Genomic DNA, 115,343 nt, shown 5'->3' on the forward strand with positions numbered 1-115,343 from the left:
AATGGCGCGAGCGCACGTCGGCCAAATCGCGCTCCAGGCGTTCGATCTCGGCGTCGCGAAACATTAATTGCTCGACAGGTCGATCGATGCCACGCAGGGCGTTGGCAGCGACAAAGCGCGTTTCCAGGTTTGGCAGCGGGCGCACGCCACGGTTAGGGGCAGCATCATCCACGCGCTGATCGACCAGCAAGGCGATGAAACAGCGCAACTTGGCGATCTGCACCGCAATGGTCTGGATGTCCACACCATAGATGCAGTTCTCGATTAGGTAGAGTTTGCGCCCATAATCCAGCTCGTTGCGCTCAAACGCCTCATCGATTGCTTGAAGCGCAGCTTCGCGGGCTTCGGCATCGGGGATCTCGGCGGCACGCTCTTCCTGGCGGGCTTTCCAGCGACGGTTGCCGGGGTCGAGCTTGCTGAGCAGATACACCAGCTTTTGCAGTGCACCCATCGGAAATGCGCCCGAGCCGCAGGCCGGATCGATCATGCGCAGGCCGTCGATCGCCGCAATCAGGTGGCGGATCTCGGTGGCGCTGAACTGTTCGGCGGCAGGCAGGTCGTTGTAGGCCAGCAGCGCGCGCAGGCGATCATCGAGCACGGGCTGCGTGGCATTAATATCGCTGTTGATCTTGGCCGCGCCGGCAAGCGCATCGCGAAACACCAGCAGTAACGACTCGTCGACCATATATTCAACCACATTGCGCGGCGTGTAGAACGAGCCGGTTTCTTTGCGCGCTGTCGTCTCGGTTTCGGGGTTGTAGGCTGCCAGCAAGTTCTCGAACACTTGGCCAAGCAGCTCGGGATCGAGCGCAACTTCTTCTTCGATTGGCGTGTTTTCGGCGACGGTGAACTTGTAGCTATCGAGAATGTCGATCAAGCCGCGCACGCGGAACTTACGCCCACGGCTGCCATACACCTGGTTGAGCATGGTATCGATGTCGGCGGCTGGCCCGCCAAAAAACAGGCGGTTCGGCACAGCAAGCGGGTTATCTTTATGATCGGAAAAGCCATCGATGAGTGTTGCCGGTGTGCGTTCGGTCTCAGGGTCAAGGCATTCGAACAAGCCACCATTCAAAAATGGTATGCTGCGCAGCAATTCCAGGGCGCGTTGCGGATCGGTGAACATTGCCTGGTAGCGATACAGGTTGTTAATGCCATGGTGGGCATTCGGCCACGTGCCACGCGATGGGCTGCGGAACTGACGCGGCGTTTTTGGGTCGTCCATCGGCGTATTGAGCGTGCCAAAGAACAGATTTTGTAAAATCGCCTTGTAGAATGTTGTCGCATCAGGGTCGGTGTCGTTCAGCAATGTTTTGAGATCAGCCAGGCGAAATAACGCATCGGGCACGAGGTGTTTTTCGCGCAAAAACCAGACAAAAATTAGCCGGGTGAGCAGGCGGATCACGCTGGTGGCATTGCGCAAATCGGCACGCTCACCCGCGCCATCGGGAAAGCGCACCTGCGAAATCGCCCAGAAATACCAGTTCGCAATTTCGGCATAAAAGCGCCGGTTCAGCTCGGTAATATCGAGCGTGCGCGCCCAAGCCCGCTGAAGATCATCGAAACCAGCGACAGCATAAGCAGAGCGCAAACTCGCAAGCGACAAATCTTCCAGAATATCGACATGGGCGCGGTGCGGGTTCGCCAGCCGCACGGCATGGATCAGCGAAACCTTTTCCAGCACATCGCGGCTTGTATCGCGCCGGTTGGGCCGGTGGGTGACGATTGCTAGTGTCAGGCGCGGCTGGGGCTGTGCGCCCGGGGTATCGGCCTGGGGAAAGCGAAACAGCACACTCACCGGCATAGGGAACAGGCGGTTGATTTCACGCGTAATCGTCGCGAGCTGCGTGCGTGTATAGCCGCGGCCATCGGGCTTTGGCAGCAAATCAATGGCAAAGAACAGAAACGAGCCATACAACTGCGGTTGAAAGCCGGCCCCATCGAACAACGAAAGCTGTGCCGCCTGGCGCAGTTCGTCGCTGCCGATCTGGAAGACCATCTCGGCTGAACGCCACTCGGCCAGGGCTGCACGCTGCGCCAGACGGCCATCGGGATCAAAGGCCGCAGCAAAGGTTGCCGGTGCAGCATCGTCCAGGTCGATCCGGCGAGAACTTTGGTAACCAATCGCCGCAAACAACCTGCTTGCCCCAGTAAGCAGTGAACCTTGTGCCAGCGATTCGAGGCTTTCGTAAATGGCTTGCTTCGTCATCGACTATTATTTCTATCTCTCTGCTTCAACTAAACTCGCACACGTTGCAACCGCGCCGCCACTGGTCCTCATCCCCCTGCCCCTTCTCGCGCCGCCGCAGGAGAAGGGGGTTCTTCTCCCCTCGCCCATCGCAATGGGAGAGGGGCCGGGGGTGAGGGCGATTGCTTGGCCCTCATCCCCCTGCGCCCTTCTCGCGCCGTCGCAGGAGAAGGGGATTCTCCTCCCCTCGCCCATCGCAATGGGAGAGGGGCCGGGGGTGAGGGCGGTTTGCTTGGCCCTCATCCCCCTGCCCCTTCTCGCGCCGCCGCAGGAGAAGGGGGTTCTTCTCCCCTCGCCCATCGCAATCGGAGAGGGGCCGGGGGTGAGGGCCTTGCCTCCTCCCCCGTCACAAAGCGCCGCTTGCTCCCCTCGCCCATCGCAATGGGAGAGGGGCCGGGGGTGAGGGCCTTGCCTCCTCCCCCGTCACAAAGCGCCGCTTGCTCCCCTCGCCCATCGCAATGGGAGAGGGGCCGGGGGTGAGGGCCTTGCCTCCTCCCCCGTCACAAAGCGCCGCTTGCTCCCCTCGCCCATCGCAATGGGAGAGGGGCCGGGGGTGAGGGCCTTTCCCCTCGTATCAACGCCAGCGTGCCAGGAATGGAAGAAGATCGGTCGGTGACCACAAACGAACATCAGCTAATGTTTCGCGTTTGGCAATGTCTAAGTGTTGTTCATCGTGAACCTGAAAACTGGTGCCACGGCCTTTTAAGGCACGAAACGCATCTTCATCGGTTCGATCATCGCCGAGGTAGGCCACCACAGCGTCTCGGCCTAACTCGGCAAGAATAGTTCGCACAGCCATTCCCTTGTCTCTTCCCGGCACGCTCATTTCCAGGCCGCCATCGAATGGCTTAATGGCAAAACCAGCTGATTGTGCAATCGGCGACCATCCCTGCATAACAGTCCTATCAATAATTTCTGCCTCAGCTGAATCAAGCCCACGCCAATGCACAGCCAAACTTGATGTTTTTCTTTCGATGCGATCCATAAGTTTAGCCGACTCAATAAAAGACAAGGCAGCATCAAAGCCTGCGCGTATTTGCTGGCTAAACTGCGGCTCCTGCCGCGTACCGTCGGGCAGGCGGCGCTCCCAGCCATGGCTCCCCCAGATCTCTGGAAGTGGATCGATACCTAAAAGCGGTTCGATATCATGTAAAGAGCGTCCACTAACGATCACCACACGAGTTCGGCCTTTAGCAAGAATATCTCTTAAGATGTCGCGAACGCCCTCGCGAGGAATAGCCTCGTCACGTTTCTCTTTGAACGGCGCTAGTGTTCCATCGTAGTCGAGTAAAAGCGCTCGTTGGGAAGCCGACTCAATACCTTGTAACCACGCAATTAGATCGAGTTGAGGATTGAGTATCTGCATATAATGATCCCTCCCTAACAAGACTCTGCCTTGCAGCTTATTGAGAACTTCAATATCGTCGAACAGCTTTAGTCGATTGTAGAGGTCTTCGGCCCCTTCAAGTGAACTTCGAGCCTGTTCTTTTTGACCCAATGCCCAGTAATATCGAGCATATGCCAGATATATTTGCGCGATATAACGCCGCTCTTCGATCTCAATAGCCTCACTGAGGCACGCTTCAAGAAAGACAGCAGCTTCTTCATTACGCTCCTGGTCGAGAGCAATATTAGCCAAGTGCAACTGGCAAAAAATAGCTGAACGTGTATAGTTCGCCGCTCGCGCCTGACTCAATGCGCGCTCAAACCACTGCTTCGCTCCATTGAGCCGACCGCACCTATAAAGACATACTGCAAGCCAATGGAGTGTCGCAATAGCAAGATTTTTTTTCTTTGGCTGAACAGGAGATATGCGACACTCTTCCATGATTTTATAAGCCTGCTGGTACTGCCCTTTCCCCAGCGCATAGAAGGCATGTGCATGGCGAACTTGTGTAAGGACATTTTCATCCAGCCCAGGAAACTGCTCTTTTTTCTGTAACCTGTCCAGATATACTTCTACTTCGCTCAACCTCATCAAGCGACACAAAAACTGAATATGCTGGGCAAGAACCTTAACCTCTTCATTCGTATCGTCGAGGTTATGAGCGGCTTCAATCCATAGCTCGTCAAGAAAATTTTTCTTTTCCCAAAAACCGCAGACATAGTAATAGTGATCAATACGAGGCGCAATTTTAACAATTGACGCATAGTCTTTTTTCTGTACAGCCCAATTGAATGCCGCATAGATTGCTGGTTCGTCGCGAGCACCTATTATCTTCAGGTGTTTGATATTATCCCATGGCCATTCCTCACATGCTTGAGCAGCCCAAGCCAGCCATCGAGTAGTTGCTTGCGCTTGCCACTCCTGATTATCTTCAACCTTTTTCATTACGAAAGAGCGTACTAATGGGTGCAAGCCATATCGAGGCAAAAGAATTTTATTATCGTTAGGTTGCTCTATCATTAGCTGAGGTTGTCTGGTAATAAGGGCCAAACTTCTAAGAAGCTCGACTGCGCGATCAATCGCCTCATCATTTGACAGCTTGCCATTGACTATAAACTCTAATCTATCGCGATCGAGTGAGTCTGGAAAGAATGTAGCCGCACTGAGTGTGTGCTGAGCATATTGATTGAGCTTCAACCATGCGTCTGAGAACAACTCATCAAATAAGTTTCCCGTGCGAGTTTGAAGTTTATGACCTCTCTGAAGTTTTGTAATTGCTGCATCAATTGTGATATAAGATTGAATCACTAAACAAAGAGCAACCTTGATTGCTTGAGGATTTCCTCCTGCAGCAACGATTAGTTTTTTCAACTGATTGCGATCGATGTATGTCTGAGCCTCATCTTGTAAGATTTGCTCTGTCAATAGTAGGGCTTCGTCAACATCCATTCCCAAAAGCTCAAAAGGACGCTCGTGAATAAGTTCTGGCCGAAGCTCACGCGATGTCACAAGCGCCTTGCTTTCCTCAGGTATATCAAGAAGCCATTCAAAGAACTGCTCATTATCTATAGCCTCGTAGCCATCAATAACAATTAGCACTTTCTGCCTTCGTAACCATTCATGAACAGCCAATTTTTTAGTATATAGCTCGGATCGTGGAAGAAATTTATAATCTAACGTATCCGCAATCGTATTCAGCACCACATCGAAATGATCAGGACTTGACAAGGCTTCCTCTTTAAGCCACACAACCGCATTGAACAATGCGACTCCATCTGTTCTTGTAATACGTCCTTTGAGACAGTCACGCGCAATCTCACGGGCAAGACTAGTTTTCCCCGTACCTCCCTGGCCCCAAACGGCAACAAGAGGATGGCTACCGCGCAGGCGCTGCTCTACCTTATCATACTCAGCAGGGCGCGGCACAAATTCATCATATGAGGGGCTAGGCAAGTTGTTCAACGGTTGCGCATTCGTTGCCACTCCAAGATGAGCTATTTTTTGCGCTATTTGCGCAATAGACTGTTGAATATCTTCTATTTCGATGCGAGTTTCTGGTGGTGTATTAATTCCCTGGAGCGCCTGCTTTTCTTGTAAGCTTTCCAGCCTTCTGCGATGTGCTTTCAGTTGGGCTTGTAGGGGAGCTATCTGTAACTCTTCTGATCTATCCATTGTTTCCCTTTCTGAAGCGAAGCCCTACCGGATCACCAGCCACGTAATCAGCTCAAAATCGTCGGCATTGCGCGCTTGGGCAGGTTCGGGCGCTAGCAACGCGCCACGGTCGAACTGCAAAGTATCCAGCGAACGGCGCGCAAAGCGGCGCTCGATATCGCGCACAGCAGCGCCAAGCAATTCGCTATACTTGCCCATTGTTGCGCCATCGTCGGTCTCGCGATCAAACAGCGCGCAGAGCATATCGTCCGCGTTGGGACGATTAAGGCAAAGATCGCGAAACAGTTCAAGGGTTTGTTTAGGCTGCGCAAAGCCAAAACGTACAGCACCATCGTTACGTACATAGACGAGATAAAACGGCTGAGTTGGGTTAACCGCCTGAGTATCGGCTGTTGCGCCAACATGACGCAAACAGAAAATCACTCCAGGCTGTGTTACTTCATAGCGCGACCAGGCGTGGTCAACGACAGCATACAAGCCGATTGGTTCCTTGCGCAGCTGATCGCGGTTTTGCTCAAGAAACTTGCTGAGATCCACACGAAAATCATCGAGCGAAAAATCGGTGAGCGCAACCGTCTCGTTGAAATCCTCAAGATCAAGAACTTCTTCGCGCAAGCGTAGCAGCTGGCGGTCGCGGTAGCGCAGGTCTTCAGCAATAAGCTCCTCAAGCCCATCAGCCGATAGCAAATTATCTTCGCCTGTCGCTGTCAAATCGACCAGAGCCATACGCGCTTCAACACGGCTTTTCAGGTTAATGTATTTATTCAGATCTTGCGTCGGCCAGAAATTAACGAGCTGCACAGTCGTATTCACACTTCCAATGCGATCAATGCGCCCAAAACGCTGGATGATCCGCACTGGGTTCCAGTGGATGTCGTAGTTGATCACCAGGTCGCAGTCCTGCAAGTTCTGGCCTTCGGAAATACAATCGGTGGCAATGAGAAGGTCAATCTCCTCATCCTGCGGTAACTGTGGAATCTGGGCTCTGCGCTTTGCGACGGGCGAAAAGTTCGTGAGGATCTGGTTAAAATCGGCTTTGCCCAGCGTGGTCCGATTTGCAGCTGTGCCGCCACTCACAAGCGCAACATGAATACCGATTTCATTGCGCGCCCAATCGCGCAGCGCATCGTAAAGATATACTGCGGTATCGGCAAAAGCAGTAAAAACCAGCACTTTACGGTTAGCGCGCCCGCGCTTATCGGTGCTTGGGTGCTTCGCTTTGGCCTGAATCAACGCACGCAGCTCGTAAAGCTTGGCGTCGTTTTGTGGCGTAACACCACGTGCGGAAGAAAGCAGTAAGTCCAGCTGCTGTTTGTCGTGCCGCAAATCACGCAGCCAGGCATCCAAGTCGAGGTGCGCAAGCAGAAACTTCAGGCTCTGCCCAACAGTAAGCGCATCGATAAGCTCTTCATCTTCGGAATCAAGCATATCGAACGGCAAAGGCGCAGCTTCAACCTGGGCATTCCCAGAAGGGCGGTTTTGATAATCCATGATTTTTTGCTCAAGCGCCTCGATTTTGTCGATGGTTCGTTCCATTGTGAGAGCAAAAGCCGAAATAGAACTTTCGAGGCGCTTAAGAAAATTGACCTTCATCATCCCAATCAGGTAGGTTTCGCGTTGAGCCTGGCTGAAATTACGCACAGTGCCTGCTTCGTAACGTTTGCGAAAATCCTCTAATACGTAGCGTGAAGGATTGAAAACTGACAACCGATACTGCAAGATCTCGTCGTTCAGTCGGTCGTAAGGCATAAAGCGCCCGCGCATGTCGATCTCAGGATAGATCGACTTTGGGCGGGCGCGTTCAGGAAAACCACCCAAACGATCGATCGTGGCGCTATAGTAGCGTTGGATATGTTTGCGCGAGCGCGCGATCGTCAATTCATCAAGCAAGGTAAAAAAGGCCGAACTAAGGCGCTCCATCAGCTCACTGGTCTGCCGTTCGCCGCGTTTGGCCCAATCTGTGAAGGTACGCTGGGCGGCGGCCAGGGTATCCTTCAAACTGGCTACCCCCAGCCCTTCACGGAAAGCGTCGTCACGGTCTTCGGTAAGGAAATACAGCTGGTTGCGCAGATCCTTCAGATCATTATTAACTGGGGTTGCCGATAACAGCAGCACCTTGGTTTTGACACCACTCTTGATAATATCGTCCATCAGCCGCTCGTAGCGCGTGCGGCGAATAACCCGGCCTTCCTCATCGCGGCGGCCGCGAGCGTTATTGCGAAAATTATGTGATTCATCGATCACAACCAGATCATAATTTCCCCAGTTGACGACGCTCAGATCGATATCGCCCGAGCGGCCGCTATCGCGACTCAGGTCGGTATGGCTCAAGACGCTATAGCTAAAGCGATCGCGCACAAAAGGGTTGAGCGGGCTGTTATTATGGGCCTGATAAACCGTCCAGTTATCGCGCAGTTTCTTGGGGCACAGCACCAGCACTTTGTCGTTACGCAGCTCGAAATATTTAATGACAGCCAGCGCCTCGTAGGTTTTCCCCAAGCCTACGCTGTCGGCAATAATACAGCCATTGTGCTTAAGAATACGAGTAATTGCGCCCTTCACGCCATCGCGCTGGAACTCAAACAGTGCATTCCAAATACTCGTATCGGCAATCTGCGACTGTGCAGCAAGAATATCGCCACGGCGCTGATCATCAAGGTATTGCTCAAAAAGGTGAAAAAGCGTTTTGAAGTAAATGAACTGTGGCGAATGATTAGCATAAATCTGGCGCAAATAACCAAGTACCTCGTCGCGCACATCTGTAACAAGATCGTTGTTATCCCATAATTCATCAAACCACTGCTTAAGATCTTCCTGATCGCGTCGGCTATCGACAACAAGATTAAGCTCAATATTATTCTTATTGTCGCCCAGGCCCAGGCCGCGCACAGTGAAATTCGAACTGCCTAAAATAGCCTCGGCAGTTGAGCCATTCGTAATATGGTAAAGCTTGCCATGCAGCAACCCGGCGCGTTTTACCGAGCGGATCTGAACTTTTTGCGTGATCCATTCAGCGCAATCGCGAGCCAGGCGTTTCTGCTGCAAACGATTCTGAAGCGTGATCTGGTCATTCTCGATCTGAAATGCCTTGCGCGCAGTACGTTCAGGATCGAGGTTTCGCAAGAACTGAGGGTCGCCAAAGAGAAAACGCAGTTCGTCAATGCCATCAAGCTGGTGTCGCAGCTCGGCGTAGGCATAAATCGTGAAATAGGCAGAAACAACCGAAAGCGCAGCACCGGGATGTATATGTTCGCGTAAAAAATCGCCGATCTTGCCACGGTCGCGATTGTCGCGAATGCCAGAAGCGAGATGTTGCGTCGGTTTGGAAGGTGGCATGGGAACTCCGGCAGGCTAGGCAGAGGGAGTCATGAACATTGTACACCGCTAAAGCAATAGAAGAGCAAACCTGATTATGGTATCCAGAGCCGTGCAAAGCGTTCGCGAAACTCGTCGATCGTTTCCTCAAATCGCGTAAAACCCTCGGTGCGCATCAAACGGGCAAATGTAATACTACGATCAGTGCCGCTAATCGCCGACCAATAGTATTGAACGACCCCAGCTGCATCGCGTTGTTCCATCCGCATAATCGTATAGCGAATACCCTGCTTGAGTCGTGGCGAGGCAGATGGCGATTCAAGAACAGGATCGAAAACATGCTCATGGAGAAACGCCATAACTTCTTCTTTGCTTGGCATGTCTGGATGCGTCATAAGCATAGTCCTCGCGCAGCCTGAATGGAATCGACAGCCTTAAGATTTTGCAAGATAGAGGTCTTTATATTTAATCACCAAATATCAGCCATGGAAATGCCAGGAGCATCTTTGCGGTCAGCGTGAGAAAACCATAGATGTTTGGGCTATTGCAGAATAATGCGGCAGAGTATACCACAATGATGATGTAGAGGGGAAACGAAAATTTGGCATTACTTACGCTTCGCCGCCAAAATATTGCGCGATATTCGTTGGGTACCGCTCACAGAGTAAACGATGAAGGCCGCAAAAAAGGTACGCTTCGGTAGCGCCTCAAATTTGCTATCAGGCCAGACTACCGAGTAGCGATAGCACACAAACCCAGCGAAATAATTGTGTGCGAAATGGACGATTCTCGTTCTCAGATTAAGCGAATTAAACAGACTTTGCGGGCTTGGTCTGTGTCTATCGAAGACCATCCAAATGACGAGGAAATAGTCAATACGCATGTATTTCCCCCAGCGGTATCTTCATCGGCTGCGAGGCCCAACAATACCGCAAAGTATATCCTCGTAGGAATTTTATTTATTGCTCTGCTTGCAATGGTGCTTGTCGTACAATTATTTCTCAATTCGCGTGTTGCAATGTTTGAGCGCCCCACAGCCGTATCATCGTTGCCTGGCAATATTCCATCTGCGGCAGAATTACCCACCGCACTCGCTTTGCAAACCTCCGTTCCGCAATCCAACCCTTCTACCCCTGCTCCATCACCTTCTTCCACACAACCGGGCGCTGAGTCAGTGCCGGCAAAAGAAGCCACAGAAAAAGCAACCACTATTGTTTTGCCTTCGCCCACAAAAACAAAACCAATAGAAAATCCCACTTCGACTCCTGGCGCAACATTTGTTGCGGCACCAGAAGTGATACCGGCTCAACCAAACAGTATTGCTGTCGCGGCAGGCCAGCAGTTTTCATCGGATCAACTCGATGTATTTGCATTTGATGCTAACGGCCAGTTAAATGTCTCGTGGGTTCGTTCCGATGGCCAATGTCAAGGTCCAAAGTTGATCCCGCGCCCAAACCTGGCTCCGCCGGGTGCAGCTGTAACTGCCCTTAAGCGAACTGACAATCTGTTAGACGCGTATTTCTTTGGCAATCACGGTAGTTTATATGGCTCATCAGTTGTTGATGGTAACGATTGGTCATCAGCAACACCGATTTTCTGACGAACCTTTTACGCAAGAAGCGGAAAAATGCTGGTCGTTTACTTCGCGCGAACGACCAGCATTTTTCGAGGAAGCATTCACGCCCCGCGAGCAAGCATGCAAGCCCCGCGAGCGAGGATTCAAGCCACGCGAGGAAGCATGCAAGCCCCGCGAGCAAGCATTCAAGCTCTGCGAGGAAGGATTCAAGCCCTGCGAGCAAGCATGCAAGCTCTGCGAGGAAGGTTTCAAGCCCCACGAGCAAGCATTCAAGCTCTGCGAGGAAGCATGTGACACCTTTTCGCTGCACCGCAGGAGCACAATCGTACCTCCCAACCCCCAAACCCTCGTCCCCAACCCCCATACCCTCGTCCCCAACCCCCATACCCCTCGCTCGATTGCATTTCAGCGCGGCGCGCAGTATAGTAGCCCTGTGCACATTCCTCATCTGCACGCTGCCACGCCCGTTCGCGTATCGACGAGTCCGCTGTTCTTCGTGAAGCCGCGCTATGCGAGAGGAGCCCAACGATGAGCCATACCGCCTACCTGATCAGCGATATGCACCTGGGGCCGGGGCGCAACCCGGGCAACGGCGACTGGAACCCGCTCGAAGATTTCAAAGCCGACGACGAGCTGGCCGCCTTTCTCGACCGCATCAGCGCCGACGCGGGCGCCAACCCAATCGAGCTGATCATCGCGGGCGATTTCATTGACTACCCGCAGATCCTGCCCGAGCTTTCGCTGAAATCGCCGCTGAACACGCGCGGCACCACCGAGGCCGAATCGGCAGATCGTACGCGCGTGGTGCTTGGGCAGCGCCCCGAAATCGCCAGCGGGCACCCGGCGGTGTTTGCGCGGCTGCGCGCATTTATGGAAGCGGGCCACTCGATCACCATCCTGGTGGGCAATCACGACATCGACCTCTTGTGGCCCGATGTCTGGGCGCTGATCTTCGACGCAATCTACCCGCCCGGCGCGGCCGGCACCCTGCGCCGCGAGGCCTATAGTGTCACCGTTGGCACGGCGGCGCGCGGGCGCGTGTACATCGAGCACGGCCACGAGCGCGACCCCGAAAATTGCTTCGGCGAGCGCATGAGCAATCCCTTCGGCGACGACGGCACCGGCACCATGCGGCTCAAGCGCTGCTACGGCACACTCTTTGTCGACTCGATCTACAACCAGCTCGAAGGCGAGCGCTGGTTTATCGACAATGTCAAGCCGATCTCGAAGGTGATTGGCCTGGGTTTGAAGAACGACCTGTTCTACACTGGCGGCGCGCTGGCGCTGATCGTCAAGTTCTTCTTCACGGGCGGCCTGCCACCCAAGCAGCTTGCCACCGTGCTGGATGATGCCGACACATGGCCGGCCGGGCAGCGCACAGCCGGCGCGCTGCTGAACCAAGTGAAGGACGACAAGCTGCGCGACTACCTGCAAGAGCGGCTGGCGAACCCGCAGGTGCGCGCCGAGTTCAACGCCGGGGTGGCGCGCTTCAACGAAGAAGAATGGCGCGAGATGCGCGCCGGTGCCAGCAAGCAGCCAACCGTGCAGGCAATTGCCGACGACCGCCCGCGCTCGGTGCTGCTGGGTGCCGAGGAAGAAGATTATTACCGCGCCGGCGCGCGCGAGGTAATGGCGCTCGACCCGGGCATCAGCACGGTTGTGATGGGGCACACGCACTTCGCCATCGACGGGCTGACCATGCCGCTGGAGCTGCCCGGCAAGCGCACGGCCTACTATTTCAACAGCGGAACCTGGACGCCGCACCTGCGTGAGCGCCCCGGCCACGGCTATACCTGGGCCGAAATTGGCGACCCCGCGAATTACGTGTCGTCGTTCACCTACCTGAAGTTCGTGCCGAACGATGCGGGCGAATATCGCGCCGAGCTGCACAACTGGGCGGCTGAGCAAAGTTAAAACATATCCTATGCATTGACGAAAGAGATCCACAGATTACGCAGATTTCACAGACAAAGTAAACATAAACATACTCGGTGGCATCTGCGTAATCTGTGGATTATCTAACTTCGCGGAACGTAGGTGATGCTGACGTGCTCGGCCACGCGCAGCGTCACCGTCACCTGCGCGGGCGCGACGCCACCCGCCCCGGGCGCGCTCACGGTGGCGGTGGCCGTGTATGTCCCATCCGCCAGCCCGCTCTGGTCGGCCAGCAGAAGCAGCTGCCCGCCGCTGATGCTTGGGTGCAGCCAGCTGGCATTGGCGCTGGCCTGCAATGCCGCCCCGCCCAGGCAGCTCGCCGCGAGGCCAACGGTTGCCTGCGGGTGGGTGGCGCTGTTGCGCTCGGCCAGCAGGCTTTGCGCGTTGGAATCGAGCACAATGCCATTGGGTGTGGTCTGTGCATCTACTGGCGCAGAGAAATGCCCGGCCGCGTCGGTGTAGCGCAGCTGGATGCCCTGCCCGCGATAGTTGCCGCCCGGAAACGGCCACGTCTGCGTCGTGCCGCTGAGCGGCTGCGCGGGTGTGTAGATCGAAATAGCATCGACCGAGAGCGCGGCTGTGCCACTCCTCGCAAAGTTGAAGATCAGGAAGACATTGTTTGGGTTGGTGTTGAACGTAAACGGCAGCGCAAAATCCTGATATACCCCCGCCGCCGTAAAGTCGGTGCCGCGCAGCTTCAGCGGGCCATAGGTCGTCCCGCCGCCATCGACTGTGAAGCTGGCGATCTCGCCGCTGCTGGTGTTGTCGTCGACTTTCAGGCGGAAGTAGGCCACCAGCGGCACATCCTTCACAAACTCGGTTGTCCAGGCCCAGCCAGTGCTTGGTGCCCCCGGCCCAAGCTGCAGTGCCGTGCCGCCCAGCGCGTCGGGGTCGTTTGCGCGCGCGCCCGGCCCCGAAAGCGCCTCGAAGTGCGTGTAGGTGTCGTCGACAATCCAGCCCGGGCTGATCTGGGCATGCGAGAAAGCGCCGGCATTGAGGTTGTACAATTTTACACTGCTGGCCGTGCTGCTCATCTGGCCGAGACTAAGCTGATCGGGGGGTGCGGCGCTGCCCAGGTAGATCGCGTCGCTGGCAAGGGCCGTGCGCCCGAGCGCATCGCGCGTTTGCACATAGACGTCGCGCCAGCCGGTGCCGGCAGGCAGTGTGAAATTGCGCTCGGTGGCGTAGGGCTGCCACGCAATGCCGGCAAAGCAGGGCGTGCTGCTCAGGCGCATGTCCTGCGAAGGGCCAATGGCTGCAAAGGTGTCGCTGGCGGCGTGGTTGTAGGTATACACGCTTACATCGGGCGTGCTGGTGGCCGGCGCTTCGTCGTTGATAACTGTTGGCGCGAAGTTCGGGTCGGCCCCAAACATCTGCGTAATGTAGGCGCGCCCATCGGAGCTGCGCTGGTAGTAGCCCACGCCGGTTTCGTGCGAATCGCCATTCAGCAGGTTGGCGCGGTGGCCGGGGCTGTTCATCCAGCCGCTCACGGCGTCGGATGGCGTGACATAGCCGCAATAAGCGTTTTCCGCGCCGGCGCGGCCAGGGTAGCCAAACTGCTGCGCGCGAAACTCCGACGTGTGGCCCTGGCTGTCGGTGTGGCCGCAAAAGCCGCTCGGCTCGTTCTCGACCGAATCCCACGAAAACCAGCGCGCCGCCTCGGTGAGCTGGCGGTTGGCGCGCAATGGCCCAACGCCCCTGGCGCGGCGCTGGAGATTGATCAAATAGACTGTTTGGGCTTCATCGGTGGCGAGGGCGGGAGTTTGCGAGGAAGGGAAAGCGGCCGCAAACGCGGAGGAAATGGTCAGGGCCAGGAACATCGTGAGCACGAACGAAAGGCGTCGGTCCATAGCTTTCCTTGATTGTGAAAAGCAGCATCACACACTGCGCGGCATGGCGCTGCGGCAGATCACATGGTGCAAACTTGCTTTGTGGGCACGTGGTACGACGCAGCCGAGTATAGCATATTTGGGCGCTGTGTTGGTTAACAATTCGTTTATCTCACGCCGCGCCACGCGTGTTTCCGGGCATCAGGAAGCAGTAGAAGTCTTGCCGGAAACGAACACATGATTTCAATGATCTCACAGCTTGAGCAGGCCACAGGCGGCAGTCGGCAGTCGGCAGTTGGCAGTTGGCAATTGGCAGTTGGCAGTTGGCAGTTGGCAGTTGGCAGTTGGCAGTTGGCAGTTCGCAGGCCACAGGCGGCAGTCGGCAGTCGGCAGTCGGCAGTCGGCAGTGGGCAGTGGGCAGTCGGCAGTTGGCAGTCGGCAGTCGGCAGTGGGCAGTGGGCAGTCGGCAGTGGGCAGTGGGCAGTGGGCAGTTGGCAGTGGGCAGTTGGCAGTCGGCAGTTGGCAGTGGGCAGTCGGCAGTTGGCAGTCGGCAGGGTGCTGCAACTTGCGAACCTGTAACCTGTAACTTCAAACCCTTCGCGCCCTTTGCGCTCTTTGCGGTTTATTCTTTCCGTCGTCAGCCGCCGGTCGTCGGCATCCCGAACGCGCTGTACAAAACCTACAAATGCGCTGAAATATATTTGTCAATATTTGCTACAATACGCGGCATGGAACTCGCGCTCAAAGGCAAGGTACCCACCCCATGGCCGCTATTACCGTAAATGACGTTTTGCGCCTCGCCCTGCCCCCTGGCACGGGCATTGCCGCCGGCGCGCCCGGCCTGCAGCGCCAGGTCACCTGGGTGGTGACGCCGCGCGCCACGCTGCCGGCTTTCGCCAATTTGCGCGGCGGCGAAATCGCGCTGGTGTCGGTCAGCGCGCTGCAAGCGCTCGACGACCGCCTGACGCTGGCGAGCCTGGTCGAGCGCCTGGCAGCGGTGCCGATCTCGGCAATTGGCGTGATTGGCGAAGTGAGCGATTTGGCGCGATCAGCGGCTGACCAGGCGCGCATGCCGCTGCTGGGCCTGCCCTCGGGCGCGGATCTGCGCGAGGCCGAGCGCGAGGTGCAGCGGCTGATCAGCGACCACGAGGCGCAGCTTGAGCGCCGCGCCGCGCAGCTTGGCAACCTGCTCACCCAGCGCTCGCTGGCTGGCGTGGGCATGCCCGGCCTGCTCGAGCTGCTGACCGAGCGCACCGGGCGCGGCGTGGCCTGCTATTCTGCTGCGGGCGAGATGCGCGGCCTGAAGGCGCGTGGCTCGGCGCGCGTGGCGCTGCAAACCCTGCGCCCCACCGAGGCCGGCGCGAGCACGCACCTGGGGCAGGAAATCTGGGTGCAGCCGCTGGGCGCGGGCAGCGAGCGCATGGGCTTTCTGGCGCTGGCTGGCGAAGGGTTGGACGAATGGGATCAGCAGGCTGCGCAGCAGGGCGCGAATGCGCTGGCGCTGGAGCTGGCAAAGGAACAGGCGGTGCTGGCCGCCGAAGAGCGTCTGCGCGGCGACTTCGTGCAAAGTGTGCTGGCTGGCCCGCCCGCCGACAGCGAGGCACTGCTGCGGCGCGGGCAGGAATTGGGCTACGACTTGCGGAAGCCGCACCTTGCACTGCTGTGTACCAGCAGCGAAGCGGGCGATTCCGACGAAGCTGCCACGCGCGTGACTTTAGCGCTCAATAATGCCCTGGCCGCACTGAAGCTGAGCGCGCCCACCATGCGCCGCGCCGATGGCGTGCTGTGCTACCTGCCGCTGAACGGCCGCACGCAGCGCCCGCGCGAGCTGGCCGAGCAAGTGCGCGGCCGGCTCACACCCGAGATCCCCGGCGTGGTGCTGGCAATTGGCAAAGAAGCCCCCAGCGTCAGCGCCTGGCCGCGCTCGCTGCGCGAAGCCGAACAAGCCCTGCTGCTCGGGCGGCAGCTGCTCGACACCGCGCATGTGCTCGATTTTGGCGACCTGGGTGTGTACCGCCTGCTCCTGCTGCTGCGCGAATCGCCCGAGCTGTGGGATTTCTACCGCACCACGCTGGCCGCGCTGACCGACTACGACCGCAAGCAGCACGCCGAGCTGCTGAAAACACTCGATGCGTTTTTCGCCAACCTCGGCAACCTGGCCCGTGCCGCCGAGGCGCTCCATGTCCACCGCAACACGCTGCTCTACCGACTCGAACGCATCACCGAGATTAGCGGGCTGAACCTCGATGACTCCGAAGAGCGGCTGGCACTCTGGCTGGCGCTCAAGGCCCACCGCGTGCTGCAAACCCTCGACGACGCCGAAGAGCTATGAGCAACGCCAGCCAGCTGCAATTGCTGCGCGCCCGCGCCTTCATCGACCGCCACTACGACCAGCCGATCGACCTGGCGCAGATTGGCGCGCAGGCCGGCTTTTCGCGCTACCACTTCCTGCGCCTGTTTCGCACCGCCTTTCGCGAAACGCCCCACCAGTACCTCATGCGCCGACGCATCGAGCGGGCCAGGGCGCTGCTGGCCGCCAGCGACCTGAGCATCACCGAGATTTGCTTTGCAGTTGGCTTCCAAAGCCTCGGCTCGTTCAGCACGCTGTTCCACCGTAGCGCCGGCTGCTCGCCACGCGCCTACCGCGCCCGCCACGCCGGCCAGCACGCCCACGCGCTGGCGCGCATTCCCGCCTGCTTTCTCACCATGTACGGGGTGGAAGCCAGCGCGGACTAGCGCCTGGCGCAATTTTCGAGAAGACAAAGCCGCCACCAGCGCGCTATAATCGAACATATATTCGTATTGATGGGAGGGGCTATGATCACCAAGCTCTCGCACGCAACCGTATTTGTGTTCGATCAGGACGAGGCGCTGGCATTCTATCGCGATAAACTCGGCTTCACAGTGCGCACCGACATGCGCATGGACAACGGCTTCCGCTGGCTCTCGGTCAGCCCGCCCGCGCAGCCCGACCTGGAGCTGGTGCTGTACCGGCTGGAACCGAGCCCAACGATGAACGCGGACGCGGTGGCGCAGGTGCGCAGCCTGATCAGCAATGGCGCAATTGGCCTGGGCGTGTTTGAAACCGACGACTGCCACGCGACCTACGAAGACCTGCGCGCCAGGGGCGTGAAGTTCCTTTCCCCGCCGCAAGAGCAGCCCTATGGCATCGAGGCGATTGTGCAGGATCCGTTCGGCAACTGGTTTAGCATGACGCAGCACCGCGCATTCGAGATGTAGCGCGCGCAGGCCCTGAGCATAGAACGTTTTGCCACGAAGACTCGAAGGCGCGAAGACTGAACGTCTTTCCGATGCCTTCGAGTCTTCGAGTTCTTGTGGCACATCGCCCCGTTTCTCCTGCTTGACAAGCCCCTGGCCCCGTGGGATAATCGCCGCCTGAATACTTATAAAATAACTATCGGAAGGTTCAGCCCCATGAGCCCGATGATCAAGCAGCCCCTGACGCTGGAACACGCCCTGCTGGGCTTTCTGCGCCAGCAGCCCATGCACGCCTACGAAATCCACCAGACGCTGATGCGCAACGAGGCGCTGGGCCTGGTGTGGCACCTGAAGCAAAGCCTGGTGTATGTGATGCTGGAGCGGCTGGAGGCCGAGGGCTACATTACCGGCGCGCTGGAGCCGCAGGGCAGCCGCCCGCCGCGCAAGATCCTGCACCTCACTTCGGCGGGCCGGGCAGCATTTGCGCGCTGGCTGGCCGCGCCGGTTGAGCATGGCCGTGATTTTCGGCTGGAATTCCTTGCCAAGCTCTATTTCGCCAGCCAGGCCGGCCCAGCCAGCGCCGCCGCGCTGGTCGCCGCGCAGCAGGAAGTGTGTCGCGGCTGGCTGGCGCGTCAGCGCGCCCACGCCGATGCGCTGGCCGGCGCGCGCAGCTACGACTGGCTGGTGCTGGAATTTCGCGCTGGCCAGATCGAAGCCATTCTGGCCTGGCTCGACGTGTGCGCGGCCAATGTACACGCCACCCCCGTGAAATAAGCCCGTGTGCAGCGCCTTTCGCAGCCGGCGCTCGTACCAGCTGCCTCGTTCTGCTTCTGGTTTCGCCGCTGTTTGAAAGGAAACTCGCGCATGCTCCGATTTCGCCTGGCCTGTGCCGCTCTGCTTGCGTTTGCGCTGGCCGCCTGCGGTGGCGCACAGCCCGCCGCTCCGGCTGCAACAAGCGCGCCCGCCGCCACCGCCATGCCGGCGGCCACTGCTGCGCCCGCTGCCAGCGGCGGCGAGCTAACCGTATTCGCCGCCGCATCGCTCACCGACGCCTTCAAAACCATTGGCGAGCAGTTTGGCGCGGCCAATGGCGGCGCGACGGTCACCTTCAACTTTGGCGGCTCCGACCAGCTTGCCACCCAGATCACGCAGGGCGCGCCAGCCGATGTGTTCGCCTCGGCCAACGCCAAGCAGATGGGCGTGGTGATCACCGCTGGCGACATCATTAGCGGCACGCAGAAGACCTTTGTGCGCAACCGCCTGGTGGTGGTGTACCCGAAAGACAACCCCGGCAAGCTGGCCGCGCTGAAAGACCTCGCGAATCCCGGGCTGAAGATCGTGCTGGCCAGCAAGAGCGTGCCGGTCGGCGGCTATGCGCTCGACTTCCTGGCCAAAGCATCCAAGCTGCCCGAGTACACCGAAACCTACAGCCCAACCGTGCTTGCCAATGTCGTCTCGTACGAGGACAATGTGAAAGCGGTGCTGAGCAAGGTTGCGCTTGGCGAAGCCGACGCCGGAATTGTGTATACTACCGACGCCGCGACCGTGAAAGACGGCTCGGTTACGATGCTGGAAATTCCCGACAACCTGAACACCATCGCAACTTACCCGATTGCGGCGACGAAAAGCGCCAAGAATGCCGAGCTGGCCCAACAATTTGTTGACTATGTGCTGGGGCCAGAAGGACAGAACGTGCTGGCGCAGTATGGCTTTATTCCGGCCGCGCCCTGATGACTGATACGCCTGTGACTCGCGTTCGCACTGCCACAACGCCAGCAATTGAACCATTGCGTGGCCGGCCGGTGGCCTGGCTGCTAATCGCCAGCCTGCCCATGCTGGCCTTTCTGCTGCTGCCGCTGCTGGCTCTGCTGCTGCGCATCCCCCTCTCGCAACTGCTGGCGAACCTGACGAATCGCGACGTGGCGCAGGCGATCAGCCTGAGCATGACCACCACGGCAATCACGGTGCTGCTGACGCTCCTGTTCGGCACGCCGCTGGCCTTTTTGCTGGCGCGGCGGCGCTTTCGCGGGCACACCGCCCTCGACACGCTGATCGACCTGCCGATGGTGCTGCCGCCCTCGGTGGCGGGCATTGCGCTGCTAGTGGCCTTTGGCCGGCGCGGCCTGCTCGGCCAGTACCTGGGCGTGGCGGGCATCGAGCTGGCCTTTACACCAGCGGCGGTGGTGCTGGCGCAGGTGTTTGTCGCCGCGCCCTTCTATATCAAGGCGGCCGCCACTGGCTTCGCGGGTGTCGACCGCGAGCTGGAGCAGGCCGCCGCGCTCGATGGCGCGAGCCCGCGCCAGGTGTTCCGCTACGTCACCGCGCCGCTGTCGTGGGCTGCCCTGTTTGGTGGCGCGGTGATGACCTGGGCGCGCGCGCTGGGCGAGTTTGGCGCAACAATCATTTTTGCGGGGAACTTCGTGGGCCGCACCCAAACGATGCCACTGGCGATCTACCAGGGCTTCGAGCAAGATTTGTCGGTGGCGCTGACTCTGGCGGCGATCTTGCTGGCAGTGTCGTTTGGCGTGCTCTTTTTTGTGCGGGGCGTTTTGCGGCAGCAGCTGTGAGCTAAATACGCCCCCTTCAAAAATCCCCGCGCCTGGCGTACAATAGGCATATTCCGCTGCCAGTAGGAAGGACGGGGTATGCTGCTTCGACTGCGCGACCTGGAGCGCCAGATTTTGCACGCCAGCCCAACGATGCGCGTGGGCGCGGCGCTTCAGGCGCTGCGCGCTCAGCCCAACCCAAGCGCCTGGCTGCTGATCTACCCACGCGGGCGCGATTTCGTGGTGCTCAGCCTGTCGGATCTGTCCGCGCGCCTCGATCCGCACGACGCAGCCACGCTTAATCGCCGCCTCGACGATCTCGCTTTTCCCACTAGCCCATCCGTGCCGCTCGACAGCGAAGATGCTGCTGCACGCGTGCTGCTTGGGCAAACTGGCTATGTGGTGATTCTGCGCGAGGAAGAGCCGTGTGGCGTGCTCTATGCGCCGCCAGCGGTGCTGAACCACCCCGCCAGCCAGCCCCTGCTCGACCTTGCGGCGAACTGGCAGCCGCCCGCAGCGGTGCTGAGCGAGAGCGAGCCGCGCACGCGCGACCTGGACGGCCCGCCCGCGCCGCCTTCCCTGAACACGCTTCAGCCGCGCACCGACCGCTACGTCAACACCGATTTTGCCGCCGAAGCCGCGCCCGGCCAGCCGCTCGACAAATATCAGCCGCTGCGCATGGGCGCGACCTACTGGTTCCGCTACCATATTGGCGAAATCGAGCCGAGCACAATTGAAGCGATTCCCACGCTTGTTCCCGACCTCGCGCCCAACGAAACAGTTGACCTCCAGGTCGTGATTTTTAGCGAGACATTCGTGCTGGCCGAAACGAGCGGCGTGCTGCGCGTGCCCGCCGACGGCCCGGCCAGCGTGCTCGAACCGGCGTCGCGGCCCGCCAGCGCCGACCCAGCCGCCCCCCTGCTGAGCGAACGGCTCTTGTTTCGCGTCAGCACAAAGCCCGGCGTGCGCGGCCGCTACAATCTGCGTGTAAACATGTACTGCCGCACCATGCTGGTGCAATCGCGGCTGGTGACGGTGCAGGTTGGCCCGGGCGCGCCGCTGACCGAAACTGGATTGCAGCAGCGTTCCGTGCTCGATTACAACCTCAGCCCAACGCTCGCGCCGCGCCACCTCAACCAGGTCGAGCCGCACACGCTCAGCATCATGATGAACAGCGACAGCGGCGGCAAGCAGAGTTTCCGCCTGCTCGGCGACGACGGGCAGCAGCGCTACGAAAGCAGCACCACGCTGGGCGAAGGCGAAATTGGCAGCCTGATCGACGCAGCGCGGCGCGGGCTGCGGCTGATGGCCTGGGGCCGCGAAGACGAATGGACCGAGCAGGATGCGTATCGCTACGCGCCGGCGCAGCCGGCCAAAACGCTCAGCGACCGCCTGTTTCAGGACATGAAGCAGCTGGTTGGGCGCGGCACCCGCCTGTACCAAACGCTCGACACGCAGATTGGGCGCGGCAGCGCGGGCGCTGAAGAATTGCGCCAGCTGATGCGCAAGCCCGGCGTGGTGCAGATGGCTGGCAAAATCTCGGCCAGCGATATTGTGCCAATCGCGCTAATCTACGACTATCTGGTCGATTCGCAGGACATTCGCGGCATGTGCCCGGCCTTTCTGAGCAGCCTGGCAAAGGTGCAGCAGAATGGTGGCTCGCTCAGCGCCGAGCCCTGTTTCAACGGCGAGTGCCCCAGCCGCGATAACCTGAACATCATCTGCCCGAGCGGCTTCTGGGGCTTTCGCCACGACATCGGCGTGCCAACGCCCACGCCCTACGGCCCCGAGCTGGCGCTGACGATCAACTATACCGGCACGCCGCTGATCGACATGGCGGTGTACACCGATTTCGCCCAACTGCCGCCGCACCTGGCGCGGCTCGACAAACTACCCGCCACGGTGCAGCGCAAATCCGACCGCGGCGAGGTGGTGGCGCTGCTGAAGGGCAGCCAGCCGCAGCTCGTGTATTTCTACTGCCACGGCCTGCTGCAAGACACCAACCCGGCGCTGCTGGTGGGCAGCAAGGCCAGCCCGGGCTATTTCACCACCGACACCTGGGGCAACCTGCGCATTGGCTGGCCGCAGGCGCGCCCGCTGATGTTTATCAACGGCTGCCACACCACCGCGATCTCGCCCGCGCAGGCGCTGAATCTGGTGAAGGTGCTGGTGGAGAAAACGGCGGCAGCGGGCGTGATCGGCACCGAGATCACGATTTTCGAGGAGCTGGCGCAGGCCTTTGCCGAGGCCATGATCCCGCTGTTTCTGGGGGGAATGCCGCTGGGGCGGGCCATGCGCGAGGCGCGTTTACAGCTGCTGGCGCGCAACAACCCGCTTGGGCTGGCCTACACGCCGCACGCCTATGCGCTGCTGCGCCTCACGCCGGCCGGGTGACCAAAATAATCCACAGATTACACAGATGGCGCAGATTTTGGGACGTATTACTCCCAAATAATCTGCGCCATCTGTGCCATCTGTGGATCGTCAACCGTTAGTTTGGCCCGCCGCCGCTGCCGTCGGGTTTGCGCGGCAGGGTCACGTCGCCCATTGCCGTGGTTGTGCTGCGCACATAGTCGGGGATGAACTCGTCGTCGGAAACCTTCTTACGCCGACCATCGATAAAGAAATCCTGGTCGAAGTTTTGCGAGCGCGCGACCATGCCTGCCAGACGCAGGTGGTAGGCAAAAAAGCCCAGCGCCAGGCCGATGCCATACGCGCCAAACAGGTCGGTGCCGGCCTGGAACAGCGCCAAAATCGCCCCGCCGCCCACGATCCCAATCACCGTCGCAATATCGTTGAAATCGACCGCCCCGGTGCGATAGCGGTCGGTGAAGTAGACGCGCCAGCCAATGATCACCCCAAACGCGAACGCGCCCAGCAGCTGAATGATCGACTTGGTGGTCGGGTCGGTCATAGCCCCTCCTCAGTAGAATGCGGCGCTAGTCTTCCGTGAAACGCTGAGCCAGTGAATATTGCCAGACCCAGTAGGTCATGCCGCTTGCCAGCAGCCCGGCGACGAAGCTGGCGAGCATCAGGGGCGTGCCCAGCCAGCGCAGCAGCGCGACCTGAAGCGCCAGCCCGATCAGGATGCGCAGCACCCGCGCGCGGCGCGCGCTACGCAGCAGGTGCACTGCCACCCAGCCCCAGACCAGCCCAATGCCCAGGCCGCCAAACGCTGCAAGCATTGCCTTCCCTCGTCAAGAGCCAAGAACCAAGAACCGAGAACCGAATGGAGTGCAGTAGGCAGTTGGCAGTAGGCTGCGATCTTCAACCAGCCAACCTGTAACTTTATAACCTGCCAACCTGCAACCTGCAACGGAACCACAGAACCACAGAACCAGGAACAGTACACAACCTCTACAGTAGTTGGCAGAACAACTGACCACTCACCTGCTGGCTAGAAAGGCGCTGTAGCACGGAAAATGCAACTGCCGACTGCCTTCTGCCGACTGCAAACTGCTATAGTCTCCGCGTCCTCTGTGCCTCTGTGGTGAAATTTCCCCCCAGTTTATTCCGCCTTTTCGAGCTTGGCGAAGCTGGCGAGCAGGCGCTTCACGCCTTTGCCGGCGAACGCGACCGTCACCTCTTCGTCGTTCTCGACCAGCTTGGAGCTCACTACCACGCCATCGCCAAAGGTGCCGTGGCGCACTTTCTGGCCGGCAAAGAAGTTGGCGGAGCGCGCCGCGTCACTGGCGGGCGTGCCACCGCGGCTTGGCGCGGCGCGGCTGGGTGTGCCAACGCGCGCGGGCGAGCCAGGGCGCGGCAGGGTGTTCGCCCGCCCGCTGCCATAGCCCGAGCTGCCGAACGAGCTGCGCCCCGAGAACATATTGCTCTGCTGGCTGGGCGTGTTGGCGCGCCGCGCCGGCGGCTTCACCAGGCTCTTCGGAATGTCGGCCAGGAAGCGCGAGGGCTGCGCCAGACTGGTGCGCCCGTAGGTGGCGCGGCGGAAGGCATAGAGCAGGTACAGGCGCTGTTTGGCGCGTGTCGCGCCGACGTAGAACAGGCGGCGTTCTTCTTCCAGCGCGTCCTTGTCGTCGAGCGAGCGCGAGTGCGGCACCAGCCCTTCTTCCAGCCCCACCAGAAACACCACCGGGTATTCCAGCCCTTTGGCCTGGTGCAGCGTGATGCAGGTGATGGTGTTGCGGTCTTCCTTCACCTGATCGATGTCGGACACCAGCGCGACTTCTTCCAGAAATGTCGGCAGCTGGTTCTCGATTGGCATGTTGACGTAGTTATTGGCGGCGTTGCGCAATTCTTCGATATTGGCCCAACGTTCCGCGCCATCGTCTTCGCCGTGTTCGCGCAGCAATGCCTCCTGAAAGCCAACCCGCCCAAACAGGAAATCCATCAGCGCGCCGAGGTCGCCTTTTTCGCGCTGAGCGATCAGCTCGTCGAGCAGGGCGAGGAAGGCCAGCAGCGCCGTGCGTGTGCGCGTTGCGAAGGGATGCTCGGGCGGCGGGTCTTCGGCCAGCAGCTGCAGGGCAACATAGTTGGGCACGTTCATGCTCATCGCCCAGCGGTTCAATTCGTCTTCGGTGCGGTCGCCAATGCCGCGCCCGGGCCAGTTGAGCACGCGGCTGAAGCCAATGCTGTCGTTCGGGTTGTACGAGAGGCGCAGGTAGGCGACCGCATCCTTGATTTCTTTGCGCTCGTAGAAGCGCGTGCCGCCGACCAGCTGGTAGGGCAGAGCGCGGGCCATCAGCGCCTCTTCAAGCGCGCGCGACTGGGCGTTGGTCCGGTACATAATCGCAATGTCGCGTGGCTCGAACTCGGCGCTGGAGGTGATGCGCGCAATCTCGGCCGCGACCTGCTGGGCTTCGTCGTCCTGGTCGTAGCCTTCCTGAATCTGCACCAGCGCGCCGCGCTCGTTTTCCGTCCAGATGCGCTTTTCGTGCTTGCGCTTTTCGCCGCCCTGAATGACGGCCTGCGCAACGTCGAGAATCGCCTGCGTGCTGCGGTAGTTCTGCTCGAGCAGCACCACCTGCGCGTCGGGATAATCGTTCTCGAAGTAGCGGATGTTGCGGATGTCGGCCCCGCGAAACGCATACACGCTCTGGTCTTCGTCGCCCACCACAAACAGGTTGCGGCGCTTGCTGGCCAGCAATTTCAGCAGCAGGTACTGCACGCGATTGGTGTCCTGGTATTCGTCGGCCAGCATGTAGAGGTAACGATCCTGGTATTTTTCCAGCACTAGCGGGTGCTGCTCGAACAGGCGCACCGTCTCGACCAGCAGGTCGTCGAAGTCGAGCGCGTTAGACTCGCGCAGCAGCAACTGGTAGCGCTTGTAGCAGCGCGTCACGACTTCGTCGTAGTAGGTGCGGCCCAGGCGGCCATATTCTTCCGGGCTGATGAATTCGTTTTTGGCGCGCGAGATCGCGGCGTGAATGGCGCGCGGCGGGTACTTCTTTTCGTCGAGGTTTTCGTCTTTCAGCACGCGCTTCATCAGGCGCTGCTGGTCGTCGGAGTCGTAAATTGCAAAGTCGCGCTCGCGGCCGAGGTGCACAATATCGCGGCGCAGAAAGCGCGCGCAGAGGCTGTGGAAGGTGCCAACCGTCAGCGCCGCCGCCCGGCCCGCGCCAAGCAGGTTGTCGAGCCGCTCTTTCATTTCGCGGGCGGCTTTGTTGGTGAAAGTGACCGCCAGAATATGAAAAGGGTCGACGCCAGCCGGCCCGATCATGTAGGCAATGCGATGCGTGAGTACGCGTGTTTTGCCCGAGCCAGGGCCGGCCAGCACCAGCACCGGGCCGTCGAGCTTCTGCACGGCCTGCTGCTGCGCCGCGTTCAGGCTATCGAGCAAATCCCCCGCCATAGCTTGTTTCTCCATTCGAACAGGTGTCTTAGGGCATTATAGCATAGCGCCTGGGCGCGGCGGCGCGCGGGCAAACCGGTGTGCCCCATGGTACTGCAGCGTGCGGTGCTAAAGCCGCCGTGCCAGGAACCAATATGCTCGGCCAACAACATTCTTATAAGAAATAGTGGGTAGAAATGCCGAATGCAATACGGCAAAAATATTTGCTGATGCGCCAGGGCTGCGCGCGTGCCTAACATGCTGTTGCAGCAAGCGGCTATGCATATTGTATGAATTCATGTTTATTTTTCACCCAAGTTTCTGCTACAATACCTATGCCCTTTGTAGTTGGCGGCGCTGGAACAGCGCCATACGTCAGGCGCGATGCAGCGCCCGCCTGCGCGCTCGCTCGGCTTCTCACCTACACTCTTTTTTGTAGCAAGAATGCGAGGAACAATCATGCACTTCCCTGCCCCCTTGCGCGTCCTCCTGCTGGCCCTCCTCTTTCTGGTGCTGCCTTTCTCTGCGGCAGCCAGCCAGCTCACGCCCCCCGGGCGCGACCCCGACATGGCGCAGCTCGCTGCGCGTGGCTGGAGCGGCCCGCTGGCTCGCCGCAGCGGCGAGGTGAAGGCGGTGATCGAGCTGGCCGATGCGCCCACTGCGCTGCTGTTTGCCAGTGCGCAGCAGCGCGGCGCAGACCCACAGATCGCCGGGCAGCTCGCCCAGCGCCAGCTTGCAAGCATCGAAAGCGCGCAGCAGCGTTTGCTGGCCCCGCTCAGCACGCTCGGCGCGCAGGTGCTCTACCGCGTCCAGCGCGCCTATAATGGCGTGGCCGTGCGCGTCGACGCCAAGCAGCTGCTGGCGATCAGCCAGCTGCCGGGAGTGAAGGCAATTCGCCCGCTGGTGCCCAAGCAGCGCAGCAACACCGGCAGCGTGCCGCTGATTGGCGCGCCGCAGGTGTGGGCGCAGACGGTTGGCGCGAACAAGGCGATTGGCACAGGCATGCGAATCGCGATCATCGACACGGGCATCGACTACCTGCACCGCGACTTTGGCGGGCCGGGCACCTACCCGCCCACCATCACCGATACCACGCCACTGAGCGGGCTGTCGGGCTACTTCCCTTCCGCCAAAGTCGCGGGCGGCTATGACTTCGTGGGCGACGACTACGACGCCGACCCGAGCTCAATCACCTACCAGCCGGTGCCGCACCCCGACCCCAACCCGCTCGACTGCAACGGCCACGGCTCGCACGTGGCAGGCACGGCGGCGGGCCTTGGCGTGAAGGCCGACGGCTCGACCTACACTGGCCCCTACGATGGCTCGATCTATAACACGCCGGGCTTCTTCCGCATCGGCCCAGGCGTTGCGCCAGACGCGCAGCTCTACGCCTACCGCGTATTTGGCTGCGATGGCTCGACCGACGTGACCGACCTGGCGATTGATCGCGCCGTTGACCCGAACGGCGACGGCAACCCGAGCGACCATGTCGATGTGATCAATATGTCGCTGGGCTCGCCATATGGCGCGACCTACGACAGCAGCGCGGTTGCGGCCGACAACGCCACCAAGGCCGGCGTGATTGTTGTGGCCTCGGCGGGCAACTCGGGCGACGCAACCAATGTCACGGGCAGCCCGGCGGCTGCCGACAGTGTGATCAGCGTGGCGGCTGCCAACCAGCCCGACGCAATTCTCGACGGCATTCGGGTGATTGCCGGGCCGCCGGCGGTGAATAACACCACCCAGCCAGCCGCTTTCTCGGTGGCGTATGCCTGGGCAAGCAAGCCAGACGTCAGTGGCGCAGTGTATTACCCGGCCACCAACCGCAACGGCTGCACCGACTGGGCGGGTGCTGATGCGACCAATATCTCGGGCAAGATCGTTATTATCGACTGGAGCGACAACTCGGCAACGTGCGGCGGCTCGGTATCGCGCACGGGCCGCGTGACGGCGGCAGGCGGCATTGGCGCGATTCTTGTCGACAACAGCGACGTGTTCGATCTGTCGATCACTGGCAGCTCGGTCATTCCCTCCGTCAGCATGCCCAAAACGGTTGGCGACCTGCTGAAAGCCAACCTGAGCGGCCTGCAAGTGCGCTTCTCGGGCTCGCTGGCTGGCAGCACAGTGTATTCTGACCCCGGCGCGTCGGACGTCATTGCCGATTTCAGCTCGCGTGGGCCGCGCCTGGGTGGCACGCTCAAGCCCGACATTGCCGCGCCCGGCGTAAATATCTTCTCGGCGCTGGCGCTTTCGGGCGACAAGGGCGAGGCGCTGAACGGCACCTCAATGGCCGCGCCGCATGTCGCTGGCGCGATGGCCCTGCTGCGCCAGCTGCACCCCACCTGGAGCGTGGCCGAGCTGAAGGCGCTGGCGATGAATACCGCCACCAACACTGTGCGCGTCGGGGTTGCAGCCGACGCACAAACGCTGGAGCCCAGCCGCGCTGGCGCAGGCCGCATCGATGTGGCCGGCGCGGCAGCCGACAGCGTGATTGCGTTTGACACCGCGCGCCCGACCAATGTCAGCGTCTCGTTCGGCAATGTCGATGTGCAGGGTACGGCAACGCTGACCCGCAATGTCACGGTGCGCAATAAGGGCACATCGGCCGCGACCTTCAACCTGGGCTATGCGCCGGCGGCCACCACGCCGGGCGTGTCGTACAGCGTGTCGCCGGCCACAATCACCCTGGCGGCGGGCGCGAGCGCCACGGTGCAGGTGCAGCTCCACGCCGACGCATCGCAAATGACGCACGCGGTTCTGCCAAGCGTGCCAACCTCGCAGGATGGCGATGCGCGCAACTGGGTGCCCGAGGCCTCGGGCCACCTGACGCTCACGCCCCCCGCGGCAACGCGCCCGTTCACCGCGAATGTGCGCGGCTATTTCGAAAACCCGCAAACCGATAGCGACGTATCGGCGACGGGCCTGTTCACCTTTACGGCGGCCACCAGCGCGCTGGACTATAGCATTCGCTTCAGCCAGCCGTTCACCGTCACTGCCGGCCACATCCATCGCGGCGCGGCGGGCGTGAATGGTGGGGTGCTGGTCGGCATCACGGGCGCGGGCACGATTAGCGCGCTCAGCGGCAGCACAACCCTGAGCGCGAGCGATGTGGCGCTGCTGCTGAAAGGCGAGCTCTACGTCAACTTCCACACGGCTGCCCATGCAGGCGGCGAAATTCGCGGCCAGATCGTGCCAAAGGCCAGCCTGCGCCTGCCAGTTTATGCGGCTCCCCAGCCCGCTGCTGCGCTGGCAGGCACGCTGAACAATCGCGCCCAGCTGCTCACCAATGCCTCGGTAAGCGGCACGATCAGCCTGACGGGCAGCGGCACCGGCACAGCAGACAACCCCGCGCTGGTGACGGCGCTTGAGTTGCAGGAAAGCAGCCCGCCGATTGTCGCGACCAGCGCGTACACTGGCTATTCCGACCTGCGCTACGTCGGCATTGGCAGCGATTTCCCCACCACCAAAGCAATTGCCAGCACAACGCTGTTTATCGGCGTTGCGACTTTCAACAACTGGTCGAGCCTCAACGAACAGTATTTCGAGGTCGATTTCGACACCAACAGCGATGGCCTGATTGACTACGCGCTGTTTACCGACCAGACCGGCACAGGTTCGGCGCCAAGCGATGTGCAGTTTACTTACCTCGCCACTATTCTGCCCGACGGCTCGGTTGGCGCGATTATTGGCGAATACCCGATCAACGTGCTCGACAGCAGCCAGCTCGACACGCGGCCATACCGCACAAACGTGGCCGTGCTGGCCGTGGATGCTGCCGACCTGGGCCTGACGAGTACGAACAGCGCGTTTGACTACCAGGTGTACAGTGCCTACAACAATATATTCATTGGTAGCGGCATAGAAGATGCGTCGCGCTGGCTGCACTACAACCCGGCCAAACCTGGCTTCGCATTCACGGGCGGTGAACAGGGGCTGAACAGCTATGTAGCATCGTCCGGCACAAGCATCCCGTATGTGTACAACCGGGCGAATTTCCTGGCGAACCGCTCGGAAGGCGTGCTGCTGCTGCATCACCACAACGCAAGCGGGGCGCGCGCCGAAGCGCTATTCCTGCGCTTCCTGTTCGCGCCAATGATTCGCCGCTAGCCAGCCTTCTGCACACGCGTCGGCAGCCCCGACTGTATACACAGGCGGGGCTTTTTTGCGCCTGCGCGAAGCTGGTATAATCGCCCGCGCGAACATACAACAACACGTGGAGGACGCTATGCAGCCCGAACGCCCGCTTATCGGCATTATTGGCAACCGCTACCTGCGCGCCAACACCAGCAGCACCATGCTGGCGGGCATTGGCGAGAAATATGTGCTGGCGATCGAGGCGGCTGGCGGCATCCCACTCCTGATCTACCTGACCGACGTCGCGGCGGTGCTCGACCGGCTGTATGCCTTGTGCGCCGGGCTGGTCTTTGCGGGCGGCGAAGATGTTGACCCGGCGCATTTTGGGCAGGAGCGGCACCCAAACCTCGGCACGGTTGTGCCGCTGCGCGATGCCGTGGAATTGGCGCTGGCACGGCGCGCGCTGGCCGATGGGAAACCTATGCTGGGCATCTGCCGGGGCATTCAGGTGCTGAATGTCGCGTTCGGCGGCACGCTCTACCAGGACATCCCGGCCGAACTGCCCGGCAGCCACGATCACTACGCCTCGCGTGAGCTGGCCGAGCGCGCCCACACCGCCCACCCGGTCGCGCTGGAACGCGACTCGTGGCTGGCCGAGCGGCTTGGCACCGCCACCATCGACGTGAACACCTTTCACCACCAGTCGCTGCGCGACCTCGCGCCGGGGCTGCGCATCACCGGGCGCGCGCCCGATGGCGTGATCGAGGCGGTGGAGGGCGCGGGCGCAGGCTTTGTGCTGGGCGTGCAGTGCCACCCCGAAGAAATGTGGGATGCGAGCGAGCCGCGCTGGGCGGCGATGTTCCGTGGCTTTGTGGACGAGGTGCGGCGCGCGGGGTTTGCCAATGCTTAACTGGGACGACCAGCACTGCAGCTCGTTTGAGGAATTGCGGGCGCGCTACCGGCATTTCGCGGAGCACGAAGCGCAGGATATTTCGCCACTCTACGCCGGGCTGGCCCGCGCCGTCAGTCAGTCCGAGCCGCTGCTGCGCTTTGTGGCGGCGCTGCCGGCCAGCAAGCAGCAGCCGAACCTGGTGTTTGCGGCAGTGCGGCATTTGTATGGCACACCGCGCGACGCCGGCCATTTTGCCGAGCTGGTGGCGCACCACCCCGCGCCAATCCGCGACCTTATTCTGGCGCGCAGCACGCAAACCAACGAGCCGGGGCGCTGCGCGACGCTGCTGCCGGTGCTGGCGCGTCTGCCCGGGCCGCTGGCACTGCTGGAGGTCGGCGCGTCGGCGGGGCTGTGCCTGCTGCCCGACCACTGGGGCTACGACTATGGCCGCGCCAGCGTGCCGCCGCGGGTGCAGGGGCCGCATCCTGCGCCAGCATTTTCCTGCCATGCAAATGAAGCGACACCTTTGCCCAAAACCTGCCCGGAAATCGTCTGGCGCGCCGGGCTCGACCTCAACCCGCTTGATCTGCGCGACCCGGCCGAGGTGGCGTGGCTGGAAACGCTGGTATGGCCGGGCCAGCCCGACCGTGCCGAGCGCCTGCGCGCTGCCATCCGCGTGGCGCAGGACAACCCGCCCAACGTCGTACGCGGCGATTTGCTCACCGACCTGCGCCAGCTTGCCGACACCGCCCCACGCGACGCCACGCTGGTGGTCTTTCACTCGGCGGTGCTGGCCTATGTCGCCGCTGCCGATCGCGCCCGCTTCGCCGCAGACCTTGCCCGCCTGGGCGCGGTGTGGGTGAGCAACGAGGCGCCCAACGTGCTGCCCCAGGTGGCTGCCCGGCTCGGCGTTGCCCCACCCGACGGGCAATTTTTGCTGGCGGTGAATGGCGAGCCAGTGGCGTTTACGCACCCGCACGGGCGCGCCATCGAGTGGCTGTGATTTCCTGTGCGGGCTGCGCGCCCTCGCGCTGCAATGATGTTCGCATCCTGAGTAGGCCCGCAGGGCCGTATCGAAGGGTGCGAGGGCTATGCTGGTCTGTTTGTGCGAGGGCTGCGCGCCCTCGTGCTCCGCGGTTAGGACTTTTCAGGGCGGATCTGTCTGGGCGGACCTGCGTGTCCGCCCGCACCACTGCGAGGGCTACGCGCCCTCGCGCTCCGCGGCAAGAGGCCGCCGCCGGCCTCCTGCACCTCGCCGCTGGGGCTTTGCCCCAGACCCCCAAAAGAGCGTGGCACACGGACGAAATGATTGCGTGTCATGCCTCCGTTGTGGATGCAGCCAAGGCATCGGACAATAAAGTGATAATTCGTTAGCAAGTATTCAACCCGAAACATATTTGTCTCGGTAGATGCCAGCGACCAGCATAACGGAGGCATGAAAAACAGACCTTAAACACGACAACCACCTGAAATTTGGGGTTCGGGGCGATAGCCCCGGCCGGGGTGTTGGGTGGGAACCCCAGCGGCCCTGCGGCCTGAGCAAGCTGCGCTCTTGGGTTTAGGGTATTGGGCCTGGGGTTTGAAGGCAGAAACATATGCAGCACCAAACCCCAGACCCTAGTCCCCAAACCCCACCCAAGCACCAAACCTACGCCGAAGCAAGCGGCCCTGCGGCCTGAGCAAGCTGCGCTCTTGGGTTTAGGGTATTGGGCCTGGGGTTTGAAGGCAGAAACATATGCAGCACCACACCCCAGACCCTAGTCCCCAAACCCCACCCAAGCACCAAACCTACGCCGAAGCAATCTGCTGCAGCACCCCCTCGATCGGGATACCCGCCCAGTCGGGGCGGTTGTTCAGCTCGTAGCGCAGCTCGTACACGGCCTTGTCGAGCAGGTAGGCTTCGAGCAGGGTGTGCAGCGCGGCGCGCGTGTGCGGCACGAACGGCGCATCGCCAACGGTAGCGAGGTAGCTGCGCAGAAAGGCCGCGCTGGCCCAGCGGTGCCACGCCCGCGCCCACGGCTCCAGCGCCGCGCGCTGCCCCTCGTCAAACGCGACGCCGGGGGCCTGGCCGAAGAGTACCGCATAGGGCGCGTAGTGCAGCGAGCGCAGCATGCCCGCCACATCCTGCAATGCCGCGCCCTTTTCGCGCCGCTCGTCGAGCGGGCGGGCCGGCTCGCCCTCGAAGTCAATGATAAAGAAATCGCTGCCGGTGTACAGCACCTGGCCGAGGTGGTAGTCGCCGTGGATGCGGGTGCGCTGCGCGTCAATCGGCTGGTCGAGTGCGGCGCGCAGACGGGAAAACACGTCGCTTTCGTTCTCCAGCACGCGCTGCGCGTCGGCTTGGAGCGCGGCGGGCAGGTTTGCCACGCTGCTGCGCAGCAGGCCGAACGATTGCTGGGCACGCGATTCCATCGAGCGCAGCACGGCGGCCTGAAACGCGGGTGTAAATGGCTCGGGCGCGAAGTTGGGCGCGCTGCCGCTCGCCAGCGCGAGGTGCATTTCGCCAGTGCGGCGGCCCAGCAGCGCGGCCGAGTCGGCATAATTCCCCAGCAGGCGCGCAGCCGCCTCGGGCAGGTCGCGCGCGCTGTCGTCGAGCAGCGCGGCGGTGCCGGCAGGTGGCGAGGCATTCGGTTCGGCAAGCAAGCCCGTGAAGGTCGCCGCGATGGTGTCGAGCGTATAGTACCAGGCGTCGCCGCGATTGGGCACAAACCCTTGCAGCAGCGCCAGCGTCATGCGCGTGCCGGCGTCGTACTCAAGCGCACCGGCCACGGGCGGGATATTCGCAAAATTTCCCGCTTCGGTCAGAAACGCGCCGATCTCGAGGTCGGGGTTCAGGCCCGGCTCAAGCCGCCGAAACAGCTTCATGATCAGGCGGTCGCCAAAGATGATCGAGCTATTGCTTTGCTCGGCGGTGCTGACCTTGGGCGCGAGCGGCTGGTCGAGCGGGCCGCGCAGCTCGGGAAAGGCGCTGGTGGTGCTGGCGATCAGCATGCCGTCGCCTGCCGCGACGTGCTTCTGCTGCGCAATTAAATCAAGCAGCGCGGCGCAGAAATCCGGCGCATAGATCGGGTCGAACAGCGTGCCGCCGCCTACCTGCGCCACCAGCGCGTGCTCGGGCAGGCCAGCTTGCGCCAGGCTACCGGCTTCGGCATAGGCTAATGGCAGCACATACGTCTCGGCGCCACCGTCGGCATAGGCCACGCGCAGCAGCGTGAGGAAGGCGCGACCGCCCGCGTACTCAAGCGGAATGGCGGCCTGCACCTGTGTTTCGGCCACGGTGCGGGCCTTGCCACTGAACCAGCGGCGCGGGCGCATGTAGCCCGGCAAAAGTTCTTCGAGTTTCGCCCAGTGCTCCGGCGCGAAATATGCATCCCAGCGCTCGGCCCCGGCGAGCGTCGGCAGTGTCGTTGATTGAGTCATCAGCATCCTTTCGCTTCCACTCTTCTCTTCCACAAATACAACACACGCCGCAGGGCCAGCCCCGCGACGTGTGATTCACTGCAACTGGCGCGCCACGCCTGAAAGGGTTAGCTGTAATAATCGAAGTTGCGCTCGCGGTTCGGCCGCTCGATGCGGAACACATGCACCGGCACCTGCGCCGGGTCGAGCTGCACGAAGTTCCACTCGCCGGTCCACGGGTAGCGCGTGTCGTTCAGCAGGTCGTGGGCGTAGAACAGGTCGCCCGGGCGGATGCCCCATTCTTCCAGCGGCAGGCTCAGCCAGCCCGACTGGACATGCTGCGGGTCGAGGTTCACCACCGTGACGATGATGTTCTCGCCGTCGGGCGACTGCTTGCTGTAGGCGATGATCTGGTCGTTCGCGACGTAGTCGTTCTCAACCGCGTGGAAGCGAATGCTTTCGTTGCGCTGCAGGGCGACGTTCTCGCGGCGGATGCGGTTCAGGCGCGCAACCAGCGGGCGCAGGCTGTTTTTGTCTTCAAGGTCCCACACGCGCAGTTCGTACTTTTCGTTGTCGATATATTCTTCGCGCCCGCTCACCGGCTGGAAGAGCATCAGCTCGTAGGCCGGGCCGTAGATGCCATAGCTGGCCGTCATGGTCGCGGCCATGGTCAGGCGGGCGATGAACAGCGCGCGCTCGCCGCCGTAGAACTGCGGCGTCAGAATGTCGTGCGTGGTGGGCCAGAAGTTCGGGCGGAAGAACTCGTGCACCGGCGTTTGCGTCAGCTCGGTCATGTATTCGGCCAGCTCGGCCTTGCCGGTGCGCCAGGCGTAGTAGGTGTACGACTGGGTGAAGCCAAGCTTGGCGAGGCGATACATGACTTTCGGGCGCGTAAACGCCTCGGACAGAAAGATCATGTCGGGGTAGTCGCGCTTGAGCTCGGTGATGCACCATTCCCAGAAGCCAAACGCCTTGGTGTGCGGGTTGTCGACGCGGAAAATTCGCACGCCCTGTTCGGCCCAGAAGGTGAAGAAGCTCTTTAGCTCTTCCCAGAGCGCCTGCCAGTCTTCGCTCTCGAAGTTGAAAGGGTAGACATCCTGGTATTTCTTGGGCGGGTTTTCGGCATACTGGATGCTGCCGTCGGGCCGCACATAGAACCAGTCGGGGTGCTCTTTCACATAGGGGTGGTCGGGCGAGCACTGAAAGGCATTGTCGAGCGCGATCTCAATGCCGTAGCCGCGCGCGGCGCGCACCAGGCTGTGGAAGTCGTCGAGCGTGCCCAGCTCGGGGTGGATGCTCTTGTGGCCGCCGTGCTCGTTGCCGACCGCGTAGGGGCTGCCGGGCTCGCCGTCCTTCGCGGTCGGGCTGTTGTCCTTGCCCTTGCGGAAGGTATGACCGATTGGGTGGATGGGCGTGAGGTAGAGCACGTCGAAGCCCAGCTCGGCAATGTAGGGCAGCCGCGCCTCGACATCCTTGAAGGTGCCGTGGCGGCCTTCCTCGGTGGCAGTGTTGCGCGGGAACAGCTCGTACCACGTGCTAAACGCCGCGCGCTCGCGATCCACGACCATTGGCAGCGCGGGCGAGGTGGTGGCGTAGCGGCGCTCGGCGTGGTGCATCATCAGCGCGGCCAGCTCGGGCTCGAGCGCCATTGCGCGCGCGCCGGCCCGCAGCGCGGCAGCGTACTGGCCGAGCCGGGCGGCATCTGCGCCGGCTGCGCGTGCCTGGGCAGCGGCCACGAGGCGCGCGCCAATCTCCAGGTCGACGGGCGCGACGGCGTCGGCGGCAATGCGCTTGGCCATGTCGCGCGCCCACGACTTGAAATGATCGACCCAGGCACGCACGGCGTAGCTGGCCCGCCCGATTGTGGCGATGCTGAAGGTGCCGCCCCAGCGGTCGTTGTCCACAAACTCCATCGGCGCTTCGGCCCAGCGCGCGTCGCCGTCGGCGCGATACAGCAGCACCGCCGAAAGGGCGTCGTGGCTGTCGGTGAAGATATCGGCCTCGACCACCACCGGGTCGCCGGCGACGCGCTTGATCGGGAAGCGGCCTGCGTCGATGGCGGGCTGGACATTCTCGATCACGACGCGGCTGCGCCCGTCGGGCGGCAGCTCGGCGACGGGCTGCTCGGTGCCGAGCTCGAATACGGTTGGGATGGTGGTCATAGGCTTTTCTCTTCTATGTTCTATTGTTTGGGCGCAGTGCGCTGTGCCTGTACTTTTTCGGGGGCTGCGCGCCCCGTGCCCCGCGCTTAGCCGCCTGCTACTGCCTTTTCGGGGGCTGCGCGCCCCGTGCCCCGTGCTTAGCGCCTGCTACTGCCTTTTCGGGGGCTGCGCGCCCCCGTGCCCCGCGCTTTGTAGCCGCCTGCTACTGCTTTTTCGGGGGCTACGCGCCCCCGTGCCCCGCGGCAAAGGGCCGACCGCGGCCCTCTGCACTCCCCGGCCGGGGCCTTGCCCCGGACCCCATAAAGAGCGTGGCCGGCAAGCGAGATGACTGTGTGTCATGCCTCCATTGTGCCATCACGCAGGCATCTCACAAGCATTGCTATACTACTTTATGCCCAGTGTACTTCCGTTGTGCCATCACGCAGGCAGCTTGTAAGGGTTGCTGTACAAAATTATAAGCTGTATACGTCGCGCATCGTTTGTTGCCAGCCTTCATCCACAACGGAGGCATGACAGCACTCGTTCACATCTGCCCCGGCATTCTTTTGGGGTCCAGGGGCATCGCCCCTGGCCGGGGTGCTGGGGCAGGAGCCCCAGCGGCCTTGCGGCCTGAGCAACCAGCCTTCAAACCGGTAATGGCTTGCGGCCCAAGCAGCCAACCGGCCCTTGCGGCCTGAGCAAACCGGCTTGTAAAGTAGCTATGGCCGCGTATGCAATACGCAGCGACCGCGAACCGCTATCATGCCAACGTCTTATACAAATCAACTGTCCGCTGCGCAATCGCCGTCCAGCTAAAATGATCCTCGACGCGGCGGCGGCCAGCCGCGCCATAGCGCGCCATCAGCTCGGGGTCGCGCGCAACCTTGTTGATCGCGCTGGCCAGGTCGTGCGCGAACTGCGCCGGGTCGACCGGGTCGAAGGTGCCGGGCTTGAGCGCCAGCGGAACCAGCTCGCCCGTCTCGCCAGGCACCACCACTTCGGGGATGCCGCCCACCGCCGAGGCCACCACCGCCGTCTCGCAGGCCATTGCTTCGAGGTTGATGATACCGAAAGGTTCATACACCGACGGACAGCAGAACAGCGATGCCTGGGCGTAGAACTGGATCACATCGGCGCGTGGCAGCATCTCCTGGATCCAGATCACGCCGGGGCGCTGCGCGCTAACCTCGGCCACGCGCTCCTGCATTTCCTGCCCGATCTCTTTGGTGTCGGGTGCGCCGGCGCACAGCACCACCTGCAAGGAAGGATCGATCTCGGGGATGGCGTTGACGAGGTGGATGATGCCTTTCTGGCGAGTGATGCGCCCGACAAATAGCACAAAGGGCTTGCTCGGATCGACCCCGCGCTTCACCAGGGCGTCGCTGGCGGCGGTGGCGCGGTACTGGTCGAGGTCGATGCCGTTGTGGATGACATGGACTTTGTTCGGGTCGACGTTGAACAGGCGCAGGACGTCGTTGCGCGTTTCCTGCGAGACGGCTACAATCGCGTCGGCGTCTTCCATGCCGGTGCGCTCGATCCAGCTGCTCAGGTGGTAGCCGTTGCCAAGCTGCTCGACTTTCCACGGGCGCAATGGCTCCAGCGAGTGGATGGTTTGCACCAGCGGCACGCCCCACAGCTTCTTGGCCCAGAAGCCAGCCATGTCGGTATACCAGGTGTGGCAGTGCACCACGTTCGCGTCGAGCGTGTCTTTCGCCATGCGCAGGCTGCGCTCAAGCGCGTCGAGCGCGCCGGCAAAGCGCGGGTCGGTGTTTTGCTTGGCGTCGGGCCACGCGCCATAGCCGCGCACGCTCAGGCGCGGGTCGTCGCTGTGCTGCTCGCCAAAGCAGCGCACTTCCACTGGCACGAGCTTGGCCAGCTCGCGGCTCAGGTATTCCACATGCACGCCAGCCCCACCGTAAACGTTCGGCGGGTATTCGTTCGTGAAAAGGGCAACCTTCTCCAACCCTGGCATGAGTAAGCCTCCTTGCTCTGCAGTGGAATAGCGCGGCGCGTATACGGTTCCCGGTAGTTCGGCCCCCATTGTACCATAGCTTTTTGCGTGGGCGTGCCGTGCGTGGGCTTCTTCCGCTTTGTTTCAGCACTTATTCAGGAGTGCTCGTCTGTTGCTCAGGAGTGCTCTGGGCTTACTCCTGAGTGCTCAGCAGTGCCTCATGAGTGCTTGATGGTCATCCTCAAGTGCTCTGCCTTTATTCCCGAGTGCTCGGCGCTTACTCATGAGCGCTCGTCTGTCGTTCCCGAGTGCTCGGGTGTTTCGCACAAGTGCCTGGCAGTGACTCACGAGTGCTTGGCAGTGCCAGCTTGAAGCCAGTTTGCTCGGGCCGCAAGGCCGCAGGGGCTACCCGCCCCTGCACCCCGGCCAGGGCTATCGCCCTTGGAACCCAAATTTGATGTGATCGACATTTTCAGCGTTTGGTTGTCATGCCTCCGTTATGGCAATAGCTGGCAGCGAACAATAATGTCAAACCAGTTTGCGGCGCTGCCTCAACGAGGTTGGTTCTCTCGTCTGATGCCTTGCCTGCATCCACAACGGAGGCATGACACAGCAGCATTTCGTGAGTCGGCCACCTAAAATTCGGGGTCCAGGGGCGGAGCCCCGGCCGGGGAGTGCAGAGGGCCGCGGCCGGCCCTGAGCGTCTATCCTGAGCTTGTCGAAGGGCGGGGCGCGGGGCCGCACAGGCCCCGACAGAGATAGAGGGCGGACACGTAGGTCCGCCCAGGCAGGTCCGCCCAGACAAGGTCCGCTCAGACAAATGATGCGGGGCACGGGGCCGCACAGGCCCCGACTGACCTTGCACAGGAAAATGCCTTTGCTGCGGGGTGCGAGGCCGCACACAAGGGCATGCAATTCCCATTACGACCTTGCTCCGTCCTGTGATTACTTATTCGCCCAACATCCCTGTATCAAAACTGCCAGTACATACGTTTACTAAGCATGGTATACTTATACTCCAGCACCCAACCATAAAAATGCGCCCTGGCTGCGAAATGACAGAGACACGCTAAACCGTTTATCCGTGTGTTCGTTCGCTGCCGCATCCCGATACGTGTCACTGTTTCCGCAACACGTATTTCTTCTATAATCATGCGCACGAGCAGCATTGCAGCAAGATACAACCAAGCTATGTCAGAACAATTCTTCGAGCGGCCCATCCTCAATTCGCCATACGCTTACCCTTCCCGCCATTGGGAGCTGGATGACGACGGCCAGCCGACCAATCGCATCATGGACATGCGCCGGTCGGCGAAGTTCGTCACGCCGGTGCCGAAGCCCAAACGCCGACGGCAGGGAAGCACGCCGCAGCAGACGCGCATGGTGCTCGACGAGGGGCTGGGCCTTTCCACCGACGAGCAGGAATACGACCCAACCTCGATCATCAATGCCATTCGGGCACGGGTGGACGCGTGGCGCAAGCTGCCCGACCCTGCCAACTGGCAGGTGACGCCGGAAACAGCACGCTTGCTTCAGCACTGGCGCAGCCACCCCTTTGCCGGTGTGCGCCCGTTCTTCTGCCAGGTCGAGGCAGTCGAAACGGCGATCTGGCTGGCCGAGGTTGCGCCGCAAAGCCGCCGCAACGACGATCTGCTCGATCATCTTCAGCGCGCCAACGACCAATCGAATCCCGAATTGTTCCGCATCGCGCTCAAGCTCGCCACCGGCGCGGGCAAAACCACCGTCATGGCGATGCTGATCGCCTGGCAGACTATTAACGCCGTGCGGCACCCGCAGAGCCGGCGTTTCACGCGCGGCTTCCTGATCGTCACACCGGGTATTACGATCAAAGATCGCCTGCGCGTGCTCCAGCCCAACGACCCCGAAAGCTACTACAAAACCCGCGAGCTGGTGCCGCCCGATTTGCTGCCCGAGATCGACCGCGCCAAGATCGTGATCACCAACTACCATGCCTTTAAGCTGCGCGAACGACTCCAGCTTTCTGCTGGCAACCGCGCGCTGCTCCAGGGCCGCGGGCCCGATCTGCAAACGCTGGAAACCGAAGGCCAGATGCTTCAGCGCGTGATGCCCGACCTGATGGGTTTGAAGAATGTGCTGGTGCTGAACGACGAGGCGCACCACTGCTACCGCGAGAAGCCACAGAACGACGACATGGACGATCTGAAGGGCGACGAGAAGCAGGAAGCCCAGCGCAACAACGATGCCGCGCGGCTATGGATTGCCGGGCTGGAGATTGTGAAGCGCAAGCTCGGCGTGCAGGCTGTCTATGACCTTTCCGCGACGCCCTTCTTCCTCCGTGGCTCCGGCTATGCCGAGGGCACGCTGTTCCCGTGGGTGGTGAGCGATTTCTCGCTGATGGACGCAATCGAGTGCGGGATTGTGAAGCTGCCGCGTGTGCCAGTGGCCGATAATGTGCCGGGCGGCGAGATGCCCAAGTTCCGCAATCTGTGGGAACATATCAGCCGCAAGATGCCGAAAAAGGGCCGTGGCGCTGCCGGCCAGAGCTTCGACCCGCTCAACCTGCCGCTGGAGTTGCAGACTGCGCTTGAGGCGTTGTACGGGCACTACGAAAAGACTTTCGCATTGTGGCAGGAAGCGGGTATCCGTGTGCCGCCAGTGTTTATTGTGGTCTGCAACAACACCTCGACCTCGAAGCTGGTGCACGATTACATCTCCGGCTTCCATCGCATCGGCGCGGATGGCGACACCGAGACGTACCACGAAGGCCGGCTGCCGCTGTTCCGCAACTTCGACGAACACGGCAACCGCATGGCCCGGCCGCGCACGCTACTGATCGACAGCCAGCAGCTCGAATCCGGCGAGGCGCTGGATAAAGACTTCCGCGACATGGCCGGCGACGAGATCGAGCGTTTCCGCCGCGAGATCATCGAGCGCAGCGGCAACCAGGCCGACGGGCAGAACCTTTCGGATCAGGAGTTGCTGCGCGAGGTGATGAACACCGTCGGCAAGGCCGGGCGGCTGGGCGAGTCGGTGCGCTGCGTGGTGTCGGTGTCGATGCTGACCGAGGGCTGGGACACCAACACCGTGACGCATGTGCTGGGCGTGCGCGCATTCGGCACGCAGTTGCTGTGCGAGCAGGTGGTTGGTCGCGCGCTGCGCCGCCAGTCTTACGACCTGAACGACGAAGGACTGTTCAACGTCGAGTATGCCGATGTGCTCGGCATTCCGTTCGATTTCACCGCCCGCCCGGTGATTGCGAAACCTGCCGCGCCGCGCGAAACCGTACACGTTCACGCCATGCTGCCCGACCGCAGCGCGCTCGGCATTGAGTTCCCGCGTGTGGTTGGCTACCGCGTCGAGCTGCCAGAAGAACGCCTGAGCGCGCGCTTTTCGCCCGATTCGGTGCTGCATCTTACTCCGGCGCTGGTCGGGCCGTCGATCACGCACAACCAGGGCATTGTGGGCGAAGGCGTTGAGCTGACGATGAAACACCTGGAAGACATGCGCCAGTCGACGATCATCTACAAGCTCACGCATCACCTGCTGTACAGCAAATACCGCGACCCCGACGAGGAACCGAAGCTGCACCTGTTCGGCCAGCTCAAGCGGATCGTTAAGCAGTGGCTCGATGGCGGCAACCTGCGCTGCAGCGGCGGCACCTACCCGGCACAGGTCTTGTACCAGGAGCTTGCCGACACGGCCTGCGAGCGCATCAAAAACGCAATCACGGCGGCGATCGAGGGCGAGAAGCCGATTGTGGCGACGCTTGACGCCTACAACCCGACTGGCTCCAGCGTTCATGTCAACTTCAACACGTCGAAAACCACCCGCTGGCAAACCGACCCGCGCCGCTGCCAGGTCAACTGGGTGGTGTGCGACAGCGATTGGGAAGCCGAGTTCTGCCGCGTGGTCGAGGCGCACCCGCACGTGCTGGCATATGTGAAGAACCAGGGTCTGGGCCTGGAAGTGCCGTACCTTCAGGGTACGACCAAGCACAACTACCTGCCCGACTTTGTCGTGCAGATCGATGACGGCCAGCCCGATCCGCTGAATCTGGTGGTTGAAATCAAAGGCTTTCGCGGCGAGGACGCCAAGGACAAGGCCAGCACCATGCGCGACTACTGGGTGCCGGGCGTGAACAACCTCGGCAGCTATGGGCGCTGGCGTTTCGCCGAGTTCCGCGATGTGTTCGAGATCGACGCGGAGTTTCGGCGGTTGGTGGATGCATTGGTGAAAGAGGGCGATTCGTAGGGGTGGTTTGCGCACGCATTCGTGGGTACGTAGGCGCGGTTTTCAACCGCGCAACGCCAATGTTTGCGGCAAACGAAAATCTGTAGGCGCGGTTTTCAACCGCGCAACGCCAATGTTTGCGGCAAACGAAAATCTGTAGGCGCGGTTTTCAACCGCGCAACGCCAATGTTTGCGGCAAACGAAAATCTGTAGGCGCGGTTTTCAACCGCGCAACGCCAATGTTTGCGGCAAACGAAAATCTGTAGGCGCGGTTTTCAACCGCGCAACGCCAATGTTTGCGGCAAACGAAAATCTGTAGGCGCGGTTTTCAACCGCGCAACGCCAATGTTTGCGGCAAACGATAAAACACAAGCGCGGCTACAAGCCGCGCCTACGCCGGGCAAATGATCATTTGTCGTTTTCAACCGCGCAACGCCAATGTTTGCGGCAAACGAAAATCTGTAGGCGCGGTTTTCAACCGCGCAACGCCAATGTTTGCGGCAAACGATAAAACACAAGCGCGGCTACAAGCCGCGCCTACGCCGGGCAAATGATCATTTGTCGTTTTCAACCGCGCAACGCCAATGTTTGCGGCAAACGAAAATCTGTAGGCGCGGTTTTCAACCGCGCAACGCCAATGTTTGCGGCAAACGAAAATCTGTAGGCGCGGTTTTCAACCGCGCAACGCCTATGACCATTCGTCGCTATTATGTACCAGATGCAATTGTATTCATCACACAAGTGGTGGAACATCGCACGCCGGTCTTTCACGAGGAGCGATGCGTCGAATTATTGCGAACTGTTCTGAACAATGTAAAATCGCTTCATCCTTTTGTGATGCTCGGATATGTCTTCTTACCTGATCATTTTCATATATTGATTCGCCCGACGGGGCAGAGCAATTTTAGCGACATCATGCACTCGCTCAAGCCAAATTTCACCAAGCAATACAAGCAGATGATCGGCGTTTCAGGGCGAATGGTGTTTTGGCAAAAGCGCTTCTGGGACCACGTCATCCGTGATGAGCAGGATTTGCAACGACATCTCGACTACATTCATTTCAACCCGGTACGGCATCATCTTGTGCAACGGCCCGACGATTGGCCGCACAGCAGTTTTCATCAGTGGCGCGAAAAGGGCGCGTACGCAGATGGCTGGGGATGCGATGAGCCGGATACAATTGCGGGCTATGAATGGCCATCTCCCGAGACGTGATGTTGGCGATGTCATGCTCCCAACCGTCGGCGCGGTTTTGAACCGCGCAATCATGAACCGTCGGCGCGGTTTTGAACCGCGCAATCATGAAAACGTCGGCGCGGTTTTGAACCGCGCAATCATGAAAACGTAGGCGCGGTTTTGAACCGCGCAATCATGAAAACGTCGGCGCGGTTTTGAACCGCGCAATCATGAAAACGTCGGCGCGGTTTTGAACCGCGCAATCATGAACCGTCGGCGCGGTTTTGAACCGCGCAATCATGAACCGTAGGCGCGGTTTTCAACCGCGCAATCATGAACCGTAGGCGCGGTTTTGAACCGCGCAATCATGAACCGTGGCGCGGTTTTGAACCGCGCAATCATGAACCGTGGCGCGGTTTTGAACCGCGCAATCATGAAACGTCGGCGCGGTTTTGAACCGCGCAATCATGAAAACGTCGGCGCGGTTTTGAACCGCGCAATCATAAAAACGTCGGCGCGGTTTTGAACCGCGCAATCATAAAAACGTAGGCGCGGTTTTGAACCGCGCAATCATGAAAACGTCGGCGCGGTTTTGAACCGCGCAACCATGAAAACGTAGGCGCGGTTTTCAACCGCGCAACCTGATACAACAAGGAACCCACGCCATGCCACCACGCACACCCAAGCAACCCCTCAGCGTTGAGGCGCTCAAGCACGCCAGCGACCGCCGCACCAATATTCCCACCGCCGAGTTCGAATCGGTCATGGACGACGCCGACCGTGCGCCCGTCCACGTGGCCTACGAGCGCCGCAACCGCGACCTCGACCCGCAACTGGTGTGGCGCGGCAAGGACGAGCAGGATTGGAGCGACCTGGTGGTGCCCGCGCCGCCGCTCTACATCCAGGAGAAAATCCACCCCAAGGTGCTCGTGGACGAGTTGCGCCGCCAGAGCCAGGAGCGCGCCGATGCCGCCGCGCCCGCCATGCAGCTCGACCTGTTCGCCGATTTCAATGGCGTCGCCGACACGGCTACGGCCACCGAGTTCTACAAGCACGACGCCAACTGGACCAACCGCATGATTCTGGGCGATTCGCTCCAGGTGATGGCCTCGCTGGCCGAGCGCGAAGGGCTGCGCGGCAAGGTGCAGTGCATCTACATCGACCCGCCTTATGGCATCAAGTTCAACTCCAACTTCCAGTGGAGCACCACCAGCCGCGATGTCAAAGACGGCAACCGCGAACATATTACCCGCGAGCCAGAGCAGGTCCGAGCCTTCCGCGACACCTGGCGCGACGGCATCCATTCCTACCTGACGTATCTGCGCGACCGGCTGACCGTTGCCCGCGACCTGTTGACCGACAGCGGCTCGATCTTCGTGCAAATCGGCGATGAGAATGTGCATCGCGTGCGGGCGGTGATGGACGAGGTGTTTGGAGAAGAAAACTTTGTATCACTTATTCCTTTCAAAAAAACCACGGGTGCCGGTAGTCCATCAGGTGGGACCGAAGTTCTTGCATCAATCAGCGACTATCTAGTTTGGTTTGCAAAGCGTAAAGACACCCTTAAGTACAGACAAATGTATCGGGGAAAAGAAGTAGGTGGTGAAGGTGGTGGTCAGTATTCTTTCATTGAAGAACCTGATGGCTCACGTCGTCGTGCTTCTAAGGAAGAGCTTCTTTCCTTAGGACCTAATATTCGTGTATTTCGTGGAGATCAACTTACTTCGCAAAGTTCTGGTGGCCCTCAATTCTTCTCATTTATACTCAATGGCCGTGAATTTGCACCAAAGAAAAGCGGCTGGAAAACAACTCAAACTGGAATGAGACGCCTTCTTCAAGGGAACCGAGTCATAGCAATTGGTAATACGCCATCTTACGTTCGCTATATTAATGATTTTCCAGCTATTCCATTGAATAATACCTGGGAAGATACTGTAACCTCCGGTTTTGGAACTGAAAAGGTTTATGTTGTTCAGACGAATGTTCGCGTAATAGAGCGCTGCCTCCTAATGACCACCGACCCCGGCGACCTGGTGCTCGATCCGACCTGCGGCAGCGGCACCACCGCCTACGTGGCGGAGCAATGGGGCCGACGCTGGATCACCATTGACACCTCGCGGGTGGCGCTGGCGCTGGCGCGGGCGCGGATCATGGGCGCGCGCTACCCCTACTACCTGCTCCAAGATTCAAAGGCCGGCCAGCAGAAGGAAGCCGACGTTACCCGCAGCGCGCCGTCATCCGCCGCAACCTACGGCAACATCCGCCACGGCTTTGTCTACGAGCGCGTGCCGCACATCACGCTCAAAAGCATCGCCAACAACGCCGAGATCGACGTGATCTGGGATAAGTGGCAGGCGACGCTGGAGCCGCTGCGGGCGCAATTGAACGCCGCGCTCGGTAAAACGTGGGAAGAATGGGAAATCCCGCGCGAATTGCCCGCCGCAACGACGAACGATGCGCGGTTGAAAACCGCGCCTACGGGTGACGGGGGCACATCCGACGATGCGCGCTTGAGAACCGCGCCTACGGCTGGCGGGGGCACATCCGACGATGCGCGCTTGAAAACCGCGCCTACGGCTGGCGGGGGCACATCCGACGATGCGCGGTTGAAAACCGCGCCTACGGGTGGCGGGGGCGCATCCGACGATGCGCGGTTGAAAACCGCGCCTACGGCTGGCGGGGGCACATCCGACGATGCGCGGTTGAGAACCGCGCCTACGGGTGACGGGGGCACATCCGGCGATGCGCGGTTGAAACCCGCGCCTACGGGTGACGGGGGCACATCCGACGATGCGCGCTTGAAAACCGCGCCTACGGGTGACGGTGGCACATCCGACGATGCGCGCTTGAAAACCGCGCCTACGGGTGACGGGGGCGCATCCGACGATGCGCGGTTGAAAACCGCGCCTACGGGTGACGAGGGCACATCCGGCGATGCGCGGTTGAAAACCGCGCCTACGGGTGACGGGGGTACATCCGGCGATGCGCGCTTGAAAACCGCGCCTACGGGTGAGGCGATCACACTGCATCGGCAATGGTGGGATGCGCGCATCGCCCGCCAGCGCGAGATCGACGCCTCGATTGCCGCCAAGGCCGAGTTCGAATACCTGTACGACAAGCCCTACGACGACCGGGGCATCGTGCGCGTGGCCGGGCCGTTCACCGTGGAAAGCCTGTCGCCGCACCGCATTCTGGCGGTCGATGAACACGACGAACTCATTCCGCACGAGCGCTTCATCAACGAAGGCAAAACCAGCTACGGCGACGGCCAGGACTTCACCACGATGATTCTGGACAACCTCAAAACCGCTGGCGTGCAGCAGGCCCACAAAGAAGATCGCATCAGCTTCACCGCGCTGGAAGGCTGGCCGGGTAAATACATCTGCGCCGAAGGCCGCTACCAGGAAGGCGACAACAACCGAGAGCGCCGCGCCGGCATCTTCGTCGGCCCGGAGTTTGGCACCGTGCCCCGCGCCGACCTGGTCGCCGCCGCCCGCGAGGCTGGCGACGCTGGCTTCGACGTGTTAATAGCCTGCGCCTTCAACTACGACGCGCACGCCGCCGAGTTCGAGAAGCTGGGCCGTGTGCCGGTGCTCAAAGCGCGCATGAACGCCGACCTGCACATGGGCGACACGCTGAAAAACACCGGCGCTGGCAACCTGTTCGTGATCTTCGGCGAACCCGACATCGCGATCCAACCGGCGAGCGACGGGCAGGTGCAGGTCAAACTGCGCGGCGTGGACGTGTTCCGCCCACAGTCGGGCGAGGTCACATCGAGCGGGCCGGACGAAATCGCCTGCTGGTTCATCGACACCGATTACAACGAAGAAAGCTTCTTCGTGCGGCAGGCCTACTTCCTCGGCGCGAACGACCCGTACAAGGCGCTGAAAACCACGCTCAAAGCCGAGATCGACGAAGAAGCCTGGGCCAGCCTCTACGGCGACACCTCGCGCCCGTTCAGCAAGCCATCGTCGGGCCGCATCGCTGTCAAGGTCATCAACCACCTGGGCGACGAAGTGATGAAAGTGTTTAGCGTATAGGCGCGGCAGACGTGCCACGCAACGGTTTGCAAAAACGCAAGATGCGCGGTTCAAAACCGCGCCTACGCGCAAACGCGGGGCATATGTAGGCGCGGCATCGTGCCGCGCAATGGTCGGGCACAAACGAGGAATGCGCGGTTGAAAACCGCGCCTACGCGCAAACGCGGGGCATATGTAGGCGCGGCATCGTGCCGCGCAATGGGCGGAGTATTGCAGGCGCGGCATCGTGCCGGGCAACGGTTTGCAAAAACGCAAGATGCGCGGTTCAAAACCGCGCCTACGCGCAAACGCGGGGCATATGTAGGCGCGGCATGGTGCCGCGCAATTGGCGGAATATTGCAGGCGCAGCACCGTGCCGGGCAACGGTTTGCAAAAACGCAAGATGCGCGGTTCAAAACCGCGCCTACGCGCAAACGCGGGTGACGTAGGCGCGGCATCCTGCCGCGCAATTGGCGGAGTATTGCAGGCGCAGCACCGTGCCGGGCAACGGTTTGCAAAAACGCAAGATGCGCGGTTGAAAACCGCGCCTACGCGCAAACGCGGGGCATATGTAGGCGCGGCATCGTGCCGCGCAATGGGCGGAGTATTGCAGGCGCGGCATGGTGCCGGGCAACGGTCGGGCACAAACGAGGAATGCGCGGTTGAAAACCGCGCCTACGCGCAAACGCGGGGCATATGTAGGCGCGGCATCCTGCCGCGCAATGGGCGGAGTATTGCAGGCGCAGCACCGTGCCGCGCAAATGGCCCGCGTGCGCCGTCGCCGTGAACGGCTCGGCTCCACGAACGAAGGCCGCCTGCGCGGCCTGCATGCGACACGATTAGCCCGCGCAGGCGGGCTTGGTACACCGGAGCCCGCGCGTTCACGCGCCGGGCAAGCCAAACGCGGGTCATATGTCGGCGCGGCATCGTGCCGCGCAACGAGCGGTCGGGCACCACCAAACACAGCGAAGATGTCGGCGCGGCATCGTGCCGCGCAACGAACGATCGGGCACCACAAAACACAGCGAAGATGTCGGAAAATGCACGGTTGAAAACCGCATCTGCGCCCGAACATGGGAAATTGTACCGCCCGGCCGTACGGAACCAGGAGGTAGACAGGCAAAGGAAACACCGTCGCATTGGCAATGGTCCAACGCTGCCAGCACTGCCAAACACACAGACGACAATGACTACTAACACTGCAACAGAAAGGAACGTGTGTGAACGAGGGTACCATTACCATCCTGGTTACAATACTTGTCGGGTTACTCGCCTTTTTTGGCATTTTCATTCAGCAACAGCAAGGCAAAAAAACTCCTGCCTGGGTGAAAGTCGGAGCTGCTGCATGTTTTCTTAGCCTGCTTGTGTTAGCACTCGTGGCCGTTATGAGAGCCAGTGCGCCGCCGGAAGCCACAGCTAATTCGTCAACATCTCAACCAATAATGTCTGCGTCAGCTATCACTCTACCTGGGGAGACAAGCATCCTTCCATCGGCCACTGTGGAAACCACTGCGCTTCCATCTGCTAATGCTGTAACCGTGGAAACCACTGCGCTTCCATCTGCTAATGCTGTAACCAATGTACCCTTCGTACAAGCAGCAACCGACACGCCACCTGCTACGGTGCCAGCAGCCACCGAAACATCAGCTTCTGCTGCCGAAATTGTGCCCAGTGAAGATATTCCTGGACCAGTTGTCCCAAGTGGATTTCACAGTAAACGGGTCATTGATGGTGAAACACGACCCCGTGATGTCTATACAATTCAAATGAAAGCGGGGCAGCAGGCGAAAATCCTGGTGAAATCGAGCTACGAGGCATTTGTTGCTTTTGCTGTGCCGGGGAAGAGTTCATTTGATGGGCAAGGAAATGAACTGTGCCGTTACTCAACAACCTGCGACAAAAGTTTTTTCGCAGCCGTCGATGGTGAATACCATATAGCCGTATCCACTCGCCAGCCAAGTATTTCATATGATTTTTCGGTGGTTGTTCTGGATAAAATCACAATGTCGGAACGAAGCGACGACATCCCTGGCAGCGCGCTACCACCTTCAGGCAAAGTTGAGTCGGTTATCGATGCAAACACGAAGAAGCGCGATGTCTATTCCATCCAGATGAAAGCAGGGCAGCAGGCGAAAATCCTGGTAAAATCGAGCTACGAGGCATTTGTTGCTTTTGCTGTGCCGGGGAAGAGTTCATTTGATGGGCAAGGAAATGAACTTTGCCGTTACTCAACAACCTGCGACAAAAGCTTTTTCGCAGCCGTCGATGGCGAATATTACATTGCTATATCCACTCGCCAGCCAAGTATCGCCTACAATTTATCAGTTATCGTATCTGATAGCATCACAATGTCGGATCGTGGTGAGGATATCCCAGGCGCCGTACTTCCAGCTTCGGGCAGGGTCGAGTCGGTTATTGATGCAGACACCAAAAAGCGCGATGTTTATTCCATTCAGATGAAAGCAGGGCAGGAAGCCAAAATTCTCGTTAAGTCGAGCTATGAGGCATTTATAACATTTGCTGGGCCGGGCACAAGCTCGTTTGATGGGCAGGGCAATGATCTGTGCCGCTACTCAACGACGTGCGAAAAAAGTTTTCGCGCAGCGGTTGACGGAGAGTATTACATAGCGGTATCCACTCGCCAACCAAGCATCAGCTATAAACTCATTGTCTCAGTCAATTAAGCCAGGTACCGTATGCGCATCGGCACAAACACAGTATCACATAGTCGCAGCATCGTGCCGCGCAACGATCGGTCGGGCACGGCCGAACATAGCGAAGGCGCGGCATCGTGCCGCGCAAACGTGGGACAGCCCGCGCGTTTATGCATTGGGCGTGCAACCGAAAATGCGCGGTTGAAAACCGCGCCTACGCCCGAACCTGGGAAATGTAGACGCGGCATCGTGCCGCGCAAACGTGGGACAGCCCGCGCGTTTATGCATTGGGCGTGCAACCGAAAATGCGCTTGAAAACCGCGCCTACGCCCGAACCTGGGAAATGTAGACGCGGCATCGTGCCGCGCAACGGTCGGTCGGGCACGGAATATTGTAGGCGCGGCATCGTGCCGCGCAACGGTCGGGCACAAATGAGGAATGCGCGGTTGAAAACCGCGCCTACGCGCAAACGCGGGGCATATGTAGGCGCGGCATGGTGCCGCGCAACGATCGGTCGGGCACGGCCGAACATAGCGAAGGCGCGGCATCGTGCCGCGCAAACATGGGACAGCCCGCGCGTTTATGCATTGGGCGTGCAACCGAAAATGCGCGGTTGAAAACCGCGCCTACGCCCGAACCTGGGAAATGTAGGCGCGGCATCGTGCCGCGCAACGGTCGGGCACAAACGAGGAATGCGCGGTTGAAAACCGCGCCGACGCCCGCACACGGAATATTGTAGGCGCGGCATCGTGCCCCGCAAACATGGGAACACTATGGAATTCCTCATATCCGATACCTTCACCGACAGCCTGACACGCCTGACGAGCCAGGAGCAGAAGGCCGTCAAAACCACCGCCTTCGATATGCAGGTCAACCCGGCGCACCCAAGCCTGCAATTTCATCGCATCGACAAATCCAAAGACCCCAACTTTTGGTCGTTGCGGGTGAGCAGCGATATTCGCATCATCGTACACAAAACCGATGCCAGCCTGATGCTCTGCTACGTCGATCACCACGACGCTGCCTACATCTGGGCTACTCGCCGCAAGATCGAGCGCCACCCGCGCACCGGCGCCGCCCAGCTCGTCGAGATCCGTGAGCGCGTCGAAGAATTAGTAACTGTTGTTCCCATCCCACACGACACAGTTGCCCCGCCCCGGCCGCGCCTGTTCGCCGCCATCAGCGACGATGCCCTGCTTGGCTACGGCGTGCCTGCCGAGTGGCTGAATGATGTGCGCAACGCCACCGAAAACAGCCTGTTCGACGTGGTTGAGCACCTGCCCCAGGAAGCTGCGGAAGCCCTGCTGGAGCTTGCAACGGGCGGAACCCCCTATGTGGCTGCCCCCGCGCCGGCCGACAGTGACCCGTTCCAGCACCCCGATGCGCTGCGCCGCTTCCGCGTGCTGCAAAACGTCGAAGAGCTGGAGCGCGCGCTCGAATACCCCTGGGAAAAATGGAGCGTCTTCCTGCACCCTGCCCAGCGCCACCTGATCGAGCGCGCCTACGGCGGCCCGGCGCGCATCTCTGGCTCGGCTGGCACCGGCAAAACCATTGTCGCGCTGCACCGCGCCGTCTTCCTGGCCCGCGAAAACCCGCAAGCAACCGTGGTGCTGCTCACCTTCTCCGACGCGCTGGCCAACGCCCTCAACCACAAGCTCATGCGCCTGGTTGGCAACGAGCCAGACGTGCGCGAGCGCATCCAGATCTACGCCACTCGCGAGTTTGCCGCCGATTTGTATAGCGCCAGCTTTGGCCAACCCAAACTCATAGCACCCGAACAATTGACCACGCTGATCGTCCAGGCGGCGCAGCAGGCCGCAGGCGCTCGCTTTGGCAACGCGTTTCTGCTTGAAGAATGGAATGAGATCGTCGATGCGTGGCAGATCGAACGCTGGGAGCAGTACCGCGACGTGCCGCGCCTTGGCCGCAAGACTCGCGTCGGCGGCAAGCAGCGCGAAACGCTCTGGGCTATCTTTCAAGAGGTTCAGCATCTGCTGGCCGAGCAGCAGCTTCTTACCTGGCCCATGCTCCTGCGCCGCACTGCCGAAAGCCTCGTGCAACGCGGCGAAAAGCCTTTCGATTTTGCTATCGTCGACGAAGCGCAAGACCTCAAGGTTGCCGAACTGCGCTTTCTTGCCAACCTCAGCGCCGGGCAGCCCGATGCCCTGTTCTTCACTGGTGACTTGGGGCAGCGTATTTTCCAGCAGCCCTTTCCCTGGCGCGTGCTTGGCGTCGATATTCGCGGCCGCTCGCATACGCTCACAATCAACTACCGCACCAGCCACCAGATCCGCGAACAGGCCGATCGCCTGCTGCCCACCACCATCGCCGATGTCGATGGCAACGCCGAACAGCGGCGCGGCACTATCTCGATCTTCAACGGCCCGGCCCCGCAGATCCGCACTTTCCCAACCATCACCGCCGAAACGGGCGCCGTTGGCGCGTGGCTGGCCGAGCGCCTGGCCGAAGGGATTCAGCCCGCCGAAATCGGCGTGTTTGTACGCTCAGCCGAGCAACTACCGCGTGCACTCGAAGCCATCCGCCATGCGGGCGCTACCCCGGCCCAGCTCGATACTCAGGTGCTGCCTGGCGCCGGCAGCATCGCCGCAAGCACCATGCACCTTGCCAAAGGGCTCGAATTTCGCGCTGTCGCCGTAATCGCCTGCGACGACGAAGTCATTCCTCTTCAGGCGCGCATCGAAAGCGTTACCGACGAATCCGATCTTGCCGAAGTCTACACGACCGAGCGCCACCTGCTCTATGTTGCATGCACCCGTGCCCGCGATCACCTGCTTGTCAGCGGCGTCGAACCAGCCTCCGAATTCCTTGACGACCTGGCTGCGCCGCGAGGGCGTTCGCAATCATAACAAACGATGCGATGAGCAAAGCACCGGCCAACCTTTGTCCTTCGCACAAAAACGTGGTGACGCAGTGGCCGGCCCATGATCATATTTTACAATTCAACCCGGGCAGCCCACGCAGGCGGGCTTTGCCGCAACCGAGCCCGCTGCTTTAGCGGCTGGGCGCAATATGGGGCCGGGTTATGAGGCTTTATGGTCATGAACAAACCAACCCGGGCAGCCCGCGCAGGCGGGCTTCGCCGCAAGCTAGCCCGCCTGTTCACGGGCCGGGCGCAGGCGGGCTTCGCCGCAACCGAGCCCGCTGCTTTAGCGGCCGGGCGCAATATGGGGCCGGATTATTTTGTAATGGTCATGAACAAACCAACCCAGACAGCCCGCGCAGGCGGGCTTCGCCGCAACCTAGCCCGCCCGTTCACGGGCCGGGCGCAGGCGGGCTTTGCCGCAACCGAGCCCGCTGCTTTAGCGGCCGGGCGCAATATAGCGGCCGGATTATTTTGTAATGGTCATGAACAAACCAACCCGGGCAGCCCGCGCAGGCGGGCTTTGCCGCAAGCTAGCCCGCCTGTTCACGGGCCGGGCGCAGACGGGCTTCGCCGCAAGCTAGCCCGCTGCTTTAGTGGCTGGGCAAAAGCAGCTGCAACGCACACAAATACCCGCCCTTCTACAATGAGGTAGCCCATGCCATCAACGTTTACCTGGCTCGATTACTCCGAGGCCGAGCGCCGCAAGATGCTCGATGTGATCGCCGTCTTCCGCGAAAAGGACACCCGCGACGAGCTGGGCATCGGCAGCGTGCGCGATGCCTTCGCCGATACCTTCTTCCCCGGCACCAGCACCATCCAGACCCGCGCGCGCTATTTCCTGTTTGTGCCCTGGATGTATCGCCTGCTCGAACAGCGCAAAGTGCGCTCGGCCGAGGTGGCGCGCGTCGGCCGCCAGTTCGAGATCGATCTGATCAGCGGCCTGATCGCCGGTGGCGAAAGCCAGGGCGTGATCGGCGAGCGCGCCCGCGCCACGCTCCAGCGCCTGCCCAGCAATGTCTACTGGCTGGGCCTGAGAGTGTGGGGCCTGCGCTTCTTCCCTGGCTCGCAGGATCAGTATCATCGCTCGCTCGATCGCTTCTACGCTGCCTCGGGCATTCGGCGCAACGCGCGCACCGTCGAAGACGACGCGCCCGACGAAGCAACTGCCGCCAACTGGCACCCGCAGCTGCCGCCTGTGCCGGCGGGCTTTCCCTCCAGTGTTAGCTTCGCCCTTACGCCCGCTGAAGCCGAATATCTGGCCGAGCGCATCACAATCAGCGTGCCCCACTCGCTGCTGCGCTACCTGATCGACGCCGGCTACGATGCGCCGCCAGTTCAGTTTGTGTGGGAGCACCCGCACCTGGCCGAGTTCCCGGCCGCGCACCGCGAGCGCATTCTGCATGCGCGCCATTTCTCGGTTGCGATCCACGGCTCGGCCCTGCTGTATAACCTGATGATCGCGGAGCTGCTGAAAGACGCGCCGCGTACCGAAGCGTATCGCGCCAGCCTCCAGGGCTGGGCCGAACGCCTGCATGCCATGCGCGCCGATCTGGCAGCCTGGGATCGCCGGCGCTTCTGGGAGATTGCCATGGCTGGCGGCGCGATCGCCCTGCCAACCCGTCGCTTTGTGGATACCTGGCTCGACTTTGCCTGCGCCTCAGGCGAAGAATCCAGGGCTGCCGACCACCCGGCCATGCGCGTGCTGATCTACGAACGCGAGCGCCAGCTTAAGGGCCAGCAGGCCCGGCTGGGAAATCATCGCGCCCGCGAAAACTGGCAGGGCGCATCTGGCACCGGCCAGATCGACTACCGCTGGGCGCGCGCCCAGCAGCTCATCGCCGACCTGCAATCCGCGCTTCAGCCGAGGAACGCCAATGCTTGATCCCAACAGCCGCCGCCACCTGATCGACGCGCTGCGCCCGCCTGCCGGCTTCCAGCTCGATTATGCCGTTGGCACCACCTACTCGCTCGACCTGGTTGCGATGCTGACCGCGCCACTGGCCTTTACCTTCTTCGACTGGGAGGCCGACGGCGCGCAGGGCCGGCCCACCGCCGACCCGCTCGCCCTGCTGGAGGCGCTGCGCCGCCACGCCGACCGCATCACGATCTTTTGCGAGGCGGGCCGCATCGCCATCCCCGGCGACACGCAGCAGCTCTTCGCCTACCTCGAAGACTCGGTGATCGAAGCGCGCGCGCCGGGCGGTGGCGCGTTCCACCCCAAGCTCTGGGTGCTGCGCTTCGCCGGAGCCGAGGATGCGATTATCTACCGGGTGCTGTGCCTCAGTCGCAACCTGACCTTTGATCGGTGCTGGGATAGCGTGCTTGTGCTTGAGGGGGCATTGCCTGCCGCTGGCCCCGCCCTCGCCAGCAACGCGCCGCTGTGCGCCTTTGTGGGCGCGCTGCCCGCCATGAGTGCGCGGCAAAACCTGCCCGTGGCGCTCGAACAGCGCATTGCCCAAATGGTTGGCGAACTCGCGCGCGTGGAGTTCGATCTGCCGCCCGGGTTTCAGGCGCTGGCCTTTCATCCACTCGGCATCCCTGGCGTGGCGCAGTGGCCTTTTGGCAAACACTACGACCGAATGCTGGTCATCTCGCCCTTTGTGAGCGCGGGCCGCCTGCACCAGCTTGGGCAGCTTGGCAGCAAGAACATCCTGGTTGCGCGCCTGGAAGAGCTGCAATCACTCAGCCCGACCGCGCTCCAGCCCTACCTGCGCGTGCTGACACTAAATCCCGACGCCAATCCCGAAGACACCGACGAGGCCGCCGACGACTCGATAGAAAGCGCGCTTGTGGGTCTGCACGCCAAGCTCTACGTTGCCGACGATGGCGAAAACGCGCATATCTGGACTGGTTCGGCCAATGCCACGCATGCCGCCTTTACGGCAAACGTCGAATTTCTGACGCAACTGACTGGCCCGCGCCGCCTGTGCGGTGTGGATGCCGTGCTCGGCGAAGATCGCGAGGGTGGGCCAGCCGGCCTGATCGCCCTGCTCCAGCCCTTTGACACATCGCAGCCAGCAACGCCGCCCGATCCTGTGCAGCAAGAGCTTGACGCCATGGTTGAACAGGCCCGCCGTGAACTCGCCCAGCTTGCGCTCACGGCGCATGTCACCCCTGGCGAAGACGACGCCCAGTTCGATCTTGTGCTTCGCAGCGACACCGCACAGCGATTGGCGCTCCCTGCCGAAATAGCGGTCAGGTGCTGGCCGATCACACTCGCGCCGGCGAACGCACATCCCTTGCAGCCCGACTCTGCCGATCTTGTTTCGTTTCGCAACCTCTCGTTTGAAGCGCTGACCTCGTTTTACGCAATGGCAGTCGAAGCAGTGCGTGGCTCGGTAAAAAGCCGCTGCGCGTTTGTGCTCAACGTGCCACTGCTTGGTGCGCCAGAAAACCGCCGCGAGCGCATCCTGCGTTCGCTGCTGCAAAGCCGCGACCAGGTGCTGCGCTTTCTGCTGCTGCTGCTTGCCGACGACAGCGAAACACTTTCCGGGCTTGTTGCGGCCACACGCAAGTCGCAGGTGGCCGCCAGCACAGACAACGCTGGCCTGCTGGGCATCCCTTTGTTTGAGGCGCTGGTGCGCGCGCTCGATCGCGACCCGGCCAAGCTCGAACATATTGCGCGCATTGTCGACGACTTGCGCAAAACACCCGAAGGCCAGCAACTTCTTCCCGAAACATTCGACTCGATCTGGGCACCGATCCAGGCAGCATACGTGGGAGCACAGCAATGAGCGCTACTGCACAGCGGCCCGACCTACACGCCATTCTGGGTGGGCTGAAGGATTTTCAGCGCGACACAGTCGACTACGTCTTTCGGCGCATGTACACCGACCCCGACCAGACCCGGCGCTTCCTGATTGCCGACGAAGTTGGCCTGGGCAAAACCCTGGTGGCGCGCGGGCTGATCGCGCACGCCCTGAACCACCTGTGGGATGACGTGGAGCGGCTCGATATTGTCTACATCTGCTCAAACGCCGACATTGCGCGGCAAAACATCAACCGGCTCAACATCACCGGCCAGCAGGATTTCTCGCTGGCCTCGCGCATCACGCTGCTGCCAATCACGCTGCATTCGCTTGCCAAGAATAAAGTCAACTTTGTTTCGTTCACACCCGGCACCTCATTTAATCTGGGTGGCACGCTGGGGCTTGGGCAAGAGCGTATTCTCTTGTACTGGATGCTCCAGCACGCCTGGCAGTTCGATACAGCCCACACCGGGCCGTACAACCTGCTGCAAGGCAGCATGGGCATGCAGCGATTTCGCGATCAGGTTCGTGCGTTTCCCCGGCGCACCATCGATCGCGACCTCAACGAGCATTTTGCGGGCGAGCTGGCTCAGCGCGAGGCGAGCATGCAGCTGCGCGCCCGCTTTGACGATCTGCGCGAACGCTTTCGCCGCACCCGCGACAACATTCCGCGCCAGGACAGCCGGGAGCGCGCGCGCCTGGTTGGCGATCTGCGCGAAGTGCTGGCTGAAGTGTGCCTTTCCGCGCTTGAACCCGACCTGATCATTCTTGATGAATTCCAGCGCTTCAAGCATCTGCTTGAACAGAACGACAGCGACGTTAACCAGCTCGCGCACCAGCTGTTCAACTATGCCGATCACACTAGCGCGGCGCGGGTTATTTTGCTTTCGGCCACGCCCTACAAAATGTATACGCTTACGTATGACCAGGAGCAGGGCGACGACCACCACGAAGATTTCGTCCGCACCCTGCGCTTTTTGCAACCCGCCCAGGCCGATGCATTCGAGCGCCTGGTAAAAGCATACCGCCGCGAGTTGTTCCGCCTTGGTCAGGGCAATGATGCCCAGGTGCAGGCGATCAAAGACGAGCTTGAGCAGTGTCTGCGCAAAGTCATGGTGCGCACCGAACGCCTGTCAACATCAGCCGACCGCGATGGCATGCTGCACGAAGTACGTGGCCGCTCGGCGCAGCTCGCCGCAGAAGATCTCCAGTCGTATCTCGCCTACCAGCGCATCGCGCGCGTACTTGACCACGCCGATGTCATGGAATACTGGAAATCGTCGCCCTATCTGCTGAACTTCATGGACGATTACCAGCTCAAGCTGGCCTTCAAGCGCGCCCAGATCGAACACAGTGCCGACCTGGCCGGGGCATTAGCCAGCTCCGAGAGTGCTTTACTGCCCTGGGACGACATCCAGGCGTACCGCAAGGTCGATCCTGGCAATGCACGGCTACGCAGCCTGATGGCTGATGTGATTGATACAAATGCGTGGCGCTTGCTGTGGGTGCCGCCGGCCCTGCCGTACTACCAGCTCGAAGGTCCATTTGCCGAACCGCAGCTGGCGGGCTTTACTAAACGACTGGTATTTTCCTCCTGGAAACTGGTGCCAAAGGTTGTTGCCACACTCACCAGCTACGAAGCCGAACGCCAGATCATGAGCGCTGCTGATTCTGATGCAGTTAACACCGCCGAAGCGCGCGAAAAGCGCAAAGGGCTGCTGGTCTTCGCAAAATCGGATGAGCGCCTGAGCGGCATGGCAGTGCTTGGCACGCTCTACCCAAGCCTGACACTTGCGCACGACTGCGACCCGCTTGCCGCGACAATCGATCTGCGTCAGCACGGCACCCCCAGCCTTGATACCGTGCTTGAGATTGTGCGCAAGAAGATCGAAACCAAGCTCCAGCCGATACTGCGCAACGCAAAGCCAACCCTGCTCGAAGATCAGGCCTGGTATTGGGCCGCACCCATTCTGCTCGATCTGTACCACCACCCCAAAGCCTCCCGCGAGTGGCTGAAACAAGAAAACCTCGCGCAGATCTGGGCAGGAGCCATTGAAAACATAGAAGACGGCGCTGAAGATCGTACGCAATGGGGCGCGCATGTCGACGAGGCCCGGAAACTGCTCGGGCCACCAAAGCTTGGCCGGCCGCCTGCCGACCTTCTCGACGTGCTTGCGCTGCTTGCGGTTGGCGGGCCGGCTGTGCTGGCATTACGCGCACTTTGGCGCAGTGCTGATCGGCCGGGCCTGCCGCTACCGGCGCGCACGAAAAATGTGCCTGTGCGCAATCACGCCGCGCAGGTCGCCTGGCACTTCCGCTCGCTCTACAACATTCCCGAGGCCGTTGCGCTCATCCGCAGCTTGCCACTGCGTGACATTGGCACCGACTATGCATACTGGCGGCGAGTGCTGGTGTACAATGCAACGGGTTGTTTGCAGGCAGTGCTGGATGAATTCGCCCATGTGCTGCGCGAATCACTCGGGCTGCTCGACGCGCCAGCAGAAACCCTCACCCAGCAGATCGCGAACGTTATTGGCAATACGCTCAGCCTTCGCACCACTGCGCTTGGAGTAGATCGGGTCGATGTTACACCGGAAGGCGACCGGGTTGTGAGCGACTCCATGCGCCTGCGCAGCCACTTTGCCCTGCGGTTTGGCGAAGAAAAGCGCGACGATGGGAAAGGCGAAAACCGCAAAGAGCAGGTTCGCGCAGCATTCAACTCGCCGTTCTGGCCCTTCGTGCTTGCGACCACTTCGGTTGGGCAGGAAGGGCTCGATTTTCATACCTATTGCCATGCGATTGTCCACTGGAATTTGCCGGCAAATCCAGTCGATCTGGAGCAGCGCGAAGGCCGTATTCACCGCTACAAGGGCCATGCGGTGCGGAAAAACCTCGCGGAGCGCTATGGCCTTGCCAGTGTTCTGATGGAGTTCATGGCGGAGGCGCGGAAAAATAAGCAAAGCAAGGTTATTGCAGATGGGCAAGGCATAATTACAGATCCATGGGAAGTGCTCTTCAGGCTGGCACAGCAGCGCCGGCCAGCGCACGAGCTGGATCTTGTGCCATACTGGGTCTTTTCGGGCAGCGCCAAAATCGAACGGCATGTACCGGTGTTACCGCTCAGCCGCGACAACGACCGGCTGGAAGGGCTGCGCCGTTCGCTGGCAGTGTATCGCATGGTCTTTGGCCAAAACCGGCAGGAAGACCTGCTCACCTACTTATTATCCAGCCTGTCGGCAGAGCAGCTTGATGCTATGACCCGTGATCTGTGCATAAATCTTGAGCCACCACACGCGAAGCAGAGCAGTAGCCGCGCCGTGGGCACAGTCGATGGGGAGCGGGAATAGGGTGGATTGGATACTGGTTATTGCTTGCGTACGGAGGAAGTCATTTCATCACAGCATGATATAAGCGGGGCTGTAAAAATGGTGCTGATCGGCCAGGCATCACCGACTATTCCGCCGACTCATCAGCCTGCCGCGCAAGTCAAGCAGCCTGATGTTTTCGGGCCAAAGATTCCGCCGCACGTGCCGCAGAATGGCAAGCCACTTCTTGATACGAGTTACGCGGTCGGCATTTTTTGCCTTCGGCAGAACAGCACTTTACGATTGAGGTGTGCCGATTTTGGCGCTCTGCGCCAAAATCGGCACACAAAAAATAAGCAATACCTTATAACCTGCAACCTGTAACTTTTAACCTGAAAACTCACACTCCGCCATCAAACGGTCGCCGTTCCGCTCCGTATTTGCACACAAGCGCGCTTCACTTTCCGCTGCGCGGCTACTATAATCGCTAGCACATTCTTGAACGTTGGGCACACTGGTGCTCAATCACCTAGCAAAGGAAGTAGTCTCTATGCAGCGCAACGGAAAGGCTTCTTCAACGACCAATGGCGCAGTGTTCAACGAGCCTCTGCCGCCCCGCATCACCCCGGCCACCCTGCTCGACAGCGACGCGCCCATGTCGTTCACGCTGCTCGACAGCGACGCGCCCGCGCCGCCCGCCGCCCCAGCCGACGAAGCCCCCACGCCCACGCTGCGCGCCAGCGCCTCGGCCCGGATCGAGGGCCAGCTCTTCGCCGCGCGCCTTGCCATCGAAACAGTGCTGGGCAACGCGGCCATGCAGGCGGCGCTGGCACAGTATGGCTACGACGCCGAGCGCATGCGGGCGGGCCGGGCGCTCTACGAGCGCGCGCTGGCGCTGTTCCAGCAACAGCAGGCTGGCCGCGGCGAGCGCTACGCCGCCGTCGATGCCCGCAATGCCGCCCAGGAGCAGGCCGAAGCGATGTTTGCGCGGCACCTGGCGGTTGCGCGGGTGGCGCTGCGCAAGGATCGCGGCGCGGCGCAGTCATTGGGGATGACATCGGCGCGCAAATATGACCAGGCCAGCTGGCTCGCGCAGGCGCAGCAGTTCTACGCCAACGCGCTGGGCAGCAGGGCAATTGCGCAGAAGCTCGCTCCGTTCGGCCTCACGTCGGCGCAGCTCAGCGAGCGGCAGAACCTGGTGGCGGCCGTTGCCGCGAAGCTCGTGGCCCAGCAGGAGGCGCGCGCCGATGCGCGGGCGCTCACCGAGCAGCGCAATGAGGCATTGGCGGCGCTGCGGGCCTGGATGCGCGATTTCCGGGCGATTGCGCGCGTTGCGCTTGGGTAGGATTTTCTTTTTCTTTGCGCGGGCGCGCCGGGGCCGGGGCGTATGCAATACGCCCCGGCGCGTTTCTTGTTGGGGCGGATCTGTGTGTTTTGGGCGGACCTATGTGTCCGCCCTGCTCAGTTTACTCGGGCCGCAAGCAGTGCCAGCTTCGAGCCAGTTTGCTCAGGCCGCAAGGCCGCCGGGGCTCGCGCCGCCCCGGCACCCGGCGTCGGGGCTATCGCCCCGAACCCCAAATTTGATGTCGGTATCACACGGAATATGATTGCGTCATGCCTCCGTTGTGCCATTATGCTGGCAGCAAATGAGAAAAGAAGTACACAACTAGAAAAGCCTGTACAGCTATTCTCGTCCGATGCCTTGCTCCTACCCACAACGGAGGCATGACACAGCAGCATTTCGTGAGTCGGCCACCTAAAATTCGGGGTCCAGGGGCGGAGCCCCGGCCGGGGAGTGCAGAGGGCCGCGGCCGGCCCTTTGCTGCGGGGCGCGGGGCCGCACAGGCCCCGACTGACTTTTGCACAGAGAAATGCCTTTGCCACGGGGCGCGGGGCCGCGCAGGCCCCGACTGACTTTTGCACAGAGAAATGCCTTTGCCACGGGGCCGCGCAGGCCCCGGCTAACTCTGTACAGAAAAAAACTTTGCTGCGGGGAACGGGGGCGCATAGCCACCGGCTACCCTACTTGGCGGGAGGCTCTGCCGCAGGCGCAACCCCACCACCCAGCTCCGCTCCACTGGCCAGCACTCCCGTATCGCTTTCTGCCGCAGGCATAATCCTTACTCCGCGGGCGTCCAGAACCAGCTCGCGCAGCGTGCGGTCGAAGAAGCTCAAGCGCATGCGCAACACCGCCAGCAAGCGCCGCAATTGCCCGCCGATCTCATATTGCTGGACGACAATCACATTATCGCCAAGCAGCGCCAGCGGTGTATTGGTGATATTCAGGCGCAGCCCTTCGAACGGCGAGATCTCCAGCAGAAACAGGCTTGTGATATTTGCGCCGTACACAATATCATTCAGTGCCCCGAGATAATCGCGTGTTCGCTCGCCCAGCTCGTGCAGCAGCACCGCCAGGTCGTCGATGATCAGGCGCTGCACCGGGCGCGCAGCAAGCTCGGCCAGCAGCACTGCCGCAACCTCATCGGGATTAAGATCCACAGACGACAGGCGCACCACACGAACACTTTCGTTCACAACTGCTGCAGACAGATCGAGGCCAAAGGCCGCCGCTTTGAGCTGCAATTGATCCAGATGCTCAGCAAAGGTCAGAAACAGCGTCACTGCATCGGGGCGGGCATCGGCCAGCGCCCAATACAGCCCCAGTGTTGTCTTTCCAACCCCTGGCGCGCCGGCGAGCACCGTCGTAGTGCCGACATTCAAGCCCCCCGAGAGCAGCTGGTCGAGTTCAGGCAGGCGAAATGGCGCGCGTTCGGTCGAGCGCGCTGGTGCGCTTGGCACCTCGTAGCCTTCGATACGTGGAAAAACCATAACACCATCCACGTCGATCCGATAGCTGTGCAAGCCAGGGCGCTGGCGTCGCCCACGAATTTTCACAACTTCCAGCAGGCGTTCGTGGCGCCGCCCGACCACGCCATAGTTCAAGCTCAGCACAATATCAGCCGCAGTCATCACCGAGTAAAACTGGCGGTCGCGCGCATTGCCCGCAAGCGTGATAATGATCGTCGTGTCGAGAAAGCGGATCTGTGTTGCCAAAGCCGCAAGCAGCTCCTGAGTCTGCATCGAGGGCGATTCAATATTCTGAAAACCATCGAGCAGCACAACCTTTGCAGCGGATGCGCGAATGGTTCGAGCAATCGCGGCTGCCGGGCTGGTATCTTCGTCCTTCAACTGGCTCGCGAGTGTAAACAGCTGGATGGTCGTGCCAATCTGCGAGTAGTCGAAGAAGTCGAGGGTGCGCAGATGCTGAATATATTGGGTCACGCCTTCCGAAAACGACGTAAAAATCAGCGACTGCAGCCCCTGGCTGGCGGCGTGGAAAATAACCTTGCTGGCCAGGATCGTCTTTCCTGCGCCGGGAGGCCCGATGACCACAACCAGCGCCGGGCGCACAAGCCCACCGTTTAAAATAGCATCTAAACCGGCAATGCCTGTGGGAAGAGCCGATTCGGCGGCGGGCATAGTTGGTATTTGCTTGGACATCTCACCATCCAAATAGTCGATGCGACAGAACACGGACAATTCAGGCTGCCCTACGGCAGGCAGGTTGATCAGGGCGATACAATGGTGCGCACCCGATCGATCAATTCCCAAATGGAAAACGGCTTTTCTACCACCAGGGAAAACAGCTCCAGGTCGTATTCAGGCAATACTGCCGACATCAGGACGACCGGAATGTGGCGCAACTGGGGATGCGCCATGATATGACGCACAAGTTCCACGCCCGTCAAACGTGGCATCATAAAATCTGTGAGCACAAGCGCCACAGGCGTGTGCTGGAGCAATGCCCAGGCTACCGCGCCATTAGGCGCGATGTGTACCAGGAAGCCTTCTTCTTCAAACACGCTTTTAAGAAAATCACGAATTTCTGGCTCGTCATCAACAACCAGCAGTGTGAGGCGCTGTGCTCGGCAGGGGTTGGTGCGGTCATCAGGATGCGGCCTTTCCCCATATGGTGGGAAGACTATGCGCATCACCCTCAACACCCCGACCTCTGCGCACATGCATAGAGCAGCGACAATCATACCATAGAAATGACTCGGCGTTCAGGTTGCGGCAGTGCTGATTTCAGGCCACTCTGCTCGGGCTGCAGGGCCGCTGGGGCTACCCGCCCCGAACCCCGTCCAGGGCTTTCGCCACACCCACTTCGTGGGTACCCGACCCCAAATTTGATACTGGTATCATTTGACCCGTTTGCCTCTCATGCCTCCGTTATGCCAGAAAGCCGGCAGCGAATCGATAAAAGTATTATTGTTTATGGAAGCATTCAAGCTGGCGCGCACGCTATCGCCCGATGCCTTGCCTGCATCCTCAACGGAGTCATGTCAACGGACGTCTCACAAGCCGGCCACGCTCTTTACGGGGTTCGGGGCAAGGCCCTGACTGGGGAGTGCAGAGGGCCGCGGTCGGCCCTTTGCCGCAGGGAACAGGGCCGCGCAGGCCCCGACAAACACGAGTAGAGAAAACGCGCTTTGCTGCGGAGCGCGAGGGCGTGCAGCCTTCACAGAGGCGCACTGCTTACAGCGCGTAGAACTCGCCGCCAGCCCACGCGCCCAGCGGCATCAGCGCCGCGCCATCCCACTCGCCGGCTACGCCCAACGGCGCGCCGCCGCTCAGCGCCAGCAGGTGCCAGCCCCGCAGAAAGCCGCGCGCCAGCGGCACAGCGTCGCCGGAAGGGTCGCGCAGCCACCAGCGCTCGCCATGCAACTCGGGAGTGGCGGCGGCCAGCACCAGCAGCGCGCGCTCCAGCCAGGGCTGGCGGGCCAGGGCGTCGGCGCAGGTGGCCAGAGCATCGGCGCAGGTGGCCGCGCCAGGGAAGCGCGCCAGCGCCGTTGGCGCGGCAAAACGCTCGCGCACAATTGCCCGCTGGGGCACCGCCGAAGAAAAGAACGCCAGCTCGGCGTCGTGCGCTGCGCCAGGAAGCAGGCTGCGGTCGAGCGGCTGGCTGAACATCGCAAAGCTGAGTATTAGCGCCGGCTGCGCGCTTGTTTCGCCCCACAGCCACGTGCGCTGCGTGCGCATGTTGTCTTCTTCCTCGACGCGCTGGCCCAGCACCAGCCAGCGGTCGCGCATACCCTCGGCGTCGGCAAGGTCGGTTTCGCGCTGCGGCCAGCCAATCGCCGTGCGAATGTCGGCCTGGGTGGGTTCGGGCAGTTCGGCCAGGCGCGGGTAGCTGGCGCACAGCAGGTGCAGGCGCCCGATCTGTGCCAGCATGCGATCTTGCCAACCAGCGCCGCTGGCCGTCAGCGCGCCCAGGTCGCGCACGCGGCGCGCCAGCCCCGGCGCCTGCGCATCGACCAGGCGGGCGGCCATGCCTTCCCAGAAGCTGTACGGCTGGCTCTGCGCCTCGGCCAGGCCGCGCCGCACGAGGTCGCGCAGCCAGCGATCAAGTTCTTCCACCCCACTGGCGACTTTGGTCTCGCGGGCGGCGGCGGTACGCGCCTGGCTGGCCGCGCGCCGGCTGGCGGCGGCTTCTTCGGCTTCGAGCGTGGGCGCGGGCGGGGGCGAAGCGGCTTTTTGCGCCTGCGCATCGCGGCGGGCCAGCCACTCGGCCACCCAGTCGGGTGGCGGGGTGGCGTCGAAGCGCTCGGGCGCGCGAGCCTGGAGCAACAGCAGGCCCAGGCAGTGCTTGCAGGGGATTTTGCGGCTTGGGCAGCTACAGCGAAACGCGGGGCCGCGCACATCAACCTGGGCGCGGTAGGGGTCGCGCGCGCTGCCCTGGCACTCGCCCCACACGGCCACGTCATTCGCGCCCAGCACGAGCCACTTGCGTGGGCTGGCCATGCCCTCGGCGGCTTTGGCGGCGCTGGCGTCGGGCGCAAGCGCGAGAATTTGCTCAGACGTTAGCATAGGTTTGAATGTTGAATGTTGAGTGTTGAGTTGGCAGGTTGCCGCCGGGCGTATCGCATACGCCTGTTGCAGGTTACAGGTTTGCAGGTTGCCGCCGGGGCGTATCGCATACGCCTGTTGCAGGTTACAGGTTGCCGCCGGGCGTATCGCATACGCCTGTTGCAGGTTACAGGTTGCCGCCGGGCGTATCGCATACGCCTGTTGCAGGTTGCAAGTTGCAGGTTTGAAGGTCGTCATTCCTGCACATATACCGCCAGCGCGTCGGGCACTTTGCGCGGGCTGCCGGGCTGGGCGGGCTGGCCACGCCACACCGCCTGCGTCGAGGTGTCGTCGTCGCCGCCGAGCGCGTCAGTACAGCCCATCGCCTTGAGCTGGCCCGCCAGCTCCACGCCAGTTGCGCCATACGAAGTAGCGAACACCACAAACGCGCCGCGCTCGTTCGTGCCCACGCCAACGGCGGTTTTCGGGTAGGTGCCGGTGTAAATCTTCTTGCGCCAGTCGAGCTGCACGAAATCTTCGGTCAGCGGGTTGAACGGCACGAACGTGTCGGTGGCATCGCTCACGGCGGGGTTAGCGACTTTGCCGGCCAGCAGGATCATCGGGCCGGCGCCATTCGCCTGCGCGCAGCCCTTGAGCGCCGCCGCGTCGAACAAGCCCAGGCGCGCACGGTTGTCGGGCGTGATGCACAGCGCCGCGCGGCCCGCGTTCACGCGGTGGGCAGTGCCGTTGATCACCACCGTGCCTTCGTCGGAGGTGCGCGCCGCGCCGTGGAAGCCAAATGCCATTGCCGCCAGCGGCGGCTTGCCATCGCGCAGCGCATAGGGCGCGGCCACCATCTCGGCTACGGTTGCCAGATGCTGCTTGCCATCCGTCCAGACCGTGTCGCCGGATGCGTCGCTGCCGGGCGTCGCGCCGTCGGCGTTCAGCACCTCGATATGCACGCGGGGATCGAGCTGAATGACGAAATAAACCAGCGTTGCGCCGCTCGGCAGCGTGCGCCGAAAGTGGCTTGCCAGCCCATCGGCCAACGTATCGACTTGCTGGCTCGCCGCGTTGTAGCGCTCCAAACCGACGGTCTGCGGCACCGCTTCGCCAACGATCCCGGCCGCAGCGGGCGCGTTATTCACCGGCGCAGCCACCGCGCTGATCACGGTCGCCACCTGCTTCACCTGAAAGGCGGCCTGCGCGCCAACCCAGTTTGTGAGCACAGTTTTTTGCGGCAGGAAAAACACAAAGCCCAGCACGCCGAGCGCAACAAGCGCGACCAGCAGCGGGCGCAGAAGGCTTCCTCGCGGGCGATAATCGTATGGATACATCGGCTCTCGGGTTGGTAGGGCCAGGGTGCGCAGCCGCGCACGCCCGCTAGTCTACCATAGAATGGGGCGTTTTCGCTATCGACAGTATAGCACATACGTTCGCATTATTCACATACGAACATGATGAATTGAGCCACAGAGCACCCTGAGACCACTGAGTACTCTGGAAAATAAATTTCCCTGCGCTCAGCTTCCAGGAAGCTCAAGCCAGTTTTCTTTCAATCTGATACTCAGATGAGCTTCTTGGAAGCTTGCCCGTTGTATGAAATAACGTATTTTCCAGAATACTGAGCATTGCTTTCAAAACTCAGTCTTGTCCGTCGCGTAATATCCTTCCCCGTCACAGTAACGCGCTCGGGTGCATTCAGGCTGCCATAATCTGTGGCATCTGTGTAATCTGTGGATGTTTGTTTAGCCGCCGATTTTGCTGAACCGCGCGCGCTGAAAGGTCTGCTCAGATTCCTGCAAATGATCCTGCATGGCCTTGCGCGCGCCGGCGCGGCTGCCGGCATGGATCTGCGTGAAGATCTTCTGGTGGTGCTCGTAGGCTCGGGCTGGCGTGTCGGGCAGGCGGATGCCGGTGCGGCGCACTTCAATCAGCATCTCGGAGATTGAGCTGAGCAGCACGGGATAGAGGGGGTTGTGCGTGGCGACGGCAATCGCCGCATGAAAGGCGACATCGGCCACCGCCCAGCGCTCGGGGTCGGCGGCGAACTGCGCCATTGCGTCGAGCTGCGCCTGCATGCGCGCCAGGTCGGCGTCGTCGCGGCGCTCGGCCGCCAGCCCGGCCAGCTCGACTTCCAGCAGGCGCCGCACTTCCTGCACGTGCGTGAAGGCAATGTCTTTGCCGCCCGCGCTGAGCATGATCGTCATCATCTCGGACACGAGCGCGGGGTCGGGCGAGCGCACCACCGTGCCGCCGCCGCGTCGCACTTCCAGCAGGCCCTTCGCCACCAGCGCGCGCACGGCCTCGCGCACCACGGTGCGGCTCACGCCCAGCAGCTCGCAGAGTTCGCGCTCGGGCGGCAGCTTCTCGCCCGGGCGAATGGCGTTGCTGAGCGCCATTTCCTGGAGTTGGGCGGCCACTTGATCGGAAAGCTTTTCGGTGCGCGTGGGCGGGCGAAATTGCGGGGTGCTCATGGCAGGCCTTTGCTGGAATGCTTGTTGCGGGCATTATATACCGATTGCGGATTGACGGCGGACGACCGAAAAATTTACCACGGAGGCACGGAGAAGGACGAAGGACGAAGGACGAAGGACGACGGTAATATTCACCGCAAAGGACGCGAAGAACGCGAAGATTGAAGGATTTACGATTTGCGATTTGCGATTGGGACGAACGTTCATCGTTCTGCGCTCTACGCTCTGCGCTCACCCTGCCAACTGCCGACTGTCACCTCTTACCCCGTCACCCGCCAATTTCCGCTGCCATACCCGCGCACAGGTGTTCCCACGCGGCGATCAGCCGGTCGCCGAGAGTGTCGCTGGCGGCGCTGGCGACCTTGCCGCGCTCGTCGAGCCAGCCGACCATGCGGCGCGCGCCCTCTTCCCAGCTAATCGTTGGCGCAAAGCCAAGGTCGCGCCGCGCCGCGCTCGTGTCGAAGATATTGTTGAACTGGAAGTTCTCGGCAATAATGCCGGCGCGGCGCGGCGCAAGCTGCGCCAGCAGCTCGGTGGGGATATGGACGAGTGTAGGCGGCGGCGCGCTCAGCGCGGCGGCGAAGCGCTGGTGGTACGAATCCCATGTCATCCAGTCTTCGCCGGGGGTGTGATACTGGCGGCCAAACGTGTGCGGCTGCCCAGCGGCGGCCACAAAAGCGCGTGCCACGTCGTCGCGGTGGCAGACTGCCCACAGTGAGCTGCCGTCGCCGTGGACGACGATAGGCCTGCCGCTGCGAATGCGGTCGACGTAGGCGGTGCCGCCGCCAAGCGGGTTCAACGGCAGGCTGCCCTCGCCATACGTGCACGCCGGGCGAATGATCGTCAGCGGGAAATCGCCGCGCTCGTGTGCCGCGCGCAGGGTTTGCTCGCACACGACTTTGTTGCGGCTGTAGGCGTTCAGGCCACCGTAGGGTTCATTTTCCACATATGGGTAGCGCGTCGCCGGCTTCTGGTAGACATCGACCGTACTGCAAAAAATGAAGTGGCCGGTGCGCCCGCGAAACGCCCGCGCCGCGCTGGCGGCATCCTCGGGCGCGTAGCCGATCATGTCGATCACGCAGTCGAAGGGCGGCTGCGCGGCAATCGCCTGCTCGAAGGCCGCGTAGTTGGTGCGGTCGCCGGTGAGCTGGCGCACCTCGGGCGGCACCGGGTAGCGGCTCTGCTGGGCGCGATTGTAGTGCGTCACCGTGTCGCCGCGCTCCAGCAACTGGTGCGTAATTGCGATGCTGATCAGGCCAGTGCCGCCGATGATCAGGATGTTCATAGTTGTTCCTTTCGCCTGCGGCGGTGCTTTTTGCCTGCCCTTCGACAGGCTCAGGAAGTTCGGCAGCAAGGTAGAAACGATCATTTTTGTGTGCGATTTTTGCGCTACGACATGGTTTGTAGGTACTTTACAGTTTGTGATTAGGCGGCCAGCGTCCACTCAGGCATCAGATGCGCTGGTGAATGCTCCGTGCTGGCTGGTGGATAGCCTAATGCCACCAGCCAGTCAGTCGGCGCATCGCGCATCCCGCTCAGATGCAGCGGGCTCTGACCTTTATGCTTCCCACGAGTAAACACACGATGGTTGTGCCAAACTGCCAGCAACGCCAGCATACCGTTTGTCAGCCTTCGCCGCACCGCCAGATGTGGGCGCAGGATGCTATGCCACCGCTCCACCGCGCTCGAAACCTGCACCGCCTCCTGCCAGGCTGTCAGCAGCACTCGCGCCGCCGCACGCCAGTCCACTGGCACCGCCGCTATCACCTCCGCATCGGTCCACGCCAATTCCTTCCGCCTCAGCCAAGCCCATCCCAGCAGCGCTTGCCGCTCGGCTGCCAGCACTCCACTCAGCTCCTGCTGCACCTGCTGCACCTGGGCACCAAAACTCAGCAGCTTTGGCATTTGCCTCCGAATGCGGCGCGCCAGGCGCCCCAGTTCGGCCTGCTGCTCTCCCGCGCTGCTTTCTGCCAATTCGTCCAACAAGCTCAGCAGCGCGTCCAGTTCGTCTTGCCGCTCGGCCAAGCTCAGCAACCGCTTGCGCCCGACCACCACCACCGCCAGCAATCGATGCAACTCGTCGGTCAAATAGGCCAGCGCAGCGACACCATCGGTCGCTGCCGCCAATTCCTGGCTGTGGCTCTCAAGCGTGCGCTTGGTCGGCCGACCGCGCTGACGTGTCCCAAGCTCGAGGCAGGCAGCTTGGCGCTCAACTGCCGCTGTACGCGCGTGCATCTGGCTCAGGCGGCGCTGCAGGCGAGCCTGCACCAGCGAGCAGGCTTGGAACAGATGCCAGTGGTCGAGTTGCACCAGCACATCGGGCGTGACGTGCTGGCAGGCACTGTGCATGGGTGCGCCATCGTCCATCACAACCCGCTCCCATCGCAGGCCACGCTCCTGCAAGCTCCACAACAGCAAGGTCCAACTCTCGGTATCGACCGCCAGCGGTCCTTCAGAGGCCCAAACTGCGCCGCTGTGCACATCGACCACGTTCAGATAGGCGGCTCGACCGTGAGCGGGAAAGATTTCGTCGAGCGCCAAGGCGCGAGTGGAAGAAGGAAGGTGCGTGTGCATCCAGGTCAGAGCGCGCTGCTGAGCCTGGTGCAGGACTGCGACGATGGTGGGCAAACTGAGGCCCTGTCCGAGCAATTCCTGGGTCGCGGCTTGAATGCCACGCTGAGAGGCATGCGCGATCCACAGCGTCAGAATGTGGCGAGCGCTGGAGCGGGCAGGCGCGTGAGCAGACGGCGGCGAAAAGGCAGCCGTGATGGCGCGTCGGGCGTGCTCGCGCCAAGCATACAAGGTCGGGCGCGAGACGTGATGTATGCGGCTGAGGCGTGTCACGATACCATACTCGCCTTGATGTGCCAGCAGCAGCGCTGCGGATTGTGCACGCATCTCGGGCGTGCTAGGATGTGTGCGACCCATTGGGTTCTCCCTAGTGATTGGTTGTGGTTGGCCCTTCAACCATACCACTAGGGAGTTTGTCTGTCAGCAGGCAGGGAAAGACTGTAAAGCTGGCTTGGTCTGCCTGAAACCATGTCTACGCGCAGAAAATCGCACACAAAGGGAAAATGCGTGTTGAGTAGATTTTCGCGCATAGCGCGAAAACCTGCATAAGCCATGACGTTCGCGCAAGTCAGGATAATTGCGCACTGCCAACTGCCAACTGGCTTCTGCCCCTGCCTCCTGCCAACTGCCCGACTGCCTACCCCAGCACCAGCACCCAGTCGCCATTGGCGGGCGGGGCGAAGACCACGCGTTCGGGCGGGCCGTCGCCGCTGGCGGGCGCATACGCGCCACTGCGCGGGTCGAACCAGCGCGCGGGCAGGCCAGTTTGCAGGCTGCGCGTGTCGAGCGCGAGCGGCTGCGCAACGGGCGTATAGAGCAGCGCGAGGTCGCCTGCGGGAGTGCGCGCCGCCGCCACAAAGGCCGCGTCGTCGGTGTCGCCGGGCTGCGCCGCCAGCAGCTCGGGCGCGGGCCACAAGCGCGGCCAGTCGAGCGCGCCAAACAGCGCCGCAAGGTGCGCGACCTGCTCGGCGGCGGGCAGGTGCAGTGCTTCGCGCCAGGGTTTCGGCACGCCCGTGGCCGGGTGCGCTACCGGCGTGGTGCTGCCGTCGTCCCAGCCCCACACCCCGTGGCCGCCATAGGTCACGCCGGCGGGCGGCGCGATCAGCAGGCTCCAGTACATGGCGCGCCGCACCTTGTGGGCCGAAAGGCGCTCGCCGCTCTGGTAGGCGATATGGTCTTCGTAGGGCGGCTCAAGATTGATCAGCGGGCGCGGCGGGTCGCGCCGCCATTCCTGCGCGGGCGGGCCATCCCAGATCCAGCGTAGTGTCGCATTGTCGTCGCCGTGGCCGCTCTGGTAGGTGATGACGTCGAGCCAGGGTTCGGCGCGAAATTCGTCGGCGGGGATATTCATGCCCGAGGGGTGCAGCAGCACCGGCGCGTGCGGGCGCTCGCCAAACACAGCCCGCCCGATCCGCCGCCAGCGCTCGGCGCGCTCGCCACGGTAGTCGCCATCGCCGTTCAAAATCCACGCGACGTGCTGCGCGCCCCAGCGCGCGACCATATAGCGCGCCAGCAGAATCGCCTGGTCTTCGGGCAGCGACACGCCAGGGTTGATGTTCCAAATTCCTGGCTCAGTCCATGTCGCGGCCCACAGCATCACCGGCACGGCCAGCAAGCCGGCGCGGTTGGCCGCGTCCAGCCGGGCGTCGAGCCGCTGGAAGAAGGCCGGGTTGATCGCAATGCGCTCGTTGCCGCTGTAGGCAGGCTGGCCGTCGAGGTCGCCATCGGGCGAGGCGATCCACTGCGTCACAACAACCTGCGTGGCGGTGAAGCCCTGCGCCGTGCGGGCCTGTAGATAGTGCTCCCATTCTTCGGCGGTTGAGCGCAGCGCGCCATTCCAGGCCGTGTCGGCCAGCCACAGGAAGGGCGTGCCGTCGGCGTGCGCGAGGTGGCGGCTGCCGGGCTGGGCGCGCACCGGGCCGTGCTGCGCGAAGCGGCTCGCGTCATCCGCAGGCTCGCACAGAAACGCGCCGGTTTGCGCATGCAAGCCCGTGTCCTCAGCCGCCGAGCACTGTGTGGTGAACGACCACATTCCCGGCTCGCTGGGCATGAAGCGCACACGCCATGTCGTGCCGCCGTCCCAAAATCCATCCACCTGCTGCTCCGCGCCCGACGGCTCGCGAAAGGTCGCCGTCAGCGCGACATCCTGCGCCGGGCTGGCGTAGTTGCCCGCGCTCGCGAACGCCTGCTCGAAGCGCCCCCATAGTGGCACGCGCGTTTCCACATCGTTGTGCATGGCTCAATTTCCTCCCTATGAGTGCTATGAAACATCATACCAATTCCTGAAACGATGTCAAGCAGGAGAAGCGCGAGGTGCATGAGGTTTTAGGGTCTGGGGTTTTGGGATTAAGTATGCAACGGACAACATCTAAAATCTCCGTGCCTCTGTGTCTCTGTGGTGAAATTCCGTTTTCACTGGAGGCCAGAAACCTGCAACCCCGAATTTGACAATCCCCGCCACCTGCGCGTAGTATAACATCATACCAATTTACACAGGCGAACACATGAACAACAACGCGCTGCTCGAACTCTTTTCGCTGTGGGGCCGCGTCGCGCTGGTGACGGGCGCGAGCGGCGGGATCGGGAGCGCGCTGGCGCAGGGGCTCGCCGCGGCCGGCGCGGAGGTCGCGCTCAGCGGGCGCTCGCCCGAGCGGCTGGCCGCGCTCCAGCAGCACATTCGCGACGACGGCGGCGATGCGACGATCTTCCCGGCCGACCTTGGTGCGCCCGATCAGCTTGCGCCGCTGGCCGCAGCGGTTGGCGCGCACTACGGCCAGATCGACATTCTGCTCAACTGCGCGGGCACCAACCAGCGCATGCCCATCGCCGCCGTGACGCCAGCCGTCTACGACACGATCATGGACACCAACCTGCGCAGCGCGTACTTTCTCAGCCAGGCCGCCCTGCCCCTGCTGATCAAGGCCGGCGGCGGCAAGATCGTCAATGTCGGCTCGCTCACCAGCGCGGTCGGCCTGGCCGACGTGTCGGTCTATGGAATGAGCAAAAGCGCGCTGGCGCAGCTCACCAAAACCCAGGCGATCGAGTGGGCGCAGCACAACATTCAGGCCAACTGCCTGTGCCCCGGCTTTATCGCCACCGAGCTGACCGCGCCGCTGTGGAACGACCCCGCGCGCAGCCGCTGGATGCTCGACCGCATCCCCGGCAAGCGCGCTGGCACGCCCGCCGACCTTGTCGGCATGGCGGTGTTTCTGGCCTCGCGCGCCTCGGATTATGTGACCGGGCAGACCATGTTTGTGGACGGCGGCTTCACCGCCGGGAGCCAGTGGTGATGGGAACAATACGCGTGGTGGCCCCGGCCAAAGCCATTCTGTTTGGCGAACATGCCGTCAATCGCGGCCAGCGCGCACTTGCCGTGAGTGTTGGCCTCATGGCGCGCTGCACGCTGGAAACGGGCGGCGCAGGCTACCGGCTGCGCAGCGGCGAGCGCTGCCACACCACCACGCGCGACGCGATCCTTGCGCTGGGCGCGCACATCGACGCGTGGCGCGCCGCCGAAGAGTATGCCGCCATCCAGCAGCTCGCGGCGAGCGAGTTTTTTGCGCCGGCGCTGTATGTGCTGGCCGCGCTCGGCAACGCGCTGCCCGCCGCCCTCGGCATTTCGTTCAGCAGCGAAATCCCGCCCTCGGCCGGGCTCGGTTCGGGCGGCGCGCTGTTTGCCGCGCTGGCCTCCGGCCTCGCCGCGCTACTCGGCCGCCCCGCCGACGCGCAGATCGGCGCGTGGGCGCAGCGCGGCGACATCGTGGCGCACGGCGGCGTGGCGTCGGGCCTCGACACGCAGACATCGCTGCACGGCGGCGCGATCCGCTACACTGCCGCGCACGGCGCCGCGCCGCTGGCTTGCCCCGCCGGCCTCGCGCTGGTGATCGGCAACACCGGCGTGGTTGCGGCCACCAGCGCCGTGAATGGCCGCGTGCGCGCATGGCTGGCCGAGCAACCGGCGCGCCTGCACTACTTTCACGAGATCGGCCTGCTGGCGGGCTATGCCGAGGCGGCGCTGCTGGCCGGCAACTGGCCCGAGCTGGGCCGGCTGATGAACCTGAACCAGCTTGTTCTGGAGCGCATCGGCGTGTCCTGCCCCGAGCTGGACGCGCTGAACACGGCGGCGCTGGCGGCTGGCGCGCTGGGGGCCAAGCTCGCCGGCTCGGGCGGCGGCGGCATCATGGTCGCCCTCGCCGCACCCGATGCGGTCGCGCCGGTAGCGGCGGCAATCGAGCGGGCGGGCGGCACCGCCATCGTCGCGCCAATCGGCGTGCCAGGGGCGCGGGTGGAGGCGGGGTGAAGTTTTGAGTTTTGAGTGCTGAATGTTAAGCAGTCAGGGAGCAGTCGGCAGTTGGCAGTTAGCAGTAAACAATGATCAGCAATGCACAAACCTTCAACCGTAAAGGGTTTAGGGTCCGGAGTTTTGGTATTGAGCCTGCTAACCTTCAAACTTGCACCCCCAACATCTCCGTGCCTCTGTGTCTCTGTGGTAAATTTTTCGGTCGTCTTTTGCGCCTTCGTGGTGAAATAAAGGACTATTCGCATGAACAATAAACGCATCACCGACCTGACCCACATCATGATCCCGGGGCAGGAGCAGTACGGCCTCGAAGTCAAGCAGCGCAACGAGCGCCACGGCGCCACCGGCGACATCATGAGCGACGTGTACATGTGGTCGCACGTTGGCACGCATGTCGAGGTGCCGCTCCACTTCTACGCCAGCGGCAAAGACACCGCCGCGCTGCCGCTCGACCTCTTCATGGGGCCGGCCATCCGGCTCGACTTCCGCCACAAGCAGGTCAACGAGCCAATCACACTGGCCGATTTCCAGGCGGCGGGCGACATCCAGCCCGGCGATCATGTCATCATGTGGCAGGGCCGCGAAGACCAGTACCGCACCAGCACCTCGCACCAGCGGCCCTACGTCACCGAGGAAGCGGCGGCCTGGCTGCTGGAAGACCGCAAGGTGCGCCTGCTCGGCACCGACAGCTCGGGCTTCGAGGTGCGCGGCGTGACGGGTCACCCCAACCACACGCGCTGGTTCGCCCACGACGCTGCCGTGCTTGAGTGCCTGCGCAACCTGGGCGCGATCCACAACCAGCGCTTCTACCTTGTGGCGCTGCCGCTGCCCGTGCAGGGGCTGGATGCCTGCCCGGTGCGCGCAATCGCGATTGAGGATGACGTTTAGGCCCACTGCCATAAGGACCCCAGAAATGTTTACCACGGAGGCACGGAGGCACAGAGGGCTCTATAGCGATTTCCGGAACAATTGACCACTCATATGCCAACGAGAAAGGCGTTGTAGTACGGAAATGTCACTGCCTTCTGCATCCAGCCGACTGCAAACTGCTATAGGCTGCTATAAAATCCTGGTGTCTTTGTGGCAACGTCAATATTTGCGATGAGAAAGCCATGAGCTACGCGACTGCGCCAGTGACGATGTGGTTCGATCAGCGGATTGTGCTGCGGCGTTCGCCCATCCACGGCCTCGGCACCTACGCCACCGACGCGATTGGCGCGGGCGAGCTGCTGATCCTGGTGACCGGCGGGATTGTGTTCAGCCAGCAGGAATGGGACGCGGGCAACATCCAGCTTGAGGCCGAAATGTACAACCAGGAACGCCTGCCCGACGGTCGCTTCGTCGTGACGCCCAAGCTCTTCCACTATTATGTCAATCATTCCTGCGAGCCCAACATTGTCGATCTCGCGCGCAACCCAAGTGCCACGCAATATGCCGCCATCCGCGACATTCGCGCAGGCGAAGAGCTGACTGCCGACTACTACACAGAAGCGACACTGGCCGCATGCGCGTGCGGTTCGCCGCGCTGCCGATGGACGAAAACGCAATGAGCACAAACCCCGCGCCGGCCGTTCGCATCGGCTCGGCACTCTTCAACGCCGACCACACGCGCCTGGGCGATGAGCTGGCGCGCACCGTCGCGGCGGGCGTCGATTTCCTGCATTTCGACGTGTTCGACGGCCATTTCGTGCCCGATCTGGCGTTTCCGCCGCGCACGCTCGCCGCGCTGCGCCCGCTTACGAACCTGCCCTTCGAAGTGCATCTGGCCGCCAGCGAGCCACTGCGCTTTCTGCCCGCGCTCAAGGCTGCCGGTGCCGATCTGGTGTTTCTGCCCGCCGAAAGCACGCCGCTGCTGTACGAAGCGATCTTCGCGGTGCGCGAGCTGGGGCTGCGCGCTGGTTTGTGCCTGGCGCTTGGCACGTCGCTCGGCGTGCTCGAACCCGTGCTGCCGCTGCTCGACGCGGTATTGCTGCTTGGGCGCGTCACCGGCGAGGGCCAGCGCGGGCGCGATTTCAACGACCTGCTGCTGGGGCGGGTGCGCGCGGCGCGGGCAATGATCGACGCGGGCGGGCGCGCAATCGATCTGCAAGCCGCGGGCGGGCTGGAAACCGAGCACTGCCGCGCGGCAGTCGCTGCTGGCGCAACATCGCTGCCGATTGGCGCGGCGCTGCACCGCGAGCCCGACATGGCCGCGTTTGTCGCGCACTTGCGCAGCTTCGTCGATGTAGAACAGCAAGCACCGGTTGGCACTGCTGTACTCAACACTCAAAACTCAACATTCAACACTCAATCCTACAAAGTGCTGATCGCCTCGCGCTCGTTCGGGCCGAACTGCCCGGCCGCGCTGGAGCGCATGCGCGCCGCCGGCTGCGAGCTGATCGCTAACCCGTGGGGACGCTCGCCCAGCGAGGCCGAGCTGCTTGAGCGCATTGGCGACATCGACGCGCTTGTTTCGGGCACCGAGCCAGTCACGGCGCGCGTGCTGGCGGCCGCGCCGCGCCTGAAGGTCATTGCCAAGCACGGCGTCGGTTACGAGAATATCGACCTCGACGCGGCACGCGCGCGCGGTATCCCGGTGGCGCTGGCCGGCGGTGCGATCACCGACTCGGTGGCAGATATGGCGCTGGCGCTGCTGCTGGCACTGGCGCGGCAGGTTCCTGCCGGCGACCGGGCGGTGCGGGCGGGCGGCTGGCCGCGCACGATCGGCACCGAGTTGCGCGGCAAGACGCTTGGCGTCGTTGGCCTGGGGCAGATCGGCAAGGCAGTGTGCCGGCGCGCCGTTGGCTTTGGCCTGCGCCTCGCCGCCTACGACAAATTTCCCGACACGCGCTTCGCCGCGAGCTGGGGCGTGCGCCTGCTGCCGCTCGACGCGCTGCTGGCCGAGGCCGACATTGTGTCGCTCCACGCGCCCGCCTCGCCCGAAACCCACCACCTGATCAACCGCGAGTCGCTGGCGAGGATGAAGCCCGGCGCGCTGCTCGTCAACACTGCGCGCGGCGACCTTGTGGACGAAGATGCGCTGGCCGAGGCATTGGCGAACGGGCAGCTGGGCGGTGCCGCCGCCGACGTCTTCGCTGCCGAGCCGCCGCGTGGCAGCCCATTGCTCGCGCTCGATAATTTCATTGCCACGCCGCACAGCGCCGCCCAAACCGCAGACGGCCTGCGCGCCATGGGCGAGATCACCGCCGAGAACGCGCTGCGTGTGCTGGCCGGCGGCACACCGCTTTTCCAAGTTTAGCGGGAAGCATCCACAGATTTCACAGATTACGGGTGTTGGCAGTCGCCACTTGCCCTTCACCTATCCCAAATAATCTGCGTCATCTGCGTAATCTGTGGATATATCAGGAAGCATAGCCCAATGCAAAATCTGCGCTTTGCCATCCTCGGCACCGGCTTCTGGGCGCGCTACCAGCTAGCGGGCTGGCGCGAGCTGCCCGGCGTGGAGTGCGTCGCGCTCTACAACCGCACCCGCGCGAAGGCCGAAGCGCTCGCCCGCGAGTTTGGCGTGCCCGCCGTCTACGACGACGCCGAGGAACTATTGCGCAGCGAGCGGCTCGATTTCGTCGATATCATCACCGACGTCGACACGCACAGCCAGTTTGTGCACCTTGCCGCCGCGCACAGCGTGCCCGCGATCTGCCAGAAGCCGCTCGCGCCCAGCTACGAAACCGCCGCCAGCATGGTTGAAGCCTGCCGCGCGGCGGGCGTGCCGCTGCTGGTGCACGAAAATTTCCGCTGGCAGGAAACAGTGCGACAGGTCAGGCGCGTGCTCGACGATGGCGCGATCGGGCGGGTCTTTCGCGCCCGCATCGATTTCATCTCTGGTTTTCCCGTCTTCGCCAACCAGCCCTTTCTGCGCACGCTGGAGCAGTTTATCATCACCGACGTTGGCAGCCACACGCTCGATGTCGCGCGCTTCCTGTTTGGCGAGCCGCGCCGCGTCTTTTGCGCCACTCGCCGCGTCCACCCCGACATTCGGGGCGAAGATGTGGCAACCGTGCAGCTCGAAACCGACGCGGCGACCGTGCTGTGCCAGATGGCCTATGCCGAAAACCCGCAGGAGCACGAAACTTTCCCGGCCATGCGTATGTTCATCGAAGGCACGCTTGGCACGCTGGAGCTTGCGCCCGACCACTGGCTGCGTGTGACGACCGCCGCCGGCACGCTGGCCCGCCGCTGCCCGCCGCCGCGCTACCCCTGGGCCGACCCGGCCTACGCCGTGGTGCACGCCAGCATTGTGCCCTGCAACGCCAACCTGCTCGGCGCGCTGCGCGGCGATGCCCCCGCCGAAACCACGGGCGACGACAACCTGCGCACGGTGCGGCTGGTCTTCGCCGCCTACGAGTCCGCCGCCAGCGGGCAGCCGGTCGCGGTTGGTGAGGGGTGAGTGGGTGACGGGGTGACAGTCGGCAGTATGCAGTTGGCAGTCGGCAGCGCAGGGCGACGAAACGCTCTCCTAATCGTAAATCGTAAATCCTTCAATCTTCGCGCTCTTTGCGCTCTTTGCGGTGAATAGGTCCTTCGTCTTCGTCTTTCTTCCTTCTCTGTGCCGCAGTTCGGGCACGATGCATCGTGCCCTGACAGAGCAAAAATGCTACTGATGGTCGGTCGTTGGTTGTCGCAGCAAGGAATCGCTTATGCCAACTCAAGTCGAACCGATTGCACTGCGCGCCGGCCCGCTGGCGCTGCGCTTTGTTGGTGGCGAGCTGCGCGGGCTGCGGCTTGGCGGGCGCGAAATCCTTCAGCGCATCTGCGTCGCCGTGCGCGACCAAAACTGGGGCACGGTGCCCGCCACGCTCAGCAATGTGCAGGTCGCGCAGGCCGAGCGCTCGTTCCGCATCAGCTTCGACGCGGCGCACCAGCACGCGCCAATCGACTTCGCGTGGCGCGGCGAGATCACCGGCGACACCGACGGCACGGTGCGCTTCGCGCTCGATGGCGCGGCGCGCAGCGATTTTCTGCGCAGCCGGATCGGCTTCTGCGTGCTGCACCCGCTGGCCTGTGCCGGCGCGCCCGCCCGCATCACCCACACCGACGGCACCGAAGAAAACAGCCATTTCCCGCAGCTCATCGCGCCGCAAGCCCTGCGCAACGGCACCATCCAGCCGCACCACCCCTTCTCCGAAATGCGCGCGCTGGCCCACGAAATCGCGCCCGGCCAGTGGGCCACGCTCGAATTCGCCGGCGACATCTTCGAGCTGGAAGACCAGCGCAACTGGATCGACGGCTCGTTCAAAACCTACGGCACGCCGCTGCGCCTGCCCTTCCCGGTGCCCATCGCCGCCGGCACGCGCATCGCGCAAAGCGTCACGCTCACGCTCGCCAGTGCCGACCTTGCCGCCACGGCAGCAAGCGAAAGCGGGCCGATGCTGGTTGAAATCGATGCCGGGCGCACGATCGGCCGCCTGCCGCGCATTGGCCTCGGTATCGGCCCCGAAACCCCGCCGCTGGATGCCCGGACGATTGCGCTGCTCAAGACACTCCATCCCGCCCACTTGCGCGTCGATCTGCTTCTGGCCGACGCGGATTATCCCGCCGCGCTGGAGCGCGCCGTCAGCGCCGCCCACGCCCTCGGCTGCACGCTCGAAGTCGCACTGCACTGCTCCGACGCCACCGCGCACGAACTGGCCGCGCTGGCGGCAATAGTGCGCGATACCGCGCCGCCGGTTGGCGCGTGGCTCCTGTTCCGGCGCGGCGCAAAAACCACCCCGCCCGAGCTGGCCGCGCTGGCCCGCGCAACGCTCCCGCCCGGCACGCCCGTCGGCGGCGGCACCGACGCCTACTTCGCCGAGCTGAATCGCCAGCGCCCGCCCCTCGGCGCATTCGACTTGCTGTGCTACTCGGCCAACCCGCAGGTGCACGCCACCGACGACGAAACCCTGGCCGCCGCCTGCGCCGCCCTGGCCGATACGCTGCGCACCGTGCAGGCATTCGCGCCCGGCACGCCGCTGGCCGTCACGCCCATCACGCTGCGCCCGCGCTTCAACCCCAACGCCACCGCGCCCGAGCCGCCGCCCGCCCCCGATCCGCGCCAGCGCACGTCGTTCGGCGCGGCGTGGACGCTTGGCTGCCTGCAACACCTCGCGGCGGGCGGCGCGTCGAGCGCAACCTTCTACGAGGCGGCCGGCCCGCGCGGCGTGCAAGAGGATGGCGACGTCTTTCCGCTGTTCCACGCGCTGGCCGCCGCGTGCGAGTTCGCGGGCGCGGATGTTCTTGCCGCCAAAACGTCCGACCCGCAGCGCATTGCAGTGCTTGCCTTGCGCGCGGGCGGGCGGCTGGGTGCCTTGCTCGCCAACCTCGCCGCCGAGCCACAGCAGATCCAGCTCAGCGGTCTGGGCACAGCCGCCCGTCTGCACACCCTCGCGCCGCACGCCTTTATTCAGCTAGATGGGGATGGTCGGGAATCGGAAGGAGCGGGGTGAGCGCAGAGCGTAGAGCGTAGAGCATTCACCTCAATCGTAAATCCTTTGCGCTCTTCGCGTTCTTTGCGGTGAAAATTCCGGTCGTCAGTCGTCCTTCGTCGGCCATCGCGCAACCTGCAACCTTCAAACCTGCAACTATAAAAGGAAAACCCATGCGAGCAGCAATCATCGACGCCCCCTTTGCGATGCACATAGGCGAGTGGGCCACGCCCACGCCCGGTCCCGGCGAAGTGCTGGTCGCCGTGCGCGCCACCGGCATCTGCGCGAGCGACATGTACATCTATCGCGGCACAAACCCCTACGCGAGCTACCCGATCATCGGTGGGCACGAGATCGCCGGCAGGGTTGCGGCCGTCGGCGCGGGCGTAGCGGGGCTGGCCGAGGGCGCGCGTGTCGTCGTGGAGCCATTTATTGGCTGCGGCAGCTGCTACCCCTGCCGGGTCGGCAAATCAAACTGCTGCGCGAATCTCCAGATCATCGGCGCGCACCGGGCGGGCGGCTTTGCGGAATATGTGCTCGCGCCCGCCGCAAACATCCACCCGGTTCCCGAAGGCATGGCGCTTGGCCTGGCCGCCTTTGCCGAGCCAGTTGCGATTGGCGTGCAAGCCTGCCGGCGCGGCGCAGTCGCAGCGGGCGAGCGTGTGCTCATTCTGGGCTGCGGGCCAATCGGCCTGGCGCTGATCGAAGTGGCGCGGGCACGCGGCGCGCGGCCAGTCGCCGTCGATCTGCTGCCCGAGCGGCTTGCAACCGCGCGCAGCCTCGGCGCGGAAACGCTGGAAGCGGGCGATGGCTTGCTGGAGCGCGTGCTGGAGCAGACGAATGGCGAGGGCGCGCCAGTTGTAATCGAGGCGACCGGCGCAGTGCCCGCAATCGAGCAGACCGTCGATCTGGTTGCGGCGGGCGGGCGCATTGTGATTGTGGGGCTGGTCAAGCGCGGCGTTGGCGTGAGCTTCCCGGGGCTGGATTTCACGCGCAAAGAAATGACGGTGGTGGGCTCACGTGCCTCGGTGGATTGCTTCCCCGAGGCGCTGGCGCTGCTGGCGAGCGGCGCAATCGCCTACCCGCGCGCCGCCAGCGAGTTCAGCATGTGGGATGCGCCGGCTGTGTTCGCGAGTATGGCTGCCGACCCGGCCAGCGTGCAGAAAGGCGTGCTGGTGGTGGAATAAAAAAGGCTGCCCTCTGCGGGCAGCCTGTGAAAAATTTGTGGGCGGCAGTAAATGTGTAACGCTGACAAAAGGTTGATGCTGTCAGTAAAATCAATCGCCGCCATTTCATCGTTCTGCATATATAAATGCGCTGGTACGGCGATTTGGTACGGCGCTACGATAACAGTTTGTTCATCCCAAACCGACGGAAATAAAAAGAAGGCGTGAAGAGCTTGCGGCTCTTCACGCCTTCCTGTTGTGGTAAACGCCTGCTCGCTAGCGCAAATTCGTGCGTCGCGTGCCAGCCGCGAGCTGCGGGCGGGCCATCCCGCGCAGCAGGAAGGTCAGCACCAGGCCGGCCAGGAAGCCGCCGACGTGCGCGGCATAGGCCACGCCATCGGTCTGCGCCGTGTCGGCAATGCTGGCGAACCCATTCACGAACTGCAGCACAATCCACAGGCCGATCATCACATAGGCCGGCACGGATGTGAGCATGCCGCCCATCAGCACGCGCACGCGGTTCGACCCGAACATGACAATATACGCCGCCAGCACGCCCGAGATCGCGCCGCTCGCGCCCACGCCCGGGATGGTCGAGCTGGTGTTCAGGAAGACCTGCGCCAGGCTTGCGACAATGCCGGTGACAAAGTAGAACGCGGTGTACAGGCCATGCCCAAACGCATCTTCAACATTATCGCCAAAGATCCACAGAAAGAGCATATTGCCTAACAGGTGTGCCCAGCCGCCGTGCAGGAACATCGACGTGATCAGCGTTATCAGCCCGCGCCCGGCCATAATCTCGGCCGGCACCGTGCCCCACTGCGTAATAAAGGCATCCAGGTTCGGGTTTGGCAGCTCCAGCAGCACAAACACCAGCACGTTGATCGCGATCAGCACGTACGTAACAATCGGCAGTGTTCGTCGCCCGCTGTTGTCATCGCCTAACGGCATCATCGGCGGCCTCCTCGTTCCTTCAAAAAAACTTCGTGTAGCGAAATGCACGAGTCGTGCCACGGATGCAGACGCGCCAGATACCCTTAAAAGCACATTCGCTGTGATGACCACGCACTACGTTCTTAGCATCATAGTGCGTAGTGCGTATGGTGTGTCTTGCTCTCCAAATCCTCCCAAGATTCGTGTCTTCGTGCCTTCGTGGTTATGGAACCCAACTATCACTCCCCCAGCAGCTTGCGATACAGCGCGGCAAAGCCTTCGCCAAGCTGGTCGTAGCCAAACGAGCGCACAATCTTCTCGCGGCCGTGCTCGCCAAAGCGCCGGCGCAGCGCGGCATCCTCGCCGAGCGCGCGCACAGCCGCCGCATAGGCCGCCACGTCGTTGCGCGGGCATAGAAAGCCGTTCTCGCCGTCGTCCACAACCTCGGGCAGCGCGGAAATGTTGGTAGTGACTACCGGGCGGCCGCACAGCATGGCCTCGGCCGGCGCGATGCCAAAGCCCTCCAGCCGCGAGGGAAACAGCATGATGTCGCAGCTCTGGTAGGCCGCCACCAGCCCGGCGCGGTCGGGCGTGCCGATGTTGACCATGCGTGGGTGCGTTGGCAGCGCGCCCGTGTTCTGAAAGCCGCCGTTGTAGTACAGCACATAGTCGTCGGGCAGCAAGTCCATGATTTTCGGCAGCAGGTCGAAGCCCTTGCGGCGCGTGCGATTGCCAATGAACAGCAGGCGGATGCGCTCGGGGCGCGGCGGCAGGCCGTCGTCGCGGCGGGCCATGCCGGGCGGCGGCACAAACACCTCGGTGTCCATCCCGTCGTAGATCAGCACAGTATCGCGGCGGCCGTAGGTCGCTTCCACATGGCGCTGCGTGTAGCGCGACACACACACGACCGCGTCGGCGTCGCGGATCGACCAGCCGTCGTAGCGGCTTTCGACCAGGCGGTAGAAGATGCGCTGCTGCAGCGAAGAATACGGCTGCAGCTCGGGGTCGGTAGTCAGGTGGTGCACGGTGGTGACCAGCGGGCGGCCAGGGGCGCGCAGCGCGAAGGCCACCCGCGAACGGCCCTGCACAATGTCGAAGCCTTCGTACCAGCGCGCCGGCAGCCCGCGCTGGATCAGGAAGGGCGCGAAGTTATACATCTCGCGCAGGCGCAGCAGCTCGGCACCGGGCAAGCCGGCGCGCCGCACCGCGCGCAAAATATTCTGGATGCCAAAATCCACGCCGCCGCGCCCGGTTGGCGAAACATACAAAGGCCGGATCGCGCGCGCGGCGTTCGGTTGGTGTGCCACAAATAGTCTCCACAAAAAGCCATACGGCTGCCCAGTATACACCAGGTCGCGCCGGGCGCTTTTTATACGAAAAAATACGTATATACAAATCCTTCTACATCTTGTACTATACGCCTACCTAAACGTATTCAGGTTTCCAGCAACCACTAACGCTGCCCGCTTGTGCCGGGCGCGGCTTTGCATACCTTTCGCAGGTCAGGAGTTAGCTGCCTAGCGCCAATTAACGTTGGGCCTTCGCATGGAAAGCTGCGCCATGGATTATCTTGACTTTGATATCGACATCGAGCGCAGCGGCACAGCCTACCGCGCAACGTTCAACTCACCGGCCGGGCAGGTCACGCAAGATTTCGTCGTCCCCTTTACCGAGCAGGATCTTGAGATCGCACTGCTGCGTTTTGGCCGCCCGCAGCGCGGTACGCGCCGTATCGAGAATCCCGAAACGGAGTACGCTCGCAGCTTTGGCTCGCGCCTGTTCGCGGCCGTGTTCGATGGCGAGGCGCGCGCCTGCCTGCGCAGCAGCATCGACGAAGCCCAGCGCCAGAATGCCGGCCTGCGCGTGCGCCTGCGCCTGACTGGCACGCCCGAGCTGACCGACCTGCCCTGGGAATTCATGTATAACCCCGCACTCAACCGCTTTCTCGCGCTGTCTTCGCAAACACCGCTGGTGCGCTACCTCGAAATGCCCGAGCGCGTGCGCCCGCTGTCAATTTCGCCGCCGCTGCGCATCCTAGCGGTGATCTCCAGCCCGCGTGGCTACCCGCCGCTCAATGTCGAAGACGAGTGGCAGAAGCTTTCGACCGCGCTGGCCGACCTGCAAGCACGCGGTGTTGTGCAGATCGAACGGCTGGCCGCACCCACGCTTTCGGCATTGCAGCGCCAGCTGCGGCGTGGCAGCTACCATGTGCTGCATTTCATCGGGCACGGCTCGTTCGACGAGCAGCAGCAGGATGGCGTGCTGCTGATGGAAGACAGCGAGGGCTATGGCGCGCGCGTGAGCAGCCGCGACCTCGGCGTGATTCTGCACGACCACGGCGCGCTGCGGCTGGTGGTGCTGAACGCCTGCGAGGGTGGCCGTTCCAGCCGCACCGACCCCTTTGCCGGCGCGGCGCAGTCGCTTGTGCAGCAGGGCATCCCGGCAGTAATCGCCATGCAGTTTCCCGTCACCGACGAGGCGGCGATTACGTTTTCGGAAGGCTTCTATGGCGCGCTGACCGACGGCTACCCGGTCGATGGCGGGCTGGCCGAGGCGCGCAAGGAGCTATTAGCCAGCGGCGCGGGCACCGAGTGGGGCACGCCAGTGCTGTATATGCGCTCGCCCGATGGCCGCCTGTTTGAGTTTCCCAAGCTCGACGAGCGCGCCGCCAGCGCGGCACCCGCGCCCGTTGCCCAGCAGCCAGTCGCCGCGCCGGCCGCGCGCACGTTTGCCGCCGCGCCAGCGCCCGTCATGCAGAGCTTCGTGCCCGCGCCGCTGCTGCCCACGCCGCCAACCATGCCTGCGCGCCCGGTGCGCCGGGCCGCCCGCAGCGCCAGCGTGTTCATCAGCTACAAGCGCAACACCCGCCTCGACGAGCCGCTGGCGCGCATTCTCTACGAAAGCCTGCGCGCTGCCGGCCACGACGTATTTATCGACCAGAAAATGCACGTTGGCGTGCAGTGGGCGCGCGAGATCGAGCAGCGCATCCTGGCCAGCGACTATGTGATTGTGCTGCTGTCTGAAGAATCGGTGGGCAGTGAAATGGTGGCGATGGAAGTGGAGTGCGCGGCGGCCCAGATGCAGAGCAAGAGCAAGGCCTGCCTGCTGCCGGTGCGCATTGCCTACGCCAGCGCGCTGCCCTACGAGCTGAGCCACCTGCTCGACAAAATTCAATACACCTCGTGGAACGACGACGGCGGCACTGCCGCGCTGATCGACCAGCTGCTCGACGCGATTGACGCGCGCGTGAACCTGCCCCACGCCGCCCCGGCCACGCCCAGCGCGCCACCGCCCGATGCCACGCCACGCCCCGCCGCCGACCCGCGCTTCATCGAGTCGCTCCACGAGCCGGGCGGCAGCATGCGCCTCAACTCCGACATGTATATCGAGCGCGACGCCGACCGCCGCCTGCAGCGCGAGATGAGCAAGCCCGAAGGCACCACCATCACCATTCGCGCGCCGCGCCAGGCCGGCAAAACCTCGCTGCTGATGCGCGGCATCGCCCAGGCCCAGAAGGCGGGCAGCAAAATCGTGCGCATCGACATGCAGGCGCTCGACGAGCGCGTGACGCAAAGCCTCGATGCCTGCCTGCGCTATTTTGCCGAGCTGATCTTCCGCAGCCTGCGCCTCGACACCGCGCTGGTCGAGCAGGGCTGGAAAAGCTCGCTTGGCGCGCCCGACAAGACCACCTACCTCATGGAAGACCACGTGCTTCCGCTCGGCACGAACATTGTGCTGGCGATCGACGAGGCCGACCGCCTGCTGAGCACGTCGTTCCACGACACGTTTTTCGGCCTGCTGCGCTTCTGGCACAACAACCGCGCCATGAGCGAAGACTGGGACCGCCTGGACATCCTGATGGTCATTTCGACCGAGCCGCACCTGCTGATCAGCGATGTCAGCCAGTCGCCGTTTAATGTTGGAACCAAGCTGGTGCTGCCCGATTTCACGGCAGCGCAACTGGCCGAGCTGAATGGGCGCTACCGCGCGCCGCTCACTGATGCGGAGCTACCCGAATTTCTTGAACTGCTGGGCGGCCACCCCTACCTGAGCAACCGCGCCCTCTACACCATGCTGAATGATCAGGTGAGCTGGCAGCAGCTGAGCGGGAGCGCCACCAGCCCGCAAAGCCCCTTCTACGACCACCTGAAACGCTTTTTGTGGATGCTGCGCGACAAGCCCGACCTGGTCGAGGCGCTGAAGGAGATCATGGCGCGCGGGCGCTGCGCCGACGAAGTGGCATTCTACCGCCTGATGCAGGCTGGCCTCATCCAGGGCGCCGACAGCCAGTCGTGCGCATGCCGCTGCACCTTGTACGAGCGATATTTGAAGGACAAGCTGCAATGACTGCTGAAATGCGCGCGGTCGATTTTTTCAAGGCCGGCGGCACCCTGCATCAGAACGCGCCATCGTACATCACGCGCCCAGCCGACACCGAGCTGTTCAACAAGGCGCTCGCCGGCCAGTTCTGCTATGTGCTCACCTCGCGCCAGCGTGGCAAATCCAGCCTGATGATCCGCACCGCCGGCCGGCTGCGTCGCGCGGGAGTGCGCGTGTCGATCATCGACCTGAGCGGCCTGGGCACGCAGGTGACGCAGGAACAGTGGTACCTGGGCATGATCGCGCGCATCGCCAACGACCTGCGCATTCGCATGGATGTCGAGCAGTGGTGGCGCGAACGCGGCACTGGCGGGCCGATCCAGCGCTTCACCGATTTCCTGCACGACGTCGTGCTCGCGCAGGTCGAAGATCGCGTGGTCGTCTTTCTCGACGAGATCGACTCGACGCTCAAGCTCGATTTCACCGACGACTTCTTCGCCGCCATTCGCGTGATGTACAACGCCCGCGCCAGCAACCCCGAGTACGACCGCCTGACCTTTGTGCTGCTTGGCGTCGCCACCCCCACCGACCTGGTGAAAGACCCCAAGCGCACGCCCTTCAACATTGGCCAGCGCATCGAGCTGCCCGAGCTGCGCCGCAGCGACGCGACGCCGCTTGAAGAAGGGCTCGGCTCGCGCTTTCCCGAGCGCGGCGCGCCCATCCTCGACCGCATTTTTCACTGGACGAACGGCCACCCCTACCTGACGCAGCGCATCTGCCTGGAAGTGGCCGAAGCGCCCGACGGTACCATGAACGACGACGAGCTGGATGCCATCGTCGAGCGGCTGTTTCTTTCCGACGAAGCGCGCAAAAAAGAAAACAACCTCAACTATGTCGACAGCGCAATCAAGGCCATTGCCGACCGCCGCCCGCTGATGAAGCTGTATCGGCGCATCTTTGGCGGCGAAAGCGTGCCCGAAGACAAGCGCGACCCCGCGCAGGAACGTTTGCGCCTGGTAGGCCTGATCCGCGCCGAAGATGGCGTGCTGCACGTGCGCAACCGCATCTACGAGCGCGTATTCGACCAGCCGTGGATCCAGCAGAACACGCCGCGCAACAACACCAAGCTTGTCTCGATCCTCGCGGCGGTGGTGGTTGTGCTTGCGCTGGCACTGGTGGCGTTCACGGCCTACCAGAACCAGCAGCATAAACTTGAGGCCTACCGGCAGGCCTATAGCACCGGCTTTGCCAGCAGCAACAGCGCTGTCCTCAAACTCAATAACCTCCGGCTGCTGTGCGGGGTCGACCCAGATATGGCGCGCAATCTGTTCTACGGCCGTAAAGTCGCAAATTTGCCACTCACTTCGCCGGAACAACGCCGCGACCTGTTCGACCAACTGCGCGACAGCAGTGTCGCAACGGATCTGAAACTTGCCATCCCATGCTTGCAGCCACAGTCGCCGCTTTCTGCCAGCGAGCACGACCAGCTGCTGCCTGCCATGCAGGGCGCTGCCTGCCGCGCCGGCCTGAAAGACGACCAGCAGGTGCGCGACGCGCTTGGCGCGTTCAGCTGCTCCGCCTAACGGAACAACGAGAATTTGCTCACCACGGAGACACGGAGGCACGGAGAAACAGATCAAGAAATGATCCTACAGGACTATGTCAAAATTGGAATAAGAACGAGAACTATCTACAGATTCTGCAGATTCCACAGATATAGTGTCTATAATCTGCGTAATCTGCGTAATCGGCGGATGAATTTTGTTACTTTGACCTGACGCTGACTTCTGACTCCTGACTTCTGACTCCTGCGAAAAGGCCAAGCCATGAGCGAGCCGAGCGATTTCTTTGTGGTTGGCGGCACCCTGCGCGTGCAATCTTCTTCCTACGTCACGCGCCCGGCCGACCAGGAGCTGTATAGCCATGTCGTGGCCGGCGAGTTCTGCTATGTGCTCACCTCGCGCCAGATGGGCAAATCCAGCCTTATGGTTCGCACCGCGCGCCAGCTCGAGGCCGAAGGCGTTCGCACCGTCATTATCGACCTGACCAGCATTGGCACGGTGTCGGTCGACGACTGGTACCTCGGCCTGCTCAGCCGCATCTGCTCCAGCCTGCGCATCCCGGTCGAGCCAGCCGCGTGGTGGGCCGAGCACCAGCAGCTCAGCCCCTCGCAGCGCTTTATGGAGTTTCTGCGCGATGTCGCGCTGGCCGAAACGCACGCGCCAATTGTCATTTTCATCGACGAGATCGACACCACGCTCAATCTCGATTTCCGCGACGACTTCTTTGCCGCGATTCGCGCGATGTACAACGAGCGCGCCAGCACGCCCGAGTATCAGCAGATCACCTTTGTGCTGCTGGGCGTCGCCACGCCGACCGACCTGATTCAGGACCGCGACCGCACGCCCTTCAACGTTGGGCGGCAGATCGTGCTGCGCGAGTTTCGCTACGACGATGCCGCGCCCCTGCGCGATGGCCTGAATGCCGCTGCCGGGCATGCGCGCCCCGAAAACGCGAGCGCCTTCGACCGCGAGTACGCGCCCAATGAGTCGCTGGGCGATACGATCCTGCGCGCGATTTTCGCCTGGACAGCCGGCCACCCCTACCTGACGCAGAAACTTTGCCAGCTCGTTGCCGCCAGCGCGCCCGCGAGCTGGAGTGCAGAAACGGTCGATGCACTGGTGCAAGAGCACTTCCTCGCCAAAGACGCGCCCGACGACAACCTGAAGTTTGTGCAAAATCGCATTCAGGCCAGCCCAGTTGGCGAACGGCGCAAAATGTTGCGCCTGTATCGGCGCATTCACGCCGGTGAGGCCGTTCCCGACGACGACCGCTCGCAAGAGCAAAATTACCTGGAACTGTACGGCCTGGTGCGCCCCGAAGGGCCAAACCTGCGCGTGCGCAACCAGATCTACCACCGCGTGTTCGACCAGCGCTGGGTCAAGGCAACCATGCCGCCGCTCGCCAGCCGCCGCACCGCCGCCGCGCTGAGCACATTTGCCGCAGTTGTGATGGTTGTGGCGACGGTGTATGTGTACAATCGCCCGACTCAGGCCGAAAACACGATGCAGAGCTACATCACGCAGTTTCGCAGCAGCACAAGCCCCGAAGTGCGTATGCAGGCGCTGGCCGGGCTGTTCACACTCCAGCAGGCACAGGCCAGCGCCGCTGTGGCCACAGCTCAGGCGGGCGGCAAGAACGCCGATGCCGGACAGAACGACCTGGCTGGCCAGGCGGCGCGCGAACTGTTCCTGAGCATTTCCAGCGATGGGCAACAGCAGATCTTCATCAATGGGCAGGATGGGCTGCGGAACGGAACTGAATTGGCGCTGATTGTGAAGGGGCTTGTTCCTGCGCTGAACACCGTGGCTCAGGTCGAAGATGACCCCAACGTGATTGAGACAATGGGCTCCGCGCTCTCACGCGTGTCGCCCAACGACACCGCGCTGGCCGACGGACTGAACAGCTGGTCGAAGGGGCGGCGCGCGGCCGCGAAGGGCAATTACCAGGAAGCGATCGACAGCTATAAGCAGGCTTTGCAAGCCACCGCCACGCCGCAGCAGAGCAACCCGGCACTGCACTACGACTGGGCACTGGCGCTCACCAAACTCGAACTCTACTCCGAGGCGCTAGGTGAATTCAACACCGTGATCACGCAGGCCAGCGCCGACCCAATCAGCCAGCCCGATGACGCTGGCCTCGCCGCGCTGGTCAGGCAGCCGAGCGCGCCGAACCGCTTTGTGAGCGCCAGGCGCGCCAAAAAGGTCGTCGAAGAGCAGCTGGCGCAGAACGCCAATTTGCTGGTGGCGCTGCAAGGCACGCCGGGCAAGTTCCCAACGCTGGATGCGGCGTATGGCACACTGCTGGCAAACCTGGCGGGCACGCAAGCCGCGCTAGAGCAGGCCGCTGCCGCAACTGGCGCTGCCGCCGCCCAGGCAACCGTGCAGGCGGTCGGCGGCGCAACCGCCACCGTGCTCGGGCAAACCGCGATCGCGCAGGCGGCTTCGGCAACCAGCGCGGCGGGCGCGACCGGCACCAGCCTGGCCGTTGCCGTCGCTGCAACGCTCACCCCCACGCGCACGCCGCGCCCAACCGCCGTGCTGGCAAACACCAGCGCGCTGCCAAACACGCCAACGGTGGCCAACAATGTCGTAGCGATTGATCAAACGGAGCAGGCAGGAACCGCCGCATCAGTTCAGATTGACGGCACAACCGCCACCGCGCGGGCAATTCAGGCGGCAACCGCCACGGCGCTCGGCAACGCAGCCGCCACGGGCACCGCCCAAGCCAGCCGCAGCTTAACGGCGACTGCGGCAAACGCGGCTGCGCAAACTGCCAATGCCGCTGCAACTGCTACCAGCCAGATGAGACAATTTCAAACCGAAGAGACGCTCTCAATGACGGCAAATGCCGCCACTGCCCAAGCCCTGCAAAACGCAACCGCAACCGCACAAGCGGCTCAGAATGCAACCCTTGCGGCACTTTCAACTGCGACAGCCCAAGCCCTGCAAACTGCCACGGCTCAAGCGCAGCAGAACGCAACCGCAACCGCACAAGCCATTGCACACCTTACGGCAACTGCCCAGGCGCAAACGATCTATGCCGCACCCAACGGAGGCGACACCAACGATTGCGGCGCGATTGGCTCGCCCTGCCAAACCATCGCCTTTGCGGTGGGCAAAGCTGGCGATGGGCAAGCGGTGCTGCTTGCGCCCGGAACCTACGCCGAGCGCCTCACCATCACACGAAACATCAGCATAATTGGCAGCGGCGCGGGCGTGACCATTATTGACGGCGGGCAGGCTGGCCGTGTCCTCACCGTTGCGCCCGGCGCGAATGTTTCGCTCGAATCGCTCACCATCCAGAATGGCGCAAGCGCGAACGGTGGCGGCATTCTCAACCGCGGCACGCTGAGAATCCAGAACAGCAGCATCCTCAACAATCGCGCCATTGGTGCCAATGGCCAGGGCGGCCCGATCTCCGGCCCACGGACCGGCGGCGCACCCGGCAATACAAACGGCTTTGGCGGCGGCATCTTCAACGCCGGCACGCTCACCCTCAACAGCACCACACTGAGCGGGAACATCGCCCTTGGCGGCAACGGCGGCAGCAACAGCAGCTTCGGCAGTGGCGGCGGCGGCGGCGGGGCTGGCTTTGGCGGCGCAATCTACAACGACGGCGCAGCACTCACCATCACAAACAGCACCTTTAGCGGCAACCAGGCCACCGGCGGCAGCGGCAACTACGGCGGCCCCGGCTTTGGCGGCGGTGGCGGCGGTGGTGGCGGAACCGGCGGCGCAGGCGGCGATGGTGGTGGTGGAAACGGCGGCAATGGCGCGTTTGGCGGCGGCGGTGGCGGCGCAGGCAGCGGAAGCGTGCGTGATGCGCCGGGTGGCGCGGGCGGCGCGGGCGGCTTTGGCGGCGGCGGTGGTGGCGGCGCAAATGCAAACGGCACAAGCGGGCCAGGCGGCTTTGGCGGCGGCGCGGGCGGCAAGGGCGGCGTGGGCGGTGGTGGTGGGGCAGGCGGCGGTGGCGCAGGCATGGGCGCGGCAATTTTCAACCGTGGCGGGCAGGTGAACGCCAGCGGCAGCACCTTTACCGGCAACCAGGCGACGGGCGGGAATGGGCTGGATGTGGTCAGCTGCGGCGGCGTGGCCGGAAATGGAGGTGACGGGCGGGGTGGGGCGATCTTCACGTATAACGGCAGCCTGGCGGACACTGGCAACTCGTTCGGCGGCAACCAGGTGAACGGCGGCGCGGGCGGCACAACCTACAACGGCAGCGATTGTGGCGGGCAGCTTGGGCAGCCCGGCACGGGGGCCGACCCTGATCGTGCCAGCTTCAATGGCTAGGACATTGCGTATTTCGCCAACGAGCACAGCTCGCGCGTATTGCTTGTGATGAGCAAGCCGATGAGTAGCGACAGCAGCTACTAGCACGGCTTGAAAAGCCCAACCTACGCACCAGAATCGTCAGCACCAGCAGGCCAACCTATACCATTGCTGATGGAGTTCTTCGCACCGTGTACGCGGCTGCGTCGCACGTTCGCTGCCCTTTGCGGGCCAGGGTCGTGCAACTCGTAACGTCGCACATGCAGCAATGAAGGGAAGGCCATGAGCGAGCCAAACGATTTCTTTGTGGCTGGCGGGACGATGCGCCCCCAGTCGCCCTCTTATATCACACGCCCGGCCGACCAGGAGCTATATCGCCATGCATTGGCCGGCGAGTTCTGCTATGTGCTGACGACGCGCCAGATGGGCAAATCCAGCCTGATGGTCCGCGCCGCCCGCCAGCTCGAAGCCGAAGGCGTCCGCACCGTCATTATCGACCTGACCAGCATTGGCACGGTGTCGGTGGATGACTGGTACCTTGGCCTGCTCAGCCGCATCTGTTCAAATGTACAGCTCTCGGTCAACCCCGCCCGATGGTGGGCCGAGCATCGGCAACTCGGCCACTCGCAGCGCTTTATCGAGTTTTTGCGCGATGTGGTGCTGGCTGAGATCGACGCGCCAATCGTCATTTTCATCGACGAGATCGATACCACGCTCAACCTCGATTTCCGCGACGACTTCTTCGCCGCCATTCGCGCAATGTACAACGAGCGCGCGATTGTACCCGAATATCAGCGCCTGACATTCGTGCTGCTTGGCGTTGCCACACCGATCGATTTGATTCAGGATCGCCACCGCACGCCATTCAATATTGGCCGCCAGATCGTGCTCGAAGAGTTCAGCTACGCCGATGCCGTTCCGCTTCGCCAGGGCTTAGAGCTTCATTATGCCCGGCAGAATAATGGTGCGTTCGAGCAAAGCACCCCAGATCCTGGCCGCGCCGAAAGCGCATCATCGTTTCACAAAGAGCTTGTTCCTGCACCGTCGCCAAGCGATACACTACTGCGCGCGATTTTCGGCTGGACGAGCGGCCACCCTTACCTGACCCAGAAATTATGCCAGCTGGTTGCTGCTACAGAACCGAGCCAATGGAATGAAACCGTCGTCGATGCACTGGTGCAAGATCATTTTCTGGCAAAAGATGCACCCGATGAAAATCTGAAATTCGTACAGAATCGTGTGCAATCCACCGAGCCAAGCCGGCGCTGGCGCATGCTGCGCTTGTATCAGCAGATTCACGCTGGTAAGATTGTGCCAGACGACGATCGTTCACATGAGCAAAACTACCTCGAATTATTTGGCCTTATACGCCTGGATGGACAGCAGCTGCGGGTGCGTAACCAGATTTACTCGCGTGTGTTCGACCAAAAGTGGATTAACGCAGCAAAACCCCCAATTTTCAGCTCGCAAATATTCGTGACATTCAGCATCGTTGCAGTATACGCCACGTTTATTCGCCAATTTGTGCTCCGCTTTTTGCCCTGGATCATGAGTTTGTTGGCTGCTCTCGCAGTAGGCGGCGCAGCAGCCATCATGTTCGCGAACCGCGATCAAACGGCCGAATCAGTCATTCCAACCCATCTCAACCAGTTTCGGAGCAACAGCAACCCCGAAGTTCGCTTTGCCGCGCTGACTGGCTTGTTCAAACTTCAACAAACCGGGCCTGATGCCACATTAACCACCGAACAGGCACGCAGCAATAGCAGCGCGGTGTATCAGAGCGCACCAGCGTGTCAGGCGGCCCGCCGGCTCTTTTTTGCCCTTCCACACGTTGAGCAACTTCAGCTCTTTCTGCAAACTCAACCCAATGCCCCCGACCTAACGCTGGTTGTAAGGGGACTTATTCCGGCGCTCAATACTGTGGATCAGAATGACAGCGACCCAGATGTGATAGAAGCCATGGGCACGGCGCTTTCACGCGTATCGGGCGCGGACACGACGCTTGCCGACGGACTAAAAAGCTGGTCAGTTGGGCGGCGCGCGGCCGCACAGGGGAACTACCCGGAAGCGATCAAGATCTACCAGAATGCTCTGCAAGGCATAGCCACACCCGAGCACAATAACCCGGCGCTGCACTACGACTGGGCGCTGGCGCTCGCCAACCTGAAGCTTTACTCTGAGGCGCTGCGTGAATTCAACATTGTGATTGCGCAGGCCGAAGCCGACCCAACGAGTAAGCCAGCCGATGTGATGCTGGCAAACCTGAAAGAGCAACTACCTGCTGCGCCGGCTCATTTTATCAATGCTAACAACGTGAAGGATCTGGTTGCGCGGCAGCTTAGCCAGAACAGTGGGTTGCTGGCAGCGTTACAGCGCACGCCTGGCAAGTTCCCGACGCTGGACGAAGCATATGGCGCGCTGCTCGCGAACCTGGCAGGAACACAAACTGCAGTGGCGCAGCAAGCTGCCGCAACTTCTGCCGCCGCAGCGCAGGCAACCGTGCAGGCAGTTGGTGGCGCAACGGCTACCACGCTCGGCCAAACGGCACTGGCGCAAGCGAGCGCAGCAACTAGCGCCGCCGAGGCAACCGGCACCAGCCTGGCTGTGGCTATCGCCGCCACGCCCATCCCTACGCAAACAAACGTGCCTAAAACGAAAACCCCGGCCGCCGGTGCCACGGCCAGCGCCACAGCCATCGTTGCTTCAGCGGCGACAGAATTTCCTTCGGACGAAGCAGCAACGCCCGAACCTGCTGCAACACCACCTACAAGAGCAACTGCTGACGAGGGAACACCGGAACAGCCAACCTTCAGCAGCACAGCGCCACCAATATCGCCTTTCCCAACCCAGATCCCGCCTACTTCTCGGCCAATCGCGACAGCTACATCCGCTATGCAGGTAACGCCAACTAGCACAGCGCCGGCTTCGACAGCAACACTTTCGCCAGAACTTCCTCAAACGCCCACACTTTCTGCCACGCCAACAAGCAAAGTAGCGCTCACCGCGACGCCCCAGCCCGCCGCAAGCCCAACAAGCGTAGTAGGCGGCACAAGCCCGCAGATCATTGTCGCACCGAGCGGGAACGACGCCAATGATTGCACGAGCTTCGCGACCGCATGCCAGACAATTAGCGCAGCGGTGAGTAAAACTATAAATGACCAGACGATATTGATTGAGCCTGGAACTTACGCCGAACGGCTGGTTATTTCGCACAACCTCAACCTTATTGGCACGAGTGCCGGCACAACCATTATTGATGGGGGACAAACCGGGACAGTGCTGACTATTGCGCCCGGGGCGAATGTCTCGCTTGAGTCGCTCACGGTCCAGAATGGCGTCAGCACGACTGGCGGCGGCATTCTTAACCGTGGCACGCTCACGATCAAAAACAGCAGCATCATCAACAATCGCGCCATTGGTGCCAATGGCCAGGGCGGCCCGATTTCCGGGCCACTGACTGGCGGCGCGCCCGGAAACGCGAATGGCTTTGGCGGTGGTATCTATAACGCCGGTACGCTTACGCTTGATGGCACCACAATGGGTGGGAACGTCGCGCTTGGCGGCAAGGGCGGCAGCAACAGCAGCTTCGGCAGCGGCGGTGGTGGTGGCGGGGCCGGCTTGGGCGGCGCAATCTTCAACGACGGCGCATCGCTCACGATCACGAACAGCACCTTCAGCACCAACCAGGCGACCGGCGGCAGCGGCAACTATGGCGGCCCCGGCTTTACTGGCGGTGGCGGCGGCGGCGGCGGAACCGGCGGTGCAGGTGGCAACGGTGGCGGGGCAAGTGGCAGCGCAGGAGCATTTGGCGGCGGCGGCGGCGGCGCGGGAAGTGGAAGCACGTTAGATGCTGCGGGTGGCATGGGTGGCACGGGTGGATTTGGCGGTGGCGGCGGCGGCGGCGCAAGCGCAAACGGGCCAAGCGGCGCAGGTGGATTTGGCGGCGGAGCCGGTGGTGCGGGCGGTAGTGGGGGCGGTGGCGCGGGTGGTGGTGGCGGTGGTGCGGGCGCGGCGATCTTCAACCGCGGCGGGCAACTCAACGTCAGCGGCAGCACTTTCACTGGCAATCAGGCAGTTGGCGGGAACGGGCTGGATGTGGCCAGCTGCAGCGGCGGCGTGGCCGGAAATGGAGGCGACGGGCGGGGTGGCGCGATCTTTAACTACAATGGCAGCCTGGCGGATAACGGCAACGCGTTTAGCGGCAACCAGGTAAGCGGCGGCGCGGGCGGCACAACCTACAACGGCAGCGATTGTGGCGGGCAGGCCGGGCAGCCTGGCGCTGGCGCAGATCCGGATATTGCCATCTTCAATGGCTAAGCGCTACTCCGCCGACGAGCGCAGCTCGCGCGCGTTGTCGATGATGATCAGCAGTCCGGTGAGTAATGCCAGCACCACCAGCACCGGCTTGAAGAACTCGACCAGCAGCACCAGCATGGTCAGCAGCGCCAGGCCGACCACAAAATTGCTGATGAAGTTCTGCACGCGCCGCTTGAACAGCGCCTCGAGGAAGGCGACAATGCCAAGCATCGACACCAGACCAATCCACCACTGGCGCGAGATCAGGCCGATCAGGATGGTCGCGATCAGCAGCACGCCCACGCTCAGCGCGCTCCACACTTCCGCAAAGCGCCCCAGGCGAATGTCGTCGGGGCTGGTGGGCAGCTGCGGCACGCGCAGGTGCGCGCGCGCCGGGCCGAAATCGCCGGCAGCCAGGCGCGCCGCTTTGCCGGTAAACTGCGCCAGCGACTGCTCGTTCATGGCCCGGCGCGCGCGCAGGCGGTTGCACTCGAGGGCGACGGCGCGGGCTTTGCGCAGCAGCTCGGTGGTGCGCTGGCGCATGTGCGGCAGGTGCTGAATCGCCTCGATCTCGGCTTCCAGCCCGGTTGCCAGCGCCACCTTCGCCTCGATCTGCTCCGACAGCTCGCTCTGCTCGTCGAGCAGGCGGCGGCGCTGCGCCAGCAGCGCGTCGAGCGCGCGCCCCGGCGGCGGCACTTTGTCGAGCCCGCACCAGCCCACCGCGTTGTACCACAGGCTGTTCACCGTGCCGTCGCGGTTGAACTTCGGGCGGGCCGGCGCATCCTCGCCTTCCAGCGGGTCGCCGGTGTGCAGCCCCCACAGGCCGCGAAAGCCATCCACCCAGGCGGGCGCGGGCTGCGCGTCGGTGGCTTGCAGCAGGCGCATGTCCCATTGCAGCGGCTGGCCCGCGCCAATCTTCAGGCCATCGCCGCGCGCATAATCGACAAAGGGAATGCGGATCGCGCCGGTTTCGCGCCACGCAATCGGGTCGCCACCCTGCCGCAGGCGCTCGCGCCAGAACGCGCGCACGCGCCGCCAGATCCGCAGTAGTGGCGCGCTGAATGGCACCTCAGCGGTGGGCAGGTACTCGCCACCAAAAAAGTAGTTCGCGTGCGCGCCAGCCGCCACAAACATCACCGGGTGCTCGCCAACTTTCTGGATGTCGGGGTCGTCCCAGCGGCGGCGCATGTCGTCGCCCTGAAACTCGTGCGAGGAATACGCCAGCCAGCACGGCTCCATGCTGCCGTCGTCCCCCTCGACCAGGTAGACCATCACGGGCTCCCAGTCGCCTTCGTGGTCGTTCACGCCATTAAAGGACGAGCGCCAGTCGTTGAAGGCGTAGAAATACCAGTATTGCAGCACCACATAGCCATGCTCGCGCACCACGCGGCCATAGTAGCAGAAGCGCGGGTCGTCGTGCTGCAACTGCTGGTATTCCAGCGCAGCGGCGGCAGCCGCGCCGCCCGGCACGCGCCCGCGCAGCAGCAGCGACACCGAAAACACCAGGTCGCCCAGGCGCGAAAGGATGCCAACCCGCGCCAGCCGCCCGCGCCCGGGCCGGAAATCGCGCAGCGTCGAGCGCTGATAGAACTGCTGAATCTCACGCGGCGGCAGCGGATCGACGAAGTGCAGATAATAGATCGCGCCGGGCACGTCGGGCCAGGGCTGGGTGAGCTTCGCCACCGTGAGCTTGCCACGCGGCACCAGCACGCGCACCGGCTCATTCGGGCGCTTCACGCACAGCGCGCAGCGCCGGATGTAGCGCTCGGCGTCCATGGGAAAGAACTGCTCGCCGTGGGTGAAATGCGCCACCGGCTCAAAGCGCCGCAGCAGTGCGATATCGGCTTCGCTGATCTCTTCCATACACACACAATTTATTGCAATGTCGGGCACGAGTGAGTTATGCGAAGATGACACAGATAAAGCAAGTCTTGCTAGAACCAAGAACCGAGAAACCGCCAGCGTAGCAGCGTGTTCTCTGTCTACAAGCCAAACATCATCTTCGTCATCTGCGTCATCTGTGGATTATATAGCTTGCTGGTTCGAGCGTTAGCTGCGCCGCGAGAGCGAGCGATGCTCGGGCGCCGGCTCTGGCTCTTCCCAGGTGTCGTGCGGGCGCGTGTTGTCGTTCGGGTCGTCGATCAGGCCCAGCGCCTGCTTGATCTCGCGCAGGTTCAGCAGGAAGCACAGCACGCCCGAGGCCAGCATCGCCCAGTAGATCGGCTCGCTCCGCCAGTAGTCGATCAGCAAAATCACCAGATGCACGCCCAGCCCGATGATCGCCATCAGCCAGGCCCAGCCGCGCGACTGCGCCAGGCCCACGCCGCCAATCAGCAGGATCAGGCCGATCAGCGCCTGCCCGCCCAGCAGCACCACATCCAGCTCGCGCACCTGCGCCAGCACATCGCGCAGCTCGGCGGTGCTTGTCTGAATGCTTTCGGGCCACACCAGCAGGGCCGAAAACAGCCCGCCGACGATCATGAGCGTCACGCCGTACACAATCAGCAGCGTGCCAACAATCGCCAGGCTGCGCGGGCGGCGCTGGGCGGTGCCTCTAAATCCGCGCACGGCATTCCTCTCTGATTACGACGACCGACCCTTCGATAAGCTCAGGGCAGGCGGCCAACTGCTGGCAACGGGTGCGCTGTATTGGTTATGACGAAAGACCAAGGACGAAAGACGAAGCGTGCCAATCGCAAATCGCAAATCGTCAATCGTAAATACGCTAGGGTTTTTCCACCACAATGAAGTAGCTGCCCGACTTCAGGCCGCCGAACAGCCACAGGTCCAGCTCCATCATCAGCGTCACCGCCATCAGCGCGTAGTAAGTCGGGCCGCGCCGGTCCAAGCGCGCGCGCATGCGCTGCCGGGCGCGGATCTCGCGGTGCGTGCCATCCGAAACAGTTGCAGCCGGCGCGGCGCTGGGCGTTTTCGCCTTCCCACGCCGGGCGCGGCCCAGCACCGCCTCGCCCAGCTTCATCAGCACATGCTCGACAAAGCTGGTGAACACACTGTTCCAGAACACGATCTTGACCGGGCGCAGGCCGGCCTGCTGCATGGCGTCGAGCACATCGTCCCAGGTGCGCAGCGCCTTGATGTGGTCGGATTTGCGGCGTGCCTGGCGCTCGAAGTCGTAGACGCCGGCGCGCACAAACGCGCGCCCAAGCTTGCGGCTGGCGTCGGTGAGGAACTGCAGCGACGATGGGTCGCTGGTGTTCGAGAAGGCGAAGAAGCGCCCGCCCGGCCGCAGGGTGCGCGCCGTTTCGGCCAGGTAGGCGTCAATCACGTCGCGTGGGAAGTGCTCTAGCACGTCGATCGAAAACGCCTTATCGATCGAGTTGTCGGCAAAGGGCAGGCGGCGCGAGTCGGCCTTGGCAAGCGCAACCTCTTCCAGCGCGGCGTCGGCAAACATCGTCGCCGGGTCGGAGCCGATCATCAGGCCCACGCGGTCGGCATTCCAGACGGCGTGCTTGGCGGTGCCGCAGCCGTTGTCCAGCACCACATCGTTGCGCTGCAAATCGAGCATGCGCACCAAGGCGCGGTTGCGCACGCCAGCGGCAAGCAGCGGCGGCGCAAGCTCGCGGTAGTCGAGCTCTTCGGCCAGCTCGGCTTCTTCGGCCACATATTTCGAAACATAGCCAAACTCCACGGCGCGCGGCATCAGGTCGATGTAGCCGCCGTGCACGGGGTAGTCGGTGCTGCAGCTGGCGCAGTGCACGCCCGCCGCCGTCACAATCAGGTCGCGCGCGTTGCAAGTGGGGCACTGCAGCAGGCGATACAGTTCGGTAGGAACCATTGTTCACTCTTTCAGTTGGCTTCTCCGCGCCGCATTCTACCATACCGCGCGCGCATGCCCGCAAGCCTGTTAAGAACGCAAATAATTGCTTTACAAGTTTAGCAAACTCTAGCTTCTGGCGTGCTGCCATGCTAGAATGCGCTGCAAAGACTATTTCCTCTCTGCTGAATCAAAGCCATCGAATTCACGCGGCTGCGCGGGCGCACTGCGCGCCGGCCGGCCCGGGCAGGTGCTTATGCCCAGTTTTTCGGCATGGCTGTACGCGCTGCTTGGGATTGGGCTGTGCGCGCTGGCGGCCGGCGCGCTGCTGGCGGCACCGGTGCAGCCACGCGGCCAGCCCGAGCTGGATGCGGCACGTGCGCGCTGGGCGGCGCGGCCGTTTTCGCGCTACCGGCTGGCGCTGGAGATTGGCTCGCTGGGGTGTAAGCAGGAGCTGGAGGTCGATGGCGAGCGCGTGGTGGTGGTGCGGAAAAATACGTGCCACGCGGTCGAGTTCACGGTGAGCCAGCTGTTCGACGCGATTGAGCGCGACATTCGCACGCGCAACGGGCGCTGCGGCACCAACGGCTGCGGCTGCGACGGCGTGCAGCAGGTCGAGGCGATCTACGATTCGCGCCTGGGCTTCCCGGTCAGCAAGCAGGTTGCGCTCAATGCGGCGGCGCGCTGGCGTTTCCCTGAGTACTGGCGGCATCGGCTGGCCGGCGGGCTGTGTACCTCGCGCGAGCAAAGCCGCGAGCGCATCACCGTGATTGCGCTGCAGCCAATCGGCTAGCGGAGGACGGCCGGGGGGATAAGCACAGAGACACAGAGGCACGGAGATGTTGGAGTTGCAGGTTTGAAAGTGCTCGGTTCTGCGGTTTTTGGTTCCGTGCTCACTGCCGACTGCCAACTGCCAACTGCCAACTGCCAACTGCCAACTGCCAACTGCCGACTGCCGACTGCCAACTGCCAACTGCCAACTGCCGACTGCCAACTGCCGACTGCCGACTGCCAACTGCCGACTGCCGACTATTTGGTTCTGTGATTCCGTGGTTCTGCGGTTCCCGGTTCTCGGTTCTCTTTCACCCCGTCACCCTCGCCCTTCCCGGCGCGCAGGTTCTCCAGCGGCAGGAACAGCGGCGCGGGCAGCGCATCCCACCCAAACCAGCCTAGCTCCGAGCACTCGCGCGGCTCGGCGATGAACGGCTCGCCCGTGGCGTCGCTGGCATCGAACCAAATCGTAATATAGTGCTTCGCTTCCTCGGCAAACACGTCGTTGGTTATCGCACGGAAGCCCAGCGCGCCGGCCTGCATGCCGGTTTCCTCCAGCAGCTCGCGCGCGCCACAGGCCGCCGGTTCCTCGCCATACTCCAGGTGGCCGCCGGGGCAGGCCCAGCTGCCCGCGCCGTGCGAGCCCTGCCGCCGCATCAGCAGCACGCGCCCCGCCCGCCACACCAGCACCGCCACCCCCACCTTTGGCCGCATCGGCAGCTCCTTCATCGCTCTTTGTGCACTATCGAGAAAGCACAGCGGCAATCAGGGGCGAACATCAGCATTGCACTCGCCAATCCCTTTTCCCGATCGCCTAACCGCTGCACTGCGAGCGCATCAGTCGTCCTTCAGATCGTCGGGGTACAAATAATAGTTCGCCGCCGAGGCCGCCTGCCCGCCCTCGTGCACCGCCGTCGTCACCTGGTGCGCAAACAGCCGCGTCACGTCGCCCGCTGCGAACACGCCCGGCACGTTGGTTTTCTGCTCGGTGTCGGTTTCGATATAGCCGGTGGGCGAAAGCTGCACCCCCAGCGCGGCGGCAAGCTGCGATTGCGGGGTTGCGCCCTGCTGGCTAAACAGCTGATCCAGCTCGATGCGCTGACCGCTTTTGGTACACAATGCCTTGAGCTGCCCGTTTTCGCCAACCACCTCGGCAATTTTGTCGTGCACCAGCGGGATGCCGGCGCGCTCCAGCCGCTGCTGAAACTTCGGCGTGATCAAACACTCGGCGCTGTTCGTCAGCACGGTCATGCGGTCGGTGAAGCGCTTGAGCTGCAGCGCCTCGGCCGCGCTTTCGTCGGTGTTGCCCACCACCACCACGCAGGCATCCTTGCAGCCATAGCCGTCGCAGGTGATGCACCAGAACATGCTGCGCCCAACATATTCATCCCAGCCCGCGAAATGCGGGTAGTGATCAATCGCGCCGGTAGCGAAAATCACCGCGCGCGCATGCCAGTCGCCCGCCTGCGATTCGGCGCAGAAGCCGCCCTCGGCGCGCGTGATCGCTTCGACCTTGTGCTCAAGCACGCGCACCTGCCGGTATTCTTCCAGCTGCTTGCGCCCCAGCTCGCGCAGGTCGCGCGCGGCCACGCCGCCAGGGAAGCCCAGGTAGTTGTGATTGGTCTGGTGCCAGGTCGAGCGGCCGCGCCCCGCATCGAAAAGCAGCACCTGCCGGTCGTAGCGCGCCAGGTACAGCGCCGCCGAAAGCCCGGCCGGCCCGCCGCCAATCACCATCACTTCGTACATATCGGCCATGCAGCTCGCTCCTCTGTTGCTGATCCTCCGCGCGAGCTATAGCAAGCCATGTGCCGAATTATCCGTCAAATGGCACGCCCCACACGCGCAGTTGTGCCTCGGCCCGGGCGAGGTGCGCGCCGGCTTCGGCAATGCCGTTTGTAATATAGAGCGGCACATCGCGCTCGGTATACTGGGCGCGTTGCGCGTTGAGTTGCGCCAGGTTGCGGCGATAGATGGCGTGGAGCTGGAGCGTGTGCGCAATCTCATGTGGATCGGCAGTTTCAGCGTCAGCAGCTTCATCCTCGGCTGTTTCGCCCCAGCCGCGCAGCCGCTCCTTCACCGCAGCAATTTCGCGGCGCGCCCGCGCAATGTTTACCGGCACCTCGGCGGGAAGCTGCGCAACCGGCAGCGCATTCTGCAGTTCCAGCAGCATCCCCAGCTGGCCGCGCCAGCTTGCCAGCAATTCGTTCGTGGCAGCAACAATTTCCGGCTGCGCAGAATTCATGGTCATTATACATGCTCCTTTCGATGGTGCCGCCAGCGCAACCCATCCGCGCGTCCGGCACTGGCCGTATTCATTAGAGAAAATAAACGCCTGCGGCAATCGAGCGCCCTGCTGTCTGGCCCTGCCTTTCCCAGGTGGCGCGCCAGGCAAGAGTGCATGGAACACTTGTTGATATACAGGCCATAACGAGAAATACAGACGAGGAGCGAAGTGATGAGGTTACGAAAATCGCAGAAGCGCACCCTTACTGGCGCAGTGCTGGGCACGCCGCTGGCCGCGGCGCTCGCCGGCATTGCATATAGCAAACTTGCCATCGACCACACCATGATGCTGCCGGCGGCGCTTTCGGGCGAACGGCGCGAGATTACCACGCCAGCCGGGCGCATCAGCTACTACCACGCCGGGCGCGGCAAGCCGCTGCTGCTGGTTCACAGCATCAACGCGGCTGCCTCGGCCTACGAGATGCTGCCGCTCTACGAGCACTACTGCAGCTCGCGCCATGTCTACGCGCTCGATCTGCCCGGCTTTGGTTTTTCCGAGCGCTCGGCGCGCGATTACACCCCGCGCCTGTATGTCGATGCAATCGTAGCCATGCTCGACCAGATCCGCCGCGACACCGGCGCCGACGAAGTCGATGCCCTGGCGCTTTCGCTTGGCAGCGAGTTCCTGGCACGCGCCGCCAGCGAGCACCCCACGCGCTTCGATACTGTGGCGCTGGTAGCCCCCACCGGCGCGGGCAAAAACGACACATGGTATGGCGCGCCCGGCAGCGTGCGTGGCAGCACTGCCACAAAGGCAGTGTTCAGCGCGCTTGGCCGGCCATTCTACGACGCGCTGACCAGCCGCGCCAGCATGCGCTTCTTCCTGGCGAAAACCTTTGGCTCGGATGCGGCAGTCGATGAGGGCCTGCTGGAATATGGCTACCTGAGCGCGCACCAGCCCGGCGCGCAGCGCGCCCCGTTCGCCTTTGTGTCGGGCCTGCTGTTCAGCGCCGACATCAGTCGCGTCTACGAGTCGCTTGAGATGCCGGTATTCGCAGCCCACGGCGTGCGCGGCGATTTCACGGACTATGGGGGGCTGCCCATGCTGGCAGCGCGCGGCAACTGGACGGTCGCGGAGTTTGCCACCGGCGCAATGCCCTATTTCGAAACGCCCGAGCAGTTCATCGCTGCCTACGATGCGTTTCTTGCGCAGGTGCCGGCGTAGGAGCTTCAGTATTCTGGAAAGAAAGTTCTTTTCTACAACGGGCAAGCTTCCAGGAAGCTCATCTGGCTACCAGATTGAAGCAAAACTAGCTTCAGCTTCCTGGAAGCTGAGTACGAGGGAATTTATTTTCCAGAATACTTAAGGTCAACACCTTTCAAATAGCCACAAAGACTCGAAGATTCCAAGAATTTGTTGCATCCTCATGCCCTTTGTGCCTTCGAGTCCTCGTTGCAATCGTTCCGGGTCGCCTTATCTGAAAGGTGTTGGCTTTAGCGATTTCGGTAGCTCGCCCGTTCACGGTCGTGCCGCGCTACGGCGACACCGGCACATCCTGCGGCGGGTGTGCGTCGAACAGCGCGCCCACATTCTCGGCGGCGCGGCTGCCATAGCGGCGCGCATAGCAGTTCGTGAACTCGCCGCCCAGGAACAGCACCTGCGACGAAAGATACACCCACACAATCAGCGCCAGAATACCACCCACCACGCCATAATCGCCATAGCCGCTCAGCGCGATATAGTAGGCAATGCCGATCTGCAAAATGATCCACAGCGTCGCCGTTACTGCCGCGCCCAGCCAGACATCGCGCCAGGCCACATTGGTTTGGGGCAGGTATTTCAGCAGCAGCGCAAAGATCATCGTCAGCACCAGCAGGCTGAAAATGCCGTGCGCAATGCCCCACGCCAGCGTGCCGCCCGGCAGCTCCGCCATAAACGTTCCCACAATCGTCAGCGCCGCGCTCACCATCATCGAAACCAGCAGCAGAAACGCCGCCGAAAGCACCAGCGCAAACGAAAAGATCGTCGCCCGCAGGAAGTCCCACGCCGCGCCGCGCTCGGGTGCCTGCAAGCCCCAGATGATATTGAACGCGCTTACCAGCTCGCCAAACACCCACGACGCGCCCAGCAGCAGCACAGCCCCGCCGAACACGCCCGTGATCTGGCGGGCTTTCGCTGCCGCCGTCAGGGTTTGCACAAATTCGTCGCGGAAGCCGCCAGTGACGCGCGCCAGGGCATTCAGGATGGCTTCGCGCCCCGCATCGGAATTGCGCATCATAAGCTGGATGAGCGCCAGCACAACCAGAATGAGTGGAAAAAGCGAAAACAGTGTGTAATAGGAAAGCGAGGCCCCCAGGCGCAGGCAATTGTCGGCGCGCCATTTCAGCCCCGCTTCCTTCAGCAGCCCAAAGAAATTCATCCAGCGCGCACGCATGGCACCCCCCACTGCACGTAGCCGCTCTGCCGCAGCTTATAGCCAATCGCGTGCCACGGCGCTGCTCAGGGGCATACCGCCACCGTATCCGACAAGACCAGTCTGGTGGGTTCGATCACGAGGTTGGAGCCAAGCACGTCGGATGGCGAAACTGGCACAAATGCCGCGCCGATGGGGCGTGGCTGCGGCAGCAGCGCGCCCAGCAGCGCAGCAGCGCACAATATCACGCGCATCAGTGCATCTCCTTCATGTAGTCGCAGGCGGGCTCATGAAGTAAACGCTGCACGACGCGATTTTCGGGCAAGAGTGCTGGGCCACGGAGAACACTGAGATCACCGAGTTGGGGCTACCCTTCTCAGTGCTCTCAGTGCGCTCTGTGGCTCAACTATATTCCCTTTGGCAATAAATATTCGTGCCTGTGCGTTTCTGCGGTGAACGTATCTCTACTCACATCGCCGCGTTTAGCTCGGCCAGCTCAGCCGTGCGCGCCGCCAGATCGAGGTCGTAGCCCATGCTGACGAATACGCGGCTTGCGCCAAGCGCGGCCCAGCGCGCCAGTTCCGCGCGCGGGTCGGCCGGCCAGGGGTACCAGTGCAAATAGACCGAGATCGGCACATCGCGGCCGGCCGCCTGCAGCGCCGCGCGGGCCTGCTCGAACATGGCTGGCTCGCTGTAGATATTGATCTCGTCGGCGTAGGTAGCCGCGCTGGCAAGCAAGCGCCGCGAGCCGCCCACGCCCACCACCACGCGCGGCGGCACTGGCGGCACTGGCGTGCAGGCTGCATCGGTGAGCTGAACGTACTCGCCCGCGACCGTCACCGAGCCGCCGCGCCACAGCTCGCGCAGCGCCGCAATGTGCTCGGCCAGCGCGGCCACGCGCTCGGCGGCGGCGGGAAAGGGCTGATGCCATGCGCGATACTCGGCGGGGTAGTCGCCCGCGCCAATCGCCATTTCAAAGCGCCCGCCGCTCGCCAGCGACAGCATGGCGCTTTCTTTCGCCAGCACACCCAGCGTGTAGTTCAGGCGGCACAGCACCATCGGCACCAGCCGAATGCGACTGGTCAGCGCCGCCAGCGCGCCATAGGCCGACCAGCCGGCAACATAGGCCCATTCCGGGCGCTCGGAGTGGTAGTGATCCCAGAAGCCAATCGACGCCAGGCCACCATCTTCGGCCACACGCGCCGCGCGCACAATCGCCGGCCAGTCGCCCGCCGGGCTGAACACCGCGCCAATCTCCATATTTGCCTCCCTGAGCCTGCCGCCGGACACACGAATGCGCGGCGAACAGGCATAGACCTGCACCGTGACGAATCGGACGAATAGCGCTTGACAGGCGGGACGCGGAGACGTAGCATAGAGGTTGCGTGCGCGCCTGCTGTGTGCGCCGCTTGGCTCAGCACCGATTGGCCATTGCCCCCAGCCCCAGCCAATCGGCGTGTCAGTAGTTATAGCATAGGTTGAGGGAAAGGTCAACCAGGAAAATATAGCGTCCCAAAGCTGTATACGCTGATGCGGAAATCTCAAATTTCAGCGTTATATGCTTAACACAGCTTCAGCATTATCCCCGGCTTTTTAATCCAGTGGGGATCACCAAACGCACCACCTCCTCCCCGCCGCCTCCTGATATTCCACCCCTTCAAACATTCCACGCAACAAAAAACCCGACCGTTGCCGGCCGGGCGCGTAGCGTGTTGCGTTTGCCTGAGCTGTACGAGTGCCTTTCTGCCCTGATGGAAAATCTGCGCCTAGCCGATCAAATCGTCGATCAGCTCGCGCAGCGCCGCCGCATCGATGTCTTTCTTATCGAGAAAGGCGATTGCGCCAGCGGCCAGGCCCAGGCGATGAAACTCGCGGTCGGGGTAGGCGCTGATCAGGATGATGCGCGTGGATGGCGAGAGCGCGTGAATCTGCCGCGCCGTCTCGATCCCATGCTCGTCGCCCAGCACCACATCGACAAACGCCAGCCGCGGGTGCGTGGCCGACACAAGCTGAAGCGCGCGCTGGGTATTTTCGGCCTCGTAGATCGTTGCCGCCGGGCAGGTTTTGCCAAGCAGGCGATGCATCTGCGTGCGGTAGCGCAGGTTGTCGTCCACAATCAGCAGCGCGAGCTGGTGCGCGCCGGGGGCTTCGTTTGGGCTGGCCGCCGAGCTGTTGGGCGCATCGGGCAGGCCCAGCAGCTCGGGGTGGTGGTGCAGGTAGCTCACGGCCTCAAGGCGGCTTTGCACATTGATCTGGCGATACAGGCGCGTCAGGTGATTTTCAATCGTTTTTACGCTCAGGTCGGTGCGGCGCGCAATCGCATTGTTGTCGAGCCCATCGCGCAGGCAGCGCAGAATATCGCGCTGGCGGGCGGTCAGGCTCACGGCCGGCGCGGTTTCGCGGTAGCGCACCAATTTCTCAACGAGCGGGCTGCACACCCAGCGTTCGCCGGCCAGCACGCGCTGCACCGCCAGCCGCAAATCGCTCAGCGGCTGATCTTTCAGGTGGTAGCCGTTCACGCCCACGCCAAGCAAGCCCTGCACATACACGTCGTCGTCGTAGGCGCTCACCACCAGGATTTTCAGGGCAGGAAATTCTGCGCGGATCTGGCGAATGCCGCCGATCGGCTCGAAATCGGGCATGGTTACGTCTGTCACCAGCACGTCGGGCTGGGCGTGGTAGAGCATCGCCAGGAGCGCCTGGCCGTCGCCGACCTCGCCCACAATCGCAATATCTGGCAGCTCGCGCAGGGCGTTGGCAATGCCGGCCCGCACCACTGCGTGATCATCGGCCAGCACCAGCCGCGCCGGTGAAGAAGTGAATGTCGCTTGTGTCATTGTGTGTGCCTAACGCAGAACCGGCGAGGGGCGTATTGCTATACGCCCAGACCGCATGAGGGTTTAGGGTCTGGGGCTTTGGGATAAGGCCCGCAAACTTTCACCCCGCCACCTGCAACGAGCCGGCGTATGCAATACGCCCCGTCGTCAACCTCATAACCTCACAACCTTCTAACCCGCAACCTCACAACCTGCAACTCCTACCGATAGCCCAGCTCGTTCAGCACGTCTTCCCAGCTTTGCTCGCCAATCACGCGCGTGCTGAAGCCCTCGCCCTGCGCCTCGATGATGAGTTTGGGCGCTTCGGGCGCGAGGCAGTGGTGCGCGCCGCCTTCGCCCGCCAGCATGGCCTGGTAGCTGCCGGTGCCAAAGAAGGCAATGTAGAGCGGGCTTTGCGCCGCTTCATCGGCCAGCGGCAGCACCAGCTCCATATCGCCGCGCGGGTAGAAATCGTCGGAGTCGCAGGTGCGCCGCCCGCCCAGCACCACCGGGCCGGCCGGCGCATCGAGGTGGTTGAGCGGCAGGCAGATAAAGTGCTGGCCCTCGACGATCAGAATATCCGGCAGCGCGACCATCAGGCTGCCATTGAGCAGATACCAGGGCGGCTTGCCGGGCTGGCCGGGCCGCACGCGCCCAAGCTGAAAGATATGCACGCCGTGGTCGGCAGTGCTGTAGCGCCCAAACTCGCCCACCAGGCTGGGGTGCGCAATGCCAGCATTCTCGCACCAGCCGGCCACCTCGCGCAGCAGGCGCGTGGCAAAGGCCGCGTAGTCGAAGTGGAAATCGAGATCGTAGGCGCCGGTGGGCATGCCGCCGCCGAAATTGAAGTAGGCCAGCGCGGGCGCGTGCGGCTGCAAACGCGCATAGCCCGCCAGCGACTCCAGCAGCTCGGTCGCCCAGTAGTCCTGATTTTCGAGCTGGCTACCGACCATGGAATGGTAGAGCACGATCTGGTGCGGCGTTTCGGCCACGCGCGCGGCCAGGCGCTCCATTTCCTCGGGCGTCATGCCAAAGCGGTCGTATCCATACGTGATGCCGCTCGCCATGTTGGCGGCGTCTTTGCGCTCGCGCACGCCCAGCAGCAGGGGCAGCGGGCAATCGGCCAGCAGATCGAACTCCTGCGGGTCGTCGAGAATTGGCACAACAGTGGCGCAGCCAGCCATCCGCAAGTCGCGAATCGCCGCGATGTAGGCGGCTTCTTTCGAGCCATTGCAGAAAATAAAGCGCCCGGCAGGCAGCACGCCACTGCGCCACAGCCGGTGTGCGATCCGCACATCAAACGCCGAAGAGGTTTCGTAGTGCGCGCCCGATGCCACCGCCGTGCGCACCACTTCTTCGGCAAAGTTTGCCTTGGTGGCGTAGGCATACACAAAATCGCCGCCGTAGCTGGTGGCAGCACGTGCTTGCGCAAAATAGTCGTGCATCTGCGCAATGCGGCGCGTAATCAGCGGGCAAAACGACACTTCGAGCGGCGCGCGGTACTGCTCAACCAGCCCGAGCAGATCGACGTGGCCGCCAAAGACGACGCGCCCATCCCGCACGGCAATCGTGTCGTTCAGCCGGCTATCGCCACTCAGGCGCGGCGCAAGGTATTCCAGGTAGGTTGCCATTCGTGCTCCTCGGCAGTGCGGTTTGCTCGGTGCGCTGATAGCCGACAGTATAGCATAGCGCATTCCTGCACACGTGAGATCCATTTGGTGATACACTGCGTAGTACTATCCGACCCGCATTCGTACGACACACATGTCAATAATTGTTCGGAAGATTAAGGAACGGATCTTGCCAATGCAGGATCTTGCCCGTAGTCTGTCATCCATCACGCCTTGCGCCGCGATGTTGCGCGCCTGCCGGTTGGTTCCCAATCTGGTCGTATTTGTTGTATGCTAGAAAGACATCCATGACACATCGCCGAACGACGCTGGCGATCGCAGCGGTTGTTGCCGTTGCAATTGTCGTAGTCGCGGGTCTGGCGCTTGCGCCACGCTCCAAGCTCTCTCGCCTCACCCGCCTGTTCCAGTTCGATCGCCGCCCTGCCAATGCCGCCGCACTGGTGCCAAACTTCAAGCACGTCTTCATCATTATGATGGAGAACAAAGACTACGGGAATGTTCTGAACAGCGATGCCATGCCCTACCTCAAGCAGCTTTCGCAGCAGTATGCCGTCGCAACGAACTACTACGGCACGCGCCACCCCAGCCTGCCGAACTATATCTCGCTCACTGGCGGCGATACGTTTGGCATCGACAAAAACTGTATCGACTGCACGCTCGATCAGGCAAATATAGCCGACCAGATCGAGGCCACCGGGCGCACCTGGAAGGCGTATATCGAAAACATGCCGCGACCCTGCTTCGTTGGCGACGACCAGCCGCTCTACCGGCAAAAGCACAACCCGTTTATCTACTACGACAACATTCGCAACAACCCGGCGCGCTGCAAGAATATCGTGCCTTTTACCGAGCTCGCGAAAGATCTCAGCGCCAATACCCTGCCGAATTACAGCTGGATCACGCCGAATATGTGCAACAGCACCCACGATTGCGCTATGGGCGAAGGCGACAAATGGCTGCAAACCTGGGTCAGCAAAATAACTGCTTCGCCGGCCTGGCGCGATGATGGCGTGCTGTTCATTACCTACGACGAAGGCGATACAAGCGACAAAACTGGCTGCTGCCTGCACGCCGAGGGCGGGCATATTGCCACAATTGTGGTTTCGCCACTGGTCAAGCCGGGTTATCGTTCACCATTTTCATACTCGCATTATTCGCTGCTCCGCACTATCGAGACATCGTGGGGCATGCCGCTGCTCAACAACGCGAACTGCGATTGCTCGCCCACCATGGCCGATCTGTTCGACGATGATGCTCGGGCGGCGCAGCAACGCTAGCGCGCTTTCAGCATCGCTTTCTCGATTTTGCACTAGCGCGCTCACACTATTTAACCCAGCGCAACAAGAAGACCAGGGGCAGCAGTGCTACTCCTGGTCTTCTTGTTCTCGCGGAATTTCTATTATGTCAATATTAATCAGGAAATGCGCGCGATCACAAACTGCGCAATATCGCCAAGCGACTGGCGTGCCGGGCCTTCGGGGAAGGCATCGAGGTGCGCAAGCGCGCTTGTGGCGTAGTGGCGTGCATCGGCCAGCGCGCGGTCGGCCGCGCCGAGGCGGCGCACTTCGTCAATCGCCCACTCCACGCTTGCGGGCTCAGGCGCCTGCCGGTCGATGATCTCTGCCAGCGCGGGGTTAGCGCCCGCATCAACTGCATAGATCAGCGGCAGCGTGATCGTACCCTCGCGCAGGTCGTTGCCGGCGGGCTTGCCAAGCGTGGAGGCGTCGCCCACATAGTCGAGCACATCATCGACGATCTGGAAGGCCAGCCCAAGGTCGTAGCCAAAGCGCCCGAGCGCCTCGATCTGCTCGGGCGTGCCGCCGCCACAGACCATCCCAGCCTTACAGCCTGCTTCGAAAAGCGCAGCAGTTTTGCAGCCAATCTTGTAAAGATACTGCTCCATCGCCACATCCAGCGGCGTCACATTCATCACTGGCGAAAGCTCGCCCTCGCAGATCGTCATCACGCCGCGCGAAAAAAAGCCAATGATACGCGGGTCGGGCGCGAGCGCCATCTCGGCGGCGGCGAGCGCAAAAAAATAATCGCCCACCATCAGCGCCACATCGCCATCCCAGCGGGTGTGTACGGTCATCTCGCCGCGCCGGCGGGCAGCCTGATCCACCAGGTCGTCGTGTACCAGCGACGCGGCGTGGATCAGCTCGACGGCGGCGGCAGAATGAAGCACGCGCTCGATATCATACTCGCCAAGCTGGGCCGCGAGCAGCGTCAGCGTGGCACGAATGCGTTTGCCGCCTGAGGTAAGGATGTGCTGGCCGGCGGCGCGTATCACCGCCAGGCGCGGCTGAACGCGCTCAAGGATTATCTGCTCAACACGATCAAGATCGGCAAGCAGCGCCGGAGAGACGGGGAGCTGGCTCATAGACGTATCCTGCGGGACGCACAGCGTGCCCGTCCTTGCGATTTTTGCGCCGTTGAGCATACCCGAAAGCGCAGCGCCTGTCAACCGCGCGGCGCACGGGCAGCGATATGATCCCATACGCATCCGGTGTGCCCTGGGATGCTGCCGCTGCCTGCCTCTGGTACAATCAGGTTTCCTGAAACATAAGTTCTCTGGAACATAACTTTCCTTGCACTCAGCTTCCAGGAAGCTCAAGCCAGTCTTGCTTCAATCTGATAGCCAGATGAGCTTCCTGGAAGCTTGCCCGTTGCAGAAAAGAACTTTCTTTCCAGAGTAATAAGGAGCGCCTGTGACAAGCGCACACAATCACAACATTGCTGCCGGCACGCCCGCCGCCGAAGTCGCTGTCGACGCCGGGCTGGTGCGCGCGCTGCTCGCCGAACAGCACCCCGACCTGGCCGGGCTGCCGGTGCAGGAGTTTGCGGCCGGCTGGGACAATGCAATGTTCCGCCTGGGCGGCAATTTGGTGGTGCGTTTGCCGCGCCGCGCCGCTGCCGCCGATCTGATCGCGCACGAGCAGGCATGGCTGCCGCAGCTTGCCGCCCACCTGCCGCTGCCCATTCCCGCGCCGCTGCGCACGGGCGTGCCAGGCGGCGGCTTCCCCTGGCGCTGGAGCGTGCTGCCCTGGCTCCACGGCGAGGCGGCCGACCTGCACCCGCCAGCCGAAGCACAGGCCGCGCC

The 115,343-nt window shown here is 62.4% G+C and carries 72 protein-coding genes (2 of these 72 running past the window's edge); 39 read left to right on the plus strand and 33 right to left on the minus strand.

The genetic code is table 11. The features are described from left to right. The 4 genes from M1P90_RS10210 to M1P90_RS10225 form a co-directional block, all read right to left on the minus strand. Positions 1-1,459, minus strand: partial view of an Eco57I restriction-modification methylase domain-containing protein gene (locus M1P90_RS10210; RefSeq protein ID WP_483702511.1) — the beginning only. It extends 1,577 nt beyond the left edge of the window; only the first 1,459 of its 3,036 coding nucleotides appear in the window; the start codon lies at positions 1,457-1,459; the stop codon falls past the left edge of the window. Between the two features lie 1,363 nt (positions 1,460-2,822). Beyond that, positions 2,823-5,807 carry a trehalose-phosphatase gene (otsB, locus tag M1P90_RS10215; protein ID WP_483702512.1) on the minus strand — a complete coding sequence of 995 codons (2,985 nt, stop codon included), beginning with the start codon at positions 5,805-5,807 and terminating at the stop codon, positions 2,823-2,825. Positions 5,808-5,831: 24 nt separating this feature from the next. Beyond that, the gene (locus tag M1P90_RS10220) at positions 5,832-9,143 is read right to left on the minus strand and encodes a helicase-related protein (protein ID WP_483702513.1); all 3,312 of its coding nucleotides are present in this window, start codon (positions 9,141-9,143) and stop codon (positions 5,832-5,834) included. A gap of 74 nt (positions 9,144-9,217) precedes the next feature. Next, on the minus strand, positions 9,218-9,517 hold the full coding sequence (locus tag M1P90_RS10225; RefSeq protein WP_483702514.1) for a hypothetical protein: 300 nt from the start codon (positions 9,515-9,517) through the stop codon (positions 9,218-9,220). A gap of 383 nt (positions 9,518-9,900) precedes the next feature. On the opposite strand from M1P90_RS10225, the gene M1P90_RS10230 reads away from it, so the two are divergent. Together M1P90_RS10230 and M1P90_RS10235 are read left to right on the plus strand one after the other, a co-directional pair. After that, complete coding sequence (locus M1P90_RS10230) at positions 9,901-10,722, plus strand: hypothetical protein (protein WP_483702515.1); 822 nt, start codon at positions 9,901-9,903, stop codon at positions 10,720-10,722. A 504-nt stretch (positions 10,723-11,226) separates the two neighbouring features. After that, a complete protein-coding gene (locus M1P90_RS10235; protein WP_483702516.1) occupies positions 11,227-12,612 on the plus strand; it encodes a metallophosphoesterase family protein in 1,386 nt (461 codons plus the stop codon). A 104-nt stretch (positions 12,613-12,716) separates the two neighbouring features. On the opposite strand, the gene M1P90_RS10240 is transcribed toward M1P90_RS10235, so the two are convergent. Then, positions 12,717-14,483, minus strand: coding sequence for a CAP domain-containing protein (locus tag M1P90_RS10240; protein ID WP_483702517.1), 1,767 nt, complete (start codon positions 14,481-14,483; stop codon positions 12,717-12,719). A 742-nt stretch (positions 14,484-15,225) separates the two neighbouring features. Here M1P90_RS10240 and M1P90_RS10245 point away from each other — a divergent pair. The 7 genes from M1P90_RS10245 (at position 15,226) to M1P90_RS10275 (ending at position 22,621) form a co-directional block, all read left to right on the plus strand. Continuing rightward, complete coding sequence (locus M1P90_RS10245) at positions 15,226-16,794, plus strand: helix-turn-helix domain-containing protein (protein ID WP_483702518.1); 1,569 nt, start codon at positions 15,226-15,228, stop codon at positions 16,792-16,794. Beyond that, on the plus strand, positions 16,791-17,198 hold the full coding sequence (locus tag M1P90_RS10250) for a helix-turn-helix domain-containing protein (RefSeq protein ID WP_483702519.1): 408 nt from the start codon (positions 16,791-16,793) through the stop codon (positions 17,196-17,198). Before M1P90_RS10245 ends, M1P90_RS10250 begins: the two co-directional genes overlap by 4 nt. An 81-nt stretch (positions 17,199-17,279) precedes the next feature. Further along, complete coding sequence (locus tag M1P90_RS10255; protein WP_483702520.1) at positions 17,280-17,702, plus strand: VOC family protein; 423 nt, start codon at positions 17,280-17,282, stop codon at positions 17,700-17,702. A gap of 195 nt (positions 17,703-17,897) precedes the next feature. After that, entirely contained in the window at positions 17,898-18,455 is a 558-nt protein-coding gene (locus tag M1P90_RS10260; protein ID WP_483702521.1) for a PadR family transcriptional regulator, read from the plus strand. Positions 18,456-18,545: 90 nt separating this feature from the next. After that, on the plus strand, positions 18,546-19,412 hold the full coding sequence (gene modA, locus M1P90_RS10265; protein ID WP_483702522.1) for a molybdate ABC transporter substrate-binding protein: 867 nt from the start codon (positions 18,546-18,548) through the stop codon (positions 19,410-19,412). Positions 19,413-19,426: 14 nt separating this feature from the next. After that, positions 19,427-20,248 (plus strand): ABC transporter permease, encoded by an 822-nt coding sequence (locus M1P90_RS10270; RefSeq protein ID WP_483702523.1) that lies wholly within the window; start codon positions 19,427-19,429, stop codon positions 20,246-20,248. Positions 20,249-20,326: 78 nt separating this feature from the next. Beyond that, positions 20,327-22,621: a hypothetical protein gene (locus M1P90_RS10275; RefSeq protein ID WP_483702524.1), complete on the plus strand. Its 2,295-nt coding sequence runs from the start codon at positions 20,327-20,329 to the stop codon at positions 22,619-22,621. A gap of 97 nt (positions 22,622-22,718) precedes the next feature. On the opposite strand, the gene M1P90_RS10280 is transcribed toward M1P90_RS10275, so the two are convergent. From M1P90_RS10280 to M1P90_RS10290, 3 genes are all read right to left on the minus strand, one after another. Further along, the gene (locus M1P90_RS10280; RefSeq protein WP_483702525.1) at positions 22,719-23,141 is read right to left on the minus strand and encodes a hypothetical protein; all 423 of its coding nucleotides are present in this window, start codon (positions 23,139-23,141) and stop codon (positions 22,719-22,721) included. 25 nt (positions 23,142-23,166) lie between these two features. Continuing rightward, complete coding sequence (locus M1P90_RS10285; RefSeq protein ID WP_483702526.1) at positions 23,167-23,412, minus strand: hypothetical protein; 246 nt, start codon at positions 23,410-23,412, stop codon at positions 23,167-23,169. A 323-nt stretch (positions 23,413-23,735) separates the two neighbouring features. Then, positions 23,736-26,036: an ATP-dependent helicase gene (locus M1P90_RS10290; RefSeq protein ID WP_483702527.1), complete on the minus strand. Its 2,301-nt coding sequence runs from the start codon at positions 26,034-26,036 to the stop codon at positions 23,736-23,738. Between the two features lie 438 nt (positions 26,037-26,474). Between M1P90_RS10290 and M1P90_RS10295 the strand changes: the two genes are divergently transcribed. The 3 genes from M1P90_RS10295 to M1P90_RS10305 all read left to right on the plus strand — a co-directional run bounded on the left by M1P90_RS10295 (position 26,475) and on the right by M1P90_RS10305 (position 31,984). Beyond that, positions 26,475-30,122, plus strand: a complete 3,648-nt coding sequence (locus M1P90_RS10295) for a S8 family serine peptidase (protein WP_483702528.1) — start codon at positions 26,475-26,477, stop codon at positions 30,120-30,122. A 118-nt stretch (positions 30,123-30,240) separates the two neighbouring features. After that, a complete protein-coding gene (locus M1P90_RS10300; RefSeq protein ID WP_483702529.1) occupies positions 30,241-30,999 on the plus strand; it encodes a gamma-glutamyl-gamma-aminobutyrate hydrolase family protein in 759 nt (252 codons plus the stop codon). Beyond that, on the plus strand, positions 30,992-31,984 hold the full coding sequence (locus tag M1P90_RS10305; RefSeq protein ID WP_483702530.1) for a DUF2332 domain-containing protein: 993 nt from the start codon (positions 30,992-30,994) through the stop codon (positions 31,982-31,984). Before M1P90_RS10300 ends, M1P90_RS10305 begins: the two co-directional genes overlap by 8 nt. A gap of 785 nt (positions 31,985-32,769) precedes the next feature. Here the strand turns inward: M1P90_RS10305 and M1P90_RS10310 are convergent. From M1P90_RS10310 to glgA, 3 genes are all read right to left on the minus strand, one after another. Beyond that, positions 32,770-34,401, minus strand: a complete 1,632-nt coding sequence (locus M1P90_RS10310; RefSeq protein WP_483702531.1) for a putative maltokinase — start codon at positions 34,399-34,401, stop codon at positions 32,770-32,772. A gap of 107 nt (positions 34,402-34,508) precedes the next feature. Continuing rightward, positions 34,509-36,542, minus strand: a complete 2,034-nt coding sequence (locus tag M1P90_RS10315; RefSeq protein ID WP_483702532.1) for an alpha-1,4-glucan--maltose-1-phosphate maltosyltransferase — start codon at positions 36,540-36,542, stop codon at positions 34,509-34,511. A 739-nt stretch (positions 36,543-37,281) separates the two neighbouring features. Then, complete coding sequence (glgA, locus tag M1P90_RS10320) at positions 37,282-38,493, minus strand: glycogen synthase (RefSeq protein ID WP_483702533.1); 1,212 nt, start codon at positions 38,491-38,493, stop codon at positions 37,282-37,284. Between the two features lie 1,170 nt (positions 38,494-39,663). Here glgA and M1P90_RS10325 point away from each other — a divergent pair. The 11 genes from M1P90_RS10325 (at position 39,664) to M1P90_RS10375 (ending at position 61,816) form a co-directional block, all read left to right on the plus strand. After that, complete coding sequence (locus M1P90_RS10325) at positions 39,664-42,705, plus strand: BPTD_3080 family restriction endonuclease (protein WP_483702534.1); 3,042 nt, start codon at positions 39,664-39,666, stop codon at positions 42,703-42,705. Positions 42,706-43,179: 474 nt separating this feature from the next. Continuing rightward, entirely contained in the window at positions 43,180-43,899 is a 720-nt protein-coding gene (locus tag M1P90_RS10330) for an REP-associated tyrosine transposase (RefSeq protein ID WP_483702535.1), read from the plus strand. Positions 43,900-44,212: 313 nt separating this feature from the next. Next, complete coding sequence (locus M1P90_RS10335) at positions 44,213-44,386, plus strand: hypothetical protein (RefSeq protein WP_483702536.1); 174 nt, start codon at positions 44,213-44,215, stop codon at positions 44,384-44,386. Between the two features lie 139 nt (positions 44,387-44,525). Further along, positions 44,526-47,900 (plus strand): site-specific DNA-methyltransferase, encoded by a 3,375-nt coding sequence (locus tag M1P90_RS10340; protein WP_483702537.1) that lies wholly within the window; start codon positions 44,526-44,528, stop codon positions 47,898-47,900. A gap of 1,199 nt (positions 47,901-49,099) precedes the next feature. Next, positions 49,100-50,563 carry a hypothetical protein gene (locus tag M1P90_RS10345; protein ID WP_483702538.1) on the plus strand — a complete coding sequence of 488 codons (1,464 nt, stop codon included), beginning with the start codon at positions 49,100-49,102 and terminating at the stop codon, positions 50,561-50,563. 743 nt (positions 50,564-51,306) lie between these two features. Beyond that, complete coding sequence (locus M1P90_RS10350) at positions 51,307-53,400, plus strand: UvrD-helicase domain-containing protein (RefSeq protein ID WP_483702539.1); 2,094 nt, start codon at positions 51,307-51,309, stop codon at positions 53,398-53,400. A 672-nt stretch (positions 53,401-54,072) separates the two neighbouring features. Then, positions 54,073-55,299: a DUF6361 family protein gene (locus M1P90_RS10355; protein ID WP_483702540.1), complete on the plus strand. Its 1,227-nt coding sequence runs from the start codon at positions 54,073-54,075 to the stop codon at positions 55,297-55,299. Beyond that, positions 55,292-57,151 carry a phospholipase D family protein gene (locus M1P90_RS10360; protein WP_483702541.1) on the plus strand — a complete coding sequence of 620 codons (1,860 nt, stop codon included), beginning with the start codon at positions 55,292-55,294 and terminating at the stop codon, positions 57,149-57,151. Before M1P90_RS10355 ends, M1P90_RS10360 begins: the two co-directional genes overlap by 8 nt. After that, a complete protein-coding gene (locus M1P90_RS10365) occupies positions 57,148-60,513 on the plus strand; it encodes a helicase-related protein (protein ID WP_483702542.1) in 3,366 nt (1,121 codons plus the stop codon). The genes M1P90_RS10360 and M1P90_RS10365 overlap by 4 nt, the downstream gene beginning before the upstream one ends. Before the next feature lie 6 nt (positions 60,514-60,519). Continuing rightward, entirely contained in the window at positions 60,520-60,855 is a 336-nt protein-coding gene (locus tag M1P90_RS10370) for a hypothetical protein (protein WP_483702543.1), read from the plus strand. Positions 60,856-61,021: 166 nt separating this feature from the next. Then, positions 61,022-61,816, plus strand: a complete 795-nt coding sequence (locus tag M1P90_RS10375) for a PQLLE family protein (protein WP_483702544.1) — start codon at positions 61,022-61,024, stop codon at positions 61,814-61,816. 677 nt (positions 61,817-62,493) lie between these two features. Here the strand turns inward: M1P90_RS10375 and M1P90_RS10380 are convergent. The 8 genes from M1P90_RS10380 to M1P90_RS10415 form a co-directional block, all read right to left on the minus strand. Beyond that, a complete protein-coding gene (locus tag M1P90_RS10380) occupies positions 62,494-63,972 on the minus strand; it encodes a DUF7125 family protein (RefSeq protein ID WP_483702545.1) in 1,479 nt (492 codons plus the stop codon). A 68-nt stretch (positions 63,973-64,040) separates the two neighbouring features. Beyond that, positions 64,041-64,463 (minus strand): response regulator, encoded by a 423-nt coding sequence (locus M1P90_RS10385; RefSeq protein WP_483702546.1) that lies wholly within the window; start codon positions 64,461-64,463, stop codon positions 64,041-64,043. Positions 64,464-65,007: 544 nt separating this feature from the next. Next, positions 65,008-66,339: an SWIM zinc finger family protein gene (locus M1P90_RS10390; protein WP_483702547.1), complete on the minus strand. Its 1,332-nt coding sequence runs from the start codon at positions 66,337-66,339 to the stop codon at positions 65,008-65,010. A 233-nt stretch (positions 66,340-66,572) separates the two neighbouring features. Then, on the minus strand, positions 66,573-67,655 hold the full coding sequence (locus tag M1P90_RS10395; RefSeq protein ID WP_483702548.1) for a phosphodiester glycosidase family protein: 1,083 nt from the start codon (positions 67,653-67,655) through the stop codon (positions 66,573-66,575). A 411-nt stretch (positions 67,656-68,066) separates the two neighbouring features. Next, positions 68,067-68,795, minus strand: coding sequence for a FadR/GntR family transcriptional regulator (locus M1P90_RS10400; protein ID WP_483702549.1), 729 nt, complete (start codon positions 68,793-68,795; stop codon positions 68,067-68,069). A gap of 268 nt (positions 68,796-69,063) precedes the next feature. After that, positions 69,064-70,080 carry an NAD-dependent epimerase/dehydratase family protein gene (locus M1P90_RS10405; RefSeq protein ID WP_483702550.1) on the minus strand — a complete coding sequence of 339 codons (1,017 nt, stop codon included), beginning with the start codon at positions 70,078-70,080 and terminating at the stop codon, positions 69,064-69,066. Between the two features lie 140 nt (positions 70,081-70,220). Next, positions 70,221-71,723 (minus strand): hypothetical protein, encoded by a 1,503-nt coding sequence (locus M1P90_RS10410; protein WP_483698632.1) that lies wholly within the window; start codon positions 71,721-71,723, stop codon positions 70,221-70,223. Positions 71,724-72,003: 280 nt separating this feature from the next. Further along, a complete protein-coding gene (locus M1P90_RS10415; protein WP_483702551.1) occupies positions 72,004-73,602 on the minus strand; it encodes a glycoside hydrolase family 140 protein in 1,599 nt (532 codons plus the stop codon). 268 nt (positions 73,603-73,870) lie between these two features. Between M1P90_RS10415 and M1P90_RS10420 the strand changes: the two genes are divergently transcribed. The 8 genes from M1P90_RS10420 to M1P90_RS10455 all read left to right on the plus strand — a co-directional run bounded on the left by M1P90_RS10420 (position 73,871) and on the right by M1P90_RS10455 (position 83,254). Beyond that, entirely contained in the window at positions 73,871-74,656 is a 786-nt protein-coding gene (locus M1P90_RS10420) for an SDR family NAD(P)-dependent oxidoreductase (RefSeq protein ID WP_483702552.1), read from the plus strand. After that, a complete protein-coding gene (gene mvk, locus M1P90_RS10425) occupies positions 74,656-75,666 on the plus strand; it encodes a mevalonate kinase (RefSeq protein ID WP_483702553.1) in 1,011 nt (336 codons plus the stop codon). Before M1P90_RS10420 ends, mvk begins: the two co-directional genes overlap by 1 nt. A gap of 243 nt (positions 75,667-75,909) precedes the next feature. Further along, complete coding sequence (locus tag M1P90_RS10430; protein WP_483702554.1) at positions 75,910-76,554, plus strand: cyclase family protein; 645 nt, start codon at positions 75,910-75,912, stop codon at positions 76,552-76,554. 224 nt (positions 76,555-76,778) lie between these two features. Next, a complete protein-coding gene (locus tag M1P90_RS10435; RefSeq protein WP_483702555.1) occupies positions 76,779-77,216 on the plus strand; it encodes an SET domain-containing protein in 438 nt (145 codons plus the stop codon). Then, on the plus strand, positions 77,213-78,904 hold the full coding sequence (locus M1P90_RS10440) for an NAD(P)-dependent oxidoreductase (RefSeq protein ID WP_483702556.1): 1,692 nt from the start codon (positions 77,213-77,215) through the stop codon (positions 78,902-78,904). The genes M1P90_RS10435 and M1P90_RS10440 overlap by 4 nt, the downstream gene beginning before the upstream one ends. A gap of 120 nt (positions 78,905-79,024) precedes the next feature. Continuing rightward, positions 79,025-80,053, plus strand: a complete 1,029-nt coding sequence (locus M1P90_RS10445) for a Gfo/Idh/MocA family protein (RefSeq protein WP_483702557.1) — start codon at positions 79,025-79,027, stop codon at positions 80,051-80,053. Positions 80,054-80,303: 250 nt separating this feature from the next. Then, on the plus strand, positions 80,304-82,088 hold the full coding sequence (locus tag M1P90_RS10450) for a D-apionate lactonase family protein (RefSeq protein ID WP_483702558.1): 1,785 nt from the start codon (positions 80,304-80,306) through the stop codon (positions 82,086-82,088). A gap of 152 nt (positions 82,089-82,240) precedes the next feature. Next, positions 82,241-83,254: an alcohol dehydrogenase catalytic domain-containing protein gene (locus tag M1P90_RS10455; RefSeq protein WP_483702559.1), complete on the plus strand. Its 1,014-nt coding sequence runs from the start codon at positions 82,241-82,243 to the stop codon at positions 83,252-83,254. Between the two features lie 255 nt (positions 83,255-83,509). On the opposite strand, the gene M1P90_RS10460 is transcribed toward M1P90_RS10455, so the two are convergent. Both M1P90_RS10460 and M1P90_RS10465 read right to left on the minus strand, forming a co-directional pair. Next, positions 83,510-84,187, minus strand: coding sequence for a rhomboid family intramembrane serine protease (locus M1P90_RS10460; RefSeq protein ID WP_483702560.1), 678 nt, complete (start codon positions 84,185-84,187; stop codon positions 83,510-83,512). A gap of 218 nt (positions 84,188-84,405) precedes the next feature. Next, positions 84,406-85,473 carry a glycosyltransferase family 4 protein gene (locus M1P90_RS10465; RefSeq protein ID WP_483702561.1) on the minus strand — a complete coding sequence of 356 codons (1,068 nt, stop codon included), beginning with the start codon at positions 85,471-85,473 and terminating at the stop codon, positions 84,406-84,408. A 253-nt stretch (positions 85,474-85,726) separates the two neighbouring features. Here M1P90_RS10465 and M1P90_RS10470 point away from each other — a divergent pair, with 253 nt between their 5' ends. The 4 genes from M1P90_RS10470 to M1P90_RS10485 all read left to right on the plus strand — a co-directional run bounded on the left by M1P90_RS10470 (position 85,727) and on the right by M1P90_RS10485 (position 98,634). Beyond that, entirely contained in the window at positions 85,727-88,513 is a 2,787-nt protein-coding gene (locus M1P90_RS10470) for an AAA-like domain-containing protein (RefSeq protein ID WP_483702562.1), read from the plus strand. Then, entirely contained in the window at positions 88,510-90,069 is a 1,560-nt protein-coding gene (locus M1P90_RS10475) for an AAA-like domain-containing protein (protein WP_483702563.1), read from the plus strand. Before M1P90_RS10470 ends, M1P90_RS10475 begins: the two co-directional genes overlap by 4 nt. A 243-nt stretch (positions 90,070-90,312) precedes the next feature. Continuing rightward, entirely contained in the window at positions 90,313-94,338 is a 4,026-nt protein-coding gene (locus M1P90_RS10480) for an AAA-like domain-containing protein (RefSeq protein WP_483702564.1), read from the plus strand. 261 nt (positions 94,339-94,599) lie between these two features. Next, positions 94,600-98,634: an AAA-like domain-containing protein gene (locus M1P90_RS10485; RefSeq protein ID WP_483702565.1), complete on the plus strand. Its 4,035-nt coding sequence runs from the start codon at positions 94,600-94,602 to the stop codon at positions 98,632-98,634. A 3-nt stretch (positions 98,635-98,637) separates the two neighbouring features. Here M1P90_RS10485 and M1P90_RS10490 read toward each other — a convergent pair whose 3' ends face one another. From M1P90_RS10490 to M1P90_RS10500, 3 genes are all read right to left on the minus strand, one after another. Continuing rightward, on the minus strand, positions 98,638-100,476 hold the full coding sequence (locus M1P90_RS10490) for a hypothetical protein (RefSeq protein WP_483702566.1): 1,839 nt from the start codon (positions 100,474-100,476) through the stop codon (positions 98,638-98,640). 186 nt (positions 100,477-100,662) lie between these two features. Further along, positions 100,663-101,181, minus strand: a complete 519-nt coding sequence (locus tag M1P90_RS10495; RefSeq protein WP_483702567.1) for a hypothetical protein — start codon at positions 101,179-101,181, stop codon at positions 100,663-100,665. Positions 101,182-101,338: 157 nt separating this feature from the next. After that, positions 101,339-102,409, minus strand: a complete 1,071-nt coding sequence (locus M1P90_RS10500) for a class I SAM-dependent methyltransferase (protein ID WP_483702568.1) — start codon at positions 102,407-102,409, stop codon at positions 101,339-101,341. A gap of 235 nt (positions 102,410-102,644) precedes the next feature. On the opposite strand from M1P90_RS10500, the gene M1P90_RS10505 reads away from it, so the two are divergent. Continuing rightward, positions 102,645-103,181, plus strand: a complete 537-nt coding sequence (locus tag M1P90_RS10505) for a DUF6174 domain-containing protein (protein WP_483702569.1) — start codon at positions 102,645-102,647, stop codon at positions 103,179-103,181. Positions 103,182-103,417: 236 nt separating this feature from the next. On the opposite strand, the gene M1P90_RS10510 is transcribed toward M1P90_RS10505, so the two are convergent. From M1P90_RS10510 to M1P90_RS10520, 3 genes are all read right to left on the minus strand, one after another. After that, positions 103,418-103,873 (minus strand): nucleotide triphosphate diphosphatase NUDT15, encoded by a 456-nt coding sequence (locus M1P90_RS10510; protein ID WP_483702570.1) that lies wholly within the window; start codon positions 103,871-103,873, stop codon positions 103,418-103,420. Positions 103,874-103,996: 123 nt separating this feature from the next. After that, complete coding sequence (locus tag M1P90_RS10515; RefSeq protein ID WP_483702571.1) at positions 103,997-104,914, minus strand: NAD(P)/FAD-dependent oxidoreductase; 918 nt, start codon at positions 104,912-104,914, stop codon at positions 103,997-103,999. A 58-nt stretch (positions 104,915-104,972) separates the two neighbouring features. Further along, positions 104,973-105,407, minus strand: coding sequence for a hypothetical protein (locus M1P90_RS10520; protein ID WP_483702572.1), 435 nt, complete (start codon positions 105,405-105,407; stop codon positions 104,973-104,975). 207 nt (positions 105,408-105,614) lie between these two features. Here M1P90_RS10520 and M1P90_RS10525 point away from each other — a divergent pair, with 207 nt between their 5' ends. Further along, positions 105,615-106,607 (plus strand): alpha/beta fold hydrolase, encoded by a 993-nt coding sequence (locus M1P90_RS10525; RefSeq protein WP_483702573.1) that lies wholly within the window; start codon positions 105,615-105,617, stop codon positions 106,605-106,607. 310 nt (positions 106,608-106,917) lie between these two features. On the opposite strand, the gene M1P90_RS10530 is transcribed toward M1P90_RS10525, so the two are convergent. The 5 genes from M1P90_RS10530 to M1P90_RS10550 all read right to left on the minus strand — a co-directional run bounded on the left by M1P90_RS10530 (position 106,918) and on the right by M1P90_RS10550 (position 112,243). After that, a complete protein-coding gene (locus tag M1P90_RS10530) occupies positions 106,918-107,817 on the minus strand; it encodes a YihY/virulence factor BrkB family protein (RefSeq protein WP_483702574.1) in 900 nt (299 codons plus the stop codon). A gap of 65 nt (positions 107,818-107,882) precedes the next feature. Then, the gene (locus tag M1P90_RS10535) at positions 107,883-108,050 is read right to left on the minus strand and encodes a hypothetical protein (protein ID WP_483702575.1); all 168 of its coding nucleotides are present in this window, start codon (positions 108,048-108,050) and stop codon (positions 107,883-107,885) included. A gap of 214 nt (positions 108,051-108,264) precedes the next feature. Beyond that, positions 108,265-109,056, minus strand: a complete 792-nt coding sequence (locus M1P90_RS10540; protein ID WP_483702576.1) for an LLM class flavin-dependent oxidoreductase — start codon at positions 109,054-109,056, stop codon at positions 108,265-108,267. Positions 109,057-109,562: 506 nt separating this feature from the next. Beyond that, a complete protein-coding gene (locus M1P90_RS10545) occupies positions 109,563-110,633 on the minus strand; it encodes a response regulator (protein ID WP_483702577.1) in 1,071 nt (356 codons plus the stop codon). Positions 110,634-110,833: 200 nt separating this feature from the next. After that, positions 110,834-112,243, minus strand: a complete 1,410-nt coding sequence (locus M1P90_RS10550; protein WP_483702578.1) for a type III PLP-dependent enzyme domain-containing protein — start codon at positions 112,241-112,243, stop codon at positions 110,834-110,836. A gap of 287 nt (positions 112,244-112,530) precedes the next feature. Between M1P90_RS10550 and M1P90_RS10555 the strand changes: the two genes are divergently transcribed. Next, positions 112,531-113,520, plus strand: a complete 990-nt coding sequence (locus M1P90_RS10555) for an alkaline phosphatase family protein (protein WP_483702579.1) — start codon at positions 112,531-112,533, stop codon at positions 113,518-113,520. A 137-nt stretch (positions 113,521-113,657) separates the two neighbouring features. On the opposite strand, the gene M1P90_RS10560 is transcribed toward M1P90_RS10555, so the two are convergent. Further along, entirely contained in the window at positions 113,658-114,623 is a 966-nt protein-coding gene (locus M1P90_RS10560; protein ID WP_483702580.1) for a polyprenyl synthetase family protein, read from the minus strand. A 328-nt stretch (positions 114,624-114,951) separates the two neighbouring features. On the opposite strand from M1P90_RS10560, the gene M1P90_RS10565 reads away from it, so the two are divergent. Next, positions 114,952-115,343: the beginning of an aminoglycoside phosphotransferase family protein gene (locus tag M1P90_RS10565; protein WP_483702581.1), read on the plus strand. The gene runs 520 nt beyond the window's last position; only the first 392 of its 912 coding nucleotides appear in the window; its start codon is at positions 114,952-114,954; the stop codon falls past the right edge of the window.

This window comes from Kouleothrix sp. 19917 (assembly GCF_057073505.1).

Coding starts and splice junctions, on each gene's coding strand:
- M1P90_RS10505 (WP_483702569.1), top strand. CDS start 102,645: ATGCCCAGTTTTTCGGCATGGCTGTACGCGCTGCTTGGGATTGGGCTG.
- M1P90_RS10240 (WP_483702517.1), bottom strand. CDS start 14,483: ATGGACCGACGCCTTTCGTTCGTGCTCACGATGTTCCTGGCCCTGACC.
- M1P90_RS10375 (WP_483702544.1), top strand. CDS start 61,022: ATGCAGCGCAACGGAAAGGCTTCTTCAACGACCAATGGCGCAGTGTTC.
- M1P90_RS10360 (WP_483702541.1), top strand. CDS start 55,292: ATGCTTGATCCCAACAGCCGCCGCCACCTGATCGACGCGCTGCGCCCG.
- M1P90_RS10545 (WP_483702577.1), bottom strand. CDS start 110,633: ATGACACAAGCGACATTCACTTCTTCACCGGCGCGGCTGGTGCTGGCC.
- M1P90_RS10530 (WP_483702574.1), bottom strand. CDS start 107,817: ATGCGTGCGCGCTGGATGAATTTCTTTGGGCTGCTGAAGGAAGCGGGG.
- glgA (WP_483702533.1), bottom strand. CDS start 38,493: ATGCCAGGGTTGGAGAAGGTTGCCCTTTTCACGAACGAATACCCGCCG.
- M1P90_RS10560 (WP_483702580.1), bottom strand. CDS start 114,623: ATGAGCCAGCTCCCCGTCTCTCCGGCGCTGCTTGCCGATCTTGATCGT.
- M1P90_RS10400 (WP_483702549.1), bottom strand. CDS start 68,795: ATGAGCACCCCGCAATTTCGCCCGCCCACGCGCACCGAAAAGCTTTCC.
- M1P90_RS10440 (WP_483702556.1), top strand. CDS start 77,213: ATGAGCACAAACCCCGCGCCGGCCGTTCGCATCGGCTCGGCACTCTTC.
- M1P90_RS10510 (WP_483702570.1), bottom strand. CDS start 103,873: ATGCGGCCAAAGGTGGGGGTGGCGGTGCTGGTGTGGCGGGCGGGGCGC.
- M1P90_RS10410 (WP_483698632.1), bottom strand. CDS start 71,723: ATGGGTCGCACACATCCTAGCACGCCCGAGATGCGTGCACAATCCGCA.
- M1P90_RS10260 (WP_483702521.1), top strand. CDS start 17,898: ATGAGCCCGATGATCAAGCAGCCCCTGACGCTGGAACACGCCCTGCTG.
- M1P90_RS10300 (WP_483702529.1), top strand. CDS start 30,241: ATGCAGCCCGAACGCCCGCTTATCGGCATTATTGGCAACCGCTACCTG.
- M1P90_RS10485 (WP_483702565.1), top strand. CDS start 94,600: ATGAGCGAGCCAAACGATTTCTTTGTGGCTGGCGGGACGATGCGCCCC.
- M1P90_RS10470 (WP_483702562.1), top strand. CDS start 85,727: ATGGATTATCTTGACTTTGATATCGACATCGAGCGCAGCGGCACAGCC.
- M1P90_RS10250 (WP_483702519.1), top strand. CDS start 16,791: ATGAGCAACGCCAGCCAGCTGCAATTGCTGCGCGCCCGCGCCTTCATC.
- M1P90_RS10445 (WP_483702557.1), top strand. CDS start 79,025: ATGCAAAATCTGCGCTTTGCCATCCTCGGCACCGGCTTCTGGGCGCGC.
- M1P90_RS10555 (WP_483702579.1), top strand. CDS start 112,531: ATGACACATCGCCGAACGACGCTGGCGATCGCAGCGGTTGTTGCCGTT.
- M1P90_RS10365 (WP_483702542.1), top strand. CDS start 57,148: ATGAGCGCTACTGCACAGCGGCCCGACCTACACGCCATTCTGGGTGGG.
- M1P90_RS10515 (WP_483702571.1), bottom strand. CDS start 104,914: ATGGCCGATATGTACGAAGTGATGGTGATTGGCGGCGGGCCGGCCGGG.
- M1P90_RS10415 (WP_483702551.1), bottom strand. CDS start 73,602: ATGCACAACGATGTGGAAACGCGCGTGCCACTATGGGGGCGCTTCGAG.
- mvk (WP_483702553.1), top strand. CDS start 74,656: ATGGGAACAATACGCGTGGTGGCCCCGGCCAAAGCCATTCTGTTTGGC.
- M1P90_RS10280 (WP_483702525.1), bottom strand. CDS start 23,141: ATGACCGACCCGACCACCAAGTCGATCATTCAGCTGCTGGGCGCGTTC.
- M1P90_RS10395 (WP_483702548.1), bottom strand. CDS start 67,655: ATGTATCCATACGATTATCGCCCGCGAGGAAGCCTTCTGCGCCCGCTG.
- M1P90_RS10435 (WP_483702555.1), top strand. CDS start 76,779: ATGAGCTACGCGACTGCGCCAGTGACGATGTGGTTCGATCAGCGGATT.
- M1P90_RS10355 (WP_483702540.1), top strand. CDS start 54,073: ATGCCATCAACGTTTACCTGGCTCGATTACTCCGAGGCCGAGCGCCGC.
- M1P90_RS10225 (WP_483702514.1), bottom strand. CDS start 9,517: ATGACGCATCCAGACATGCCAAGCAAAGAAGAAGTTATGGCGTTTCTC.
- M1P90_RS10230 (WP_483702515.1), top strand. CDS start 9,901: ATGGACGATTCTCGTTCTCAGATTAAGCGAATTAAACAGACTTTGCGG.
- M1P90_RS10475 (WP_483702563.1), top strand. CDS start 88,510: ATGACTGCTGAAATGCGCGCGGTCGATTTTTTCAAGGCCGGCGGCACC.
- M1P90_RS10405 (WP_483702550.1), bottom strand. CDS start 70,080: ATGAACATCCTGATCATCGGCGGCACTGGCCTGATCAGCATCGCAATT.
- M1P90_RS10385 (WP_483702546.1), bottom strand. CDS start 64,463: ATGCGCATAGTCTTCCCACCATATGGGGAAAGGCCGCATCCTGATGAC.
- M1P90_RS10340 (WP_483702537.1), top strand. CDS start 44,526: ATGCCACCACGCACACCCAAGCAACCCCTCAGCGTTGAGGCGCTCAAG.
- M1P90_RS10350 (WP_483702539.1), top strand. CDS start 51,307: ATGGAATTCCTCATATCCGATACCTTCACCGACAGCCTGACACGCCTG.
- M1P90_RS10460 (WP_483702560.1), bottom strand. CDS start 84,187: ATGATGCCGTTAGGCGATGACAACAGCGGGCGACGAACACTGCCGATT.
- M1P90_RS10295 (WP_483702528.1), top strand. CDS start 26,475: ATGCACTTCCCTGCCCCCTTGCGCGTCCTCCTGCTGGCCCTCCTCTTT.
- M1P90_RS10305 (WP_483702530.1), top strand. CDS start 30,992: ATGCTTAACTGGGACGACCAGCACTGCAGCTCGTTTGAGGAATTGCGG.
- M1P90_RS10480 (WP_483702564.1), top strand. CDS start 90,313: ATGAGCGAGCCGAGCGATTTCTTTGTGGTTGGCGGCACCCTGCGCGTG.
- M1P90_RS10390 (WP_483702547.1), bottom strand. CDS start 66,339: ATGCTAACGTCTGAGCAAATTCTCGCGCTTGCGCCCGACGCCAGCGCC.
- M1P90_RS10450 (WP_483702558.1), top strand. CDS start 80,304: ATGCCAACTCAAGTCGAACCGATTGCACTGCGCGCCGGCCCGCTGGCG.
- M1P90_RS10325 (WP_483702534.1), top strand. CDS start 39,664: ATGTCAGAACAATTCTTCGAGCGGCCCATCCTCAATTCGCCATACGCT.
- M1P90_RS10520 (WP_483702572.1), bottom strand. CDS start 105,407: ATGACCATGAATTCTGCGCAGCCGGAAATTGTTGCTGCCACGAACGAA.
- M1P90_RS10315 (WP_483702532.1), bottom strand. CDS start 36,542: ATGACCACCATCCCAACCGTATTCGAGCTCGGCACCGAGCAGCCCGTC.
- M1P90_RS10255 (WP_483702520.1), top strand. CDS start 17,280: ATGATCACCAAGCTCTCGCACGCAACCGTATTTGTGTTCGATCAGGAC.
- modA (WP_483702522.1), top strand. CDS start 18,546: ATGCTCCGATTTCGCCTGGCCTGTGCCGCTCTGCTTGCGTTTGCGCTG.
- M1P90_RS10540 (WP_483702576.1), bottom strand. CDS start 109,056: ATGGAGATTGGCGCGGTGTTCAGCCCGGCGGGCGACTGGCCGGCGATT.
- M1P90_RS10420 (WP_483702552.1), top strand. CDS start 73,871: ATGAACAACAACGCGCTGCTCGAACTCTTTTCGCTGTGGGGCCGCGTC.
- M1P90_RS10310 (WP_483702531.1), bottom strand. CDS start 34,401: ATGACTCAATCAACGACACTGCCGACGCTCGCCGGGGCCGAGCGCTGG.
- M1P90_RS10245 (WP_483702518.1), top strand. CDS start 15,226: ATGGCCGCTATTACCGTAAATGACGTTTTGCGCCTCGCCCTGCCCCCT.
- M1P90_RS10500 (WP_483702568.1), bottom strand. CDS start 102,409: ATGGTTCCTACCGAACTGTATCGCCTGCTGCAGTGCCCCACTTGCAAC.
- M1P90_RS10525 (WP_483702573.1), top strand. CDS start 105,615: ATGAGGTTACGAAAATCGCAGAAGCGCACCCTTACTGGCGCAGTGCTG.
- otsB (WP_483702512.1), bottom strand. CDS start 5,807: ATGGATAGATCAGAAGAGTTACAGATAGCTCCCCTACAAGCCCAACTG.
- M1P90_RS10285 (WP_483702526.1), bottom strand. CDS start 23,412: ATGCTTGCAGCGTTTGGCGGCCTGGGCATTGGGCTGGTCTGGGGCTGG.
- M1P90_RS10430 (WP_483702554.1), top strand. CDS start 75,910: ATGAACAATAAACGCATCACCGACCTGACCCACATCATGATCCCGGGG.
- M1P90_RS10220 (WP_483702513.1), bottom strand. CDS start 9,143: ATGCCACCTTCCAAACCGACGCAACATCTCGCTTCTGGCATTCGCGAC.
- M1P90_RS10380 (WP_483702545.1), bottom strand. CDS start 63,972: ATGTCCAAGCAAATACCAACTATGCCCGCCGCCGAATCGGCTCTTCCC.
- M1P90_RS10455 (WP_483702559.1), top strand. CDS start 82,241: ATGCGAGCAGCAATCATCGACGCCCCCTTTGCGATGCACATAGGCGAG.
- M1P90_RS10490 (WP_483702566.1), bottom strand. CDS start 100,476: ATGGAAGAGATCAGCGAAGCCGATATCGCACTGCTGCGGCGCTTTGAG.
- M1P90_RS10290 (WP_483702527.1), bottom strand. CDS start 26,036: ATGGCGGGGGATTTGCTCGATAGCCTGAACGCGGCGCAGCAGCAGGCC.
- M1P90_RS10275 (WP_483702524.1), top strand. CDS start 20,327: ATGCTGCTTCGACTGCGCGACCTGGAGCGCCAGATTTTGCACGCCAGC.
- M1P90_RS10550 (WP_483702578.1), bottom strand. CDS start 112,243: ATGGCAACCTACCTGGAATACCTTGCGCCGCGCCTGAGTGGCGATAGC.
- M1P90_RS10235 (WP_483702516.1), top strand. CDS start 11,227: ATGAGCCATACCGCCTACCTGATCAGCGATATGCACCTGGGGCCGGGG.
- M1P90_RS10535 (WP_483702575.1), bottom strand. CDS start 108,050: ATGCGCGTGATATTGTGCGCTGCTGCGCTGCTGGGCGCGCTGCTGCCG.